Genomic DNA, 113698 nt, shown 5'->3' with positions numbered 1-113698 from the left:
TCGGGATCGTCGGCGGGCGGTTCGTCCTCGACGAACACCGCCACGTTGTCCATCAGTCGCGTCAGCTCCGGCGGAATCCGGTCCAGCGCCTCGGCGACCAGTTCCTCGAACTCCTCGCGCGTCATTTCCAGCACCTGGCCATTGTCGTGCACGACACGCTCGTACGAGAGCTGAAGGCAACGCCGCCCGAATGTCGAGGACGGTTCGTACGACGGTGGAGGCGCGGCCCGTACGGCCGTGGAGCCGCACTCGTACAACGGTGGAGGCGCAGCTCGTACGGGCGTGAAGGCGCGGCCCGTACGGCTGTGGGGACCTGGCCCGTACGGCCGATGGGGTCGCGGGCCGCATACCCGCCGCCGCACCTGGGCATACGGGACCAATGGCCCGCGTCCCCGCTGCCGTCACCGCCGCCGCGCACCGCCTGCGCAACGGCGCCCGTAGGGCGCCGCGCGCCCTGACCCGCCACTACCGCGCCCGCCGTGCGTTCCCGGAGGTCGAGCTCGTCCCCCAGCCGCACCCGTTCACCCGCGCCCTCGGCCTCCTCTGTGTCGTCCTCCTCGGCGCGTGGCTGGGACTGCTGATCGTGGGGAACGTGCGCGTCCCGGTCGGCCCCATGGACACCACCATGACCCTGCGCCCCTCCCTCGCCGGCGGCACGAAGATCAACGTCTCCCCGCTCGGCGCGCTGGAGCTGCACAGCCACAAGGCCCCGCTGCGCCTGGACGTGGACGTGGACCAGCTCGACCCGGTCCGCGCCGAGGCCCTGGTCGACCACCCCGAGCGGCTGTCCGGACTCCAGGAGGAGGTCGCGCGGGACGTCGAACACGGCACCCTCGACCTGGCCGTACGCTCCTGCATCGCGGTCGTCTCCGGCGCCACCGCCCTCGGCCTCGCGGTCTACCGCCGCCCGCGCCGCGCCCTTGCCGCGGGCGGCCTGGCCCTCACCCTGCTGGCCGCGTCCGGAACGACGGCCTTCGCCACCTGGAACCCGAAGTCGGTCCTGGAGCCGAAATTCTCCGGACTGCTGAGCAGCGCCCCCTCCCTGGTGGGCAACGCCCGCAGCATCGTCAGCGAATTCGACGTCTACCAGAAGGAGTTGGCGCGCCTGGTGACGAACGTGACGAAGCTGTACGACGTCACGTCCACGCTCCCCGTGTACGAGCCCGACCCGACCACGATCCGGGTCCTGCACGTCTCCGACATCCACCTCAACCCGGCGAGCTGGAAGATCATCGCCTCGCTCGTCGAGCAGTACGCCATCAACGTGATCGTCGACTCCGGCGACACGATGGACCACGGCACCGCTGCGGAGAACGGCTTCCTCGACCCCGTCGAGGACCTCGGGGCCCCGTACGTCTGGGTCCGGGGCAACCACGACTCCCGGATCACCCAGCGCTACCTGGAAGGCATGAAGAACGTGCACGTCCTGGACGACGGCCGGGCGGTCACGGTCGATGGCCTGCGCTTCGCCGGCATCGGCGACCCGCAGTTCACCCCCGACCGCACGGTCGTACCGGGCGGCGACCCGGCGGAGGAGCTCGCGGGCGCCCGCCTGGCCTCGGCCCTGCGCGACCAGCGGGCGGCGGGCACGCCCGTGGACGTCGCCGTCGCCCACCAGCCGGCGGCGGCGCGCGAGACGGACGGCGAGGTGCCGCTGGTCCTGGCCGGCCACGTCCACCATGAGGAGATGGAGGTCATGAAGTACGGCACCCGCCTGCGCATCGAAGGCTCCACGGGCGGCAGCGGCCTGCGCGCCGTGGAGGGCAAGTACCCGGACCCGATCGAGGCATCGGTCCTCTACTTCGACCGCGACACACGCAGCTTCCAGGCCTGGGACGAGATCAAACTGGGCGGCCTGGGCCAGACGACGGCCGAGGTCAGCCGCCACCTCCCGAAGGAAAACCAACCGGGCGCCACCCAGTCCCCGACCCCCTCCGGAACCACCCCGCGGACGGTCCCGTAAACCGTTTTGGCGATACCTCCCGCCATCCCATATGCTTCTCACGTCCCCGACGCGCTGAGAAGCGCCCAGGCGGGCCGATAGCCCTCATCGTCTAGCGGCCTAGGACGCCGCCCTTTCAAGGCGGTAGCACGGGTTCGAATCCCGTTGGGGGCACGCAAGACCGTGTGCGACACTGTCGTACACAACGCTTGGTCCTGTGGAGCAGTTTGGAGTGCTCGCCACCCTGTCAAGGTGGAGGCCGCGGGTTCAAATCCCGTCAGGACCGCTGAGGTTTCCCCGGAAATCTCGTGGCTGGGTAGCTCAGTTGGTACGAGCGATCGCCTGAAAAGCGATAGGTCGCCGGTTCGACCCCGGCCCCAGCCACAACCGCCCTCACTAGGGCAAACAGCCCCGCCGAAGATTTTCGGCGGGGCTGTTCTCATGTCGGCCACCCCAGCCGGCACGCCACGGGGAGTGCCGGTTCAGGTGCGGGGTGAGATGCCCAGGAACCGGCAGAGGGACGTCGTCATGCTGGTGACGAAGGTGTCACGGGTCGCGTCGTCGACATGGTCCAGGGACAGGTAGGGGTTGAGGTCTTCCAGCTCGACCAGGAGCAGGTCGCCCTCCTGGGTGCGGCAGGCATCCACGCGCTGTATGCCGTGATCGAGGGTGTTCCAGTCGATGAAGCGGCGGGCGAAGGCGAGGTCGGCTTCGGCGGGCCGGTAGGGCTCGAGGACCCAGCGCCGGTCGGGGTCGGGGGCGTGGAGGGCGTACTGGAAGACGTCGTCGACGTAGTAGAACGACACCTCGTAACGGAAGTCGATGCGCGGCTGGACCAGAGTGTCGCCATGGGCGAGGGCACCCACTTGGTCCCGGGAGACGAAGTCGAGACCGATGGAGTCCGCCCCCGCCTTCGGCTTGACCACGTACTGGTCGGTCTCGGGAAGTGAACCGAGGTCCTGGGGCCGGTCGACGGTGGGGATGACCGGGTATCCGGCCGCTGTCAGGTCCAGCAGGTACTGCTTGCCGGCCATGTCGGCCCGGCCGGACAGCGGGTTGTAGACACGGGTGCCGCGCGCTGCCGCCTGGTTCCGGAAGGCGTCGTACTCCTCCTGGTAGTGCAGTACGGGCCCGCTGTTGCGGACCACGACCGCGTCGAAGGCATCCATCAGAGCGGCGGCCTCCAGCGGGTGGCACAAGGCGATGCCGAAGGCGTTCCGCAGCCGCGACGACAGGAAGATGTCCTCGTCGCAGTAGCGCCGCCCCCGGGCCTGGTAGGCGAGATCGGTCACGAACAGAACGCTGGGGCGGCCGGGCACGGTGCATCTCCTGGGTCGGGGCCCGCTACCCTAGGCCCTGTCGTCAAACTCACGTCTGCCCCGCGGGCGGACGACGGGAGTCTGACGACAGGGCCTAGCCAAGCCGTTGGGCACACCGTCGGGCACAAAAGGGTTCGCCAGTCATTTCGTCGAGGTGAGATCCTGGACCGCGTATGTCTACGCATCCTGCCCCCGCCCTCGGCGATCTCGCCCCCCGTCTGGCCGAGCTGTCCCTGCGCGACGCGCACCGGCTCGGGCGCAGGCTCGAGGGCGCGCGCAAGATCCGCAAGCCCGAGGCCCGGTCCGCCGTGCTCGCCGAGATCGAGGCGGAGGTCGCCAAGGTCGAGGGCCGGATGGCCGAGCGTCGTGACCGCGTGCCCGCCGTCACGTATCCCGAGCAGCTTCCGGTCAGCCAGAAGAAGGACGAGATCGCGGCAGCCATCCGCGATCACCAGGTCGTCATCGTCGCGGGTGAGACCGGGTCCGGTAAGACCACCCAGATCCCCAAGATCTGTCTGGAGCTCGGGCGCGGCGTCCGCGGCATGATCGGGCACACCCAGCCCCGCCGTATCGCGGCCCGTACGGTCGCCGAGCGCGTGGCGGAGGAGATGGACACGCCGCTGGGCGAGGCCGTCGGCTGGAAGGTGCGGTTCACCGACCAGGTGAATCCCGACGCCACCTTCGTCAAGCTCATGACGGACGGCATCCTGCTCGCCGAGATCCAGACGGACCGCGAGCTGCGCGCGTACGACACGATCATCATCGACGAGGCCCACGAGCGGTCCCTGAACATCGACTTCCTGCTCGGGTATCTCGCTCAGCTGCTGCCCAAGCGGCCCGACCTCAAGGTCGTGATCACCTCCGCGACCATCGACCCCGAGCGGTTCTCCCGGCATTTCGGCGACGCGCCGATCGTCGAGGTCAGCGGGCGGACGTACCCGGTGGAGGTGCGTTACCGGCCGCTCCTCGAAGAGGACGGTGACGACGCCGACCGCGACCAGATCACCGCGATCTGCGATGCCGTCGAGGAGCTGCAGGGCGAGGGCAAGGGCGACATCCTCGTCTTCCTCTCCGGCGAGCGCGAGATCCGCGACACCGCCGACGCACTGACGAAGAAGAACTATCCCCGCGCCGGAGGTGCTCATGGGCAGGGCATCGAGGTCCTGCCGCTGTACGCCCGGCTCTCGCACGCCGAGCAGCACCGCGTCTTCCAGCCGCACACCGGACGCAGGATCGTTCTGGCGACCAACGTCGCCGAGACCTCGCTCACCGTCCCGGGCATCAAGTACGTCATCGACCCGGGCACCGCCCGTATCTCCCGGTACAGCCACCGCACCAAGGTGCAGCGCCTGCCCATCGAGCCCGTCTCGCAGGCCAGCGCCAACCAGCGCAAGGGCCGCTGCGGCCGTACGAGCGACGGTATCTGCATCCGGCTGTACAGCGAGGACGACTTCCTCGCGCGTCCCGAGTTCACGGACGCCGAGATCCTCCGTACGAACCTGGCGTCCGTCATCCTCCAGATGACCGCGGCCGGCCTCGGCGACATCGAGAAGTTCCCGTTCATCGATCCGCCGGACCACCGCAACATCCGCGACGGTGTCCAGCTCCTCCAGGAACTGGGCGCGTTGGACCCGGCCCAGAAGGACGTACGCAAGCGGCTCACGGAGACCGGCCGCAAGCTCGCCCAGCTGCCCGTCGACCCCCGCCTCGCCCGTATGGTCCTGGAGGCCGACAAGAACGGCTGCGTACGCGAGGTCATGGTGATCGCGGCCGCGCTGTCCATCCAGGACCCGCGCGAGCGCCCGTCCGACAAGCAGGCGCAGGCGGACCAGCAGCACGCCCGTTTCAAGGACGAGACGAGCGATTTCCTCGCCTTCCTGAACCTGTGGCGGTACGTCCGCGAGCAGCAGAAGGAGCGGGGCTCGTCCGCGTTCCGCCGTATGTGCAAGCAGGAGTATCTGAACTTCCTGCGGATCCGTGAGTGGCAGGACATCTACAGCCAGCTGCGGACCGTCGCCAAGCAGATGGGAATCCACCTCAACGAGGAGGACGCGCCCGACCAGAGCATTCACGTGTCCCTCCTCGCCGGTCTGCTCTCGCACGTCGGCATGAAGGACGTGAAGAACGCCGGGGGGGAGGGTGGGAAGAACACAGGGAAGAACGAGTACCTGGGCGCGCGCAACGCCAAGTTCGCGATCTTCCCGGGTTCGGCGCTCTTCAAGAAGCCGCCGCGGTTCGTCATGTCCGCGGAGCTCGTCGAGACCTCACGGCTGTGGGCGCGCGTCAATGCCAAGATCGAGCCCGAGTGGGTCGAGCCCCTGGCGGAGCATCTGCTGAAGCGCACGTACAGCGAACCGCACTGGGAGAAGGACCAGGCCGCGGTGATGGCGTACGAGAAGGTCACGCTGTACGGCGTACCGATCGTCGCGCAGCGCAAGGTGAACTACGGGCGGATCGACCCGGAGGTCTCCCGCGAGCTGTTCATCCGCAACGCGCTCGTCGAGGGCGACTGGCGTACGCACCACAAGTTCTTCGCCGACAACCGCAAACTCCTCACCGAGGTCGAGGAGCTGGAGCACCGCGCCCGGCGCCGGGACATCCTGGTCGACGACGAGACGCTCTTCGACTTCTACGACCAGCGGGTGCCCGAACATGTCGTGTCCGGCGCGCACTTCGACTCCTGGTGGAAGCGCAAGCGCCATGACGAGCCCGAGCTCCTCGACTTCGAGCGCTCCATGCTCATCAACGAGAAGGCGGGCGCGGTCACCAAGGACGACTACCCGGACTCCTGGCGCCAGGGGAGGCTCAAGTTCCCCGTCACCTACCAGTTCGAGCCGGGCGCGGACGCCGACGGCGTCACCGTCCACATCCCGCTCCAGGTCCTCAACCAGGTCACGGACGAGGGCTTCGACTGGCAGATCCCGGGTCTGCGGGAAGAGGTCGTTACGGAACTGATCCGCTCGCTCCCGAAGCCGATCCGGCGGAATTACGTCCCTGCCCCGAACTTCGCCCAGAAGTTCCTGGAGCGGGCAGTGCCGTTGCAGGAGCCCCTCACCGTGACCATGGCGCGCGAGCTGAAGCGCATGGTCGGTGTGCCGCTCACGGCCGACGACTTCGACTGGTCCCGGGTCCCCGATCACCTGAAGATCACCTTCCGGATCGTCGACGAGCGGCGCCGCAAGCTCGCCGAGGACAAGGACCTGGAGGCGCTGAAGCTCCGCCTGAAGCCGAAGGCGCGCCAGGCGCTCTCCCAGGCCGCGGCGGCGACGGCGGAGCGCCAGGGCGGCGAGTCCCTGGAGCGTACGGGCCTCACGGACTGGACGATCGGCTCGCTGACGCGCGTCTTCGAGACACGCCGGGCGGGCCAGCCGGTGAAGGCGTACCCGGCGCTGGTCGACGACGGCGACACCGTCTCCGTGCGGCTCTTCGACACGGAGGCCGAGCAGGCGCAGGCCATGTGGAAGGGCACGCGGCGGCTGATCCTGCGCAACATCCCGGTGAATCCGGGCAAGTTCGCCTCGGACAAGCTGACGAACGCTCAGAAGCTCGCCCTGTCCGCGAACCCGCACGGCTCGATCCAGGCGCTCTTCGACGACTGCGCGATGGCCGCCGCGGACAAGCTGATCGGGGACTTCGGGGGCCCGGCGTGGGACGAGGAGTCGTACCGGAAGCTGTACGACAAGGTGCGCGCCGAGATCGTCGACACGACGGTTCGTACGGTGGGGCAGGTGCAGCAGGTCCTGGCCGCCTGGCAGGCCTGTGAGCGCCGCCTGAAGGGCGTACGGAGCCCTGTGCTGCTCGCGAACCTCGCGGACGTACGGGCGCAGCTGGACGGGCTCGTGAAGCCCGGCTTCGTGACGAAGACGGGCCTGCGGCGGCTGCCGGACCTGATGCGCTATCTGGTCGCCGCGGACCGCCGGCTCCAGCAGATGCCGACCGGCGTCCAGCGGGACACCACCCGCATGGAGAAGGTCCACGAGATGCAGGACGAGTACGCGTGGCTCCTGGAGCAGCTGCCGCAGGGCCGGCCGATCCCTTCGTCGGTCCTGGACATCCGCTGGATGATCGAGGAGCTCCGGGTCAGCTATTTCGCTCACGCGCTCGGCACGGCGTACCCGGTCTCCGACAAGCGCATCGTGAAGGCGATCGACGCGGCGGCCCCGTAACCGGATCCGTACGGTGAGTGAGTTCGACCCGGGGCTCCCCCCTCCTGTACAGTCTCTTCTCGCAGCACAGCGCACGAATAGTGGCTGCGAAACCTGGTCCTGTGGAGCAGTTTGGAGTGCTCGCCACCCTGTCAAGGTGGAGGCCGCGGGTTCAAATCCCGTCAGGACCGCTTTCATCAAAGGCCCGGAGCTTCGGCTCCGGGCCTTTTGCGTACGGCCATTGAGGGTGCCCGGAGGGTGCGGCCGGGCGTGCCTTCGGCCCCGTCCGGCGGCCACCGGCGGCTCGCTCGGGGACGCCCCCGCGTCTTGTCTTGACGCCGCCGCATTCCGCCGGTAACCAGAAACCAGGGCTCTCGACCCCCTGGAGGTGCGTATGGCGGCGTCCGCTAGGCACGAGACGCGAGCTCTGCTCCGCGCCCACCTGTCGGCCGCCTCGGGGTACCGCCATCTGACGCGGCACTGTCCGATCTGCCATCAGCTCCTGCGGCTGGCCATGGAGCCCGCTCCGCGCGACGAGCAGGACGCCGAGAGCGTGGCGACGGCCGAGTCCGTCGTGAGCGTCACGGCCGCCGAGGGCATCACGACCGCCGCGAGCGTCGCAACGGTCGCCGAGGACGAGAGTCCCTCCACGGCATGACGGCCCCAACTCCGTTATCGCAGAAGCCCCTCAGGCAACAAGCACTGTCACATGTGACGGGAGTCACCGCATAGGTTTTCAGAACCGCGGAACTTACCCCCTGCCTACAACTGCTCAATTTAATATGTGCAATTGCACGCCCTCGACGGGGGTGCCCACAGGAGATCCGACACCCCTCCCCAGACTCCAACAAGGCCGCTCACAGACGCGGCGTCAGGACGGGAACGGGGCAGACCCGGAGCACGCCCGGGGCAACACGGGTGCAGTCCTGGGGCAGCACGACGGCAGGCCCGGAGCGTCACGAGGGCACAAAAAATCGCGCTGGACCCGGCGGAGTCCAGCGCGATTGACGACGCACCCTGGGGATGAACCAAAGAGGCTTGGGCGTGGATCCTGTTGGGGCAGAACCCGCGTCGCTTGGAGCTGTGATGCGGACGCCTCGGCGGAATGGGGGACTTGCCGAATTGCCCGATTATGCGGTTATTTAGGCCTCGCTGCGCTGCTGCGGGATACCCGCGAGCAGTGCGCGGACCTCAGCCTCACGGTAGCGGCGGTGCCCGCCGAGCGTGCGGATGGACGTAAGCTTGCCGGCCTTCGCCCACCGCGTGACCGTCTTGGGGTCGACGCGGAACATCGTGGCGACCTCAGCCGGGGTCAGCAGCGGCTCGGCATCAGGGGTGCGAGCGGTCATGAGCGGCCTCCTCGGGAGAACCGAACCTTCTCGGTTCTTTCCTCTAAATTCTGCACCTTGACCCGCGTTGCCCGAAATGGCGGACGCGAGTCGAGTCGGTTATAGGACGAACGGCTTGTCCTCGGCACTACAACTACACCATCCGTCCAGCCGCGTCGGCCAAACCGATGGAATTGCCCTCCCAGGTGTTCATCAGCGACGGAAGCCGATGGACCATGCCATAGCGGACAGTCACGCCACTGTGACGATCAGTCACAGGGCGATCAGGAGTCACCAGACCCCCCATAGCGTGCAATGCTGAGATTCCACCCATAAGCGGGCGGAGAGAGCCCTCCCCCGGGCCCGTTGTCCTATTTTGGCACGAGGAAGGGCAAGCGACGCAAGGGTCTGGTTAGTGCTATCCATCACGCTTGACACGCTCTTGACGCGAAAAGCCCGGATCGGGACCTACGTCCTGGAGTGAGGGCTCTTCAGTGTGCGAGGACCATACGCGAGTTCGACGCACAGGAGTGAGAGAAGCAGATCACACTCCCCAGGGGGCCCAGGGACCTCGCGCGTCCCAACGGACCGCCGAGCCCGCACCCGGAGCCGCACCCGATCCCGCGCCCGACTCCGCCTCAGTTCGCCGAGCGCCGGTCCCTGACAGCCCGCCACCGCTCCACCAGCCGTGCGTAGGCCTCGCCCGCCGCCGCGCCGTCTCCGACGCGCAGCGCCTCGATGCCCTCGGCGACGTCCGCGGCCGAGTGGTCGCCCTCGAGATGCCCGGCCGGCAGGACGTGCACGAGCCCGCCGTAGTCCAGCTCCACGAGCGAACGCGGATGGAATTCCTCCAGCCAACGCCCGACGTTCACCAAACCGTCGATGAGCGGACCCTCCTCAAGGGTCTCCTTAAGCGTCTTCAGGGCCCGTGCCGTGCGCCGCCTCGCCTGCACCATCGGTGTCCTGTAGCGCAGCACCGGCATGGCGCCGCCGGGCCCCGCTCCCTTCTCGTACTCGCGCTCCGCGTCGGCGACGAGAACGAACCAGTTCAGCGGGACCTGCCAGGTCGAGGTGCGGATCCACGGGCGGGCGTCGGGGTTGCGGGCCATCCAGCGCTCGTAGTCCTGGGCGGCCTGACGGCGGACCAACGGCGGCAGCACCGCGTCCAGGACCGGCGCGGGCAGCTCCTCGGCGAGCTCCCCCAGGGCCTGCCAGCCGCGCAGCCGGGTACGCCAGGGGCAGACGCAGAGCACGCCGTCGATGTCCGCGACGAACGCGTCGCTGCTCTCGTGCACCGGCACCGGGATCGGCGGGGTGGGCAGCAAGTCGGCCAGGGAGCGGCGCAGTTCGTCCTGGTACGAGGGGCGGTCGGCGCGGCGGGCATAGCGGGCCCAGTGGCCGCGTTCCGGCTCCGGGAAGGCGGCCAGCGGTTCGTACACGCGCAGATACGACGCGTACGGAACGATCAGCGAGGACACCTTGGGCACGCCTGCTCCCTCCCCCGTGGGTGACGGGGAAAACCCGCGAAAACCGCTCACAACCTGACGAGAAATCTATGCAAATCGAACCACGGTTGTACGCCGCCAGTAGGTGATCCTGAACACTGCACCCAAGGCGGGTGGGCACAGGCTCTAGTCTCATGCCCACGGAGCCCGCCACCCGCACGGGCCCCGCCCCCAACCGCCGCTTATTACCTGGGAGTCACCACCGTGACCGACGTAACCGGCGCGTCTGCTGATGTACTGCACACCCTGTTCCACTCGGACCAGGGGGGTCATGAGCAAGTCGTGCTCTGCCAGGACCGTGCCAGCGGCCTCAAGGCCGTCATCGCGATCCACTCCACCGCCTTGGGCCCTGCCCTCGGAGGTACGCGCTTCTACCCGTACGCGAGCGAGGAGGAGGCCGTCGCCGACGCCCTGAACCTCTCGCGCGGCATGTCGTACAAGAACGCCATGGCCGGTCTCGACCACGGCGGCGGCAAGGCCGTGATCATCGGCGACCCGGAACAGATCAAGTCCGAGGCGCTGCTCCTCGCGTACGGCCGCTTCGTGGCCTCGCTCGGTGGCCGGTACGTCACCGCCTGTGACGTCGGTACGTACGTCTCCGACATGGATGTCGTCGCGCGCGAGTGCCGCTGGACGACGGGCCGCTCGCCGGAGAACGGCGGCGCGGGCGACTCGTCCGTCCTGACCGCCTTCGGGGTCTTCCAGGGCATGAGGGCCTCCGCCCAGCACCTGTGGGGCGACCCGACGCTGCGCGGCCGCAAGATCGGCATCGCGGGTGTCGGCAAGGTGGGTCACCAACTGGTGCGGCACCTGTTGGACGACGGCGCCGAGATCGTGATCACGGACGTACGGGAGGACGCCGTTCGGCGGATCCTGGACGAGCACCCGGAGGGTGTCACGGCCGTCGCGGACACCGAGGCACTCATCCGCACCGAGGGCCTCGACATCTACGCGCCGTGTGCGCTGGGCGGGGCGCTGAACGACGACTCCGTGCCGGTACTCACCGCGAAGATCGTGTGCGGCGCCGCGAACAACCAGCTCGCGCACCCGGGCGTGGAGAAGGACCTCGCGGACCGCGGGATTCTGTACGCCCCCGACTACGTCGTGAACGCGGGCGGTGTCATCCAGGTCGCCGACGAGCTGCACGGCTTCGACTTCGAGCGGTGCAAGGCGAAGGCCGCGAAGATCTTCGACACAACGCTGGCCATCTTCGCACGTGCGAAGCGGGACGGCATTCCGCCGGCTGCCGCGGCCGACCGGATCGCCGAGCAGCGGATGGCGGAGGCGCGGCGCCGCTGATGCCGTCGGTGCGTGTCGGCGCATGCCGACACGCACCCGCACGCCGACGCGTACAGCCGGGCACGGAACCACGCGTTCCGTCCGTCGGCCGGCTTGTCAGGGACCCGCCGATGGGACACTTGGAGAGAACTCTCACGTCGGTCGGCGGGTCGTACGCCAAGAAGAGGTTAAAATCGCTGTTGACCAGCGGGGACGGGGCGCCTCGCGGGTTCTGGGCGAAGGCGCGTCCTGCGGGCGACGTACCGTATGGGCGCGGGCTCAGGTACCGTGGAAGCCCTACGGACCGGTCTCTCCATGGAGAGTCCGTTCCAGATCATGAACGCGTGTCAAGACTCTGGGGCCGTCGAGCCCCGTCACCGAGGGGGTCGAGCCATGGGGCGCGGCCGGGCCAAGGCCAAGCAGACGAAGGTCGCCCGCCAGCTGAAGTACAACAGCGGCGGGACTGACCTGTCGCGTCTGGCCAACGAGCTGGGCGCTTCGACTTCGAGCCAGCCGCCGAATGGCGAGCCGTTCGAGGACGACGACGAGGAAGACGACCCGTACGCCCAGTACGCGGATCTCTACAACGACGACGACGAGGATGAGGACGACCAGTCCTCCGGTCCCCAGTCGCAGCGTCGTGGCGCTTGAGTCTCCCTCGCAGCCTTCGCAGTTTTCGCGATCTAGTTTCCGCGATCTCTCCTGACGGTTTTCTCGTAGCGGGTTCCTCGTAGACGGTTTCTCGCAGCGGAATTCTCGTAGTGGATCTCGCAGTAGGTAGATCTCGTAGCAGCTGCACCTCACCCGGTCCGGGGCATCAGCGCCGGACCGGGTTTCGTGCTGCCCTGAGTGCCTACTTCGCGTAGTCGCCGATCAGCGCCGCGCCCGTCGCGTGCTCGCCGCGCTCGGTGATCTCACCGGCGATCCAGGCGTCCACGCCGCGGTCAGCGAGGGTGGCCAGGGCCACGTCCGCCGACTCCCCGGGGACGATCGCGATCATGCCGACGCCCATGTTCAGCGTCTTCTCCAGCTCCAGGCGCTCGACGTCGCCCGTCCTGCCGACGAGGTCGAAGACCGGGGCCGGGGTCCAGGTCTCGCGGTCGACGATCGCGTGCAGGTGTCCCGGGATGACACGGGCCAGGTTGGCCGCGAGTCCGCCGCCGGTGATGTGGCTGAAGGCGTGCACCTCGGTGGTCCGGGTCAGCGCCAGGCAGTCCAGCGAGTAGATCTTGGTGGGCTCCAGGAGCTCTTCGCCCAGCGTGCGGCCGAACTCCTCGATGCGCTGGTCCAGGCTCAGGTTCGCCCGGTCGAAAAGAACGTGCCGCACGAGCGAGTACCCGTTCGAGTGAAGACCGGAGGCCGCCATGGCGATCACCGCGTCACCCGTACGGATACGATCCGGGCCGAGCAGTTGGTCGGCCTCGACCACGCCGGTGCCCGCGCCCGCGACGTCGAAGTCGTCCGGGCCCAGCAGACCCGGGTGCTCGGCCGTCTCGCCGCCGACGAGGGCGCAGCCCGCGAGGACACAGCCCTCGGCGATGCCCTTCACGATGGCCGCGACGCGCTCCGGGTGGACCTTGCCGACGCAGATGTAGTCGGTCATGAAGAGCGGCTCGGCGCCGCACACCACGATGTCGTCCATGACCATCGCGACCAGGTCGTGGCCGATGGTGTCGTACACGCCGAGCTGCCGGGCGAGGTCGACCTTCGTACCCACGCCGTCCGTCGCGGAGGCGAGCAGCGGGCGCTCGTAGCGCTTGAGGGCGGAGGCGTCGAAGAGGCCGGCGAAGCCACCGAGCCCGCCGAGGACCTCGGGGCGCTGCGTCTTCTTCACCCACTCCTTCATCAGCTCTACGGCGCGGTCGCCCGCCTCGATGTCGACGCCGGCAGCCGCGTAGGAAGCACCGGAAGCAGTGGTCTCAGACATTGCCTGGGATCTTTCGGGTTGGTGATACGGGGCTCAGCGGCGCTTACGGGCGACGGATCGCGTCGGTCGCGGCCGTGGCGGCGGGACCGGCGGCCAGCTCGGTCTCCAGGAGCTGCTTGCCGAGCAGTTCGGGATCCGGGAGCTCCATCGGGTACTCGCCGTCGAAGCAGGCGCGGCACAGGTTCGGCTTGGCGATGGTGGTCGCCTCGATCATGCCGTCGAGGGAGATGTACGAGAGGGAGTCGGCGCCCAGCGAGGTGCCGATCTCCTCGATGGTCATGCCGTTGGCGATCAGCTCGGCGCGGGTCGCGAAGTCGATGCCGAAGAAGCAGGGCCACTTCACGGGCGGGGACGAGATCCGGATGTGGACCTCGGCCGCGCCGGCCTCGCGGAGCATGCGGACCAGGGCGCGCTGGGTGTTGCCGCGCACGATCGAGTCGTCGACGACGACCAGGCGCTTGCCCTTGATGACTTCCTTCAGCGGGTTCAGCTTCAGGCGGATGCCCAGCTGGCGGATCGTCTGCGAGGGCTGGATGAAGGTCCGGCCGACGTACGCGTTCTTCACCAGACCGGCGCCGAAGGGGATGCCGCTGGCCTCCGCGTAGCCGATCGCGGCGGGCGTCCCGGACTCCGGGGTCGCTATCACCAGATCGGCTTCCACAGGGGCTTCCTTGGCGAGCCTGCGGCCCATCTCGACGCGCGAGAGATACACGTTCCGCCCGGCGATGTCCGTGTCGGGGCGGGCCAGGTACACGTACTCGAAGATGCAGCCCTTGGGCTTCGCTTCCGCGAATCGTGAGTTGCGGAGGCCGTTCTCGTCGATGGCGACGAACTCGCCCGGCTCGATCTCGCGGACGTAGGAGGCGCCGCAGATGTCGAGGGCGGCGGACTCGGAGGCGACGACCCAGCCGCGCTCCAGGCGACCGAGGACCAGCGGGCGGATGCCCTGCGGGTCACGGGCCGCGTAGAGGGTGTGCTCGTCCATGTAGACGAGACTGAAGGCGCCCTTGACCTGCGGGAGGATCTTGGCGGAAGCCTCTTCTATGGTGAGCGGCTTACCGTCGTCGTCGACCTGGGCCGCGAGCAGGGCCGTGAGCAGGTCGGTGTCGTTCGTGGCCGCCACGCGCGTGGTGCGGCCCTCCTGCTTGGGCAGTTCGGCGACCATCTCGGCGAGCTGCGCCGTGTTGACGAGGTTGCCGTTGTGGCCGAGCGCGATCGAACCGTGCGCGGTGGCGCGGAACGTCGGCTGGGCGTTCTCCCAGACGGAGGCGCCAGTGGTCGAGTAGCGGGCGTGACCGACCGCGATGTGACCCTGGAGCGAACCTAGAGAGGTCTCGTCGAAGACCTGGGAGACGAGGCCCATGTCCTTGAAGACGAGGATCTGGGAGCCATTGCTGACCGCGATTCCCGCGGATTCCTGACCCCGATGCTGGAGGGCGTAGAGCCCGAAGTAAGTGAGCTTGGCGACCTCTTCGCCCGGAGCCCAGACACCGAAGACGCCGCAAGCGTCCTGGGGGCCTTTCTCACCGGGGAGCAGATCATGATTGAGTCGACCGTCACCACGTGGCACACCACCGAGTGTAGGCGAGATCGACCACTGGTCCGAATTCGGGATACGGGACCTCGGTTGGATCACTCCTCGGCGACAGCTTTGGCGATCGTTCCGTTTGCGCTGGTCAGCGTGGGGGTTGGGGGTGCGGTGGGCCAGCTCGTGGTTGGACTTGCGTCGGGGAGGCCGAGCACGGGCTTTTCGGTGTCTGTGAGTGAGACGGCGCACATCTTGCGGGGGCCTTGTAGGCGGCGGTGGGCCTGCTGACGGCGGTGGGCTTGCTCACGGACCTGGGCCTGCAGGCGGCGGTGGGCCCGCTCACCCCGCACGCGCCACGAGGCCCTTGCCGGAGGCCGCGGTGAGCGTCAGGGAGTCGTGTTCCTGCTGGTAGGAGACCTTCCCGGAGAGGATTTCGGTCAGCTCCCGCTCGGTCTTCATGACCGGTCCCGCGCACACGATGCGCGTCGTCGCGAGACGGCCGAACTCGATGGTGCCGTCCTTGACGACGGCCTTGGCGCGGAAGGTGTTGCAGCCGAGGCTGCCGCTCGCGGAGCCGTCCCCGGCCAGGGTGAGGTGGGCCTTGACCCCGCTGGGCAGGGACTCGGCCGTGGCGTCGTCGCCCTTGCCGGACAGCAGCGCGTCGATCGTCCACCGGGTGCCCTTCAGGGGCGGGGCGGGCTCGGCGGGCCCCTCGCGGAGGGTGATGCTGTCCCCGTCGGACCTGGTCAGGGTGAGGGTCCTGGTCTTGCCACGCTCCTCGACCGCGGCCTTGTGAGTGCCGCGGAAGACACTCATGAACCGTTCCTCGAACTCCTGGACGGGGCCGGGGCAGCCCATCTCGGTCGAGGCGAGGTCGGAGACCTTCACGGTGTCGCCCTCGACCTCGACGTCGGCGCCGAAGTGGTTGCAGCCCACCGTGCCGCCGGATTCGCCGCCCATGACGTCCGGCTCAGGGGCGCCGGGCTTGAAGGTGATGTGGGCCTCGTTGACCCGGAAGCGGTCGTCCCCGTTCGGCAGGACGTAGTCCCTGCCGTCCACGGTCACCTTCTGCGGCACCCAACGGATGCCCGCGATGTCCACGTCGCCGCCGACCTCGCCACTGCCGCCGCCGGCACTTCCGGATTCCGTGCCGCAGGCGGCCAGAACGGCGGTGCCGGCCAGGGCCGCGGCGGCGTACTTCAGGTTCTTCGTCGTCCGCTTCATGCCACTGTGACGTGGCTGGCGGGCGTTGGGTTCGGTGCCGTTATGACTCTGTTGTGCTCGCCCGTACGACTCTGCCGTGTCCGCCCGTACGACTCTGTCGCGTCCGCCCGTACGACTCTGTCGCGTCTGCCCGTCGGCGCGGCAGCGTGTGCTCGCCGTCAGCGCAGCAGCGGCAGCAGCCCGCCGAGATCCGCCCGCTCCCCGCTCGCGCTGACCTTCGCCTCGTCGAGGGCGTCCTTCCACTCCGCCCGCCCGGTCGCGAGCCGGACCCAGGTCAGCGGGTCGGTCTCGACGACGTTCGGCGGGGTGCCGCGGGTGTGCCGGGGCCCCTCCACGCACTGCACGACGGCGTACGGCGGGATCCGCACCTCGGTCGAAGCGCCGGGCGCCTTGGCGGCGAGCGCGTCGGCCAGGAGCCGGGTGCAGGCGGCGAGGGCCTGGCGGTCGTACGGGATGCCCAGGCCGGGCACGGCGGCGTTCAGGTCGTCGGTGTGGACGACGAGTTCCACGGTGCGGGTGACGAGGTAGTCGGCGAGGGTCATGGCGCCGATCCGCACGGCGAGGACGCGGGTGTCGGGGGCCGTGGCCAGGTGCTCGGCGAACCGTTCTTCGGTGAGGGTGAAGAGGGCGTTGAAGTCGGGGGTGCGCTCGGCGAGTGCGTGGCTGCCCTCGGCGACGGCTTCGGCGAAGGACGCGGTGACGGACGCGTAGTCGAGGACGGAGAGTTCCGCCTTGCCGGGCTCGTCCCGCTCGAGAGCGAGACTGGTGCTCCCGACCGCCATGGTGATGTGCGCGGCCAGATCACGGACCGTCCAGGCGCCGAGCCGGGTGGGCAGCGCGAGCTGCTCGGGAGTCAGGGTGCGTACGGCCTCCCGTACGTTCCCGAACTGAGCCAGTACGGCGGCGCGGATCTTGGCGGGGTCGTAGGTGCGCAGGCGCTTCTTGGCCGGGGGCATGTCGGCGAGCCTAGGGCCTGTCCGGCGGATCAGGTCGCAGAGAAGCAACGGCACCTCATAGGCGCCGGTGAGCGGGGCTTGGTGCGTGCAGCTGCAAGGCGGAGGAGGGCGGCGACGCGATGGGGGTCCCCCCGCGGTGGGGGTACCTCCCGCGCGAGCGAAGCCGAGCGTGGGGGAGCATTCGAGCGTCGGGGAGTCGGCAACCGACGACAACGCCGCAGATGGGCGTGCCAAGCCCCGCATCTGCGGCATGATCCGCCGCACAGGCCCTAGTCGGCGCGAAACGTCGAGGTGGCGGGAAACTTGACGTCCGTGCAGTCGCGGCGGGCGGCGACATCGGCGACGTATGCCTTGAAGAGCGACTGGAGCCGCTCCTTCACTATGTCGTCGTACGGGTAGTCGATGCTCAGGGTGTGCAGGGCGGGCTGTCCGGCGCAGGTGGAGGAGGCCCACCAGACGTTGGCGTCGCGGCTGCGGCCGGCTGTGCCGGGGGTGAGGGCGGTCTGGCCGGTGCCGTGGCTCTCCGCCTTGACCTCGGCCGCCTCGTCGCCGAAGTACGACGTGGTCCGCAGCCACCAGGGGGCGACGTGGAGCACGTCCCGGAGTTCGGCGGAGTGGACCTCGTCCTCCGTGAGGTCGGGCCAGAGGGCGCGGACCCCCTTCTCGCTCATCGCGAGCAGGCAGCTCTCCTCGTGGCTGTGGGCGCCGACGGGTGCGGCGAGGGCGCGGTCGGGGAGCCGTCCACGGCCGTCCGCCTTGATGAGCTCCGCGTACCAGCCGCACGACCCGCCGGCCGACTCCGCGTCCGCCACGCGCTTGCGGGGCGTGGGCAGCTCCTCCTGCGGCACGGGCAGCGTGGTCGTGCAGCCGAGCTTGGCCGCGGCCCGCTCGGCTGCGGTGCGGGCCAGCTCGGCCAGCGTTCGGCGGTCGGCGTCGGTGACCTCGGTGTCCTCGAAGTACTTGGCCACCGTCTGGGCGTTGACCGAGGTCGTGTCCCCCTCCGCGTCGGTGCAGACGGCTTTCACGATGACGCTGTGGTCGTAGTACGAGCCGAGCCGGCCGTCACCCAGCGGGTGGGGAGCCGCGTCGTCGGCCACCAGCGTGAGGTCGTCGGCGCGCTCGTACATCCGCGTCCAGAACGGGTCGTCCCACCCGCTGACGAGGTTGGCGAGATCGTCGGACGGGTTCTGCCAGACGGAGAGCAGGAAGTGGTTGTACGACGTGCCGGGGTCGCCGACCCGGTAGATCTCGCACTCCGTGGGGAGCGTGGCGAGCGCTTCCGGGGCGTCGAGGTCGGACATCCCGTCCTCGTCTCCGCTGCCCGGACGGGCCCGGACCGCGCCGCCGTTGAGCCCCAGCACCTTGTCGGGGTCGACCAGTCCGTCGCAGGCCCTGGTGATCCTCTCCCTGCTGGCCGCACGGTCCAGGTGTTCCTCGGTCTCCAGCCACAGCCCCCAGCCGCCCGCGCCGAGGCCCAGCACGCGGTGACGGCGACGAGCTGGTTGAACGCGTTGCGCGGGCGGCTGCCCCGGTCCGGGGTCAGCCAGCGGGAACGGGGGAAGGGAACGCGGGCCCGCTCGGAGGCGTCCGGGTCGTGCTCGGCACGGAAGCTCATGCGGCTCCCTTTCCGGTGAAGTCGGCGGGGGAGGGGAACCTGAGATCGGTGCAGGCGCGGCGGGCGGCGACATCGGTGACGTTCGCCCTGAAGAGCCGCTCGAAGTGCGGGGCCGCGCGCGAGGACCAGGAGTCGTAGCCATAGTGGAGGCGCAGGACGTGGACGGCGGGGGAGCCGTCACAGACGGAGGTGGCCCACCAAAGGCCGTTGCCGCCGTCCCGCCCCGCGGTACCGGGCTGGATGGGGGGGCCGATGGCCTTGGAGGAGCCGGTGTCGCCTATGTAGACGTCCGGGGAGTCCTGCTCGTAGAAAGTCTGGACGTCCGCCCACCACGCCTCGTCGGGGTCGCCGGTGGGCGCGTCGCCCTCGTCGACTCCCTCGGTGCCGGCGTAGGACGCGTCGAACAGGGCGCGGGCCCGGTCGGCTGTCAGCAGCAGGGCGCACCGCTCGCGCCAGACGTGGTCGTCGGCCGGAGCGGCCATCGCCTCGTCGGGGAACCAGAGTTGCTCGCGGGAGGACCGCTCCACGCGCGCGTACCAGGCGCAGGTGCCTCCGGCCCGCCCGGCGGCGGTGGCGCGGGGGACTGCCGCCAGCCGGTCGGGGGGCGGGGCCAGGCGGCGCGTGCAGCCGAGACGTTCGGCGAGGTTGTTGGCCGTGGTGACGGCGATGGACGCCATGCGGTCGCGGTCCGCGGAGGTGGCGGGCTTCGGGTAGTACGACGGCATGCCGGTGTACGCCGCCGAGGCGGTGACCTCGATCCTTTCCGTCGGCCTGCCCTGGTACGTGCCGTCGGGGCAGTCGAGCCGGACGGTGGTCTCGGTGGGCTCGGCGAGGCCGGACAGGCCGCCGCCGACGGGGACTTCGAGCCGGTTGAAGCGTTCGGTCAGCTCGGTGGACGGCCGCGCGACGACGGTGTCGCGGCCGCTGCCCGGTCCTGCGTCGACCAAGGCCTGGAACAGCCAGGCACCGTACGCGTCGCCGTCGTCCCCCGCGTTCTGGATCCGACAGTCGGAGGGGAGGTCAGCGGTGTCGAGGGAGCCGCGGTTGCGCAGGACGGAGTCGGCGTAGTCCATGCCGCGCACCTCCCGCACCGGGACGAGGTCCCCGCAGCCCGCGCCGACGGCGCGGTACGTCCGCCACTCGTCCCACAGCACCGGGCCGCTCCACCCGATGCCGGCGACTGCTGCCGGACACAGCAGCACATTGACCGACTTGCGCACACCACCCTGGACTGCCACCGCTCCCCCATCCCCCGCCGACGATCACGAAGCTAACAGCGAGGACTGACAGTCGGCGGGTCAGATCCCGGAACAGGGCGTCAGATCCCGGAACGCATGGAGGTCCCGCCCGGATCAGGGCGGGACCTCCATCGCCGTACGAGCGATACGGCCCATACGAGCCGTACGACCGCTTACGCGAGCAGCGCCGGGATCGTGCCCTCGTGCGCCTCGCGCAGCTCGGACAGGGAGAGCACGAACTCGCCCTGGACCTCGACGGAGTCACCGTCCACGACACCGATGCGGGTGACGGGCAGACCCCGCGCACCGCACATGTCGTTGAAGCGCAGCTCCTCCGAGCGCGGGACGGCGACGACCGCGCGGCCCGCCGACTCCGAGAACAGGAAGGTGAAGGCGTCGAGACCGTCGGGGACGATCAGCCGCGCGCCCTCGCCGCCGAGCAGCGCCGACTCGACCACTGCCTGGATCAGACCGCCGTCGGACAGGTCGTGGGCGGAGTCGATCATGCCGTCGCGGGAGGCGGAGATCAGGATCTCGGCCAGCAGCCGCTCGCGCTCCAGGTCGACCTTCGGGGGCAGGCCGCCGAGGTGGTCGTGGACGACCTGCGACCAGGCCGAACCGCCGAACTCCTCGCGGGTGTCGCCGAGGAGGTAGAGCAGCTGGCCCTCCTCCTGGAAGGCGACCGGCGTACGGCGGGCGACGTCGTCGATGACGCCCAGCACGGCCACGACCGGGGTCGGGTGGATGGCGGCCTCGCCCGTCTGGTTGTAGAGCGAGACGTTGCCGCCGGTCACCGGGGTGCCGAGCTGCTGGCAGGCGTCGGCGAGACCACGGATGGCCTCGGCGAACTGCCACATGACGGCCGGGTCCTCGGGCGAGCCGAAGTTCAGGCAGTCGGAGACGGCGAGCGGCTTGGCACCGGTCGTCGCGACGTTGCGGTACGCCTCGGCGAGGGCGAGCTGCGCGCCGGCGTACGGGTCGAGCTTGGCGTAACGGCCGTTGCCGTCCGTCGCGATCGCGACGCCCAGGCCGGTCTCCTCGTCGATGCGGATCATGCCCGAGTCCTCGGGCTGGGCCAGCACCGTGTTGCCCTGCACGAAGTGGTCGTACTGCGAGGTGATCCACTTCTTGGACGCCTGGTTGGGGGACGCCACCAGCTTCAGGACCTGGTCCTTCAGCTCCTCGGCGGTCTCCGGGCGCGGGAGCTTGTTCGCGTCGTCGGCCTGGAGGGTGTCCTGCCACTCCGGACGGGCGTACGGGCGCTCGTAGACAGGGCCCTCGTGGGCGACCGTGCGCGGGTCGACGTCGACGATCTTGCCGCCGTGCCAGTAGATCTCAAGGCGGTCGCCGTCGGTGACCTCACCGATGACGGTGGCGATGACGTCCCACTTCTCGCAGATCTCGAGGAAGCGGTAGACCTTCCCCGGCTCGACGACCGCGCACATGCGTTCCTGCGACTCGCTCATGAGGATTTCCTCGGGAGAGAGCGTGGAGTCGCGCAGGGGTACGTCGTCGAGGGTGACGCGCATGCCGCCGGAGCCGTTGGAGGCGAGCTCGGAGGTGGCGCAGGAGAGACCGGCGGCACCGAGGTCCTGGATGCCGACGACCAGCTTCTCCTTGAAGGCCTCCAGGGTGCACTCGATGAGCAGCTTCTCCTGGAAGGGGTCGCCGACCTGGACGGCGGGACGCTTCGACGGCTTGGCGTCGTCGAAGGTCTCGGAGGCGAGGATCGAGGCGCCGCCGATGCCGTCGCCGCCTGTACGGGCCCCGTACAGGATGACCTTGTTGCCCGTGCCGGACGCCTTCGCGAGGTGGATGTCCTCGTGCTTCATGACACCGATGGCTCCGGCGTTGACCAGCGGGTTGCCCTGGTAGCAGGAGTCGAAGACGACCTCACCCCCGATGTTGGGCAGGCCCAGGCAGTTGCCGTAGCCGCCGATGCCGGCGACGACGCCGGGCAGGACGCGCTTGGTGTCCGGGTGGTCCGCCGCGCCGAAGCGCAGCGGGTCCACGACCGCGACCGGACGGGCGCCCATCGCGATGATGTCGCGCACGATGCCGCCGACGCCGGTGGCCGCGCCCTGGTAGGGCTCGACGTACGACGGGTGGTTGTGCGACTCGACCTTGAAGGTGACGGCGTAGCCCTGGCCGACGTCGACGACGCCCGCGTTCTCGCCGATGCCGACGAGGAGGGCGTCTGACTGGGGGGCCTTCTCGCCGAACTGGCGGAGGTGGACCTTGGACGACTTGTAAGAGCAGTGCTCGGACCACATGACCGAGTACATGGCGAGCTCGGCGCCGGTCGGGCGGCGGCCGAGGATCTCGACCACGCGCTCGTACTCGTCCTTCTTCAGGCCGAGTTCGGCCCAGGGCAGCTCGACATCGGGGGTCGCGGCCGCGTGCTCGACCGTGTCCAGAGGCGTGCGGCTCATGCGTTGACCAGCTTCTTGAGGATCGAGGTGAAGAACGGGAGGCCGTCGGTGCGGCCGGTCCCGACGAGGGGCTCGACGGCGTGCTCGGGGTGCGGCATGAGACCGATCACGTTCCCGGCCTCGTTCGTGATGCCCGCGATGTCCCGAAGGCTGCCGTTGGGGTTGAAGTCCAGGTACCGGAAGGCGACCCGGCCCTCAGCCTCCAGCATGTCGAGGGTGCGCTCGTCGGCGACGTAGCGTCCGTCCATGTTCTTCAGCGGGATGTGGATCTCCTGGCCGGACACGTAGTCGGTCGTCCAGGCGGTGCCCGCGTTCTCCACCCGCAGCTTCTGGTCGCGGCAGATGAAGTGGAGGTGGTTGTTGCCGAGCATCGCGCCGGGGAGGAGGTGCGCCTCGGTGAGGATCTGGAAGCCGTTGCAGATGCCGAGGACCGGCATTCCGGACTTCGCCTGCTCGATGACGGTCTCCATCACGGGCGAGAAACGCGAGATGGACCCTGCCCGGAGATAGTCGCCGTACGAGAAACCGCCGGGCAGCACCACGGCGTCGACCTGCTTGAGGTCCTTGTCCTTGTGCCAGAGAGCGACGGGTTCAGCGCCGGCGAGCCTGATCGCGCGCTGTGTGTCGCGGTCGTCGAGGCTGCCCGGAAAGGTAACGACTCCGATACGAGCGGTCACTTTCCGGCCTCCGCGACTTCCTCAACCTTGACGATGTAGTCCTCGATGACGGTGTTGGCGAGGAAGGATTCCGCAAGTTCATGGATGCGGGCGAGCGCGGCATCGTCCACCGGTCCGTCCACTTCCAGTTCGAATCGCTTTCCCTGACGTACGTCGGAGACACCTTCGAAACCGAGGCGCGGCAGTGCACGCTGCACCGCCTGGCCCTGGGGGTCGAGGATCTCCGGCTTGAGCATGACGTCGACTACGACGCGTGCCACTGGCACTCCCGGTGTGTGGTGCTGAGCAGGTTCCTTCAGACTACCCGCACAAAATTTCTACTCGCGTAGATTCGTAGAATCCTACGTGAGCGTGATCACGATCCCGCATCGACGCGGGTGCCGCCACGGAAAATCCTGGGAAAAACCTCAGAAGAGCGGCAGGAGCCCATTGCGTTCTGACACGCGGAGGGTTTTAGTCGAGCTTCACAATGCAATGCTGGGCACTGTACAAAGGAAATGGCAATAGCCGATACTTTGCCCAATAACAGCCGGACAGTCGACATCTCCCCGACAACTCCATGACGTCGGCGCACGTCATGCCTTGATCGCAGAGATGCCGCACGAAGGGACCGATATTCGTGGCGCAGCGTGTCGTGGTCACTCTCTTTGACGACATCGACGGCTCAGAAGCGGCGGAAACGATCGCCTTCGGACTCGACGGCAAGTCGTACGAGATCGACCTCAATCCAGCCAATGCCAAGAAACTGCGTAAGGCGCTCGCGCCCTACGTCGAGGCCGGCCGTAAGCAGGCGAAGTCCGGGAAGGCGTACACGCACACCGCGTTGACCCCCGACCCGGCCGCCGTCCGCGCCTGGGCCCGCTCCAACAAGATGGACGTGCCGCCGCGAGGCCGCATCCCCAAGAAGGTGTACGAGGCGTTCGCCGAGGCGCACTGAACCGAGACCCCGCCGTGCGGGCCGCGCGGACCCCTGTGGATCGTGCGGGGCCCCGCCGTGCGGACCGTGCGGCGTCCGCGAGGGCTCGTCATCGAGCCCTCGGGACAACAGACTTGCGCTGACCCCCTGCTGATCAGCTAGAGTCTGGAGCACGCCGAGGGGCAAGGCCGAAAGGCCGAAACTCCGAGGAGTCATGCGGGTGTAGTTCAGTAGTAGAACATCCCCCTTCCAGGGGGAAGGCGCAGTGTGCAATTCCTGTCACCCGCTCTGCATCGCCGGTCCGACCACTCTTGTGGATCAGGTAGGCTGGTGCTCGCACCGATCGGTGAAAGCCGGTCGGGAGCAATGCGGACGTAGCTCAGTTGGTAGAGCGCAACCTTGCCAAGGTTGAGGTCGCGAGTTCGAGCCTCGTCGTCCGCTCCAGTAAGCAAAGGCCCCGGTCCATGACCGGGGCCTTTCTCGTGTCCGCGTACGAGAGTCGTGCGCGCGCCGCTGTTGTCTTTTCGTGCGTGCGCCTGATGTCGTCCGGACCTTGTCCCCGGGGGGACGCTGTTTTCATGAACACGAATGAGCACGATGACGTGATTGAGGTCACTGATCTGCGGCGTGTGTACGGGGAGATTTCGAGGCGGCCCGCGGGGTCACTTTCTCCGTGGGCCACGGTGAGCTCCTCGGCCGTCCCGAGGTTCTCTTCCTCGACGAGCCGACGACCGGGTTCAACGCCGAAGGGTGCCGGAGCGCCCGGGAGTTGGTGCGCGAGCTGCCCGACGGCTGCTTCCTCGGGGACCTGCCTCCGGTCGCCGAAGTCTGCGTACGAGCCCGATGTCGCCGTCCGGATCTTCGGATGCCGGGGGCGGACAGTGTGAGGGTGGCCACATCGCTGCGGGCCGAACTGCCCGGCTGTCAGGTGTTGATCGTGACGAGTCATGGGCGGCCGGGGCATCTGAAGCGGGTGCTTGCGGCGGGTGTGCGCGGGTTCGTCCCGAAGACGGTCAGTGCGCAGCGGCTCTCGGAGATCATTCGTACGGTGCATGCGGGGAACCGTTATGTGGATCCGGAGTTGGCCGCCGACGCGATCTCCGCCGGGGATTCGCCGTTGACCGCGCGCGAGGCCGAGGTGCTCGAATTCGCCGCTGATGGGGCGCCCATCGCGGAGATCGCCGAGCGGGCCGCGCTGTCCCAGGGGACGGAGCGGAACTATCTGTCGTCGGCCGTGTCCAAGCTCGAGGCCGAGAACCGCCACGTGGCGGTGCGTCTCGCGCGTGAGCGAGGTTGGGTATAGTGGCTGTCGCGCCACGGCGCAGTGCGGACGTAGCTCAGTTGGTAGAGCGCAACCTTGCCAAGGTTGAGGTCGCGAGTTCGAGCCTCGTCGTCCGCTCAGGGAAAGAAGCCCCCGACCCTTCCGGGTCGGGGGCTTCTTCGTGCCTTCACGACCAGCTGGCGCCGGTCAGGCGCTCGTACGCCTCGATGTACTTCGCGCGGGTCGCCTCCACGACGTGCGGGGGCAGCGCGGGCGGCGGCTGCTCGCTCTTGCGGTCCCAGCCGGACTCGGCGGAGATCAGCCAGTCGCGGACGTACTGCTTGTCGAAGGACGGCTGCGCGTGACCCGGCTCCCATACGTCGGCGGGCCAGAAGCGGGACGAGTCCGGGGTCAGCACCTCGTCGGCGAGGACGAGCGTCTCCCCCTCGAAGCCGAACTCGAACTTGGTGTCGGCGAGGATGATGCCCCGGTCGCGGGCGATGTCGCGGGCGCGGCCGTAGACGGCGAGGGTGGTCTGGCGCAGCTGGGCAGCGGTCTCGGCGCCGACCTGGCGGGCGACCTCCTCGTACGAGACGTTCTCGTCGTGATCGCCGACCGCGGCCTTGGTGGCGGGGGTGAAGATCGGGGCAGGAAGTTCCGAGCCGTCGACGAGGCCTTCGGGGAGGGCGAGGCCGCAGACGGTGCGGGCCTCGTCGTACTCGACGAGGCCGGAACCGGTGAGATAGCCGCGGGCGACGCACTCGACCGGGACCATCTGCAGGGACTTGCAGATCAGGGTGCGGCCGGCCCAGTCGTCGGGGGCGCCCGGCGGGAGTTCGGTGCTCAGGACGTGGTTGGGTACCAGGTCGGCGAGCTGGTCGAACCACCACAGGGAGAGCTGGGTGAGCGTGCGGCCCTTGTCGGGGATCTCGGTGGGGAGCACCCAGTCGAAGGCGGAGATGCGGTCGCTGGCGACCATCACGAGGTCGCCCGCCTCGTTCTGGTACAGGTCGCGCACCTTGCCGGTGTGCAGATGCACCAGACCCGGAACCTCGAGGGGCTCGGGCTTTTCTACGAATCCGGACACGGTTCCTCCCCGTGGATCTGTCTAATTGGCTCGATTCTCCCGTATGGGGGGAGTGACTTTGGCCAGGGGGTGGGTGGTGGCGTGCGGGACGCGGCGTGAGAGGTGCTCGGTCAGTCGCGTTTGCAGATGCGGTCCAGGAGGTTCGCGGTGGCTCGCTGGATGCGGGTGTCCACGTGGCCGGGGCGGTCGAGGGCCGGGGACCAGGCGAACGTTCCGGATGCGAAGACCAGGGCGCCGGACGGGGCCCGGTAGAGGGAGGTCTCCTGGTGGCGGGTGACGCCCTCGCTGTCCCGGTACGGGGAGTGGGCGAGCAGGATGCGGCCCTGGTGCTCCGGCAGCGGGGTGCGCGGGAAGTAGCGGTCGGCCTCGCCCGCGACCATGCCTTCCAGCTCGTCGCCCTCGTGCGCGCCGGTCGCCTCCCACAGCCAGTGGTCGGCGTTGCGGACGACCAGCGGGTGCGGTTCGGGGACCCGCCCCGCGTACTGGATGCCGATGAGTTGCTGCTCCGGGCGGTCGATTTCCCGCCAGAGGGCCGGCTTCCCCGGGCCCTTGCGTTTGCGGCAGGTCAGCAGGCGATCGGCGACGCCGGACGGGGACGGGCCCAACTCCACCTGCCAGTACATGGTGTTGGCGGAGAGGAAGACGAGCGAGGAGCCGTACTCGCGGGCGAGTTCCGTGGTGCGGCGCATCTGCGTCGACCAGTACTCGTCGTGCCCCGGGAAGACGAGGCCGCGGTAGCGGGTGGGGTCGACGCGCCCGGCGTGCAGGTCGCGGGCGTCGGCGTAGGCGAGGTCGTAGCCGTAGCGCTCGGCCCAGCGGATGAAGTCGTAGGCGTGGCCTACGTGGAGGGGAAGGCCGGCGCCCGCGTACGGCCGGTCGAAGGAGACGGTCGTCGCGGCGTCCGCCTCGCCGAGCAGGCGGCCGTTCTCGTCCCATGCGTGGTAGAGGCTGGCGCCGGTGTGGCCGTCCTCCGGATAGAGGTTGTACGCCTGCCAGGTGATGTCGGGGAGGAGCAGGAGCAGGTCCGCCGGGTGGTTGTCGCGGATGGTGAAGGGGACGTGGGAGCGGTAGCCGTCGACGGTGGTGAGGACGGCGACGTACGCGCCGATGCTCCAGTAGGAGGGGATCTGGAGCCGCCAGGAAAGCCACCAGTGGTGGCAGGAGACGGTGCGGTCGGCGGTGAGGGGCGAGGGCTGGACGATGCCGGAAAGGCGGGGGCTGGTGGTGATCTTGCTGGCGCCCTCGCCTCCGTAGTGGCCGATCCGGTAGATGTCGACGCTGAATTCCTGGGGCGGGTCGACGGTGATGTGGAAGTCGATGGCCTCGCCGGGGGCGGCCGCGCCGGTGGAGGTGAAGCCCTTGATCTGGCGGTGGACGTCGTCGGCGGAGCGGGGGCCTCCGGCTCGGGGGTGCGGGATGGGGCGCTTGGCGCCCGTCTTGGTCCTGGCCGTCGCTGTGGCCGTGGTCTTGGGGTCGCGGTCGTCGCGTACGAGGGTGGCGCCCTGGGCGGGGTCGGTGTTTTCGACGCTTCCGACGTTTTCGATGTGGTCGATGTACCAGGGGACGACGTGGCCGGTGTCGTCGAAGTAGTGCTCGTCGCCGCGGAGCCAGGGGACGGGGCCCTGGCCGAAGGGGTCCGTCACGGCGTGCGCGAGTGCTCCCGACTCCCAGCGGCGAATCTGCTCCGACCCCATGCCTGCTCCCCTCCCTCTTGCCCCCGTTGTCCTTGTGAGCCCTTGCCGTGTGCGCGTAAGCCCTTGCCGTGTGCGCGATCGGTCCCAGCACATCACATTCCGCACGTAGTCCGTCACCGTTCGTCGCGAATTGGCGTGAGTGGAACGAGGGGCTCCGCCTATGGCACCGGTTTCGCCCACCGCCGGTGGGTGGGTCGGGGCCGTGCGCTGGCGAGTGCGGGTGCACCACCAGCCCGTCCGGCGCTGGAGATCTTTTAGCCCGTCCGGCGTTTGAGGACGAGGCCGCCGTTTTTCAGGCCGATGCAGGGGGCTGGGGCGGCAGCCCTCAGGTACGGGAAGGGTAGGGGCGGAGGGGGCGAAAAACATCCCCGCCCGCAGCCGGGGGCGCCGGCTCAGACCAGGCGGACCGGTTTCTCCGGGCGGACGCCCAGGTGGCGGAGCCAGTCGCGGAGGGGGTCGGGGTCGCCGGATTCGACGAGGGTGAGGACCCGCGGCCCGAGGTCGGCGGCGCGCACGCCGCCGACGAGGAGGGACGGCCCGTCGAGCCAGTCGAGGCCGGGCGCAGCCCCCGCGGTGTCCATCGCGGCGCAGCACACCATCGCCGTGACATGGTCGGCCAGCAGCTCACGAGCGGTCCGGGGTGGCTGAAGGGGAAACAGGGGAAGCGTCCCATCGTCCCAGAGGGCCCGGTCGGGGCCTTGATGCTCGGTGCCCCCGGCCGGGGCGGGCGTCGCGGCCGGCCCCGACGCCTCCTCGCGGGCCAGCTCCGCGAGCAGCCCGGCCGCGAGCGCGGACGTCCGCTCGTTCCCGAGGGCGAGCTCCGCGTCGTCCTCGTCCGTCTCCGGGGATATGTCCGCGCGATGGGCGGTGAGGGCAGCCGCGTCCGGGACGGGCGCCTCCCTGTCCTCCGGAGGCGTGGCGAGGTGCTCCATCACCCGCGCCAGCGTCGGACGGCCCGAGTCGCGCGTCGCCGGGCCGGTGGAGTGCCGGACGCCCAGCGCGTCCAGCACCCGGTGGAGGCGCGCGGCGTCGGAGCGCCATTTGCGGTCGACGACCTCGTCCGGGTAGTCCTGCCAGGTGACCGGCGCCCAGTCCGGCCCGGGCTCGGCGGGGCCGCCGTGGAAGAGGCGGGCGGCGAGGAGCGAGGCCGCCTCGTCCACCCTGCCGGGCTCTTCGAGCAGGTCGCAGGCGGGGCGCTCGCCGAGGCGGGAGGCGAAGCCCTCGGCCAGGCGGTCGCGGCGGGACAGCTCGGTCAGCGCCGCGACGACGCCCGCGTCCAGCCGGGAGGGCCAGCGGCCCATCCGCCAGGCGGGCAGCGCCACACGGGTCAGGAGCCGGTCCCAGCCCGCGTACGCCAGGCCCACCTGTTCCTGCGCGACGATCCGCAGGCCGTAATCCACAGCCTGTGCACGCTCGGCCGCGGCGGCCGCCACGCCTCGTTCCATCTCGGCCGCGTGGCCCCGACAGCTGCGCAGCAGCACGCGGGTGACCCAGCCGACACCGCCGAGGACCGTACGCGACAGGGGTGCGCGCGTCGGCGCCGAGGTCACGGCCACGGCCGCGTCCAGGCCTCGTACGAAACGACGGGCCGCAGCTATGTCGGGGTGCGCCGAAGGACCCGTACCGGCGACGACCGGGGCGAGGACCGCGCGCAGTTCCCCGACCCGCATCCACCACAGGAACGGGGAGCCGATGACGAGGACGGGAGCGGAGGGGGCTCGGCGGGGCCGCGTCGACAGTCCCCGTATGCCCCGCGCTCCCCGTATGCCCCGTACTCCTGCTATTTCGTCCCTGCCGGCGAGCGGGGGTGGGCCGTGCGCCGGGTGGGTGCGGTCCTCCAGCCAGCTGTCGCAGTCCGGGGTGAGCGCTATCGCCGAGGGGGCCGGGACTTCGAGGCGGTCGGCCAGGTCGCGAACCATGCGGTAGAGGTCGGGCGCGGATTCCTCGGCGATCGGGACGGTGGGGCTCATGGCGGGACGCGAGCGGGCGACGACGAGCGCGATGCCGGCGGCGGCGAGCAGGACGAGGGCGGCGAGGACCGTGACGATCCAGCGGGTGGTCCCCCAGCTGCCGCCGGTGATGTGGCCGGTGGAGCCACCGACGAGCAGCACGACGGCGACGGCCGCGGGCAGCAGGGCGACGGCCAACGCCCTGCTGCGGATGCGCAGCACAGCGAGAGCCCGGGAACGCGCGGCCTGCGCGCCCACCTCCACACCCATACCGGTCACGACCGGACGTCACCCCCTACTGTCCGCCCGGCACGGGCTCTGTCACAGCCCGTCCCGACGAATGCCCTGGCGTTGCTCACTCCCCCACTGTGGCACCCGCCACTGACATCGCAATGCCGGTGGGCCAAGTGCCGGAACGCTTTCGCCGCACCCTAGTTGGGGCCTCGGCCCCCGTCAGCCGGATGGGGCATCGGTCACTCGATGGAATGGCTCTGGGGAGAGGTGGATGACGGTGGGCAACGATCAGGCCCCGGATTCCGTACAGAATCCGGGGCCCAAGCTGCCTTCGGCCCAGGGCTTACGCCCCTGCCGCCGCCTTCGCCGCGATGTCCGTGCGGTGCTGCGAACCGTCGAGGCCGATGCGGGCGACCGCGGCGTACGCGCGGGCGCGGGCCTCGGTGAGGTCGCTGCCGGTCGCCGTGACGGAGAGCACACGTCCGCCCGCGCTCACCACCGCGCCGCCGTCGCGCTTGGTCCCGGCGTGCAGGACGTACGCGTTCGGGGCGTCCTGGGACGCCACGTCCTCGAGCCCGGTGATCGGGTCGCCGGTGCGCGGGGTGCCGGGGTAGTTGTGCGAGGCCACGACGACCGTGACGGCCGCGTCGTCGCTCCAGCGCAGTGGTTCCAGGTCGGAGAGGGTGCCATTGGCCGCCGCCAGGAGCACGCCCGCGAGCGGGGTCTTCAGGCGGGCCAGGACCACCTGGGTCTCCGGGTCGCCGAAGCGGGCGTTGAACTCGATGACCCGTACGCCGCGGCTGGTGATCGCCAGACCTGCATAAAGGAGGCCGGAAAACGGTGTGCCACGGCGGCGCAGTTCGTCGACGGTCGGCTGGAGTACCGACTCCATGACCTCCTCGACGAGCTTCGGGTCCGCCCACGGCAGCGGCGAGTACGCGCCCATGCCGCCGGTGTTCGGGCCCTCGTCGTTGTCCAGCGCGCGCTTGAAGTCCTGGGCGGGCTGCAACGGGACGACGGTCTCGCCGTCCGTGATCGCGAAGAGGGAGACCTCGGGCCCGTCGAGGAACTCCTCGATGACGACGCGGTCGCAGGCGTTGGCGTGGTCACGGGCCTTCGCGAGGTCGTCGGTCACGACGACGCCCTTGCCGGCCGCCAGTCCGTCGTCCTTCACGACATACGGGGCGCCGAAGGCGTCGAGCGCCTCGTCGACCTCCTCCGGCGTCGTGCAAACGTACGAGCGCGCCGTCGGGACGCCCGCCTCCGCCATCACGTCCTTGGCGAAGGCCTTGGAGCCCTCCAGCTGCGCGGCCTCCTTCGAGGGGCCGAAGCAGGGGATGCCCGCCTCGCGCACGGCGTCGGCGACCCCCGCGACGAGCGGGGCCTCCGGGCCCACGATCACCAGCTCGGCGCCGAGCTCGGCGGCCAGCGCGGCCACGGCGGCGCCGTCGAGCGCGTCGACCGCGTGCAGCTCGGCCACCTCCGCGATGCCTGCGTTCCCGGGGGCGCAGTGCAGGGCGGTGACGTCGGGGTCGAGGGACAGGGAACGGCACAGGGCGTGTTCGCGGGCGCCGCTACCGATGACGAGGACCTTCACGGGGTCAGCCTAACCGCCGGGGGCGGGTGCCTTTGTGGGGGCTTCCGAAGCGGGGGGTGCGGCGGGTTGGTGGGATCCTCCTATAGGTAGGGGATGCGGGGTGGGTGGTGGTGAGCTGGGTGCGGGTTGTCGGGGGTGCGGTTGCGTGGCCGTGGTACGGCGACGGGTGCCCGTGGCGGGGCCGCAGCTGTACGGTTGTGGGCCCCGTGGCGGGGCCGCAGCTGTACGGTTGTGGGCCCCGTGGCGGGGCCGCAGCTGTACGGTTGTGGGCCCCGTCGCACGCGGCGGTGTGTGCCCGTCACGAGGCCGCAGCAGTACGGCTGTGGGCCCCCTGGACGGGGGCGCGCAATCGGGTTTTCGCCCCCTCCGCCCCTACCCGTCCCGTACCTGGGGGCTCCGCCCCCAGACCCCCGCTCCTCAAACGCCGGAGGGGCTGTTTTGCAGCCGTAAGCCCCTGAAGGGGCGCATCCGTCACTCGTTGGAGTACTCCTCCACCACCGTCGCGCCCAGCTCGCGGACGATCAGGTCGTGGCCCGAGAGTGCGGACTCGTCGAGGTCGGGGTCGTCGTCCTCGGGGACGTCGTCCTCAGGAGCGACCGGGGGCGGCTCGGGGGCCGGAGGAGGGGTCGGGGCGGGCGCCGCCGAAGCGGGGCCCGCGGACGGGCCGCCCTGGGGCACGGCCGGGCTCGGGGCGGGAGCCGGTGCCTGCTGGGGCGCGGGGCGCGGGGCGGCCGGAGGCGCGCCGTAACCGCCGCCGGCGCCACCACTGCCACCGCCGAACCCGGAGCTGGGAGCCGAAGCCGACGGCGCAAAGCCGCCCCCGCCACCCGAGGCACCCGAGCCGCCCGTGGCGTCGACGATCGCCTCGATCTTCCACTGGACGTTGAACTGCTCGGCCAGCGCCTGTCGCAGTACGTCCTCGCTGCCGCTGCTCGCGAAGTTGTCCCGCGCGCCCGCGTTCACGAAGCCGATCTGCAGGGTCGTACCGTCGAAGCCGGTCACCTGGGCGTTCTGGCTGAGCAGGATCCAGGTGAACCTACGGCGGTTCTTCACCGCCTCCAGGATGTTCGGCCACAGCGTGCGGGGGTCGAGAACACCGCTCGCGGGAGCAGGAGCGGAAGGCGCGGCCCCCGTACGAGCGGGAGCGGACGCAGGAGCGGAGGCAGGCGCAGACGTAGGCGCGCTGGGCGGCGTGCCCGGAGCCTGCCCGCCACCCGCGGGGGCCGCCGTCGGCCATCCCCCGGGACGCCGGCCACTGCCCGCGGCCGTCGCGGTCGGCCAGGCACCGGGCGCGGGCGAAGCGGCCGGTGCCTGCGGCTGCGCGGCAGCAGGAGGAGCGACCGGAGCCACGGGAGGAGCGACCGGAGGGGCCGCCGGAGCGGCAGGAGGCGCGGTCGCCGGGGCAGCCGCAGGCGCGGCCGGCTCGGGAGCCGCTCCTTGCGCGGGAGCGCCCGCCGAACCACCTGCCCCAGGCCCGGCCCCCCGCACCGCCGCCCGAGCCGCCGCGGCCCCGCCCCCAGGCGGAACCGAAGCGACCGGCGCCGCACCGTGCACCTCGGGGCCGGGCACGTACCCCATGACGGGCGCGCCGCCGCCACCGGAGAAGTTCACCCCGCGCTCTATACGGTCCAGCCGGGCCATGACGGACCGCTCGTCCCCGTACGCGGCGGGCAGCAGCACGCGCGCGCAGATGAGTTCGAGCTGGAGCCGCGGCGAGGTGGCGCCGCGCATCTCCGTCAGCCCCTCGTTGACGATGTCGGCGGCGCGGCTCAGCTCTGCGGCGCCGAAGACCCCGGCCTGGGCCTGCATACGCTCGACGACATCGACGGGCGCGTCGATGAGCCCCTTCTCGGCGGCATCGGGCACGGCCGCGAGGATCACCAGATCCCGCAACCGCTCCAGCAGGTCGGCGACGAACCGCCGAGGGTCGTTGCCCCCCTCGATCACCCGGTCCACGACCTCGAAGGCCGCGGCGCCGTCCCCCGCGGCGAACGCCTCGACCACCGAGTCCAGCAGCGACCCGTCCGTGTACCCGAGCAGCGAGGTCGCCATGGCATACGTCACACCGGCGTCGCCCGCTCCCGCGAGCAGCTGGTCCATGACGGACATGGAGTCACGCACGGACCCCGCACCGGCCCGCACGACCAGGGGCAGCACCCCGTCCTCGACGGGGATGCCCTCGCGCCCGCAGACCTCGCCCAGGTACTCCCGCAGGGTCCCCGGGGGCACCAGCCGGAACGGATAGTGGTGGGTCCGCGACCGGATGGTCCCGATGACCTTCTCGGGCTCGGTGGTGGCGAAGATGAACTTCAGATGCTCCGGCGGCTCCTCGACGACCTTCAGCAGTGCGTTGAAGCCGGCCGACGTGACCATGTGGGCCTCGTCGATGATGTAGATCTTGTACCGACTGCCGGCGGGCCCGAAGAAGGCCTTTTCGCGCAGGTCACGGGCATCGTCGACACCACCGTGCGAGGCGGCGTCGATCTCGATGACGTCGATGGACCCCGGTCCGTTGCGCGCGAGGTCCCGGCAGGACTGACACTCCCCGCACGGCGTGGGCGTAGGCCCCTGCTCGCAGTTCAGGCACCGGGCGAGAATGCGCGCGCTGGTGGTCTTCCCGCACCCGCGCGGACCGCTGAACAGGTACGCGTGATTGACCCGGTTGTTCCGCAGCGCCTGCTGCAGCGGGTCAGTGACATGCTCCTGCCCAATGACCTCGGCAAACGACTCCGGGCGATAGCGGCGGTACAGCGCGAGAGACGACACGCATACGAGGTTATAGGCGCCCACTGACAACAAGGACCGCCCGACAGCGCATCCCCAAGATCCCCGGCCGCCGCACTCCGCACCCCACGCCCGGCATCCCCGCGAACGCAAGCGCCCCTCACGCACCCGCCAGAGCCAACCTACCCTTGCTGCCTTCCGGCCCTGGGGGAGTTCAGTCAGATAGCGCCACGTGAGGGGCTCCGCACAGAGTACAGGAACTTGACCGGGGAGAACGAGTTCGCGAGCACTCCTCAACGTCTTGTATTGTTTGCCGCGGAGGATTCGCCTAGAGGCCTAGGGCGCACGCTTGGAAAGCGTGTTGGGGGCAACCCCTCACGAGTTCGAATCTCGTATCCTCCGCCAGTGCCTCACCGGGCACGATGTCGAAGGGCCCCACCGTTCGCGGTGGGGCCCTTCGACGTGTGTGGTCTCATTTTTGGTCTCATTTGGCCCCGGAGGAGCCCCACAACTTCTCGCCGACCTGGTCCGCCACCTTGCGAAGCATGGGCTCGGTCACATGCATGTAGCGAGCCCTCCCGGAAGACTGATCACCCTTTGTGGCGTCAGTGGGTGGCGGGGTGGGTGGGTTCCGCTGTGTGCTGTGTCGCGGGCGTCCAGGTGAGTGCGAGCAGTGCCGCGTCGTCGTGCGTGCAACCGTCGGCGTAGTCGTACGCGTCCTGCTGGAGCCAGTCGAGGAGGGAGCCCGGGTCGATGTGTCCGGGGTGGGCGCGCAGATAGTGGGTGAGGCGGCGGGGGAGGGGGTAGAAGTCGCCGGCCACGTCGCGGGCCTCGGTGAGTCCATCGGTGTACATCAGGAGGGTGTCGCCGGGCTGGAGACGGGTGTCGGCGGTGGCCGCGCTGGTGCGTGGGGCGTCGGGGTCGGGCGGCGCATTGCGCAGGCCGAGCGGCAATCCCGGCGGTACGGGGAGTTCGAGCACGGTGTCGCCGCTCAGGATGAGCGGTGCCGGGTGTCCACACGACAGTGCGTGCGTGCGTCCGTCGGGGTGGATCTCGACCAGGAACGCGGTGACGAAGGCCTCGGCGTCGTCGAGGTGGCGGCGGAGGCTGGTCTCGAGCCGGTGGGCGAGGCCGTCGAGGATGGGGCAGGCGTAGGCGGCCTCGTGGAAGGAGCCGAGGACGGCGGAGGCGGTGGCCACGGCGTCGAGTCCTTTGCCGCGGACGTCGCCGATGAGGGCGCGTACGCCGTGGTCGGTCTCGGCGACGGCGTACAGGTCGCCTCCGATGCGGGCGAACTGGGCGGCGGCGCGGTAGCTGGCGGCGGCGCGGAACGGCCCGACGGTGGCGGGCGGCGGGCGCAGCACCGCGCGTTGCGCGGTTTCGGCGACGGAGGTGACCTCGCGCAGCCGGGCGGTCTCGCGACCGCGGCGGTGGACCACGAAGCAAGCGACGGCCGCGACGGCGAGGACCGTCGCGGTGGTTCCGGCCGCGGTGTCGATGCGCCCGCCGTCAAGCAGCAGGAAGGCCCAACGGGTGGCGACGACCACCACAGCTGAGCCAATGATCATCGGCGGGCCGAAGGCCAGGGCGACGACGAGGGGGATCGCCACCAGGATCGGGGGCATGCGCGCGGGGGTGCCGACTTCCAGGCCGACCACGAGGGCATACAGCAAGACGGCGGTCGCCAGGGCGGCGGCGCGGGCGGCCCGTGGCGCTCTCGAGCTGTCATCACTGGTGCGTGTTGGCACGTGCCACGCTCCTCGGGGTCACCGCTACCCACTGTCCGGGCGCTGGCATGTCTCTCGTATGTGCAGTCGTCGGCAGGCCGAGGTAGCTGGTGCAGAGCCAGTCTATGGCGTCGGGATCGAGTCGGCGGGCACTGCCCAGGCGTCGTCGCCGTGGTGGTCCGCCGGCAGCAGCAGTTCGTGGCGGTGGACCACGGCCTGGAAGATGAGCCGCCGCTGGGCGGACAGGTCCAGGCCGGCGAAAAGTGCCAGCCAGAGCGGCGGTACGCGACGGGCGCCCGTCTCGGTTTCCCTACCACTCGTTGTCCTGGTCTTTGTCCAGTGCCCTGAGGGACGCCACCGTTCACCGCCGTACGCGCACCCCGTCTGACCTGCCCCGCGAACCCCCACGGACGTCCCGTACGGTCATGCGGACAGTTGGAAAGCGTGTTGGGGCAACCCCTCACGAGTTCGAATCTCGTATCCTCCGCAGGCGCCCACCAGGGCAGACGAAAGGCCCCGACCAATCATGGTCGGGGCCGCCGTCGTTGATCCGTCTCAGTTGCCCTGTGGCATCTCCCAGAAGCGGAGAAAGGTCAGAACAGCGTCTTTTCTGCTTCCTTTGTGAACGGAGCGAAGCCTTCGACCCGGCCGTCCAGCACCTTCCTGGCCCACTGAGGATCGGCCAGGAGTGCCCGGCCGACCGCGACGAGGTCGAACTCATCGCGCTCCAACGCCTCGGCAAGCCGCTCCAGACCGGCCGGCTCGGCACTGTCCTCGGTGATGTCACCGTCGAGGCCGACCGAGCCGACCGTGATGGCCGCCTTGCCGGTGAGCTTCTTCGCCCACGCCGCAAGGTTCAGGTCGGACCCCTCGAACTCCGGCTCCCAATAGCGGCGGGTGGAAGCGTGAAACGCGCTGACTCCGGCATCGGCTATGGGGGCAAGCACCGCCTGCAACTCGTCGGGAGTGTCGGCCAGCCGGGCGTCGAAGTCGTAGCCCTTCCACTGGGAGAAACGGAAAATCACCGGGAAGTCCTGCGAGACTCTCTCGCGGATGGCCTCGACGATCTCGGCAGCGAACCGTGTCCGCGCCACCGAGTCGCCACCGTACTCGTCCGTACGCCGGTTGGTGTAAGACCACAGGAACTGGTCGATGAGGTACCCGTGCGCCCCATGGATTTCGACTCCGTCGAAGCCGATCCGCTCCGCGTCCGCGGCCGCCTGCGCGTAGGCGCCGATGACCTCGTCGATGTCTGCGCGGGTCATGGCACGACCGCCATCGTCCGTGCCGGTGAGAGTGAGGCCGGACGGCCCCACGGCAGGCACGTCCTCGAACGGTGTCACGTCCGGATCCCGGAACATACCGATGTGCCACAACTGCGGCACGATGTGTCCGCCGACCGCATGCACAGCGTCCGCCACCCTGGCCCACCCGGCGAGTGACTCCGCCCCGTAGAAGCGAGGCACGGCGGCATCCTCGCCGGCTGACGGATGGTTGACGTAGGTGCCTTCCGTGATGATCAGTCCGACTCCGGCTGCGGCGCGGCGCGCGTAGTAGGCGGCCACGTCCTCGCCGGGAATCCCTCCGGGCGAGAACGACCGGGTCATCGGGGACATGGTGATCCGGTTGGGAAGGGTCAGGCGTCCCAGACTGAACGGCCGGGACAGGGCCCCAGCTGCGGAGGTGGTCACTGTGCTGCTCCTAGAGCTTGTGGAGGTGGATCGCATACGAGGGTGGAATGGAGGGCCCGCAGGCCTGCGGGCCGGCGCCGGCGCCGGCGGTGGGCGGCCTGCGGCCGATGTGTGCGGCCGCGGACTGCAGTGGGCGTTCAGCGGATTTCCGCGCAGTCCAGCAGCGCCTCGATCATGGCTTTGCCGTCCCGTGCCAGCCAGGTGTCGAAGTCCATCAGGGCCGGATACTGTGCCCGCAGAGCCGGGATGTCCGCCTGCCAGCCGCAGAAGGAGAACTTCCCCTCCGCTTCGCCGGCGACGGCGGTCCGGGTGGCAGGCTCTTCGTGGCTGGGGGGAAGCGGCAACGTGCGGCCGGTCGCCCGGGCGATGGCACTGATCATCTGGTCAAGGGTGAGTTCGTCTCCGGCCAGCTCGATCGCCTTGCCCAGGTACTGCTCGGGGTTGCCGAAGGCGAGCGCAGCGAAGGCACCGATGTCGCTGAGGGCGATGAGCTGGACGGTGGCGTCGGAAGGGATCGCGCGGATGAGCGCATGCTCTCCGGTGAGGCCGTACGTCGGGTCAGCGTGATTTTCCATGAACATGACCGGGCGGAGCATCGTGGAGGGAACGCCCAGAGCACGGATGCGCTGCTCGACCTGCCACTTGACGTCCCAGTGCGGGATACCGGTGTTCCGGTCGGCGCTGGCCACAGAGGCGTACACGAGATGCTCCACACCGGCTTCGCCGGCGGCTTCTGCGACATTCAGCCCCCGCTGCAACTCGTTCTCGGCGAAGTCCGGCGGGATGAGGGCGGGCTGGACGCTGAACACTCCGTACGCGCCCCGGACGGCGACATCCAGAGAGCTGCGGTCGTCCATGTCGCCGCGCACCAGCTCGGCGCCCATCCGGGCCAGCTCCTGTGCCGCCGGGCCGACCGGGTTACGCACCAGCGCCCTCACCCGCCATCCGTCAGCGAGCAGGTGCCGGGCGGTGGCCCCTCCCTGCTGGCCGGTGGCCCCAGCGACGAGGATGGTCTTGGCTGTCGGGTTCATGGGTTCTCCAGTGCTGGCCGCACGCAGTACCGGAGCACCGCTCCGGTAGAATGGCGAATATACGGAGCACTGCTCCGGTAGTCAAAGGAGCACTGCTCCACTTCGAGTGAGGTGCTGATCTTGTCGCAGACGACTCGTGCCGATGCACGCAAAAACCGCGACCTGCTTCTGGCTGCGGCGGCGGAGCTCGTCGCCGAGCACGGTACGGACGCGTCACTGCGCGACATCGCCCGTCGCGCGGGCGTTGGCATCGGGACGCTCTATCGCCACTTCCCCACCCGTGAGGCACTACTCGAAACCCTGCTCAACGCCAACTTCGACGTACTGCGCGCTCGAGCCGACAGCCTGCTCGCTTCACCCGTGCCAAGCGACGCACTCCTGACGTGGCTTGGAGAACTGGCTGCCGGAGCGGCCACGTATCAGGGCCTGCCGGAGTCGATCATGAATGCTCTGGCAAACGAGGAATCAGGACTGCATGCCTCCTGCGCCGGAATGCGCTCGGCAGGCGGACGGCTGCTGGAACGCGCGCAACAAGCCGGCTCGGTCCGGTCTGATGTGACCATCAGCGAGGTCATCGCACTCGCCCTCGGACTTGCCTGGGCGGCCGAACGGTCGGTCGACGCCTCGGACCTGGTCGCCCGCATGCTTTCCACGACGATGTACGGGCTTGCCGACCGCGGCCAGTGACTGCGCGCGGGTCACCCGGTGAACCGTTCGCGGTGGACCCTTCGACGTGCCTGGTGAGGTCGCGGAAGAAGCCGTCTCCCTGTTCGGACCTCGCCACGTGTCCTGGGTCAGCCTGTGCAGGCGTCCGGTCCGCCCTTGGCGAAGGCGTCCTTGGTGCAGTACGTGATGTCCGGGTAGTACGCGCCCATCACCTTCGCGGGGTCGTCGCCCTTCTGTACGTCCTGGATGGCGTTGTGGAAGTCCTGCGCCGGCAGCATGTTCCGCATCAGCAGGAGGCTGCTGACGTTGGTGGGACCCCAGTCGATCCAGGTCACGCCCTTGTCCGTCGTCGCGTTGGCGGGACGGTCCTGCTTGGTGGACACCACGTAGGTGTAGCGCCCCTCTTCGTCGACAGCCGTCTGGAAGTCCGCGGCGCAGGAGCTCACCGGATAGGGAAGCTGCCACTGGCAGACGGACCAGTAGCGGAGCTGGGTCTTGGTGAGCACCGACTGGTCCTGGCCGGTGTCGGGGAACGTGGGCGCCTTGCCGCGGATGACGGCGATGCGGCCCGACTCGTAGTCGAGCGGGGTGCACAAGTATGTGTTGTACGGGTTGGGGAACAGGCCGGCGGCCTTGTTGGGCAGAGCGAAGCCGGGGTCGCTCACCGTGGACTTCCCGCAGCCCTCGAAGCGGCCGGGCGGCGCGTATTTCTTCACCAGGTCCTTCAGCTCCTTGGCCACCGGGCCCTGCGGACCCTGCGTCGCATCGGCCCGGGGGCACTCGGGAACGGACTTGGGGCTGCTGCCCTGACGCCGCAGCGACAGCGCGGGCAGGGGGACTTCACCCGCCGGGTCGGCCTCGTCGGCCGGCACGTAGATCCTCAGCACCAGCCACCCCGTTCCCGACCCGGCGCTTTTCGTGGTGGCGGCGATCGTGTTGTCACCGGAGCCGGCCGCCACGCCGGGCCGCAGCGTGACCTGGTAGCGGTGCTGTGCCGGATCCGTACCCGCGTCCGCGACGGCGAACGGGTTCTTGCTGCCGGAACGCGGAGCGATCTCGTAGTCGGCGAGGGAATCGATGGGCGCGCCCTTGAAGTCGTACGCCGTCAGCGAGGTGAACCGCGCGGACGGGTACGTCCCCTCCACCACGATGCGGTCGCCCTCGCCCAGCCGGTAGGGCGTCATCCAGTACGTCGCGTTGGTCTCGGGAAAGGCGAAGTTCAGCCTGCCGGGTCTGACGACGGCCGGCCACGCGCACGTGGTCTCGGGGGCGGCCGCGGTCGTCCCGGCCACGGCCGGGGCACCTGTGGCTGCCTGTGGGGCCGCCAGCACGGTCACCACCCCCAGCCACACCAGAGCGGAAACTTTCAGAGTTCGCCAAGGGGCACGCGGCGTGAGGCCCCCTCCGTCCATGAGGAGCGCGAGTGGCGGAGAAGAGGCGTCCCTGCGGTGCGAACACACGCTTCCGGGAAGACATGAGCCCCGGACGAGCGGCCTACGGGCCCGGCTCCCAGGACACAACCGCCACACCCAGTCTCATCCCGCTCCGACCACCCCACAACGCGGACCCCTGCCGGCGACCGAACAGCTCATCGAACTGCCCGTCACGGACCGCCTTGCCCCAGCCGTCTGACGAGACATCAGCGAAGAAGGTACGCCGGAGTCAGCCGTTCAGGGTCGTCGAGGGCGGATGGCCGTACCGCTCGCGGTAGTACGCGGCGAAGCGGCCCAGGTTGGAGAAGCCCCAGCGGTAGGCGACGTCGGAGACGGTGGCCGAGCCGTCTCGTGCGGCGGTCAGCAGGTCCTCGTGGGCGCGCTTGAGGCGGATCTCGCGAAGGTAGCCGAGCGGCGTGGTGTCCAGGTGCTGGCGGAACGCCTCCTGCAGGGCGCGTGGACTGACCCGGGCCGCCGCCGCCAGGTCGGCGAGGGTGTGCGGCTGGTCGGCCCGCTCCTCGACCAGGGCCATCACGCGACGCACCGCCGCGTGGGAGACGGTGCCGGTGCGCCGCGCGTCCACACCGTCGGTGATCAGCCGCTGGGTGCCGACGAGCAGAGCGGCCGCCGTCTGCGTCAGATGCGTGGCGACGAGCGGGTTGGTGCGGGCGATGCCCTCGCCGAGCACCTCGCGGTGCACGGCCCCGGAGATGCCCGCCCACGTCCGGGCTGCCTGCGGCGAGACGGCCCCTCCGAGTGCGAATCGGGCCCGTACCGGTTCGTCCACGCCCAGCGCGTCGGCCACGGCCCGCTCCACCGTTTCGCGGTCGAGCCGTACGGTCGTCATCTGCGCGCCGGGCGACCAGTGCACCTGGAAGCTGCGGTACGGGTCCAGGACGTAGGTCTCGCCGGGGCCGACGCAGCACTCCTCCCGCCCGGGGGAACTCACCGTCACCCAGCCGTGGGAGACCTCGCAGACCAGCAGATAGGTGCCGAGCGGCTGCGGCTTGATCAGGGTCTCCGCGTCGAGGTGCGGGGATCCGTACCGCAGACCGGAGAGCGTGATCCCGGGGAAGCCGCTCTCGGCGTACCAGGCGGAGAACTCCCTCGGGTCGCCCAGGCAGTCGAGTTGGTACGGGCTGTACGCGTGACTGATGATCTCGCGGGTCTCCTCGAGATCACTGCTGTGCACGAGGGTGGTCAGCTTGCTCAGGTCACCGGGTACGGCGCTGAGCTCTGCCATCAGAAAAGCCTTTCTTTCTCCGCGTTTTCCGGCCGAGGCCCGCGTTTGGCGGGTAGCCGGTGGATGGCTCCGTTAGTAGCGTCATGCACACCCTCAGTCAAGGCGCCGACGATTCCCTGGGCAGTTTCGGGACATGTGCGTCAGACAGCCACCGTCCGGGACGCATGGGGGACGTTCAGGACGGTTCCTCGGGAGGGGACCCCGCCGCGCGGCTCGACGCGGCGGGGTCCCTCTCTGCGTTGAAACGTGTCGGCACCTCGGTGATCAACTCGGCCGGCGCCGTGGCCGCGCCCCGGGTCAGCCGATCTTCACGGTCTTCGACACCGTGACCTGGTCGATGTCGCTGGTGCGCACCGCGACCTTCATCGTCCAGGTGCCGGGCAGCGGGAGCGTGAGGCCGTCCGTCCCCCAGTAGCCGCCCTTGTCGGTGAGCTTCGCGTCGAGCGGGCCGACCTTCTGCGCGGCCAGCGTGAAGCTGAGCCGCAGTTCGGGGACGGTCGTGATACCGCCGTCAGGACCGAAGATCACGGCCTGCACGGAGTTCTCGCCCACCCGGCCGGGCGCCAGCTCGATCTGCACCTTGCCGTGACCGCCGGGCGTACCGACGTCGAAGGGAACGACCGTGGTCGAGGACGTGGGCTGCCCGGGGTCGGCCGTGGCGGCCGCGGCCGTCTCGGCGGCCGCCCGCCCCGGCTGCGTCCCGGTCAGCAGGGTGGTGATCACCAGGACGACGACGCCGACGCCGGCTTCGGCGAGGACGGAACGGCGGAGGCCTCGCCGGTGGGCGGCCGACGGGCCGGACGGGGGCTCGGAGGAACCGGACGCCGACTCGGGGGGTGCATCGGCTCGCGCGTCCCCGGGACGCACATCGGCTCGTACGACGTCGACGGCGGCGGCCGCGGCCGGAGCACCGATGGTCTCCGGCACACGCTCGCGCACCGCCACTCGCCCGTCGGCCACCTCCCGCTCGGGCTCCGGCTCCCGCTCCGCCACCGTCATCAACCGCCCCGTCCACCGCCGCGAGCAGGCCGCCCCCACGAGCAGCAGCAGCACCGCGCACAGCTTGGCGACCAGGATCCTGCCGTACGACGTCGAGGTCAGGGCGGACCAGGAGCCGAGGCCGCGCCAGGACTGGTAGACGCCGGTGGCGGCGAGGACGGCGACCGAGGTGAGGGCGAGCCGGGAGAAGCGGGTGACGACGGCCGTGGGGAGCGGCTCGGCCGGGCGGTTGAGCGCGGTGAGCAGGGCGGTCAGGCCGCCGAGCCAGACGGCCATGGCGAGCAGGTGCAGCACGGTGGAGACCATGGCCACGGGGACCTGGATCCCGGCGGAGGCGTGCTCGGCGGCGGCCCAGGTGACCGCGAGACCGAGGGCGAGCAGCCCGCCGAGTACGAGCACACCCCGCCCGCGCTCCTGCTCGCCCGCGCGCACTCGTACGCGGTCGAGGAGGAAGACGGCCGCCCCCAGCAGCACGAGCCGGGCCGCCAGCAGCACGCCCGGCCGGCTCGTCAGCGTCTCGCTCAGGACGGCCGGGTCGACGGCCTCGGCCACGCCGGTGCCGCGCGCGTACGGGCCGCGCAGGAGCAGCAGCGCGAGCGTGGACAGCAGCAGGATCCACCAGCCGGTCACCAGCAGGCGCCGCACGCTGCCCGGGAATCCGCAGACCAGGACGAAGGCGGCCGCGCCGATGAACAGGGCGAGGCCGCCGTACGCGATGTAGCGGGCGATGTCGTACAGGCGCGCGGAGACGGTGTCCTCGGCGGGCCCGGAGGGCAGCACGGCGGCGGTCTCGGAGGGTTTGCCGATGGAGAAGGTGAAGGCGCCGGAGATGGGGTGGCTGTCCGCCGAGACGACCCGCCAGACCACCGTGAACGTGCCCGTGCCGAGGCCGCGCGGCAGGGTCACGCGGGCGGTGTCGGAACGGCCGCCCGCGTGACCGGGTTCGCCCGTGTTGACGCGCCGGTTGTCCGGACTGAGCACCCGGACGGATTCGTCAAGAAGCCCGACGGACTCGGTGAACGTCAGCGTGACCTGCCGGGGCGCCGACTTCAGCACGCTGCCGTCCCGCGGATCGGTGCCGGTCAGCGCGGCATGGGCGGACGCGCTCCCCGCGCCGCCGAAGAGGACCAGCGCCAGGACACCGCCCAGCAGCGTCAGCCCTCGGACGATCCGCCGTCGGTCCCGGTGTCCGCCCACGTCAGCCATATCTCCGTCGTCTTCCACGTCTCCGTCGTCTTCGCTCTTCCAGCGTCTCGGATACGTACGGACGTCGACGACGCCCTGCTCACCGTACGTCCGCGAAAGCCGCCTCCCGGGTGAGGAACGCGAGTTGGGCACGCTTCTCGGGCAAGTACACATCGGGAAGGTCGATTTCGGGCAGCACGACGAGCGGACCGGGCACGAAGCCCTGCCGTACGAAGCGGGAGATCGCCTTCGCGTTGCGCTCGTCGGGGTCGACGACGACCCGCTCGCGGTCCAGACCGGTCAGGACGAAGGCGGTGAAGGCGGTGAGCAGCCCCGAGGAGTAACCGGACCGGGCTCCCCCGGGTCCCGCGGGCCCGATCAGCACGTGGATGCCGATGTCGCCCGGCTGAACGTCGTAGCACTCGCTGACGCGGTCGGCCTCGGGCTCGTACGTCTGGAAGAGCGCGGCCGGTTCGCCGTCCTTGACCGCGAGGAAGGCGTGGTGGGTGTCGAGCGAGTCCAGGTGGAGGTATGTCTCCAGCACCTGCTCCTTGGTGAGCCCGTTCATGCCCCAGAACGTTGCGCGCTCCTGACTGACCCAGCTGTGGACGACGTCGAGGTCGGCGCGCGGGTCGAGGGGCAGGATGCGGACGGTGCCGAAGCCGTCGAGCCGCTGCTCATGAACGGCCTCGCGGCCCTGGGCGTACGTCGTCTCAGTCGTCATGGCTCTCCTTGCCGGCTCGGTCAGCTTGGTCCAGTCGGTGATCACCGGGGCAAGACCTCCCTTGACCCACAAGGGGAGTTGGTCGCGGTGGTGGGCCGCGCCCGGAACACCGTCGGCGCCGAAGGGCACCACCCAGAGACTGTTCTCCCGGTCGGCGAGATCCCAGACGTAACGGGCCGCGGAGCCGCGCGCGCTCAGATCGGTCAGGCCGGGCACCGCCGACGTGCTCAGCACACAGTCGTGGTCGCCGGACAGCCCCGGTTCGTCGTACGACGTGTCGGTGAGCGCACGCCAGGGCGCGAGCCGGTGGGTGTCGCCCCAGGTGCCCCGTACCCCCTCGGCGGCCACCTCCTCGACGGCCGACTGGACGACAGCGTCGCGGTCGATGCCGTACAACTCCTCGGCCTTCAGCAGGTTTTCGAGCGCGAGGCCGACGCGCGGGGTGAGGGCGAGCCAGGGCAGGAAGACCTCGGGGTACGCGGGCGGGTCGGCCAGGACGGCCAGCGCGGGGTGCGCCGCGAGCCGCCGTACGACCGCGCCGCGCACCGCCGCGTACGCCGCCGCCTCCGCGCTGCCGGCCTCCATCCGCCGGTCCCAGCACAGGAGTTGCTCCCTGAGAGCGACCGCCTCGGGGCTGAGCCCCTTCTCCAGGGCGGCCAGCCGGTCCAGCAGGGCAGCGGCCGAGGCGAGATGGGTGTCCATGTGCACGGCGGGCATGTCCCGGGCAGACCACGTCCGGGACGCGTCGAGGAGTTCCCGGATGCGCCGGGCGCGGTGCGGCGGGGCGAACTCGACGCCGAGCGGGGCCGCCGGGCCGCGCTGGTTCGCCATCACGGCGACGCCGTCCTCGACGGTTCCGTACGGCATTTCGTGCCAGCCCCGCCACTCGTGGCCTGGCTCCCAGGCGGCCACGACCCGCGTGCGGTTGTCCGCGCCGCGGACCGGGACCTTGCCCGCGACCCGGTGCAGCAGTCCGCCCTCGGTGTCGGCGGCCTGCACGACGTTCACGGGCTCCGCCCATTGGTCGAACGCCCGGTCCACGTCGGCGACTTGGCGGGCGCGCAGGAGGGGGAGGAGCGCGCCGAAGCCGAGGTCCTCGGTGACGCGGGGCGGGTAGCGAAGGCTGATCGCCTCCGCCGGACCGCCACCCGCATCCCCGATGACCACGGGCCCGCGAGCCGTTTCGATCACCTCGACCTCGACGGACGGGCCCCCGGCCACGTCCACGCGCTCCATGTGCCGCGCCACGGGCCGCCACGCGCCGTCGGGGTCGAGCGCCTCGACGGACGCGCCGTCATCAGCCCGCCGGAGCCGCTCCCGGTACAGGTCCTGATAGTCGGCCATGGCGTTCGTGATCGCCCAGGCGACGGAGCCCGCGTGGGCGAAGTGCGCGATGCCCGGGACGCCGGGGACGGCGAGGCCGATGACGTCGAACTCGGGGCAGGAGAGCCGGATCTGCTGGTAGACACCGGGGTCTTCGATGAAGCGGTGGGGATCACCGGCGATGACCGCCTGCCCGGTGGCGGTGCGCTCGCCGCTCACCAGCCACCCATTGCTCCCGGAGGTGCCGGGCCCGTCCATGGCGAACAGCTCGACCGCGTCGGCCCCCAGCAGCCGTACGACCTCCTCGCGCCACAGCTTGGCGGGGAACCCGGCGAACAGGATGTGCGTACCGAGCCAGACCCCGAGCGGGCTCCAGGGCTCCCAGCGCCCGGGGACGAGCCCGGTCGCGGCGAACTCCGGCGCGCGCCGGGCCCCCTCGACGAGCCCTTCATTGACCCCGTCCACGTACGAGACGACCCAGGCGGCGGTCTCGGGATCCCGTTTCTCCAGGGCCGCGAAACAGCGTCTGGCGGTGTCGTCGAGCCTGGCCTGCCGCGCGAACCGGTCCCAGGCGACGGCTTCGGCGCCGAGGAACGCGGCCGAGGTGCCCTGCGAGCGGTGCCGTTCGACCTCCAGCTGCCAGGCCCGGTCCACGGCGATGGCGCGGCCCTGGGCGTGGGCGAGTTCCTGGACGTTGTCCGCGCGCAGATGGGGGATGCCCCAGGCGTCACGGTAAATCTGGACGGTCACGAATCGCCCCCACTTCCTCAGGTTAGGCTAACCTAACTCGGCTCCTCCGGAATCGTACGCGCCGGGTGAAGACCATGTGGGACCCGGTGCGGACCGGGGTGGTCACGGCGCGCGACCCGCCCCCGTACGCGCGATCATCGGTGCATGGACGTCACCCTTCACCTCGCCCAGCAGCCCGAGGCCGACGAACTGCTGGGCCGCAGCCCGCTCGCCGCCCTCACCGGCATGCTGCTGGACCAGCAGGTACCCATGGAGTGGGCCTTCTCGGGGCCTTACACGATCGCCCAGCGGATGGGGACGGACGACCTCGACGCCCACGAGATCGCGGCGTACAACCCGGAGGAGTTCACCGGGCTGCTCTCCGCAAAGCCGGCCGTGCACCGGTACCCCGGCTCGATGGCCAAGCGCATCCAGCAGCTGTGCCAGTACCTTGTGGAGCACTACGACGGAGACGCGAGCGCCGTCTGGAAGGACGTCGACACCGGGGCCGAACTCCTCAAGCGCCTCAAGGATCTCCCGGGTTTCGGCGCCCAGAAGGCCCAGATCTTCCTGGCCCTCCTGGGCAAGCAGCTCGGCGTACGTCCCAAGGGCTGGCGCGAGGCAGCGGGTGCCTACGGCGAACCGAAGTCCTTCCGCTCGGTCGCGGACATCACGGGCCCCGACTCACTGGCGAAGGTCCGCGCGCACAAGCAGGAGATGAAAGCCGCGGCCAAAAAGGCCTCCAGCAAGTAGCCGCCGGTTCCTCGCCCCCCGCCCGGCGGTGCGGCCCCCTGGGTTTTCGCCCCCTCCGCCCCTATCCCATCCCGTACCTGGGGGCTGCCGCCCCCAGACCCCCGTTTCGGCCTGAACGGCCTCGTCCTCAAACGCCGGACGGGCTAAAACACTTACGGCGGCCGGGGGCGCGGCTCGTCGCCTCGCCCTCGAACGCCGGAACGGGCTGAAACCACCCTCGCCGGACGGACCGAAAGGCACCGCCGACCGCGGTGTGGGGGACGCACGCCCCCACCCACCCGCAGCCGCCGACGCACGGGAGGGGTCGTGCCGGTACATCACATGCCCCTCGCCCCGTCCGGATCTGGAAACGGCTCCTGTAATCCAACGCCTGATCCGGCCACGACGGGCGGATGTACCGGCACGGCCCCGACCCACCACCGGCAGAAAGCGAACCGCCAAGCAACAGCGGAAGCGTAAGCGTGTCCTCCACACGGGTCATCCCGGTGGCGAGCAGCCGCGACCCGTTCACAGCATGGCGTATGACCGAGCCACCGGACAGCACCCCCTGGGGCCCCCAGTACGACGACCGCCGCGTCCACGCGGCGAGCGCCGCGCACGAGCGCCTGGGCGAGCCCGAACCCCCACTCGAGGGCCCCCTGCACGCGCTGTCCCGCGCCGCCTGGCAGGCCGTCCTGGCCGCGGGCATCGCCTCCCTGATCCTGGGGATCCTGGTCCTCATCTGGCCGGGCGCCTCCCTGCTCGCAGCCGGCATCCTCTTCGGCCTCTACCTCCTCATCAGCGGCGTACTCCAGCTGGTCTCCGCCTTCGGCACCCACAAGACGACCTCGCTGCGCGTCCTGGCCTTCGTCAGCGGCGCCCTGTCGATCCTGCTGGGCCTGTTCTGCTTCCGCGGCGCCATGCAGTCGATCCTGCTGCTCGCGCTGTGGATCGGCATCGGCTGGCTGATCCGCGGGATCACCCACACGATGGCGGCGGTCTCCGACAAGTCGATGCCCGCGCGCGGCTGGCAGATCTTCCTCGGGATCCTCACCGTCATCGCCGGCGCCGTGCTGATCGTCTCGCCGTTCGAATCGGTCGCCATCCTCACCGTCGTCGGCGGCATCTGGCTGATCGCGGTCGGCGTCACCGAGATCATCACCGCCTTCCGCATCCGCTCGGGTGCCCGGACCGTCCCCCACGTCCTATGACGGCCCCCTACGCCGCCGCCGTGACCGCCCTCCGCGCCGCCCCCTGCGCCGCCCCCTGCGCTTCCGGCGGTTTCCGCCCCCGGCGTCCGCTCCCCGCCCGCCAGGTACGCCAACAGGGCGGATCTCCCGGCCGACCCGATGAACCACCCGCCTTCGGTGGGGACAGGAGGTCTCATGAGCCCCACCCCGCGCTCCCCGCACCCGCTGCGCCGGCGCGCGCGAGCGCGGGGAGGGGCTCTCTCAGGCGCCTGGCCACCAGGCTCCTGGCTACGCCTCCTCGTCCTGCTGGTCGTCGCGCTGCTCGCCACCGGGCCGCATCCCCAGGAGTTCGCCGCGTCACCGAGCGCCGCCGCCGTCGCGACCACCGCCACCGAGTACGACGTACTCGACACGGCGCTGCGACCGCCCGCCCGCCAGGGACACCGCCCGCTCGCCCCTCTGCGCCCCGACACGGAACACCCGGAGCAGGAGCCCCGCTCCCTCCCCGTACACCTGCCGCTTCCGTGTTCCCCGACTTCGCACGCCCTCCGCTGCGTGGTCCTGCGCTGCTGAAAGTCCCGGCCTCCGAACCGGTCCCTCACCAGCGGAACCAGCGGAACCAGCCAGATCAGCGAGATCAGCGAATAGCCCAGCGAACCCAAGGACATCCCCATGCCCAACGACCCCTACGCGGTCCTGCGCGCCCTGGTGCGCGCGGAAGCCGTACGCAACGCACCGAAGCAGCCGAAACCGCAGCCCCAGCCGGACGAACAGCAGCACAAGACCCGCCCGCAGGAACACGGCCGGAACTGATCGCACAGGCGACCGCCTGCCGTCCTTCCGGGGACGGGGCGGTCGCCCACAGTCGCCCTGCCGGCGGCGCTGCCGACAATGAGCGAGCCCTTACCGGCGACGCCGAGCCGTCCCGAAGAGCGACCGCGTGATCTCCCGCCCGATCTGCGTACCGATCGACCGGGCCAGGGACTTGAACATGCCGCTGCCGACGACCTGTTCGACCACGGAGGGCTGCTCCTTGGGCCGCCTCTCCCGCTGGTCCCGCATCTCGTCGGGCCCTTTCGCCCCGCCACCGGAAGTCCCGCCGGAAGCCTTCGCCTCCGCGAGCCTCTCGTACGCCGACTCCCGGTCGACGGCCTGCGCGTACCGCCCGTACAGCGGTGACGACGTCACGGCCCGGTCGAGGGCTGTCGCGTCGACCGGCCCCATCAGGGACTGCGGCGCCCGCAGCCGCGTCACCGCGACCGGCGTAGGCGCGCCCTTCTCGCTCAGCACGGTGACGACGGCCTCGCCGGTGCCGAGAACGGTGAGGTCCTCCTCCAGGTCGTACGCGGAGTCGGGGAAGGTCTTCACGGTGGCTTTCAGGGCCTTCTGGTCGTCCGGGGTGAAGGCGCGCAGCGCGTGCTGGACGCGGTTGCCGAGCTGGGCGAGGACATCGCCGGGTACGTCCTTCGGAGTCTGCGTCACGAAGAAGACGCCGACCCCTTTCGAGCGAATCAGCCGCACAGTCTGCGTGATGGAGTCCAGGAAGGCCTTCGACGCGTCGTCGAAGAGCAGATGGGCCTCGTCGAAGAAGAAGACGAGCTTCGGCTTGTCGGCGTCGCCGACTTCCGGGAGGTCGTGGAAGAGGTCGGCGAGCAGCCACATCAGGAACGTCGAGAAGAGCTGCGGTTTGTCCTGGACCTCGGGGAGTTCGAGGACGGACACCACGCCCCGCCCGTCCGCCGCCGTACGCAGCAACTCGCTCGTGTCGAACTCCGGCTCCCCGAAGAAGGGGCTCATGCCCTGCGCCTCGAAGGCGGTGAGGGAACGCAGGATCACGCCCGCCGTGGCGGTGGACAGGCCGCCGATCCCCTTCAGCTCCTGCCTGCCCTCGTCCGAGGTCAGGAAGGCGACGACCGCGCGCAGGTCCTTGAGGTCGACCAGCTCCAGGCCCTTCTGGTCGGCGTAGTGGAAGATCAGGCCGAGCGACTGCTCCTGGGTCTGGTTGAGTTGGAGCACCTTGGACAGCAGCACCGGGCCGAAGCTGGTGATCGTGGCGCGTACGGGGATGCCGTGGCCCATGCCGCCGAGCGCGTAGAACTCGGCCGGGAAGCCGTTCGGCGTCCACTCCTGGTGGACGTCCTGGGCGCGTCCCTGGACCCTCGCCGCGGGCGCACCCGGCGCCGAGATCCCGGAGATGTCGCCCTTGATGTCGGCGAGGAACACGGGCACGCCCTGGGCCGACAGCTGCTCGGCGATCAGCTGGAGCGTCTTGGTCTTGCCGGTGCCGGTGGCGCCCGCGACCAGGCCGTGCCGGTTGAGCATCGGCAGCGGGATGCGGATCTGCACATCGGGCAGGCACTGCCCGTCCCAGAGCAGGGCGCCCAGATCGAGGGCGGGACCGGTGAAGGCGTACCCGGAGGCGATCTCCAGGGCCTCCTGGGGGAGCGCGCGACCGCTCGCAGCGGTCTCGGGAGCGGTCGCCCCAGGACGCGCCGCAGCGGTGCGGGGACCGGTGGCGGGCCCCGGCTGCGGATCGGTGGCCGGAGGCATGGTCTCGCTGTCACTCATATCAGGCCCCTGTTCCCGCTTTGCACCTGTTTGCGGCGTCTTTTCCAGCGTCGCACTCCGTCGCCCTGGCTGCGCCCGGAACGTCTCGACCGGTAGGCTTTCCGTGTGATCTTCAAGCGCATCGGAAACGGCCGGCCGTACCCCGACCACGGCCGGGAAAGCACCCGGCAGTGGGCGGACGTCGCGCCGCGCCCGGTCCGCCTCGATCAGCTCGTGACGACCAAGGGCCAGCTCGACCTGGAGACGCTGCTCGCCGAGGACTCGACGTTCTACGGCGACCTCTTCGCGCACGTCGTGAAGTGGCAGGGCGACCTGTACCTGGAGGACGGCCTGCACCGCGCCGTCCGCGCCGCGCTGCAGCAGCGCCAGGTGCTCCACGCGCGCGTCCTCGAACTCGACTGACGCCTCGTCCGACGCGACGGCTGACGCCCCGTCCGACACGGCTGACACGCCGTCCGACGCCTCAACCGGCGCCGGGCCACGACCGTGTTGACCCTTTTGGGTTGGACTGACCGGCGTCCAATGATCATCTAGTAGGCATTGCCGCCCGAGCGCACTACGCTGCGCCCATGAGCATGCTGACTCCCCCAGGCATGGGCGGCGAGTACCGGATCACGGGGGACAAGTACCCGCGGATGCGCCGACCCCGGGGGCGCCGCAGGCTCGCGTTCCTGGTCGTCGCCTCCGTCACCGCACTCGGGCTGATCGGCTGGGGAACCCTGCAGCTCATCGACGTCTTCACCGGCGGCGACAAGGCCAGGGCCGCGGGCCCCAAGGCGGACTGCGCGTCGAAGGTGAGCGCCTCGGCATCGGCGCCCGCTCCCGACACCAAGGCCCTGCCCAAGCCCGGACAGATCACCGTGAACGTCCTCAACGCCACGCCCCGCAGTGGGCTCGCCAAGAAGACCGCGGACGAGCTGGCGAAGCGCGGCTTCAAGATCGGCGAGGTGGGCAACGCGACGGCCGCGTACGACAAGAGGGTCGCCGGCGCCGGGATGCTGCTCGGCGCGAAGGAGGCCTACGCGACCGCGCTCCCCGTCCTCAACACGCAGCTGTCCGGCGCCCAGCTGAAGACCGACGGCCGCAAGAAGCCCGCCGAGGTCGACCTCATCATCGGCAACGGCTTCAAGTCGCTGACGCAGAAGAAGGACGCCGACAAGGCCCTGGCCCTCCTGGCCAAGCCCCAGCCGACGCCCACGTTTTCTTGTTAGAGCTCGGTTCGCCTCCGGGGCGCAGAAGCCTGTGTCGAGAGGCCGATCGTGCTCGGCCTTCGGTTCACTCGCTGTAGGGCGCCGTAGGCCTAGCCGGCCTTACTCCGCGGCCCCGTACATCCGGTCCCCCGCGTCGCCGAGGCCCGGGACGATGTAGCCGTGCTCGTTGAGCCGCTCGTCGACCGATGCCGTGACGACGGTGACCGGGGTGCCCGCCAGCTCGCGCTCCATGACCTCGACGCCCTCCGGGGCGGCGAGGAGGACCACGGCGGTGACGTCGTCGGCGCCGCGCTTGATCAGCTCCTGGATCGCCGCGACGAGCGTGCCGCCGGTGGCCAGCATCGGGTCGAGGACGTACACCTGGCGCCCGGAGAGATCGTCCGGCATGCGGGTGGCGTACGTGGAGGCCTGGAGCGTCTCCTCGTTGCGCACCATGCCCAGGAAGCCCACCTCGGCGGTCGGCAGCAGCCGCACCATGCCGTCCAGCATGCCGAGGCCCGCGCGCAGGATCGGCACGACCAGCGGGCGCGGGTGGGAGAGCTTGACGCCCGTGGTGGAGGAGACCGGGGTCACGATGTCGACCTGCTCCGTGCGCACGTCCCGGGTGGCCTCGTAGGCGAGCAGGGTGACCAGCTCGTCGGCGAGCCGCCGAAAGGTCGGAGAGTCGGTGCGCCGGTCGCGCAGGGTGGTGAGTTTATGGGCGACCAGGGGGTGGTCGACGACGTGGAGACGCATGTCCACAACAGTAACCGGGCCTCGGGCACCCGACACCGCCCCGCCCGGCCCGGCCCGCGACACCAGCCGCCCAGCAAGGCGAGGCCTCCTCTGTCACCCGTCCGCTGGCATCAAACCGCCCATCAGAGGGAAAGTGGGAGGGACGGACCTGGGGTGGTGTGGCTGTGCGGAACCCGGAAGAGGAGTCACCCGAGCGGCTGGAGGCCGACGCCGAACGCAGGAGGCGGCGGGCTCAGTTCCTGCGGGAGCTCGCCGAGGCGCGCGAACTGCGCGACCGGGTCCAGCCCCGCCGCGCCAAGGCCGCACGACTGCGCCACGCCATGCGCATGCGCACGTTCCGCTGGTAGCCCACACCCGGCGAATCGGGTGACCCGCCCGCGGCGCGACAGCCCGTGTCGGGCGGGGAGGTGCGTACGCGGCGCCGACGGCCGCGTACGATCCGCTGGTAGCGATCAAAAGAGGCAGACACAGCAGGCGGAAGACATCCCCTCAACGCTCTGTTTCTGCCACGATTCCGAGTGGGTGGGGCTCGGAGCAGCACGCCCCGCCCTCAGCCTCCGCCGGGGGGACCCCCAACCGGCACGCCTATGACCAGTGGGAGAGTCACGGTGTACTTCGCCGCACTGCTCGCGCGCACCGAAGACGGGTGGGAAGCGAGCGACACAGAGCTCGACGATGTGGAGACCCTGTCGGATCTGACCGACCTGGCCCGTGAAGCCTCGGACGAGGACACGGTGCTCGTACTCATCGAGCAGGAGGACGCGTGGTTCGGCGTCGTCCGCGTGGACGGCGAGGAGGACCCTCGTATCTACGTCTCGGACGCCGCCGCCGCTGCCCGCAGCTCGTACGGTGAGATCCTGCTCACGGACGAACTACTAGGACGGGAGCCGGGCGACGACGACGCCGACCTGGACTCCCTCGACCTGGACGGCACGGAGGACGGTGAGCCCGAGAACTCCGACGACGAGGAGGACGAGAGCGCGTCCGGCGAAGCCGTCTCGCACAGCCCTGTCGGGGACCGCGACATCCTCGCGGACCTCGGAGTGAGCGAGAAGGAACTGCTCGCCCTGGACGAGGGCGACGCGCTCAGCACGATCGCCGACGCTCTGGGAGCGGCGGAGGTCCTGGAGACGGTCCGCTAGGCTGCGCCGGGCCCTGGAGACCTCCCGTAGGTCTCCGCAGGTCCTGGCGGCGGCTTCCGCTAGGTTCCCCGGGTGAGCACCACCGAGGAGAATCCACAGCCCGATCCGGTACGCGACCGCTGGCGGCCCGCGATGCGGCTCGCCCTGGACGAGGCCCGGCGGGCCGTCCGGGGCGGGGACGTTCCCGTCGGCGCCGTCGTGCTGTCCGGGGACGGTACGACGGTGCTCGCGACCGGGCACAACGAACGCGAGGCCACCGGCGATCCGACGGCGCACGCCGAGGTCCTCGCGCTGCGCAGGGCCGCCGACCGGCTCGGGGAATGGCGGCTGTCCGGCTGCACGCTCGTCGTCACCCTGGAGCCCTGCGTGATGTGCGCGGGCGCGCTCGTGCAGTCCCGGGTGGACCGGGTGGTGTACGGCGCCCGCGACGAGAAGGCGGGCGCCGCCGGCTCCCTCTGGGACCTCGTACGCGACCGGCGCCTCAACCACCGGCCCGAGGTGATCGAGGGCGTCCTCGCCGACGAGTGCGCGCGGCTCCTCACCGACTTCTTCCGGGGCCCCCTGAGCGGGCCGCGGAACGAACCCCCTGGATGAACCCCCTGAATACTGATTTCTGAGCAGGGCCCACCGTGCTGTAAGGTCTCCCTCGGTAGCGTGTCCGAGCGGCCGAAGGAGCTCGCCTCGAAAGCGAGTGTGGCGCAAGTCACCGAGGGTTCAAATCCCTCCGCTACCGCAGATAACCGAAGGGCCCGGTCCAATGGACCGGGCCCTTCGGCGTTCCCGCATTCAGGCGATGCCGCCCAGCAGTTGCTGCATGGCGGCGACGTCTTCCTCGGCCGCGTCGCGTCGTGCGCGGGGACCGCACCCGCGCAGCAGACGGGCGAAATCGGCCGCGGCGGCGTCGATGCGTCCCGCCAGGGCGTACCCCGTCTGCGAACCGAAGTCACTGGTGGCGGCGTAGACGGCACGGGGGGAGACGATCGCGTGCAGGTAGGAGAACATCGGCCGCAGCGCGTGTTCGAGAACCAGGGTGTGCCGCTCGGTTCCGCCGGTCGCGCCGATGAGGACGGGCATGTCCCAGAGGATCCGTTCCGGCAGCACGTCGAAGAAGGACTTGAACAGCCCGCTGAAGGAGGCGTTGAAGGCGGGCGTGACGACGATGAGGCCGTCCGCGTCCGCGACCGTCTTGAACGCCGTCTCCAGTTCTTCCCCGGTGAACCCCGTCAGCATGGCGTTCATGATGGGGTGACCGAGGGGACGCAGTTCCACGAAAGACGGCTCAACCGTTTCGCCGGCCTCCTCGAGTTCGCTGGTCACGGCCGTCAGCAGCCGGTCCGCGAGGAGTCGCGTCGAGGACGGCTCGCGCAGGCCGCCTGTGATGATCGTCAGTTTCATCGCGGTTCCGGATTCTCTTGGTCGTTACCGGTGGACTGCGGGGTGCTGTCGCTGCGCCGGGCACGCAGGAGTGAGGCGTGGGTCGGTGCCGCCGGTACGTCGGCCGGCCTGCCGACGGCGAACTCCTTGCGGAGCACCGGCACCACTTCTTCACCCAGAAGTTCGAGCTGTTCCAGCACCGTCCTGAGCGGGAGGCCGGCGTGGTCCATGAGGAAGAGCTGGCGCTGGTAGTCGCCGACGTAGTCGCGGAAGCTCAGCGTCTTCTCGATGACCTCTGCCGGTGATCCGACGGTCAACGGCGTCGACGCAGTGAAGTCCTCCAGCGACGGGCCATGCCCGTAGACAGGGGCGTTGTCGAAGTAGGGGCGGAATTCACTGACCGCGTCCTGGCTGTTGCGGCGCATGAAGACCTGTCCGCCCAGTCCCACGATGGCCTGTTCCGGCGTGCCGTGCCCGTAGTGCGCGAAGCGCCGGCGATACAGCTCCACCATCGACCGCGTGTGAGAGGCGGGCCAGAAGATGTGGTTGGCGAAGAAGCCGTCTCCGAAATAGGCCGCCAGCTCCGCGACCTCGGGCGTGCGGATGGAGGCGTGCCAGACGAACGGCGGAACGTCATCGAGGGGGCGCGGCGCAAGCGTGAAACCTTGCAGCGAGGTACGCAGTTTCCCCTCCCAGTCCACCGTCTCCTCGCGCCACAGGCGGCGCAGCAGCCCATAGTGCTCGACGGTCAGCGGGATCGCGTCGCGGATGTCCTGCCCGAACCAGGGGTAGACAGGGCCGGTGTTCCCCCGTCCCAGCATGATGTCGGTACGCCCGCCGGAGAGGTGCTGCAGCACACTGAAGTCCTCGGCGATCTTGACCGGGTCGTTGGTCGTGATCAACGTGGTCGAGGTCGACAGAATGATCCGCTTGGTCTGCGCGGCGATGTAGGCGAGCAGCGTCGTCGGCGAGGACGGCACGAAGGGCGGGTTGTGGTGCTCGCCGGTGGCGAAGACGTCGAGTCCGGCCTCCTCGGCCTTCCGGGCAATGGCGACGGTGGCCCGGATACGCTCCGCCTCGGTGGGCGTGTGCCCTGTGGTGGGGTCTGTGGTGACGTCGCCCACGGTGAAGATGCCGAACTGCATCCCGGTCGCTTCGAATGTCTCCACGCCGAGCTCCCTCCGGGCTCCCCGGCCGAGGTGGACCCCGGCCTGGCATGCGCTGTCGCACCCGTGTGCGGGACCCAATCCGACCCGGCCTGACCAGGCTCTCCGGCCGAGGTCGGCCTCCATGCGCGGCGTTGCCGCAACAGGTCCCCCGGCACCGATCGGACCTCATTCGCCATGGTTTCACGCTCGCGGTGATCTCGCAGAACGTGCCGTCCGGCGGGACCCCAAGGCCCTCGAAACCGCAGGCCGTTGGTCCTGGAGAGCGGCGTGAAGGTTACACTCACCGCCGGCAACAGGGGGCTCAGTGGGCGCAGCAGTCACAGGGAGGCCGCGATGGCGGTGAATGCGAAGAAGATCGCCATCTATGTGCTCGTGGTCTTCGTGCTCTACGTGATCATCACAGACCCGGCGAAAGCGGCCGATTACGTCCAGATAGGCTTCGAAGGCATATCGAACGCCGCTCGGGCCATCGGCGACTTCATGACCTGGATCGCCGACGGGGCCGGTGACTGATGCCGGACTGAGCCGGCGGGGGCAGCGCAAAGAACCGCATCACCAGGGAGTGCCCATGATCCGCCATCTGGTCCTCTTCAAGCTCAACGAGGGCGTCGAGCGCGACGACCCGCGCGTCGTCGAGGGAGTCGCCGCCTTCGGCACACTCGGCGACCAGATCCCCGAGCTTCGGTTCTGGGAATGCGGCTGGAACGTCACCGACCGGCCCATCGCGTACGACTTCGCGATCACCTCGGCGGTCGACGACGCGGCCGCCCTGAAGCGCTACCTCGAACACCCGGCGCACGTCGCGGGCGTCAAGCCGTGGGCGGAGTTCGCCACCTGGGTGATCGCCGACTACGAATTCTGAGCCGGCCGACCAAAACGTTCGGAGCCGTACGGCCGATCCGTTCCAGGCCGTACGACCGCGAAACCCCTCACCGAGAGCCCCTCGCCGGAACCGGTGAGGGGCTTTTGCGCATATTGCTCCATAGCGCCCCAACTATCCCTCAACACGGCATTATGCGGTGCTTGCACACAGTGCACATGTCTTGTGATGCTATGACCGCTTTTGACGGAGATGAGTTGACGGATACGTCGACGGATCGTTGACGAATGAAGAGGTGGCGTTGACCGTGTCGGCCAGTACTGCGCCGCCCCAGGAGGGAGCCCCGGCTCCGGCCGAGGCCCCGCCCCAGGAAGTCGCGCCGGAGCGGCGCCGCGGCGCTGATACCCGGGCCCTCACGCAGGTGCTCTTCGGGCAGCTCAAGACGCTGGAGCCGGGCACACCGGAGCACAACCGCGTACGCGGGGCGCTCATCGAGGCCAACCTCCCCCTCGTCCGGTACGCGGCCGCCCGCTTCCGCAGCCGCAACGAACCCATGGAGGACGTCGTCCAGGTCGGCACGATCGGCCTGATCAACGCGATCGACCGCTTCGACCCCGACCGGGGCGTGCAGTTCCCGACCTTCGCGATGCCCACCGTCGTCGGCGAGATCAAGCGGTACTTCCGCGACAACGTCCGCACCGTCCACGTACCGCGCCGGCTGCACGAGCTGTGGGTGCAGGTGAACAGCGCGACGGAGGACCTGACGACGGCGTTCGGGCGCTCGCCCAGCACCGCCGAGATCGCCGAGCGACTGCGCATCACCGAGGACGAGGTGCTGTCCTGCATCGAGGCGGGCCGTTCGTATCACGCCACCTCCCTCGAGGCGGCCCAGGAGGGCGACGGACTGCCGGGCCTGCTCGACCGCCTCGGCTACGAGGACCCCGCACTCGACGGCGTCGAACACCGCGACCTCGTACGCCATCTCCTCGTACAACTGCCCGAGCGCGAACAGCGCATCCTGCTCCTGCGCTACTACAGCAATCTGACGCAGTCACAGATCAGCGCGGAACTGGGAGTCTCCCAGATGCACGTGTCAAGGCTTCTGGCCCGTAGCTTCGCGCGTCTTCGATCCGCAAACAGGATCGATGCGTAACCGCTGAGAGCGAATCGCTCAGCGGCCGCTTTTCCGACAGTTCCCCGCTGAAAAACCGTCAGACCCCCTCTTTCCAGGGCTGATTCACCCCCTACATGTCGACATGTCACTACAGCGTGTTGCCGACATGTGACATTCTGCGGGAAGCGCGTTTGCCGCGGCCCCACCTCCGGTATTCAGGTGGAGGCTGCGTTCCTCCGACGGGAGCGACTGCCGCGACCGTCCACGACCCAAAGGGGGTGGCATGTCCGCAGACCAGGGCAGCTCGAAGGTGCTCACGCTCACGAAGAGCGAGTCAGCGCCCGAGGCGCACGACGCGCTTCACGATGTCCCTGCCGCCGAGGCCCCGGAAGCCGTCCTGGCCCCCGAGTCCTCCGGCGCCATCGACACCCGCACCCTGTCCCGCTCCCTCTTCCTGCGGCTCGCCGCACTCGGCGAGAACAGCCCGGAGCGCGCCTACGTCCGGGACACCCTCATCGAGCTCAACCTCCCGCTCGTCCGGTACGCGGCCGCGCGCTTCCGCTCCCGCAACGAGCCGATGGAGGACATCGTCCAGGTCGGCACGATCGGCCTGATCAAGGCGATCGACCGCTTCGACTGCGAACGCGGCGTCGAGTTCCCGACGTTCGCGATGCCGACGGTCGTCGGCGAGATCAAGCGGTTCTTCCGCGACACGTCGTGGTCCGTGCGGGTACCCAGGCGGCTGCAGGAGCTGCGGCTCGCCCTCACCAAGGCCAGCGACGAGCTCTCGCAGAAGCTCGACCGCTCCCCGACGGTCACCGAACTCGCCGCCGTCCTCGGCGTGTCCGAGGAGGACGTGGTCGACGGCCTCGCGGTCGGCAACGCGTACACGGCGTCGTCGCTCGACTCCCCCGCCCCCGAGGACGACGGCGGCGAGGGCTCCCTCGCGGACCGCCTGGGCTACGAGGACACCGCCCTGGAGGGCGTCGAGTACCGCGAGTCCCTCAAGCCGCTCCTGGCCAAACTCCCGCCCCGCGAGCGCCGGATCATCATGCTCCGCTTCTTCGCCAACATGACCCAGTCGCAGATCGGCGAGGAGGTCGGCATCTCGCAGATGCACGTCTCCCGGCTGCTGACCCGCACTCTGGCGCAGCTGCGCGACGGCCTCATCTCCGACTGACCATCCCCGCAGGGTTCATAATTGACGGTCCGTCAGCCACACTGGCGCGATGCGTCAAGGGTCGATACGGGGTCGCCGGGCTGCCCTTGCGGGCGCCTCGGCGACCGTGCTGTGCCTGGGTGGCGTGGCGGCCGCGTGCGGGAGCGGCGGGGGCCCGGACGGGTACGTGGCGGTGCAGGCGCCTCAGCAGTCCGGAGCGGTCGTGGCTCCCACCGGGGATGTCTCCCTCATGCCGCTCGACGGCGGCGGGACTGCCTCCGGCCTCAACGAGGCTGCTCCGGACGGGAGTTCCGGACCAGAGGGGGCACCGCCTTCCGAATCCGACGGCTCCGGGCCGAGTACGCGTACGGAAGCCGGAGGCGTCGCCACGTCGTCGTCTATGCCCTCACCCTTGCCGGAGGGCGACAACTCCGGTCGTACGAGCGGGGATTCGGGACGCGCTGCGACGCCGCTGCCCCCGACCGCACCCGGATCCCATGCGAGCCCCCAGCCCGCCGTACTCAGGGTGGGCGATCCCAGGCGTGAGGCGACCGAAGAGCGGTGGTGCGAGAAGGTGACCGTCTCCTTCCGCAACACCGGTGGTACGGCGGTGCGTTCGGGCACGGTGACCTTCGGGACGCACATCATCGGGGCGCTCGGGATCGACTGGGCGACGATCGAGTCCACCGAGGACCTTCCCGCGCCGATCGCCGCCGGCGCGAAGAAGGACAAGACCTGGACGGTGTGCGTCGACGCATGGCATGTGCCGCTGGGCATGCACATCAAGACGCGGGACGTGTCCGTCCAGTGGAAGTAGGGGCTTCGCCCCCCAAGCAGCTCCCCGGGTTACTCCCCGCCCGAGTCGCCCCCCGGGTTACTTCAGGGCGAGCCAGGCCACGGCGGCCACGACCGCGATGGCGAGGACGACGCCGACGATCAGGCCGATGCGGGGGCCCGCGGGGGCGGCCGCCTGCTGCTGCCGGCCCTGGGGGGCGTCGTCGACGAAAGCGCGGAACATCTGGGTGCTACCCGCGGGGTCGTAGTTGCCCTCGGGGCCCTGGGTGTTTGCCATAGGTCAGGACCCTAGCGAATACGTGGGGGCTGCCCAAGTGCCGGGTTCCTCTGCACGCCTGCTTCCCCGGTGCCCGGGGTTGCCGCGGACCTCGACTGGGAGCTCTGCCCCCGGACCCCCGTATCGGCCTGCGGCCTCGTCCTCAAACGCCGGACGGGCTGACAGGCCTCCCCGACCTGCAAGTTTACGTATGCCAATGCTTGCCTTTGCCAAGGTTTTAGGCGCCGATGGCGATTTCATTTGCCTGCAGCAACTAACGTCTTTATCGTTGCCCTAAGCAACGATTGAGCGCTGAGGGCAGGAGAGGTGCGATGGCCGAGCAGGCGCAGTACGAGGAGTTGGCTGGCCAGCTCAGTGCCATCGGCGCCGTCAAGAGGGAGATGGGGCGGATCCTGCCGCCCGACTGCCCCGCGGGCTCCGCCGCCGTGCTGGCGCTGCTCAGCCGGCACGGCGAGATGCGGATGGGCAGGCTCGCGGAGCTGCTCTCCGTGGACATGTCCGTGACCAGCCGCCATGTCACGCACGTCGCGGACCGGGGCTTGATCGAACGCTCCCCCGACCCCGCCGACAAGCGCTCACGCATCCTGCGCCTCACCGCCGCGGGTCAGGAGCAGCTCGACGAGCTCTCCCGGCGCTCGTCGCGCCTCCTCGCCGACCGGCTGAGTGACTGGTCCGACCACGAGGTCGGGCTGCTCATCGACCTCATGAGCCGACTGCGCGAGAGCTTCGGCGACTGCCGCACCCCGCAGCGACACCCCCACGCGACCGCCACAGACGCCGGCGCAGACGTAACAGAACTGACCACCCGTACACCCGCATAAGCACGTAAGAAAAGGAAGCCCATGGCAACGACCACACCAACCGGTGTGCGGGGCGCTCATGCCAAGCACGGAGGCGCAGCCGACGGCGCTCCGATGACGCATCAGCAAATCATGAGGGCGCTTTCCGGGCTGCTGCTCGGCATGTTCGTCGCGATCCTGTCGTCGACGATCGTCTCCAACGCGCTCCCCGAGATCATCAACGACCTGGGCGGCGGCCAGTCCGCCTACACCTGGGTCGTCAGCGCCGCGCTGCTCGCCATGACCGCGACGACGCCCCTGTGGGGCAAGCTCGCCGACCTGTACAACAAGAAGGCGCTCGTCCAGATATCGCTCGTCATCTTTGTGCTGGGATCGGCGGCGGCCGGGCTCTCCCAGAACCCCGGCATGCTGATCGCCTGCCGCGTGGTCCAGGGCATCGGCGTGGGCGGTCTGTCCGCCCTCGCGCAGATCGTGATGGCCGCGATGATCTCCCCGCGTGAGCGCGGGCGTTACTCCGGCTACCTCGGCGCGGTGTTCGCCGTCGCAACCGTCGGCGGTCCGCTGCTCGGCGGTGTCATCACCGACACGGACTATCTCGGCTGGCGCTGGTGCTTCTACGTCGGTGTGCCGTTCGCGGTCATCGCGCTGATCGTGCTGCAGAGGACCCTGCACCTGCCCGTCGTGAAGCGGGACGTGAAGGTCGACTGGTCCGGCGCGTTCTTCATCTCCGCCGCGGTCTCGCTGCTGCTGCTCTGGGTCACCTTCGCCGGTGACAAGTACGAGTGGATGTCGTGGCAGTCGTACGCGATGGTCGGTGGCGCGGTCGTCCTCGGACTGATCTTCGTGCTCGTCGAGTCCAGGGCGAGCGAGCCGATCATCCCGCTGCGGCTGTTCCGCAACCGCACCATCACGCTCTCCTCCCTCGCCTCGCTCTTCGTGGGTGTCGCGATGTTCGCCGGCACGGTGTTCTTCAGCCAGTACTTTCAGCTGGCCCGCGACAAGTCCCCGACGATGTCGGGCGTCATGACCATCCCGATGATCGGCGGCCTGTTCGTCTCCTCCACGGTCTCCGGCCAGATCATCACCAAGACCGGCAAGTGGAAGTCCTGGCTGGTCCTGGGCGGCGTCCTGGTCACCGCGGGCCTGGGCCTGCTCGGCACCATCCGCTACGACACGGTCTACTGGCACGTCGCGGTCTTCATGGCGCTGCTGGGCCTCGGCATCGGCATGATGATGCAGAACCTCGTCCTGTCCACGCAGAACCAGGTGGCACCGTCCGACCTCGGCGCGGCCAGCTCCACGGTGACGTTCTTCCGTTCCCTCGGCGGTGCGATCGGCGTCTCCGCGCTCGGCGCGGTCATGGCCACCCGGATCACCGACTACGTCAATGACGGCCTGGCCGACCTCGGCCCCAAGTACGCCTCCACGGGGTCGGGTTCCAGCTCCGGCAGCATCCCGGACATGGACAAGCTGCCCGCCCCGCTGCGCACCGTCATGGAGAGCGCGTACGGCCACGGCATCGCGGACGTCTTCCTGATCGCCGCGGGCGTAGCGCTGCTGGCCTTCTTCGTCGTGCTGTTCATCAAGGAGGTCCCGCTGCGGACCTCGGGCGCGATGGCCCAGTCCTCGGAGGAACCGGCTCCCGTCGCCGGAGCCCCCACCGCCGAGCCGGTCGAGGAGAAGGTCCCGAGCTGGGCCGTCACGGACCAGGCCACGGACGGAACCGACAAGCTCGCAGCCACCGCCACGAAGGAGACGGTCTCCGTGCCCGCATCCCACGGCATCCCCGTACGCGGTTATGTCCGCGGCGCCGAGAGCGCACCTGTCCCGCAGGCCGCCGTCACCCTCATCTCCCTCGCGGGACGGCAGCTGGGCCGGTCGGTCGCCCATACCGACGGCGCGTACGCCATCGATGCCCCCGGCGTGGGCTCCTACGTCCTGATCGCCTCCGCCGACGGCTTCCAGCCGCAGGCCTCGACGATCGTCGTGAACGACGAGCCGGTCACGTACGACATCCTGCTGAGCGGCACGAGCGGGCTGAGCGGTGTCGTCCGGGCCGCCGGGGCCGGCACCCCGGTCAAGGACGCCCTGGTCATCGTGACCGACGTACGCGGTGATGTGCTGGCCACCGGAACCACGGGCGAGCAGGGCGAGTTCATCTTCGCCGAGCTGGTCCCCGGCTCCGTGACCATCGCGGTGAACGCGGCGGGCCACCGCCCGCAGGCCCTCCCCGTCGAGATCGGCGGCGCCGGGGTCACCCGGGTCGAGGTCGAACTCAGCGCGGGCGCACAGGTCCAGGGCACCGTACGGGCGCCGGGCGGCCCGCTGGCCGACGCCCGCGTGACGCTGGTCGACACGGCCGGCAACGTGGTCGGCACGGCCAGGACCGGTATGGACGGTGCGTACGCCTTCACCGACCTGGGCAGCGGCGAGTACACCGTCATCGCGACGGGATACCCCCCGGTCGCGACGGCCCTGACCGTCACCGCCAGTGGCGTCGACGGCCACGACATCGAACTCGCCCACCCCGGCGAGTAGGTGAGACCCCGGCCCGTGGGGACGCGCGCTCTGAGCGGAGGTGCGCGCCCACGGGCCGGTTTCATTTTTTGCTGCATCGCAAGGAGCTACTGCACATGGGACTGACCGCGAAGATCCGTACGCGGGACGGATGGGCCGTGTCGCACGCGGTCGTCACGGTGACCGACATGACCGGCACTCAGATCGTGCGCGCCGAGGCGGACACCGACGGAGCCGTCCACGACATCACCCCCCTCGCCCCCGGTGCGTACACGGTGATCGTCACCGCGCTCGGCTACGCGCCCGCCGCGGCCGGCGCGATCGTCACCGCCGCGGGCCGGGCCGAGGTCGGCACCGTCACCCTGGCACGGCGGGGCGGCGCGGATCTGCCGCCGCCCGGCCCCTGGACGGCCGACCCGGTCCACTCCTCCATCGCCGCCACCGCCCAGCACCTGGGAATCTCCAGCGTGCGAGGCCGCTTCGCCGACTTCTCGTCCACCATCGAGATCGCCCCGGACGACGTGACCAAGTCCCGCGTCGAGGCGACGATCTCCGCCGCCTCCATCGACAGCGGCAACGCCATGCGCGACGGACACCTGCGGTCCCCGGACTTCCTGGACGTGGAGACGTACCCCTGGATCACCTACCGCTCGACGGGCCTGACCCCCGCCGGCTCCGACCGCTGGACGGTCCACGGTGAACTGACCATGCGCGGCGTCGTACGCCCCGTCGACCTGGACCTCGCCTACCTCGGCACCGGCGCCGACCCGTGGGGCGGCACCCGCGCCGCGTTCCGGGCGACCGCGGAACTCCACCGCGAGGACTTCGCGATGTCGTACAACCAGGTCCTCCAGGCGGGCATCTCGGCCGTCGGCACCACCCTCAAGGTGGAGCTGGACATCCAGGCGGTGCAGGGCGAAAAACTTCCGCAGGCATAGGCACGACAGGGTCACCCTGAAGGACCCCTCGACGACCTAGGCTGCCTCCATGGCACCGAACATCGCGACGAACACCTCGGTCTCCCTGGACGAACTGCTCGACTTCGTACGCCCTCGGCACCGCGCCATCCTCCTCACCCGCCGCGCCGACGGCTCCCCCCAGGGGTCGCCCCTGACCTGCGGAGTCGACGACTCGGGGCGCATCGTCGTCTCGACCTACCCCGAGCGCGCCAAGACGCGTAACGCCAAGCGGGACGAGCGCGTCAGCCTCATCGTCCTGAGCGACGAATGGAACGGGCCCTGGGTGCAGATCGACGGTACGGCCGAGGTGATCGACTCCCCGGACTCCGTGGAGCCCCTCGTCGAGTACTACCGGAACATCGCGGGGGAGCACCCCGACTGGGCCGAGTACCGCGAGGCCATGCGCAAACAGGGCAAGTCGATCATCCGCGTCACCCCTGTCCGGTGGGGCCCGGTAGCAACCGGCGGCTTCCCCGCCCGCCTGTCCCCCCAGCCCTAACGTTTTTCGCCCCCGCCGCCCCTACCCATTCCCCTACCTGGGGGCTGCCGCCCCCAGACCCCCACATCGGCCTGAACGGCCTCGTCCTCAAACGCCGGACGGGCTAAAAGATCTCCAGCGCCGGACGGGCTAGAGGGTGCACCCGCAGTCGCCAGCGCACGTGAGGGGCCGTGCCGTGCCGGTACATCACATGCCCGCCGCTGACGTCCGGATCGGGAAACGTCTCCCCATAGGGCAACGTCTGATTCAGCGGCGACGGGCGGATGTACCGGCACGGCACGGCCCCGACCCACCCACCGGCGCATAGCGAACCGGCGGCAGGCGAACCCGGTGGCAGCTACCCGCGCTCCACCATCGCCTCGATCCCCGCAATCAACATCTCCAGCGCAAACCCGAAGTCCCGCTCCCGCATCTCCTCCACGGTGTCCCCACCCCGCGCCGCCATCAATTCCGCCGCACCCGCGAAGTTCGCCCCGAACTCCGGCTGTTCGCCGATCGCGCTCATGGCCTGCCGGAAGTACTCGTCCTGCGACATCCCCGCCGAAGCGCACCGCTGCACAAAGTGCCCCTCGATCGTCCCGAACCCGTACACGAACTGGAAGACGGCCGACAGCGCCCCCATCTGCCCGTGCGGCGGCAACCCCGTGTTCCGTACCACCTGCTGCACACACAGCGAGAACGCCATGGAATGCGGCCCGATGTTCAGAAAGGTCCCGCTGAGCGGCGACACCCATGGGTGGCGCACCAACAGCGCCCGGTACCCCGCGGCCAGCGCCCGCAGCTGATCCCGCCAGTCCTCCCCCGACGACGGATCCGGCAGCTCCAGCTCCCCGAACACCGCGTCCAGGGCGAGTTCGAGCAGATCGTCTTTGGTGTCGACGTACCAGTACACGGACATCGCGGTGACGTTCAGCTCCCCGGCCAGCCGGCGCATGGAGAACTTCGCCAGCCCCTCCGCGTCCAGCAGCCGCACCGTGACCTCGGTGATCCGGTCCCGGTCGAGCCCCGACGGCTGCCCGCCACCACGCGCCGCACCGCCCCGGGGGGCCTTGCCCTCCAGCCAGACACTGGTCCGCCCCGGACGCTTGGCCCGGTCGGCTGCCCTCACCATGGCGCACCTTCCTCGGAACTCGGAGCTCGGAACTTGGAGCTCGGAACTCGGAACTTGGAGCTCGGAACTCGGAACTCCGTGCTCGACCCACGGGGCAGGGCCGGAATTCCCCGGTCCGCCCCCCTTGATGATGCTAAGCGGGTACTACGCGGACACCGCCATCGCGGAGTCTGCCCTCTCCGCCCGCCGCAGCAACGCGGCCGCGAGGAGCCCGCCGAGGAGCACGGCGACCGCACCCACCAACTGACTGGTCTCCAGGCCGGACGAGAACGCGTCGGTGATCCGCCCCCGCTCCTCGTCCGATCCCGCCAAAGCAACTGAGGTTTTCGCTTCGGGGTGACGTCATGGCGGTGTCCAGGTGAGGCCGGTTTCGGCGATGAAGCCGTCGAGGAGGTCGGGCCGGTACTGCATCTTCTTCAGCCGGGTGCGGGTGAGGTCGGCGAGGGCGTCGACGGTGCATGCCGCAAGGTTGCCCAGGTCGTTCTTCAGGTTCGCCCACACGCCTTCGGCCGGGTTGAGGTCCGGGGCGTAGGCCGGCAGACGGAAGACGGTCAGCCACCGCTTGCGGGCGGCCAGTAACTCGCGCATCAGCGCATCCTTGTGCTGGGTGGAGTTGTCCCAGACCAGCACGATCTTCCCGCCGAGTTGCTGGTGGGCGGCCTCCAGCAGCTCGGCGAAGTCCTGCTCCTTGAAGCCGTTCTTCTCACCGCGCCGACCGGGGTGGTGGGCGAGCATCCGGTAGATCAGGCGGGTCCGCTCACCCGGCTTCGCGCAGACCATCCCGGCCACCGAGACCCTGCCCGATCCCTTCCCCGACACCCTGACCTGCGGCGGCACTCCGATACGGGACCAGGTGCGGGCCTTGGGCGGCCGTAGAGCCTGCCCCGACTCGTCCTCGAACACCAGCCACGCGTCCTGCTCCCTCACCTTCTTTCCACGCGCGCCCATGTCTCCTCCCGCCACACCCGCACCTGCTCCTCGTCCCGCTCGGCGGCCCGGTGCACCGGAACCTGCACCGAGAAGCCCATCTGCCGCAGGATCCGGGACAGTTGCGGCTGGCTGAAGCGCACGTGGAAGCGCCGGGCAACCAGCACCGAGATCCTCGCCAGCGTCCACCGCTGGTCTTCCCTCCAGCCGTGTACGGCCGGGCCCTGCTCCAGCGCACGCGCCAGCCAAGCCCGCCAGCCCGGCTGCATCCGCGACGCGACCCCCGAGGGGCCCTTGGAGCGCAGGGCGTCCCTACCGCCCTGACGCCAGGCGGCGTGCCAGGCATAAGCCGACTTCCGCGACACCCGTAACACCCGCGCGACCTGCGGCGGCCGCATCCCCGCCGCGAACATCTCGGCGGCCTGGAACCGCACCCGCTCCCGCCGGGCCCGCTCCACCGCGGTCAGGCCACCCCCATCGGGATACCTCATGCCACCGGACTACACCCACCCACCGAACCCGCGTCACCCCGACGCGAAAACCTCAGAAGCGCGGCGGGCAGCGAACTCGCCGCGACCGGAATGAGCGCGGCGAACCGGGAGTTGAGCACGGCACCGAGCACCGCCACCCCCAGCCCGTTGCCGAACTCGGCGAGCGTGCCGTTGATGCCCCCGTTTCGGGTCGAAACCGTCAGCTGCTGCCCGAACCCGTCGGCTGCGTCAGGTCGTAGAACGTCGCCGACCCCACCGTCACCGTCGCGAAGTTGGCCTGCACCCACGAGCTGATCTGCGACGACGTACCGGAGTCGGCACCGCCGCCCATGCCGCCCCCGGAAATGAAGTAGTGGATCTTGCCCTCCTCCACGTACTTCTTGAACTGGGCCAGTGTCGGCGATGGGTCGGTGCCGTTGAAGCCGCCGATCGCCATCACCGGCTTGCCGGTGGCGAGCTGGTAGCTCCCGGAGTTCTGGGCACCGATGGCCGCGGCGGCCCATGTGTAGTCGTCCGCGTTCTTCGACAGCAGCGTCTTGGCCTCGGAGCTGACGGTCGCGCCGTTCAGCAGACCGCCGGCACCGCCGCCTCCGCCCATGCCGCCCTCGCCCGTCCGGCCACCGGGGCCGCCCTGCTGACCGTTCTGGCCCTGGGTGTTGCCCCCCCCGGGACCGCACCCCCGTTGCCACCGGTCGGAGGCTGCCCCATACCGCCACCTTGCTGGGTGTTGCCGTTCCCGTTCTGCTGATTCGGGCCGCCGCCCGGGAAGGCTCCGCCCATGCGGCCACCACCACCGCCACCGGGACCGCCGCCGCCCATCATGCTCGCCCCGGCCGGACCAGCAGTGACGATGGAGCCCGTGTGGCCCTCCCGCAGAGTGCTGATGGTGTACGCCGTCGGACCGGCGACAGCCGCCACCAAACTCACCCCGACTGCCACGAGGGCCAGTTGACGGCCCAGCTTGGCCACGAAGATCAGGCCGAGCGCGCCCACGAGGCCGCCGATCAGGACCAGCCACTTCAGGCCAGGGGAGGTAGTCCGGGGTGCGGTTGAGCCCCCCGTGTGAGCCTCTGCGGCCCCCGCGTGACGAATTCGAGGGGAGGTATGTCCACACCCTTGGGGAGGCGAGCGGGACCGCCGCCGTCCACCGGACCGCCCGACGCGCGCATCGACGTCTCGCGCAGCGAGTTGTCCAGCTGGTCGTACAGGTGCGAGCGCAATGCGATGGTCGTCACCGTGCCGATCACGGCACACACGACCGCGATCAGCGCCACGGATGCGACGACGAGCCGTGTCCGCAGGGTGCGCGGCTGTCGTCCCCGCCTCTTCTGCGTACGCGTCGTCGACGGCTCATGACGCCGCGGGCTTGATCAGATAACCGGCCCCACGCCGGGTGTGGATCATCGGCTCACGCCCCGCGTCGATCTTGCGCCGCAGATACGAGATGTAGAGCTCCACCACATTGGCCCGCCCACCGAAGTCGTACGACCACACACGGTCGAGTATCTGCGCCTTGCTGAGGACCCGGCGGGGGTTACGCATCAGAAAGCGCAGCAGCTCGAACTCGGTCGCGGTGAGGTGGATGTTCTCCCCGGCCCGCGACACCTCGTGGCTGTCCTCGTCCAGGGTGAGGTCGCCGACGACCAGCATGGATTCGGAACGCCGGTCGGCGGCACCGGAGCGCCGGATGAGCCCGCGCAGCCGGGCCACGACCTCTTCGAGGCTGAACGGCTTGGTGACGTAGTCGTCGCCACCGGCGGTGAGCCCGGCGATCCGGTCCTCGACGGCGTCCTTCGCGGTCAGGAACAGCACCGGCACGTCGGGCAGTTCCCGGCGCAGCCGGCCGAGAACCGCCAGCCCGTCCATGTCGGGCAGCATCATGTCGAGAACGACGGCGTCGGGCCGGAACTCGCGCGCGGCCTGCACCGCACCCTGTCCGTCACCCGCGCTGCGGATCTGCCAGCCTTCATAGCGAAGGGCCATGGACAGCAACTCGGTGATCGACAGCTCGTCGTCCACCACCAGCACGCGGGCGGGGCTCCCGTCCGGCCTCAGCAGTTCGGTGCGCCCCTGGGGCGAGGTCGTGGTCATAGCGGACACCTTGTCCGGCACCGCTGAGAGCTTCCTTTCGGGAACCTGTGTTTTCCCTGAGAAACACACAGGAACCGCTCAGGGGACTCCTAGGAAGATCACGACGAGGATGCGCTACCCGATGGAGGGGTGCGCTACCCGATGGGCGGGGGAGGGCAACCCCGGCTGGACGGGGTCACCCCTGGTTGGGCGGGGGTCGATCCCAGAGGGGCGGGGGTCAATCCCGGATGGGCAGGGGCCGATCCCGAACAGCCGGGCGCCGTTCTCGTAGCAGACCGCCCGGAGCCAGTCGTCCCCCATCCCGAGCCGTTCCAGCGCGTGCAGCTGGTGGACGTACGCGTACGGGATGTTCGGGAAGTCGGTACCGAGGAGGACCCGGCCACCAAGATCCGCAAGCCTGCGGAGCGCCTCGCGCGGAAACGGCGCGAGCCCCTCGCTGAAGTCGGTGAACGCCATCGTCGTGTCGAGCCGCACCTCCCCGTACCGCTCGGCGAGGTCCAGGAAGTCCTCGTACTCGGGCATCCCCATGTGCGCGACGACGAGCCGCAGCCGGGGATGCCTGGCGAGCACGCCCGCGACCGGACCGGGCCCGGTGTGCTTGCCCGGCGAGGGCCCGGACCCGCAGTGCATCACGATCGGAACCCCGGCCTCGGCGAGCAACCCCCATACGGCATCGAGGAGCTGGTCCTCCGGGTCGTACGCCCCCACCTGCACATGCGCCTTGAAGACGCGCGCCCCTGAGTCCACCGCGGCCCGCACATAGGTCTCGACGCCCGGCTCGGGGAAGAGGGTCGCCGTGTGCAAACAGTCGGGGGTCCGGCGGGCGAAGTCGACCGCCCACCCATTGAGCCACTGGGCCATGCCCGGCTTGTGCGGGTAGAGCATGGCGGTGAAGGCACACACCCCGAACTCCCGTATCATCGCGAGCCGTTCGTCCTCGTCGGCGCGATAGGTGATCGGCCACTCGACGCGGCCCGTCAGCGGCCCGAGCCCGTCGAAGTAGTCCCACACCTTGCGCAGCACACGCTCGGGCATGAAGTGCGTGTGCACGTCGACGAGCCCGGGGAGTCCGAGCCGCCTCCAGAACTCCTGAACTTCCGCGGCCTCAGCCGACTCCGCAGCCTCCGGGGCCTCAGCCGACTCCAACGACTCAGCCGACACCACCGACTCCACCGACTCCACCGACTCAGCCACGTTCACGCTCGAACCCGTGGCTGCGCTCGACCTTGGCGACATGCAGGGTGTAGCGCTCGTACCACTCGGCGCGGCCGCGTTGCTGCGCCGCGCGGTGCTCCACCTGGGCGCCCCACTCCTTTATCGCGACCTCGTCCCTGAAGTATCCGACGGTGACGGACAGCCCACCCGGCGTACCCGCGTGGTCCATGCCCAGGTAGCCCGGGACGTCCTTGACCAGCTCCTCCATCCGCTCGGCGGTCTCGCCATAGCCGTTGCCCCCCTCCGTCCGTACCGAGGTGAACACGACGGCGTAGTAAGGGGGTTCATGGGCGGCGACAGGTGCAATGAAGTGATCGCTCATGTCCGCCACTCTCGGCCCGCGCGTTCCCACCCGTCCAGCTCCTTGCCGAACGGGATCCATATGGGATCCAAGTCTTGACCGTCCTGGGGTCGGGGTCTTGACCGTCCTGCTCGCGCGGCCCCATCCCCGCCTCGCCCATCCCCCTCAAAAGAGCCCGCCCTGCACATCTCGGCCTCCCAACTCCCTCACTGGCACCGTGAGTCGATCGCCCCCGGCGGCGGTCAGCTCCCACCCGGTCATCAGCCGCGTATCGAGAACAACAACGCCCCTCTCAGTCGCCAGATGCAGATCGGGCCCGGCGGCCGCGACCAGCTCCCCACTCACCACCCCGCCCCCGACGAGCTCGCTCACGACGCCCTCCGCCGCCGGAAGCCCCACGAGCCCGAACACGTCGGTGTGGTCGACCGGTTCGAACGGCGCGCGCCGCAGCGACTCGGGCCAGGCGTCGAGCCGCCCGACCCGCGCGTGCAGCTCCCGGATCTCGGCCACCCGCTCGCCCGGGCTGCCCGGCAACGCCGCCCGCACCGCCCGCTTGTCGGCGTACGGAATCCGATCCGGCACCTTGAGCGCCGCCCGCAACAACTCCTCCGCCCGCCGCGCCGCCATCAACGGTCCCTGCCCCAGCCAGCTGAAGGTGACGGCACCCTGCTCCAGCAACCGCGCGGACCCCCGCTCGACCGCGGTGATCCCCACTTTCACCATGCCGGGTCCGAACCACGCCAGATACACGTGGTACGGCCGCGGATCATCGGCCATGGTGTCGGCGGCCACGGAGTGCGCCCGGTCCAACCGCGCACACTCCTCGCACCGCGCGCCCGTACTACGCCCCGACACCACCGCCCGCACGGGACACGCATGCCCCCGAGCCCCCACACACGTCCGCACACCCCCGTCCACAACCCCAAACACCACCCGCTTCCCCCAGACCAGCGGGCTCCCCCGCCCACCGCCCCACACCAAGACAGGGCCGTCCCCCGACCACCGCAGCCCCGAACATCTCCACGCCTGCCGCACATCAATGACATTAGGGGGTGGCACTGACAATGGGCCTGACCTGCGATGTTGCGTGAAGCGTCTACGGAATAGACGCTTCACGCAACATCCCCGCACCAAGCCAAGAGGTCCGGTACGGTACGGCGAGGCCCGAAGTCGCAACTTGGTTTTGCGACTTCGGGCCTCTCTCACTGCACTCGTACGGCACTACGGCAGCACGTACACCGGCGCCCCCTCAGGCGTGCAGCCCTCTTGCCGCATGCAGCCCCGCTTGAGCAGCATCCGTACGCAGTCGTAGACGCGCGACTGCGCCAGCCCTGTTCGGCTGGCAATCTCCTCCAGTCGGTAACGGGCCCCGGCCCCGCAGCAGCGCCGGGGCCAGGTAGGCCGCCACCGCGTGGATGTCCTCCGTGACGACGAGGTTCTTCTCCCTCCACGCGGCGAGAAGCTCCTGAGGAGTCAGCTTCGGTACGGCAGCGGGTCGCGGGCGGCCAGCCGGGCGAGCCAGAGCGTTGGCGATCTACTGCAGGGCCTCGGCGATCACCATCTGGCTGAGGCTGATCTCCCGCAGCAATTCGCCGCGCTCCTCCTGGAAGGCGAGCAGCATCTCGTCGGCCCGGACGTTCCGCTCTTCGAGCCGCACGATGGCGTCGGCGACCTGCTGAGGCATGACGTACGCCGTGCCGCCACTGGGGGCGGGCTGCACGGGGGCCGGTTCGAGGGAGTACGAGCCATCGCGCGGGACGGTCTCGATGACCTCGGAGACCCACTGCTTGAACGGTGCGCACTCGAGCTTGGTGCATGCGTTGACCAGCTGGACAAGCCCTTGGAGGCTCACCATTTTCATTGACCTTTGTAGCCTGTGACCCGCAAGTTTGCGCAAGGTGTCGCTTCCAGCGACACCTCGTGCAATCTCACCCAGACTCTTCTGCAAGCCGTCTGCAACATGCAGGCGGAGAGCATGACGCGTGTTTGCGTACCCCAGGCTGCTTGCCACGTCCACGGCCGGAAACCAGTGCTCCCCGGTCGGCAACGTAAGCCTCCGCACCCGCGCCCCCCACTGCCCGCACCCGGCAACCACCGACTCCACCAATGCGAAGTCGCCGCTCCAGCCGGCCAGGCTTCCCCCGAAACGCCAGAGGCCCCGGATCTCTCCGGGGCCTCTGCTCAGTGTGCACTCGGCAGGATTCGAACCTGCAACCTTCTGATCCGTAGTCAGATGCTCTATCCGTTAAGCTACGAGTGCTTGTTTTGTTGTGTTTTCGTCTTCGCTTCCCGGGTTTTCGGCCCGCTCGCGGCGACAGGAAGAACATTACATGACTGCCGCCGCCATGTGAAATCCGTTAGCCGCACCCCTTGTGAGCTGGGCAAACGGGCTGCGGCACCCGGTAACGCCGAAGCCCCGGTCCAGGTGGACCGGGGCTTCGGATCTTGGCGCGGAGGCGGAGGGATTTGAACCCTCGATGGGATTGAAGTCCCAAACCGCATTAGCAGTGTGTTGCCCCTCGTATGAGGACGACGCGCCGCGACTGCCCGAGGCGCTCCGCCGCAGGTCAGACCCGCACTGCCATCGGATGTGGTTGACCCTCGACGGAACGCGTACGGGCCACTTGGTGCCATCGCCGTGCCATCGAGCACGCCGTGCCGCGGCCAGCTCCGGGCGCTCAGTGCAGGTCCGTCCGGGTGCCTTGCCCGACGCGCTGGAAGCCGATGATCGTGGCTGGCTTCCACACGGGCGAGCGGCTGAACACCTTGTCCGCCGGCGGCAACTCGCCGCGCCCTCGGGAGCGGTACGCCCTGATCGTCTGCTCGCTCACACCCCAGTAGCTGGCGACGTCAGCGATTGCCCAGTAGTCGGCCTTCGGATCTGCCACGAGGAACTCCCTGTCCGGAACTTTGGCCGTTCGATGTTGACAAGGTGTGCGGCTCAGCTCCTCCCAGGCTCGGACCAGGGTCCGGCCGGCGGCCGCTCAGGCAGCTTCGCCCCGGGGCGCCTCATATACCAGCGCATGAACTCGCGCAGCACCCGAGCGCGAGGGCTGCGCCCCTCGGGATGCACGGCGCGTGTCGCCTGCTCGAACGGCTCCCACTCATCGTCGGGGGCGCGGAAGCGGCGGGGGGTGTCGTACTCGGTCTCTACCTCGGGTGTCATGCCCGCGAGAGTACGGCTTTGTGGCTACAGACGGCAAGCGTGCGCACGAGTGTTCGTGGCCACAAACTCGCCCATCAACCCCCTTGCTTTGTAGCCACAAAGCCATTAGGTTTGTAGCCACAAGAACAGCCCCCGGCGGTGCAGCAACACCGACCGAGGGCCTGACGGAATCCACCTGATCCACCAGGGAGAACCGCTATGGCTCATGTTCCCACCCACCGCGAGCACCGCGCGACGCGCCGTACGCTCCGCGCCACCCTCCGCCTCCGCGCCGCGGCCACCCGTACCCTCCGCAAGGCCACCCGCGCACTCGCCTCCGGCCAGCCGCAGACCGCCAAGACCCACCTGATCGGCCGCGGCCTCGACCCCACCACCGCGAAGCGCTTCGCCGGCGCCTTCTCCAAGGGCGTCACGCCGACCGCGACCAGCGAGACGGTCATCAAGCTCAAGGGCCGCGCCCGTAAGGCCGTCGCCGTGAAGCTGTACGACTCCGCGGCCTTCATGGCCCGCCTGCGGGTGTACCGCCCGAAGTCCCCCACCGCCGCTGCCGCGTTCGCGGCGCTCGCGGCCTAGTCCGCCACCCGCCCGCGCCTGCCCGGCCCGCGTTCTGAAGACGCGAATTCTACCGCCGGGGTAACGGAGTTGGGCCGAACGTCCCTCGAACGGAGAAGGGGCGCCTGGCCCAACCCCTGCGGGACGACTACGAGGAGAAGAGCCACGTGAACGTCACACCGGAGGGATCAGAGACCATGAACTACGCCACGGCCCTTGCCGCCGCCACCGCCCACCTCGTCGCCGACCAGACCGTCGAGACCCCGCTGTCCCGTGACCTCCGCGCCGGTGCGAGCGGGCAGCCGCGAGCGTACGCCGACGAGCTCGTCGAGGGCGGCGCCCGCGAGCACACCGAGCCCGCCGGCTGCCCCGTCTGGCCCGGGATCTGCACCGACACCACCCCGGGGCACTACGACCACTTCAACCACGAGCACCACGTCCTCGACAAGGGCGGCGAGCAGCTGCTCGACATCGGGTTCGTCCAGCTCTCCGACGTCGACGGCAACAGCCCGGCGATGATCTACATCCGCAGCGAGGACTTCGCCCCGGAAGAGGTCCGTCCGAAGACCACGGAGCTGCGGCGCCTACTCGACACGGCCGACGCACTCGCCGACAAGGTCATGGCCGTCCGCGAGCCCGCGCCCCCGGCCGAGCCGCGCACCTGGAAGTACATCCGCACGGGCGACCTCGCCGAGGTCACCGTCACCTGCACGATCTGGTGCGAGAACAGCCACGAGATGGACCAGTACCTCACCGCGGCCCCCTCGGACATCCACCACCAGGCGTACGGCCAGGAACGGACCGTCGAGGCCAGCGAGGAGTTCGAGAAGTACGAGCAGCGCCGGCTGCTGTCCGCACAGCTCGAGGTCATCCCGGACTCCGAGCTTGGTGAGGCCGAGCGCGTCCCGCACGTCAAGGTCGAGGTCGTCGACGGCCTGTGGTCCCGTCCGATGGGCCCGGACCAGCTGGCCGAGTTCATCGACACGGTGGAGGGCCAGTTGGGCGAGCTTCGGAAGCTGCACACCCGCCTCGTGGCCATCCGCGCCAAGGCAACCGCCCGGGCGTAGCCCGCACCAAGACGGCCCCGGAGGCGGCGACCCTACCGCCGCCCCGGGGCCTAGATCCGACCCTTCTCCAACAAGGAGTCAGACCTTGTCCAGTACCGTACCCAGCTGCACGAAGCAGCCCACCCCGGACAACCTCGACGAGTCCAGCGACCTCACCGTCGCCGTCCGCGTCGCCCAGCAGCTGCTCGCCACCTTCGGCAGCAGCAAGAGCGACGGCTTCTCCTACCCCGAGGCCTACGGCGCCCTCCGGGAGAGCCTGCGCCTGGTCCTGCGTTCCCTCGGCGCCGAGCCGGTCGACGAGAAAGGGTCCGGTCTGGTCCGGACCCCCGGCAGTGACCAGCGCTGCCCGGCCGCTCACCCCGACGACCCCACTCCGTGCGGCGGCCCGGTCGCCGTCACCGTGCTCGACGCGGACAACGCTGGCGCCAACGGCTGCGAGCACCACGGCGCCCGCCTCCTCGCCTCCCTGGACGGCGGCCGCGTCTACGCCCTGCCGGACGCCCCCGAAGGCGCCGCCATCCGCACCTTCAAGGCAGCCGACACGACCCGCCCGTTCTGCTGGTACGACGGCCCGCGCGTCGACCCGTCGCAGCTCAGCCGCGCGGAGAACCGCCACGGGGGTGAGGGCAAGTGACCGCGCCCCGCACCGTCACCCTCGCCACCGTCGACCGCGGCAACGTGACGATCCCCGAGCCCGCATGGTGCTCCGGACACAGCCACCACGACCCGCTCACCGAGTACGCCGACATCATCCACAGCAGCCCGGAACACACCCTCAACTTCCGGTACGTCGTCCTGCTCGCCGCGGGCCTGGTCCAGTCGCCGCACGCCACCACCGCCTCCCCCGGCCTCGGCGGCCCGACGCCCGGCGTCTCGGTCCACCCGCTCGGCGAGACCCTCGACCCCACCGGCCTCTACAGCCTCGCGGCCGCCCTCGACGCGTACTCCGACCAACTGCGCACCCTTGCCGACCAGCTGGACGCGATCCTCGACGGAGGTGGCCAGTGACCACCCGCCGCCTCACCAAGGGCCAGGCGATCGTCCTCGGCGCCGCCGCCCTCGTCATGGTCGCCGTCGGCGCGGCCGGCGCCATCGGCACCTTCTCCAACGTCGTCTCCGAGTTCCACCGCAAGGCCACCGCCATCGGCGTCGTCGCCGCAGGCGAAGGCCTCACCCTCATCCTCGCCCTGACCATGCTCGGCCTCACCATGCTCGGCCAGCCCTCGCCCACGTGGGTACGCGGCGGACTGTGGCTCGCCCCGCTCGCCGCCTGCCTCACCGGCCTGTCCCTCGCGAGCAGCGTCACCGAGGCCGCCGTGTACGGCATGACCCCGCTGGCCATGTCGGGCGCCGCCGAGGGCCTCGGCCTGATCGCCCGCCGCATCGTCATCTACCGCACCGGTGTGGACGCTGAGGCGCAGCGCCGCAACGCGGACGCCGTGCAGCAGCTCGCCTACCAGCGGGCCGTCTCCGAGGGCCACCCCGACGAGAAAGCGCGGCAGGCCGCACTGCGCAAGAGCTGGAGCCTGGCCAAGGTGGTCGGCCGCGGAGACCAGGTCCTCGGCGCCGAGCTGGTCGACGTGCAGCGCGTCCGGCTCCGCGCGGGAGCTGATGCGGCCCTCGCATCCATGTACGGCGGACAGACCGACAGCCCGTCGGTCAGTCCCGTCGAACGGCCCCGACAGGTCTCCGCGACCGAGGTGCTGCGCGAGCGGTTCGCCGACATGGACCCGGCGGATGCGATCCGCCTCGCACACGATGCGCGACCTGATGCGCCCCCCGCCGAACTCGCCGCGCTCCTGGGCACCTACGGCGTGCCAGTCGACCCTGTCGCGGTCGCCCTGGTCCTCGGCCACCGGGCACCGGAGTACGAGGCGCATCGACCTGATACGGCTGATGCGCACCAGGTCAGAGAGCTGGAACCGCTCGACATGGCGGGCGCCGTAGCCGAGGCCGCATCGGTCCTCGGGGCGAGCGCATCACCCAGGGACATCGCCGACCACATCGCCCAACATCGGCGCCTGGTCGTCACCGAGCCGTACATCCGCACCGCCCTCTCCAGGGCCGCGAAGAAGACCGAGATGGAAGGTGGATACGCATGATGCGCATCCTGTTCGGCGTCGTCCTCGCCATCCTCGTCGCCGTCCCGCCGCTCTTCGGCATCGTCCTGGCCGCCACCACGTTGGCCGCCTCGCAGCCCCCCGTCCTCGCGTTCGCCGCTGGCGTCATCCTCTGGCCGCGCATCACCCGCCGCGTCCGGAGGTGGGTGAAGTGACCGAGCCCGTACAGCGGCAGCAGATCGGCTACGACCTCGCCGGAAACCCCATGTACGTCGCGCCGATCCAGCACGGCCCGGCCTCCGTTGCCCATCAGGCAACGCAGCCGTTGCAGCCCATCAAGGCCCACCCGTGGGGCGCATACATCGCGGGCGGATGCCTCGGCGTCCTCGCCCTGACCGTGCTCGCCGTCGCCATCGCGTTCGTCGTCTTCGGCTTCGCGATCCTCGCTGCGGTCCTCGCCCTGGCGGTGGTCGCCCTCACGATCTGCGTCCTCGTCCTGCGCTCGATGTTCCGTGACTACCAGAAGGGGCACTGACCATGGCGTTCACCGACAAGGACCCGCACAACGTTGGCGAGATCCTCCGCGTCGTCGCCCTCGGCGCCCGCATCCAACGCCGCCAGGCCCGCGGCAAGTCTGTCAAGGCCTTGGAGAACCGCGTGGACCGCATCCGCGAGCAGGCGCAGAAGCGCGAGGACGGCAAGCGCAAGAAGTAGTTCCGCCACGGGGCGGCCATACCCGGCACAGGTACCTCGGCCGCCCCGTGTCCCAGAGCCCCATCGAGACCCAGGGAAGATCAGCATGACGCACACCGTCGTACCCGCCCAAGACCCGGGCACGAGTACACCCGTACCCGCCGTACCCGGAACGCCGGGTACCCCCACCACCGCCCCGCCCCCCGCCGGGGTTCCGTCGGCCGCCACGATCGACACCGGACCAGCCTCCGAGGGCGAGCAAGGCGCCCCCGTACCCGTCGACAATCCGGCCCTCCCCGAGCCCGGGGTACGTACCGAGAAGCGCCGCCCGATCCTCGCGTCGTGGCTGCGCTCTCGCAGCGACTTCACCGCCACCGTGTCGCGCGCGTCCGGCCACGCCGGGTACGCCAGCCTGTACCACGGGCTCCGCGTCCCCTGGTACAGCGTCCAGTTGACGATGATGGCGCCGCGCGGCACCGCCCGCTTCGTACGTGAGACGGGCCGATGGATCTGGGACCGCGAGGCCGCGCCCCTGCGGGACTGGGCTGTGCGGCACGAGGACGTCGAGGAGTACATGCGCCTCGCCCGCCTGCGGGCCGGACGCGTACGGCTGCGCGGTTTCGTCACCATCGTCGCTGCGGTGTTCGGCCTCGGCTTCGCCCTGTGGCTGTACGTCATGGCGCCCGCCTACCTGTACGCCTTCGCCGCCGGCGGGATCCTCTCCCTCGGCGTCCTCGGCCAGCAGCCCGACGCCCCGGTCATCGGCCCCGCGGTCATGCGCACCGAGCTGCAGAAGCTCACCGGCACGATCGTGCTGCGCGCCCTCGACTCGATCGGCAACGCGAAGATCTCGGCCGCCGTCAAGAAGGGCGGCGACATGAACGGCATGCGCTTCACCAGCGAGATCACCCGCGACGGCCCCGGCTACCGGGCGGACCTCGATCTGCCGTACGGCGTGGTGCCCGAGGACGTGATGGAGGAGCGCCAGGCCCTCGCCTCCGGGCTGCGTCGCAAGCTCGGCTGCGTGTGGCCGTCCGGCGACCCGGAGGAGCACGAGGGCCGACTGATCCTGTGGGTGGGCGACAAGCCCATGAACGAGACCACGAAGCCGCCGTGGCCGCTGCTGAAGGAGGGCGAGGTCGACCTGTTCAAGCCCGTGGTGTTCGGCAACGACCAGCGGATGCGGGAAATCGTCGTATGCCTCATGTTCGTCTCGGTCGTCATCGGCTCCGTCCCCCGCATGGGCAAGACGTTCCTGCTGCGCCTGCTGCTGCTCATCGCCGCCCTCGATTCCCGTGCATCCGTCCTCGGGTTCGACTTCAAGGGCACGGGCGACCTCGGCCCGCTGGAGCCCGTCTGCCACCGCTACCGGTCCGGCGAGGAGGACGAGGACCTCCTGTACGTTCTGCACGCGATGCGGGAGCTGAAGGAGGAGCTGCGGCGGCGGGCCAAGGTGATCCGCAGCCTGCCCAAGTCCCGCTGCCCCGAGTCGAAGGTGACCCCGGCCCTGGCAAGCGACAGGAGCCTCGGCCTGCACCCGATCGTCGTGGGCTTCGACGAGTGCCAGGTCCCCTTCGAGCACGAGAAGTACGGCGCGGAGCTGGAGTCCATCTGCACGGACATCGCCAAGCGCGGCCCGGCCCTCGGCATCATCGGCATCTTCGCCACTCAGCGCCCGGACGCCAAGAGCCTGCCGCCCGGCATCAGTGCGAACGCCATCCTGCGGTTCTGTCTGAAGGTCATGAGCCACACCGCGAACGACATGGTCCTTGGCACCGGCGCGTACAAGTCCGGCGTCCGCGCGACGATGTTCTCCCGCTCGGACCGCGGTATCTGCTGGATGTCCGGCGAGGGCGACGACCCGGTCATCGCCGCGTCCGCGTTCGTCGACGGACCGGCCGCCGAGGGCGTCGTCGCCCGGGCCCGGCAGCTGCGCGAGGCGTATGGGAACATCACCGGCCACGCCATCGGCGAGGGCCCAACGGAGCGCAAGGGCATGGACGTCCTCGGCGACTCCCTGAAGGTGTTCCACGCCGACGAGGAGCAGCTGTGGTGCGAGCGCCTCGCCGCCCGCCTCGCGGAGTGCTGGCCGGATGTCTACGGCGAGTGGAGCACCGCGAGCGTGGCGCCTGCGCTGCGCCCCTGGGGCATCACCACGACCGACGTGTGGGGCACGACCGACGAGGGCGAGAAGACCACGAAGCGCGGGATCAAGCGCGCCGACATCGCTGCCGCTCTCACTCGTCGTGACGCCGACAGGGCTGCGGCCTGACGCTCGCACCGGTGCTAGGCCTAGCACCCCGCCCTGCTAGGCCTAGCACCCCCGCTAGCACCAAATCACGCCCCTGGCCTGCTACCTAGCGCCTAGCAGCAGGGGCCCGGGAAACGGGAAACACTCGCCTCAGCAGGAGGAGACACCCCATGTGGCTTGCTATGGCCGCGCTCATACTCTGGTTCGGCGGCTACGCAGTGTTGTGCGCCGTCCGGCCGTTCGCGCCGTGCCGGAAGTGCGCTGGCGCGGGCGAGATCGAGCGATTCCGGAAGGTGCGGACGTGCCCGCGGTGCCACGGTCGCAAGCTTCGGCTGCGCGTCGGCCGGCGGGCGCACAACGCCTGGCGGCGCACTTACGACAACGGCACCCGCTGACCCCACAGCGGCCGCCCCCGACGACTGGCCGGGGGCAGTATCGCGGCGCGTAGGCCGGGCGGGTACAACTGAAGGCGCACCACACAGCCATTGGTAACGATCCGGGAACACGGGGCACTCTGGCGGGAAGAACGTCGGACGTTGAGACTCGTTGGCAGGTAGACATGACGATCGGCGAAGGGGGGAAAGCCGTGGCCATCGCGTATCTGGAGCGAGCCGTCTACGACATGCGGCAGGTAGACCGGCTGCTGAGGCTCACACCCGGCACCGCCCTGCGCTGGATCGACGGCTACACCCGGGTCGGAAAGAATTACCCGCCCATCATCCGGGAATCAGCGACCGGCTCTCCACTGGTCACCTGGGGTGAGTTCGTCGAGACAAGCCTGCTGTCGGTATACCGAAATGCTGGCGTGCCGATGTCGCGAATGCGGCCGATCGTCCAGGCCCTGAAACGTCGTTTCGGCACGAAGTACCCACTGGCGCACGTCCGGCCTTGGGTGGACCAGGGTCGGAACCTGGTGTACGAGGCTCAGGAGGAAGTCGGCCTGGACGCAGGGCTGCGGATCGTGGTCGAGGCACGGAGCGGGCAACTGCGGCTGTCGCCGGCCGCCGAGACGTTCTTCGAGTCGGTCGAATTCGAGCGGGTCACGGACGAGTTGGGGCACACGTCCCCGGTGAAGATCGCCGCGCGCCTGTACCCATACCGGAACGACCGGGCTGTCGTCATCGACCCGGAGAGGCGTTCTGGTGTGCCGGTGGTCAGGTCGGTGCCGACGGAGATCCTGGCGCAGATGGTCAGGGCCGGGGACGACGTGGACGTAATTGCGGACTGGTACGACCTCTCTCCGGGGCAGGTGCGTGCGGCGGTGGACTACGAGAACTCGCTGGCAGGTTGATCGATTGTGGCGGCACGGGCGGGGGAAGAACGCTTCTTCGCTGACGAGAGCGTCCTCGGTGTCGGGAAAGCGCTGACCATCGCGCGCCGTGACACCATCCACACGGGGCATGTGCTGATCCCGGAGGTTCCGCTCGGTGCGAAGGACCCGGAGTGGATACCGATCGTCGCGAGCAAGGGCCTGGTCGCCCTCGGGCGGGACGGGAAGATGCGCACGCGCCCGGGCGAGCGGGAACTCATCATCGAGCACAAGCTGAGGGTGATCCGTATCGGCGACAAACGCGACCTCAACGGGTGGGACATGCTGGTTCGCTTCGTCCGGTACTGGGGTGCGATCGAGGAGGAGATCACGCGCCGGGGCGAGGGCCCGTGGTTTTTGTCGCTGATGCCTGACGGGCTTCACGAGTGGCAGCTCCGACCTTGAGTAGTCCGCTACGACTCTGCCGGTAGCGTGAGTCGGTTCGGCCCCTTGCACGGTCACCACGACCGAGCAGGGCCTTTCAGTGTTCCCACACCTGCGGGCCGCCGCCGCGCCACTCGATCAGCCCGGACCCCTCGACGTACGCCTCGTCGACATCCTCGAGCCCGGCCCGACGTAGGAACTCCGCAATGTCCCGCAGCCCGTACGCCCGGCCGAGGATCTCCCCGTCCATCCGCACACGCCGGCCACCGTCCTCACCGGGTGGGTACACGATCACGGGCATCACGGAAGCCATGAGCCCAGCCTCTCCCAAGGGGGAGGCTGCCGCACCAGGAGTAGTCGGAGAGACGTGCCAAGGGCGTGCCATCTGGTCAAGGAACAGCAAGTCAGGCCCGGCCAACCGCATCCCTTATGCGGTTGGAGGGTATCCGCGCTCCGCGGCGACCGCGCCCGTGTACGTCGCCCGCGTCAGATCCTCCGGCCCAATGCCCAGCTCGGCGAGGACCGCGCGGACGTCGTCCAGGGCCGCGCCCACGTCGTCCTCGTCGACGATCGTCTCGACTTCCAGGAACGTCCCATCGATCTCGGGGACGCGCACGAGGGTGGCGAGCATCTGCCGGCCGCGGGCCTCGAAGTCGTAGTTGCGGCACCGCTTCTCGAAGGCGATCGCCGGAACGTAGCCAAGGCCCTGCAGGATGGCGTGCGCCTCCTGTGGATCCGTGACCCTGGTCTCGTGCTCGGGCTTCGAGCCGGAAGCTTCGTCGACCGTGGCGTCCTTGAAGGTGAGCATGGTCCGCAGACCGTTCCGGCCGTGGACGGTCCGCACCCGCAGCTCCTGGTCCCGCTTGCCCAAGCTGCCCGACGGGTCGTCGTAGTAGGTGTCCTGGTACACCTCGACACGGGCCTCGGCGCGCTCGTCGAGCTGTCGCATGACCGCCTCGGGCGAGTGAACGCGGGCCTTCAACTCCGCCTCGATCACCAGGGTTCCCCTCTCGGTTCAGACCGTGCGCTGCGCGCCGTCGACGATCGCCTCGAACATCCTGCGGAAGCCCCGGTACAGGGGGCCGTGCGGTGTCTCCATCACCTTGTACGTCGCTGACTCGTGGCCTTCCCACCCCGCGTCGAAGGCGCTGACGAACATGGTGGAGTCCGTGCGGATGAGCCGCCAAGTAGGCAGCATGCGATACCGCCACACGCCGATGTTGGACGAGTCGGCAAGCTCCCGTAGCCGAGCCTCGGCCAGCCGCACGCCCCCAGCAAGGGCCTCGGCGGACTCCCCGATCTCGGCCGCCCGTTGGGCCAGGGCGTCGCTATCGGGGTCGAGGAGCAGCACGCGGATGCGGAGTCCCTTGCCTCCCTGTTCGCGCGGCAGGCAGGCGCGCAGGAGGCTGTCGTTCAGCCCGATCAGGCCGAGGCCTCGTACGGCAAGGACGTCTAACTCCTGTGCCTCGCGGGCCTGCTGCTGGATTTCCTCGGCCGCCGAGTTCTGCGCCGCATAGACGCGCACTACCTCGGGGAACGCGGCCAGGTCGAACGCGGCTCCCCCGGAACGCTTCTCCCGGCTCGCGGCGAGGCCGAGCAGATGGCGGGCGTCGTCGGGCATACGGAGGCCGTCCGCGATCCGCTCGTATACGTCGAGGCGGGACACCTCGCGGCGGCCGTTGATGATCTCGTTGACGCGGGCCTGCGTCATCCCGGCTGCCGTGGCGATGCGGGACTGGCTGGCACCGGCGTACTGCTGCACGTACCGGAACACGGCGCCAACGTCCCGCGCGCGCAGAGCCTGACGCACCTCTGCGCGTTCCCATGCCCAGTCGGGTAGTTCGATCGGTCCGAGCGTCGTCGTCATGGCGCAGCCCCCGGTATCCACAAACGGGATGGGAAGTTATCCCACCGTGAGATTACCGGCCGGGTATCGAGTCGACACGGCCCGTCACCCGATGGTGACTGCATGGTGAAAACGTCCTCGCTGGAAGCGCCGTCCGCTGGCCGCTCGTTGGAATGGATGCCCGTTGGCCGCACCGTGTCGCTGCGCCCGGCCGGGCAGTGGTGGGATGCCGTGCGGGTCCCGAGAGAAATCGCGCTTGTGGCGCTCGGCGGCCTCGGCAGGAACACCGGGGCCGTCATCGAGGACCCGGGCGGCGGCACCCTGTACTGGCTCGTACCGGCCGGGCAGGCGGCGGACTGGCAGATGCCCGAGGGAGCGAGGATCGCAGTCCTCAGCGAGGCCGCGCACCTCGCCGTGCCGGGTCCCCAGCGCACGGCGGGCCCGCACTGGCGTATCCCGCCGACCCGCAGCAACGCTCTGACGGATCCTGGGCAGCTCCATGATGCGCTGGCGCGTGCCGCCGCGGTCGTGGCCAAGGAGCCGCCCGACGAGGCGTACAAGGCGCTCTGCGCCCACTACGACGAGTGCCCCGGCTGTGCCCATGACACTGCCCCGTGCACGCACGGGCGGCAGCTGCGGCAGGCCTGGGTGGCGGTGCGCTGGTCATGACGACGACCATGGATGAGCCCGTCGACCTGCCGCTGCCCCTGGATCGGCCGGAGCCGAGGCCACGGTGTGGGGTGTGCGCAGCGCTGGCCCGGCAACGGGCCAAGGCGGAAGCCGAAGGGGACTACTCGAAAGTCAGCGACTGCAACATCGAGATCCGTGAGCACCGTTCACCCCACCGCCGTCGGCGGTCGTCGTGAGTAGCCGCTTCGAGTTCGTCGACACCGGGATCGGCTACGGCCACGTGCAGCGGGTCGCGTCGAGCGGCCAGTTCAGCAGAGTGCAGCGCGCGTACCGGGCGTACATAGACCACGGCCGCGAGTGCGCGACGTGCGCGGTGGACAGTTCGACGTGTGCGACGGCCGAGGCGTTGTGGGAGGCGTACCAGGCCGCGAACTCTGCATGAGCTCTCGTGGCCGGCTCCCCTGTCCGGCTGCGAGAAAGGCGGCCGTCCTGACGCCCTCGTATGGGGCGGCCGCCGTACGAACGCCCGCCCGCTCTCTGCACCCCAGGCTCATCAGGAGGGCGGGCGGGACAGCAAGAGCGCGACGGCGCGGAGACCGTCTCTTCGTGAAGAGATCACCAGATCCTTTGGAGGTCATCATGGCCAAGCCGAACCTGTACGAACTGCCCGCAGTGGCCGACGCCCCCGCCAGGAAGTGGTGCGGCGGCAACCTCGGCGGCGACAACGAAACCTGCGTGGAAACCACTCCTCTCACCGGGATGGACGCATTCGTCGTCACCGACTCCAAGCCCGAGGGCCGCGGCCGCGAGCTGCGCATGACCGGCGCGGAACTCGACTCGTTCGCCGTCGAGTGGATCCGCAGCCGGGGCCTGTCGCTCTAGGCTGACCGCCCGCCACGCACACCACGGGCCGTCCCGCCATCGCGGGGCGGCCCGTCCTGAAGGAGCCTCATGACCACCACCGCACACGAGCAACCGAAGCTCACCAGCCAGAGCTGGGTCGGCCACTGGCACGGCTTCGGCCCCTGGATCGGCGCCCCGGACCGCTACGCGAGGGAAGGCAACCGACGGCCGCCGCACCCTGTACAGCCTGCCCCCGAGTCCGACCATGCCAACCGCTACCGGGAGGCTGCCAGCGAGTTCGCCACCGGCAGTGTGCCCCCGCTGATGACCGGACACTGGCTGATGAAACACGGGCAGGTCGCCCGCGCCCGCACCTGGACGGACGCCGCCGACGCCGTCGAATGGCTCAAGCAGCAGCACACCAGCAATCCGCCCTTCGAACGGTCCGACGGCTTGCAGGCCTACGCCGAACTGGACGTCAAACTCGGATACGCCCTCGACGTGCTCCCCCGGGGCGTTGACATCACCTGGGTCCACTACACCCAGTCCCGCAGCCTGGTCTCCGCCTCGGTCGTGTGCTGCCCGAACCTCTTCCACCCGAACATTCCCTGCCCGCTGGAACCCTCAACGACGAGGAGCCCCCATGTCGCTCAGTTTGCTGCTGCCCCCGGAGGGATTAGCTGAACTCCTGACCGACTGGCCAGACGAACCCCGCGTGTACGAGCGCGGACGGACCGAGGTAGACGAGGCCATGAGCCTGGACTGCTTCAACGAACTTATCGACACCGGCTGCGCGCCGCCCGACGAGATCGCCGTCATCAAGGCCGGGCCCTCCAACCGGACCGCGTTCCTGACGAACGGCCGCACCGACCCGGCCAAGCTGCGCCGACTACGCGGCCAGGGCTACACCATCCGCTTCGGCAACATGCAGCGCTGGACACCCGCCTTCCAGCGCATCTCACGCGGCATCCAACACGAGACCGGCTACTCGAACTACATGCACGCCTTCCTCACCCCAGGGGGCGAGCAAGGGCTACTGCACCACTGGGACCAGCAGATGGCCGTCATCGTGCAGGTGGCCGGCATCAAGACCTGGCAGTTGTGGAAGCCGCCCGTGACGGCGCCGATGCGCGAGTACAACGAGAGTTTCCGGGTGTGGCGCGAGGACTTCATACCCCAGTGGGAGGCGGCCGGGCCCGACCTGACGATCGACCTGACGGCCGGACAGACGCTGCTGCTGCCCCGCGGATGGGTCCACAACCCGCACGCGCTGGCCTACGACGAGCCCAGCTTGCACCTGACCTTCGCCATCCGCGAGCGCACTCCGCTGTGGCTCGCCGAGAAGCTGCTCGAGCGCGCCATTGAGGAGCCGGAGTTCCGGCGCATCATCACGCCCCGGGACGTCACCGGGTCGGCGCTCGCCGACCGCTTGCGCGAGACGCGGCAGGCGCTCGTGGACTTCCTCGACGGGCTGGACCTGGACGAGGTGTCCGCCCTTGTCCGCGCGGCAGCCATGACGGAACTGGAGTACACCACCTGACAGACAGGACAGGCCCCGGCCGGACCGGAACCCCGGCCGGGGCCGCTCCATGTCTGGGGGCAGCGGCCCGTGCAGGTCGGGGAGGGTGCGGCCCACGCGCGGGCGGACGGGACCGCGGCGGACGCCGAGTTTTTCCTGAAGAAAAAGTCCGGCCCACGCGCGGGCGCACGGGACCCGTCGGGTTCCTGAGAACCCAACGGGGATCGCGTCCGGCCCACGCGCGGGCGCACGGGATCAGGCCCCGACCGGACGCCGATCCGGCCAGGGCCGCTCCATGTCCGCTGCTCGGTGGCCACATCAGCACCACAAGCCTCGGCCGTGCACGGGGAGGGTCCACGGCGCCTCCGGTCCTGTACGGGCCGGAGGCGCCCGGAAGCGCCTGCCGCCTCAGTAGGAGCCGAGCGCGGCTTGGACGTTCCCGCCCCTGTGCCGGATCGACTTACGCAGCGGGTCAATGATCACTTCGCCGAGGTCGCGGCCACCGAGCTGCATCTGTACGACGATCGGCCGACCCTCCCAACCACCGCCGCCCTGCCCGCCGCCGACCGGAGTAGCCGTGCGCCGTACCCCGCCACCGCGCGGCGTGTTCAGCATCGACGCCCACGGCGCCGCAGCCTTACGCCGCGAGTCCGGGTTCGACCACACCCGCGACCCCGCCGGCAGATCCAGCAACTCCGCGCCGTGCTCGCCCACCCACGTCAGATTGCTGCGGACCCCGCCCGACGCGGCCGCACCCACGATCCCGCCCGCGGCCTTCTTCCCGATCGCCTTGGAGATGGCCCGCTCCATGGTCTTCGCGAGGTTGGCCATGGTCTTCTCCAGCTTGTCCTGCTGCTTCGTCAGGTTCTTGACGTACGCCTCCTGCGCCTTGATTGCCGCCCCGTACACCGCGTCAGATGCGGTGCCGCCCGCCTGCTTCGCGTAGGTCGCGGTCTGCGAGCGCAGCGTGTTCAAAGACTTGATCTCCGAGGACGAGGCGCTCATCAGGGCGCCCGCGGTCTCCAGTCCGCCGCCCTCGACACCGGCCGATGCGATGTCCTCGATGAGGCCCTTGTCGAGGCCCTTCTTCTGCAGCTGCTTCAGTGCGTCGGCGAAGGCCTTCGCCTTGTCCCGGGAGGCCGTTGCCGAGCCCATGATCGAGGCGACCGTGAGCGGGGCGTCGCCCTGCGCGCCGCGGGTGATGTTGGCTGAGCCGAGGATGTTGGACCGCACCGAGCTGGACAGCTGCGACGCGGAGCTCTTCAGGTCGTTGAGTTTGCCCTTCGCGCCTTCCAGCGCCTTGTTCACCGAGGTGAGTTGCTTCTCGTACTTGATGAGGCCCTTGCCGACGGAGTCCAGTTGCCTCAGCAGCCGGGACTCCGTACGGCCCGATGTGGCCCTGCGAATGTTGCCCGCGGCCTCGTTCAGCGAGGACACGAGACTGTGGATGTCGGTGGGTGCGCCGAGGTTCTTCTCGAACGGGGTGCGCTGGTATCCGGCGGCGCGGCCGAACGTGCTGATGCCGAACTGGCCGCGCAGGGTGCCGCGGGCGTCCTTCTCTCCTTGCGTCAGACCACCCTTGGCGAGCCGGGCAATCTTCAACTGGCCCTCGTTGAGCGCGTCAAGCATGGCAACGCCGTACTTGCGCACAGCCTTCGACTGGATGACGTACTCGGTGTTCGACACCGCAGCGTCCGCGCCAGACCCGAACGTCGCATAGACGGAGTCGCTCGTCGCCGTGCCCGGGCCCTGTACGTAGCCGCCGTTCGGGAAGTGCTGGATGTTCCCGCCGCCCGCGTAGCCGCGCACGCGCCCGCCGCGGGCGAGGACCGGGATACCGCCGAGGCCGGCGATGGCCGCAGCTGCAGCGCCGATGCCTGCCGTGCGGACCTGCACGGTGACCGAGCGGCCCTTGATGCCGAGCAGTTCGGCCTTCGCCGCGGCAACCTTCCGCTGCAGGTCCCTGATCTCACCCTTGATGTGCGCGGTCTTCGACGACGGCGCGTTCTTCAGCTTGCCCTTGGCGTCCGCGATCTTCTGCGTGAGGTCCTTGATGTCACCCTTGATCAGCGCGGTCTTGTTCGGGGTCCGCAGAATCTGATCGGCGAGCTTCTTCGCCTCGGTGCTGTTCTTCGACACGCTCAACGTGGCCTTGTCGAGCGCACTCCGGCCACGGTCGTACACCTTCAGAGCCTCAACCCAAGACCCCGTCTCCGCGTACTTGGCCTCCATCGCCTTCATCGTGGTCGACGCAATCGCGTCCAACGCCGCGTTGTTCTGACGGCCCGCGTCGGTGTTGTCGTCGAGCGTCTTGCCGTTCTTCTTCAGCGTCTCCGTGGCGGCGTCGATCGCCTCCTCCATCGCACGGACATCGCCGCGGGATTCCAGGTACACCGAGTTGAGGGCGTGGATGGACTGCGTCAGCCCGGACGCGGCCTTCTTCTGCGCGTCGAGCTTCGCCTGCACGGCCAGCGACTGCGCGCCGTACACGCCCATGCTCTTCGTGGCCTGCTCCTGCTCCCACTTGGCATCCGCTACGTGGTCGATGTACTTCGGGAACAGCGCGTTGACTTCCTTCAGCGAATGGCCCTCGGCCAGAGCGGCCTTCTTGACCATGTCGAAGTCGACTGCCGCCTGCTTGGCGTAGCCACTCGACACCAAGTCGGCCATGCCCTTGTCCAGGCTGGCGAAGTCGTCTTTCAGTGCGCCAAGGGACTTGTCGCCCTTCGACATGTTGTTGATCGAGTCGGCAATCTTGTCGGCGAGGTCGTCGAGCCCGGGAATGCGGAAACCGAACGCGGTCTCCTTGCTCTTCGCTGTCTCCTTGTTCAACAGCTTGATCTTGTCGACGAGGCCGTTGACGTCACCGAACGTCTTCTTCAGCTCACCCGTGAACTTGCCCGTGGACGCCAGCTGCTTCAGCGATGACGTGAGCTTGTCGACGTCCGGCGGCGCGCCCTTCGCTTCGTCCGACAGCTTCTTGATACCGATCGCCAGCAGCGCGAGGCCACCGATCACGACCGACGCCTTCGCCGCGGTACCGAGGGCGGCGAACCCGGCGCGCATCCTGCCGACTCCGGTGGTTGCGGCAGCGGATGCGGTGGCGATGGTGGTGATGCGCGTCTGCAGCGTGGCGAGCCCCGCACCCACCGCGGCGACACCCGCACCCGCCAACGTGATCAGCTTGAACGCGGCATACACCTGCATCAGATTGGCGATCAGCGACGCCGGCACCGACGCCACCAGCTTGGCGAACGCATTCACCAGCGTCAGCAGGCCCGGCCCCGCCTGCGCCGCACCCTGCAACAGGTTCGACACCGCCTCCGCAACGTTAGACAGCAGCTCCTTCACCGCCGGACCCTGCGCCCGCGCGTACTCAAAGAACGACGCGATCGGCCCGTGCGCGTTGCCCTCCGACAACACCCGCATGAAGTGAATCGCCTTGTCGGTGGCCCCCTTCAGCGCATTGTTCGAGAAGTCGGAGACCTTCTTTGACAGCGTGTCGAACGCAGACGTGTTGACCCCACCGGCCGCCACATCCACCAGCCGAGTGAGCTCCGTCGACGCGCCCTTCACCATGGGCGTCAGCTTCGGAATCACCTGCCCAAGCACCGCAAAGCTCTTCTCCACCGGCGCCATCGTGAACTTCGCCAACGAGTCCGACCAAGCCGTCGACTCCTCGCGAAGCTGCTGAAAGGCCACCGCCGCCCGCTGAGTCGCCGCCGGCATCCCCTTCAGCGTCTGCGACGCAGCAAGCTGGGCCTGAGCTGCCTGACTGGAATGCGCGCCGTACTTCTTGACCGACTCGGTGTACGCGTCCTGCGCCTTCGACACGTTGGACAAGCTGGCGAGTTGTGGCTTCAAAGCCGCACCGAACGCGCCGATAGCGAGACCCGCAGCGCCCGCCTGCACGGCGATCGGAGCCAGCGACGCAGCAACAGGCACGGCAGCGGGAGCAAGACTGAGCATGCTCGCCCTGATGTCGAGCATCGACTTCGACATCCGCGCGCCCGACCGCTGCACGTCGTTGCTCGCCGCCGCGAACCGGCCCTGCATGTCCCGCAAGTTCCCGTTGACGTCACGGAATCCGGCCGCGGTCTGGTTGTTGACCCGGACTGTGATCGTTACGTCGTCGCTCACGAGGCCGCTCCGCTCAGCAAGCGCGCCAGGTCAGAGTCCATATCGCCCGGCCATACCCTGACCGGCAGACCGACCATCGCGAACAGGTCCAACTTCTCGTCCATCGGCCACTCGCACCAGGCCACGGCGTCCAGGCCCAACGCCTCGAACAGGCCGAACACGACGAGGAACGCCCCCTCGTTGGGGCAGCCCGCAGCGCACGCGGCGCGGGCCTCTGCAACGTCCTGGTCGTCGAGTCCGTAGAGGGTGAAGTACATGCCCTGGTGCTCGCCCTCGGCGAGAACGATGTTCGTACGCTTCGCCTGAGCGGTGCCCAAGCTGGCGGTCCGGCGGCCCTTGTGGCGTCCGCGGCCCTTACGCTGGCTCACTCGCCCACCCCCGCCCGCAGCGACGCCACAGCGCCATCCAGAAGCCGCAGCCGCACGCGGTGGATGTCTGCCCGCACCTCGGGCCGCGCCCTCCAGCGGCGCACCGTGCGCCCCGAGACGCCGATCTCCGGGCCGATCTCCTCCGTGCTGCGCCCCATCGCCAGCAGTACCGCGGCCCGCACTCTCGGCGGCAATTCCTCGCGTCCAACAGCGTCCATTGATGTCCACCTCCTACAAAGATCGTACGGCTGAATGCATGTCTTCACGGAGAAACAGCCGCATCACATTGGAGGTTTCTTACAAAACAGCGGCACCCGACCTTCCGTACAGGAAGGTTGGGCCCCACGTACGCGACGAGCCCACGCATGCGTTACGGCTACGCGTTACAGAGGAGTCCGCTCACGCTAGCGTTACGGCTATGAGTGACAGACAATGGGAGATCGATTGCGGCATGTGCGACGCCGCTCTCACCGGCCCCGGCTTCCTCGTCCAAGCAACCCGCTCGCGCGGACGACGGCACTGGACAACCCGTGAACTGATCTGCGAGCCCTGCTACCGGGCCGGATGGATCGACCCCGACACCGGCCATATCGCCCCGCCAGCAACCCGCCAGCGTCCCGGCTTCGAGTGGTTCGAGCTTGCCGGACGCGGGAGCGAGATGCCCCCGACGGCATGCACTGCATGCGGCCGGATGGTTGTGCGGAATAGCGACCCGGGACTCCGTCGGGTGACGTGCTCCCCCTCGTGCAGCACGTCTCTCACGCGTAGCCGTAACGGAGGGAAGGGGAGCGGTAACCCGTGCGAGACCTGCGGCGAGCCCGTGACGACCGGACGCGCCGACTCCCGGTATTGCGGCGGGGCCTGCCGGCAGAAGGCGTACCGACGGAGGCAGGCGAGCGCCCCGGCGACTGAACAAGCCGAGGCGCCACCCCTTACCGATGCGCGCGGTCGGCGGCTCCCGCAACGCTCGCAGGCTGAGGCACTCAGGAAGGCGATCCCCTTCCTGTCCGGCCTTGCGACGGGGCTCGGGACCGTGGGCGAACTCGACGGATCCTTCTCGGTGGAGGAGACAGAGCAGTTGACGGAGCAGCTCGACGAGAACATCGCCGTCATCGAGCAACTCCTCGACAAGCTGAAGGCACACATCGAGCGAGACCCGCACGCGTAGCCGTAACGCACTGGGCTGGCCAACGCACGGAAGCGCCCGGCACCCCCGAAGGGACACCGGGCGCTCGGCCGCTGGGAACCGCTCAGCGACCCCTCGCTGCCCGCACCAGCGCGAGCACCTGATCCCGCCCCTTCGCCGCCGACACCCCGCCGTACGCCCCCGGCGCCGGCCGCGCCATCGGATGCCGCGGATACACGCCGGCCACCTGCTCGGCCAGGCAGTGACCGAGCACCCCCGCCCCGTCGACCAGCGGCCACAGCTCCCCGCCGATCCGCGCGGCCCCGTCGAGGCTCACGCCCGTCGACTCACCGTCGCGGCTACGCAGCCCGCGCTTCTCCAGCACCGCCCCCGCCGCACGCACCAGGCGGTCGTGAGCGTCCAGAGCAACCAGCGCCCGGGCCATCGCCGCAGCCGCCTCCGCGACCGCGCCAACGGCCGCCGTACGGGACGTAGCCAGGCCGTCGATGTCGTCGGCCATCTCCCGGACCGCGGCCTCACCCTCGGCCGCACGCAGGTCCCGCACCGCCTGGTGCGCCTCCCAGTCCTGGCGCGTCAGCCGCGCCCGCACCGCCGCCTGGTCGGCCACCTCGACAGCGGCCTTGTGCCGCTCATACGCCGTCTGCGAAGCCCGGTTGCTGGCGTAGCGCCGCTCAGCCTCCCGCAGCTCGCCCGCCGCCTGCTCAGCCAGCGCCTCGGCCTGCTCCACGTCCTCCGTCGTGACTGCAATCATGCTGATACTCCCCTCGAACTCATTGGTCTTCGTGGTCACTTCGACGCGGCCGCAGCCGCCACCTGATCCGCGTTCAGCAACCGAGGCGGCTCGGGATACTTCACCGCCTTCACCGCAGGCACACACGCCAACAGGCCATCCCCACGCCGCTCCCACGACCCATAGCCAGCAAGACCCGTCAACGCCGCAGCCGTCGAGTTCTGCTGAGGCAGACGCGCCTCCGCCACCCGCCGCGCCACCCACAGCAGCACCCCGGCCGGCGCCAGCGACTCGTACGAGACGCCCCGCACCCGGACCGTGGTGTCGAGCAGCCCGTGCCCACCACCCGTCTCCCCGTCCAGACCGAGCCCCGCTGCCTCCAGGACGCCCGCGTGCCGCTCCACCAGAGCGTCATAGCCCTCAGCCTCCTGCATCAGCGCGACGAGGGCGTCCTGCGCCTGCACGGCCGCCGCCTCGAGCTTCCCCGTGGCCGTCTTCAACTCCCGCCCCGCCGCCGCGATCTCCGCCGCGGCCGCCTTCTCCCGCTCCTCCCGCGACGCCGCCGACCGCTCCGCCGCAACCTGCTCCTCGAACTTCTCCCGCAACTCCCGCGCGCTGGCCCGCAGCTGCGCCGCCAACTGCGAGGCCTCCGTCAGCTCCTGCGCCGCGACCTCCGAGTACGGCGCCGCCGTCAGCCGCTCACCGGCCGCGTCGCGCTGCCGCTCCTGCTCGGCCGCCCGCTCCTCAGCCTTCTCAACCTGCCGTGCCGTGATCTTCACCATGATGTCTCCGTTACCTGCTGCTTCGATCTACCGGTAACCGGGCGGGCGCACTGCCGCCCGGGTCTTCCACCGACCCCCGGGGGGCCGGGCCTATCTCGCGCCCTTCTCACCACACCTCGACACCACGGCGGACCCCGGTCCCCCTCCGCTGCCCGGCGCCGCACTCCCTGCCGCTCCCGCCGGGTCGTCCCACCCCAAACGCCGTACAACTCCGGGTTATCGAGCACGTACGCGCGGCAGGCCTCGAGGTAGCCGCAGCCCGCGCACAACTCCCGCGCCCGCGCCGGCCGCACACCCTCCGCGAAGTACGCATCCGGATCCGTACGACACGGCACCAACTCCCGCGCCTCCAACACGAACCCTGGAATCCCGAGGGACACAACCGGCCGCGCACCCGCAGCGTGATGCCCGCTCACTCACGCCCCTCGTTCAGACGCCAGTTCAACCCCAGCACCGCCAGACCGGCCGCCACGAACCCCGCAGTCATCGACCATGTGAACGCCGCCGTAGCCAGCAGCCCCAACCCGGCCGTGTCCAACAGCTCCGACCGCACCGCACCCAACGCCCGCACCACCCGCTGCCACCGCGTCACCGAGCCACCCCCGACCGCTCCCGCCACCGCTCCGCCGCAACCACCAAAGCCGCCTGCCGCCGCGGATCCGACGGCTCCAACCCATGCCACGCCTCCGACCCGTACTCCGGAACCGTCGTCAACCCCGCCAACTCCTCCCTGGCCCAACTCGCCGTCTCATCAGCACCCATCACCACTGCCACCACCCATCGCGCTCCACTGCCCGACCGGTCTCGCCGCACACAACACACCCCGCACACAACCCGACACACCTCCACACCAACGCAGCCCCATACCAACGCAACCACTCACAAGCTCACGCCGTGAACCCGAGGGGCCCGAAGAGCTGCCCCTCGGAGCGGCCGACCGCCTCGGGATCGTCGGCGAACTCGGCGATGACGTGCGCGTGGCACTGCTCCGGGGCGCACCAGCAGGCGAGGGTCTTGCCCCGGAGTTCGGGCATCAGCGCGAGGAGGTCCGGCCGGTCGAGGAGGTGCTCGCGGTATAGGGCGAGGGCCTGCTCTCGGGTATGGCGGGCGCCGACGGTGTACGGGTTGAAGAGCTTGTGGCCGGCCAGGTGCCAGCCGCCGCGGTAGAGGGCGCGGCCTACGTAGACGAGGCCGGACGGGGCGTGTTCGAGGCGGGGCCCGTATTCGTGGATGCGGCCCTTGAGGTTGATCACGGTGGTGGTCATGTCGGTGTCCTCTGCGATGCTGTCGGGGTGGCCCGCCCCATCTGCCTTGGGGCGGGCCGTCGTCGTACGGGTCACGCCGCGGCCGGGTACTCGCGCACTCGCAGGTCCGTCGGCCAGTCCTCGGGGCTGCCGCCCTTCTTGTCCGACGCCCCGCTCGCCTTCGCCCACACCGAGCCGAGCTGCTTCACGAACGGCGCCGCGCCGGCCGTACGGCACTGGCCGATCACGTCCCGGATCCAGACGAGTTCGAGCGGCCGGGCGCCGGGGCCGGACTCGCCGCCGAGGATCACCCAGTCGATGCCGGTCACGTCGAGGGACGGGAGCGGGCCGAGGAGCGGCTCAGCGGACACGAAGCGGACGGCGGCCGGGGCCAGGCGGAGGGCGTCGGCCCGGCGGGCGTAGTCGTCGCTCTCGATGCTCGTACCGAGCCACACGTTCGGCAGCGGCTCCTCGAGCCCGAGCGCGCCGTGAACCTGCTCGAGGACGCGGGCGAGGCGCTCCGGGCGCTTGGTGAGGATCTGGTACGTGTGCTGCGGCGTGCTGGCCATGGTCCGCCAGACGCTCGTCACGAAGTCCACGGGCACGCGGGCGTGGAACAGGTCGGACATCGAGTTGACGAACACGCGGCGTGGGATGCGCCACTTCACCGGAGCGTCGAGGGTGTCGGGGTGGACGGTGAGGGCGAAGCCCGGCCCGCTGGTGCGCGGGTCGCCGTCGTTCTGGTACTTCGGGCGGGCGGTGCCGCGCTGCTGCTCCATGCCCTTCAACCGCTTGGCCATGGTCAGCGCGTAGCAGTTGTCGCACCCGGGGCTGATGCGGTCGCAACCCGTCGTCGGGTTCCAGGTCGCCTCGGTCCATTCGATGGTCGTGGTCATGGTCGTGTCTCCGTTCGGTCAGGGGCGGAAGGTGTCGGGGATAGCCGCACGGAGGACGTCGCCGAGCGCACTGACGTGTCCGTTGAGAACGGGGCAGCCGTCGTCGTGATGGATGACGACGTGCATCAGGCCGGACTCGTCGGTGCGGGTGTCGGTCTCGCTGGTGCAGTGGCCGCACTGGTAGTAGGCCGTGAGCAGCGAGGCGAGGTTCGGGGATCCGATCACGTGATCAGTTCGCACTGGTTCAGGACTCATGACCTTGCCCTCTCTACGTAAAGGGGAATGAATGACATACATGGCAAACATGGGATTGACCTGCGGTTTTTAAGTGACACGAATGGCTGACACGCGTGACAGACATGGCACGTATGAGTCGCCCATTCCTGTCACCATGTCTGCCATTCGTGTCACCCCCCGCTCTCCAGTGAGTCGCAGGTCAGCGCCATGTTTGCCATACGTGCCATGTGTGCCGTGGGGATAGGGAGACAGACGCGCATCACTCGTCGCCGTCCTCGGGAAGCGCGCCCGGAAGGCTCCACTCCGAGCGGCGGTTCTTGCCGAACCCGGACTGCCGCATCACGACGCCGAGCTTCTTGCGGGCCCGCTGGAGTGACGACTCACTGATGCCGTCCTTGTGCGCGGCCTTCTTCACGTCCGCCGCGAGGTCCGTCCCGCCCTGGTCCGCGAGGTAGCCGCGCAGCCACAGGACGGTCTCGTTCGTCTCACCGCGGTTGGCGTCGGGTGAAGCCTCGTCGCGCATGACCTCGCGGACGCTGGTCGTCGTCTCGGGCCCGAGGACGAACCGCGATACGTACGAGGGCCCTTCATCGGTATCGACGGTCACGGGCTGGATCGCGTACTCGTGCGACGGCAGCCCGACCCGGCCGAGGTTGTTCTTCTCCAGGGACATCACGAACCGGCTCTCGGCGTCCTGCTCGCCTTCCTCCTTGGCGAACGCGATGAGGCAGCGGATGAGCTGCCCGAAGGCGCCGGACCCTGCGACTCGGGAGAGGGGGTCAGCGGCGCCGGACTTCGTGAAGTGTGCGAGTCCCAGGATCGTGAAGTGGTGATGGTCGGCTGCCTCGATCAGGGGCTCCAAGGCCTGCCGTACCTCGGCTGCCCGGTAGTCGTTTACGCCCTTGTCGATGTACGACAGAAGCGGGTCCATGACGAGCAGGGCCACGCTGTACCGCTCGGCCTCGCGCGCGAGCAGCGACGTGTCGACGGGCAACGTGAGCCGGGCGTGCAGGTGTTCGTCGTCCTTGACCGACACGTGGAAGACAAGGTCCATGTCCGCGCCGGCCGCGATGAGCCGGGGGGCGATGGTGTACGACCATGAGTCCTCCGCCGCCGCGTAGATGACCGGGCGCGGCTTGCCGTACAGCTCGCCGGGCAGCTCGCCCCGCGTGATGCGCGCCGTCATCCACACCGCGAACTGCGACTTCCCGAGCCCGGGCCCGCCCGCCGCAATCGCGAGGGAGTACAGCGGAATCCGGCCGTGTGATGTCGGCGGGGCACCCTCCGGAGTGGTGTCCCACAGCCACCGCACGGGCCGGATCTTGATCGAGGACGCAGGACGGAAGACGAGGCCTCGGGGCTCCGGGTCCGCCGGCATGTCGTCCGGCGGTTCCTCGGCGAGCCACTGTGCATCGTCCCCGAACGGGCCAAGCACGGGCCCGACGGGCAGCCCCGCCGCCAGCACTTCGGCGGGAGGCAGGACTGCGTCGTTGCGCGTGGTCACTCGCTGATCTCCTGGTACGTGAGGTACTCGCCGGGCCGCCCGGGGATCGCGATGGGCGGCCACCCGCGAGTGGCAGTGAGCTTGTGCGGCGGCCGGTTGCCAGCGCGGGCCTGTCGGGCTCGGATCTCGGCCGCGGATTCCATGGACTTCGCCGCGCGGACTCTGCGGCACGTCTCGGCCCTGGCTTCGTCGGTGATCTCGGCCCACCACGCTGGGGGGGCGTTGTCCATCAGGTCGTCGAGCCGGATGCGCTCAGCCTCGGCTCGGCGGTGTAGTTCGGCTGCTTCCAGGGTGGCCGCGTACGTCCGCGGGTCCTGGACGCTGAGGCGCAGCCAGTCGACGGAGCCATACGGGGGCCAGTCCTGGACGCCAAGCGCAGCGATCTGCGTCTCGGCACGGAGGCCGGTGATCTGGCCCGCCGTGGCGTTCTCGGGTACTGCCCGCAGGACGGGCCCCCGCCCGGTGAGGCGGGGGCTGTCGCGGTCCTGAGTGGTGGTCACGCCCGGCCCTCGGCGATGGCCTTCAGCCGGGCCTCACTGATGGCCTTGGTCCGGCGCTCCTCGGCCTCACGGTCCAGGCGGTACACCTCGGGGTCGCCCTCGAAGTCGCCGGCTGCGGTCTCCTCCGCGAGGGTGACCACCGCCTCCAGCTGGTCGACGAAGCCGCGCATCGCCTCCAGCGCCTGCCGCGCCTTGGCCGGGGTGAGGCTGCCGATGGTGGTGCCGGCGCTGAGCCACACCTCGGTGTGGCGCCCGTACGCCTGCGGCCGGTAGTCGGACACGACCATCTGCGCGGCGAGGAACGGGACCTCCGCGTTCTCGCGGGCTGTGCGCTGGTCGTCGATGTCCCGGAGCGCGGTCTCGACGGGTGCGGTGACCCATGCGCCCAAGCCTTCGTCGAGGACGAGAGTGGTCTGCTCGGGCGTGAGCGGCGATTCGGTGTGCTCGGTGTGCTCGCGCGCCTCGTCGGCCGGGCGACCGTCGGTGTCGACGAACGCGGAGACCGTGATGCCCTTCGCGTTCATCTGCGCGCGGAGGCGGGTCTCAGCGTCGGCGCGGCTGATCTGCGCGGGGTCGTACGCGGCGGTGATCTGCTCGCCCTCGAACCCCCAGTTGCCAGGCTCGCCCTTGTTGAGTTCGGCCGCGCGGAGCAGGACCGGGACCGCGCTCCTGGTCGGGATGGTGGTCGCGGGCACCGTCGCTGTAACTTGGTTCATGGCGTTCTTCCGTTCTTGAAGTGCGAGGCCCCGGGTAGCTGGCGAGCTGATAGCCCGGGGTTTCGTCGTTGTTCGGATGGGTGCTTGGGCCCCTCCCTCGTCGGCACTCGTAATGCCGGCGCGAGAGGGGTCGTCTTATGCGCCCCGAAGGGGGCGGATCACGGCCGATTCCCCAACCCTGCAACCGCATTGAGACTGCGATTCCATGGCTTGTGAGCTGGGGGTTTTCGGGCCTGATGCACATTGATGCTCGCGCTCGTCATGCTAGGAATCGCGGGCGACTTCGGGGCCGTAGAGGAGCTGGATCAGGTCCAACGTCGGAATCTTGATCTTCCGGCCGATGCGGAGCACGCGAGTCAGCTCCCACTCGTCCCGCCGGATCTGCGCATAGACAGTGTCCGAATTGACCCCGCAGATTGATGCGGTCGTAGGCACGTCGGTTATCGGGCCGAGCGCCTTGATCTTCTCGCGCGTCCAGGCGGTCATGCAGCCGCCTCCTTGACCGCGTCGAGAAGACGGCGATAGGCGATCGCCCGACGCATCCGCGGCCTCGACTTGCCCTGCTCCCACCGAAGGACCGTCATCGGGCTGACGCCCAGTTCCTCAGCGAAGTCGCGGAGCGAGGCGCCCGACGACTCCCGGATCTTGGCCCGCTCCGGAGGCGGGGGAAGCTGCGACGCACGGACACGATCAGCAAGACCGTGTGCCGCAGCAGCGGCATACGTTTCCATGAGGGAGACGCTACGCAGGCGGGACTTGTATGTCAACGCGGCCACATACTGTGTGGATGCTGCTGTTGCTGAAACGGGACACCCGCGATAGCTTCGGGCTGTGGGAGACGACAACGACGAGAAGCCGCCGGCCATCCCGGCGGAGCTTGAAGACCTTGCGGTACCGGAGGGCTTCGAGCTCGGCGTGTACCGGGCAACCGACTCCATCGACGCGAAGTGGGCGGCTCGCGGGCCATACGTGATCCCGCTGAGTCTCGACGGACGTGAGTCGGTCAGCTTCGAAACTCGACAGTTCTCAGGTTGGGCCTCGTACGTTTCGGATGAGTTCGAGCGGGCGCGCGCTGTGCTGCTGCTTCACATCGGCCCTTGTGACAGCGGGCCGAATGCACCGTTGGCGATCCGGGAAGTGCGGCTGATGACGCTTGAGCCGGTCGACTTCCCTGGCAGCTCGTTGCTGCGCCTGATCCCTTGGGAACGAATCGAAGCGGCCGTGAACCAGCCATCTCGGCGGGCGGTGCTCGCGGACTTTGTTGACCCTCGTTCCCCGCAACACCCAAGCGGCGGACCGCGAGAGGGATTCGGAGAGTGGATGTTCCAACGCCCCACGGAACAGTTGCCTGAGCCGGACCTGCGCCTCGAAATCCCGGAGGGCTATCGCAAACCGGACACGTTCTACGCAGACGTGGCCGAACGGTTCCTGCAGGCAGCAGCCATCAGCCCGCGCCCCGGTCAGGACCTGGCGGAAGCCAACGACGTGAAGCCCACCACCGTCCATCGCTGGATCCGAGAGGCGAAGGCCCGCGGGCTCCTCGCCCTTCCGGGTGATCGAAAGCCCCGTACTTCAGACGACACCACATAGGGGGGATCTTGAAGCCGTATAAGGCGTGCTCGTGCCGGGACCCGGAGACGAAACGGCTACTCGGCAGGAAATGCCCGGACCTCAGTAAGAAGGGACACGGCGCCTGGTACGCCCGCTACGAGGCGCCGAAGTCCGCCGACGGGAAGCGTCGGCAGCCGCGCATCGGACCGTTCGACACGGAGCGCGAGTGCAAGGCCGACCTGGGCAAGGTGCTCGGCACGGCCGCCAACCCGAAGGCGCACGACGAGCGGAAGACCACGCTCGGCCAGTACCTCGAACGCCGGTACACGTGGCGGAAGTCCGAGGCGGAGACCGGGGAGGGGCTGAAGAAGAGCACGCTCGACAGTGAGCGCGAGGCCATCGACCTGTACCTGAGTCCCGGCCTCGGGCACATCAAGGTCGTCGACCTGGATGACGAGCACATCCGCGAGCTGTACGCGGCTATGCGGAAGATCAACCGTCCGGACGAGCGCACGGAGCGCACGGAGATCCTGCGCCGCCTGCAGGAAGTTCGAGCGACCCGCGACGGCAAGCGGCTCCACAGCCGCCCTATCTCCGAGTCGCGTATCCGCCGCGTCCACGCGGTCCTGCATGGCGCGCTCACGGACGCGTCGAAGCTCTCGAAGATCCGGCCTGACAACCCGGCTGACGGGGTGTGGCGGTCGAAGGGCGGGAAGCGGAAGCAGGGACGCGCGAAGCCCCTGCTGTGGACTGCCGAGCGTGTCGAGCAGTGGGAGAAGACCGGGGTCGTCCCGGCGAAGGTCATGGTCTGGACGTCCGACCAGTGCGGCGCGTTCCTCGACTTCGCCGAGGCCTCCGAGGAACGGCTCTACCCGGCGTTCCACCTCGATGCCTACTACGGGCCGCGCCGCGGCGAGTTGGTCGGTGCCGAGGAACAAGACCTCAGCCTCGAGCGCCGGCGCCTTCACGTCCTTCAGGCGCAGTCGGACGACGAGCTCGACGACACCAAGACCGAGGCCGGTTACCGACAGATCCCCTTGGACGACGAGACGATCCGCGTCCTGAAGGCGTGGCACAAGCGGAAGTTGCGCGAGCGGTTCCAGTGGGGCGAGGCCTACCAGGATGCGGGCCGCGTCTTCTGCTACGAGGACGGCACGGCGCTGAAGGCTGACTACCTGTCGAGCCGCTTCCGGATCCTGATCGAGCGGTACGGCAACATCCGGGCGAAGGCCGCGGAGCAGTGGTCGAACGAGCGGATCGCCCGGAAGTACCGCACGACCGAGGCGGCCGTCGAGGTGGCGCTGACCCTGCCGCTCCCGCCCATCCGCTTCCATGATCTGCGTCACGGTGCGGCGACGATGCTGATCACTGCGGGGGTGGACGACAAGTTCGTGAGCGAGGTTCTCGGCCACGCCTCGGTGAGCTTCACGAAGGACGTCTACGCGGTCGTGGCGGAGGAAATGGCGGAGGACGCGACGAGCAAGATTTCGGCGTTCATTCCCCGCCAGAATCGCCTTGCCGCCGTTGGTGCCAACAGCGTGCCATCAGGGGGCGGAAAATGACCCCGGAGACGACTCAGGGAGCCCGGCCCGTTTGGGCCGAACTCCCTGGTCAAGGTGCGGAGGCGGAGGGATTTGAACCCTCGATGGGATTGAAGTCCCAAACCGCATTAGCAGTGCGGCGCCATAGACCGGACTAGGCGACGCCTCCCGCACAGCCGCTCGCGCGAGCGCGAGTGGTGCGTGCAGATGATGACACAGCCGAGCGTCGTGTCACCAATCGCCCCCCACGGTACTAGGCAGGCGGGCCGCAGAGCAAAGCCGAAACCGCCGTACACCCGAGCGGCGCCAGGTGCCCCGGTGCCAGGTGCCCAGGTGCCAGATCGCCGTGCACCCGAGCATCGCGGTGCACCCGAGCGCCGCCCCCGTGGGGCGAGACCGCCGCCACCTGAGCGGCGACCCCATGGCCACATCACCGCACACCCCCGCCGGGGCCCCGGTGGCCAGATCCCCGCGCAACCGCGCGGCCCGCCTGGCGTTAGTCAGGTCATGTTGCACCGTCTCCTTTTCACCGCCGCCGCGTCCGCCGCCGCCCTGGCCGGCGTACCGGCCGGGCAGGCCGCCGTGTCGCCCACCGGCCCCGTCGCCGTGTCGCCCACCGGGCTCGCCACCACCACGTACGGCGAACCGGTTCTCTCCGCCCCCGCCCCGATGCCCCCGCCGGGCCGCGACGAGGATCTCGGGGACCGGCTGACCGTCACCGTGCACGACGCGGAAGGCGTCACGGACGGGTCGTACGAGCTGCGGTGTCATCCCGACGGCGGCAGTCATCCGGATGTGAGCGGGGCCTGTCAGAAGCTGGATCAGAGCACCGGCTGGGGCAAGGACGTCTTCGCCCCTGTGCCGTCGGGCAGCGTGTGCACGATGGTGTACGGCGGTCCGGCCACCGCGCACGTCACGGGGACGTGGGCCGGGCGGCCCGTCGACGCGAAGTTCGACCGCACGAACGGGTGCGAGATCGCGCGGTGGGACGCGCTGGTGCCTCTGCTGCCCGGCGGCCCCGCATAGCGAAGGCGGGGGAAAGAGAGGGTGAAGGATCGGCCAAGGCGGGGAAGGCGGGAAGAAAGCGGGACGGAGTCACGGTGACCTCATGGTTCCCGAGTTTCCGGAAGGCTCCGTACGCCTCCGGAGGGTGAAATGCGCGGTCACGGGTTCTACGTGCCGTTCTGGGGCTCGCTCTGCGGCTCGCCCCACGTCGCCCTCTCCCTCTCGTATGCGTCTCTTCTGTGTACGAGTCTGCGTGCGACCTCCGTCCCATCCTGCGTCGCGAGCGCAACCTCTGCCCGTAGACTCCCTCGCGTGACACGCCGCGGGCCGATTGGCAAGATGGCACCCGCGGTCGGCAAGGTGCGGTAACAGGGAGGAAGCGTCTCGTGAGCAGCAGGCCATCCCGAGGCGCTGCTCGCCTCGCAGCCATACTGGATGCGCTGCCCGATGCGTTGGTACTGGTCAACGCCAATGGCACCGTCGTCAACGCCAACACCATCGCCCTGGAGGCCTTCGAGGCCCCGGGCACGGCTCTGGTGGGCCGGGGGCTGCTCGATCTGCTGCCGCAGTTCGACTCGCGGCTGATCCCGGGTTCCATGCGGCGGCCCGAGACCATCGACCAGAGCGGGCGGACCAAGCCGACCAGGATGGTCGCGCGGCGAACCGACGGGACCGAGTTCCCGGTCGAAGTCACCAGTGCGAATCTCGAGAACGGCCAACAGGCCTACGACAACTACGGATACACCGCCGACGAGCTGCTCATGCTCGTCGTACGCGATCTGTCGGGCGCCGTCGACACCGAAGCCGAACTCGCGCGTTCGCAACGGCAGACCGAGATGATCCTGCGGGCCGCGTCCGAGGGTGTGGTGGGGACCGACACGGACGGACGCGTCGTTCTCGTCAATCCCGCCGCCGCTCAGATACTCGGTTATCGGGCCAGCGATCTCGGCGGCCAGGAACTGCACGCGCTCATCCTTCACTCGCGCGCGGACGGCGAGCCCTTCCCGTACGAGGAGTCACCGCTCGCCGACACCCTGCGCTCCGGGCGCAAGCACCGGGTGCGCGGGCAGGTGCTGTGGTCGAAGTCCGGGGACAAGGTGCCGGTCGATCTGACGACCGCGCCGGTGCGGGACGGGGACCAACTCGTCGGCGCCGTGATGACCTTCACCGACCGGCGGCCCTACGACACCCTCGTCGAGGAGAAGGACGCCGAGGCGACCCAGCACGCGGAAGAGCTCGCCCGCATCGGCGAGGAGCACGCCGGGGAACTGGCGGCGCTGCGTGAGAAGCACACGGCCGAGCTGGCCGAGGTGCGCGAGCGGCACGAGGAGGAACTCGCCGCCGGTGACGAGCGGTACGCCGCGCTCGGCGAGCGCGAGAAGGACCGGTACGAGGCGCTGACCGCCCGGCACGAGCAGCTGCTCGCCGTGCTCGGCCAGTCCCTGCGCGGGCCCCTCGACCAGCTGCGCGCCGAACTCTCCAAGCTCGCCGCCGACGACGCCGGACAGCTGTGGCCCGAGGCCAACCAGGTGCTCCACCACCTCGCGGCCGGCTACTCGCGGATCACGACTCTGGTCGACAACGTCCTCGGTTATCAGCGGCTCGACTCCGGGGCCGAGGAGATCTCCCGTACGAAGGTGATGCTCGACGCGGTCGTCGCGGCCGGTGTCGACGGCGCGGTCGAGCTGATCGGGCCGGGCCGGGTGCAGTTCGCCGTGCACGCGCCGCCCATCGAGGCCGAGGTCGACCCGCAGCGGCTCGCGAACGCCCTCGCGCATCTCATCGCGGACGTCGCCGGGGTCGACGCGACCGGCAACGCGCCGGTGTCGGCGGGCGGTTACATGGACAACACCGTCGTCGTGGCGGCGGCGCAGCGCGGCGAGAGCGTCCGTATCGAGGTGCGCGGCCCGTACGCCGGGGGAGACCCGGTGCACGAGCCGATCGTGCGCGGGATCGTGCGCGCGCACGGTGGTGTGCTGCAGACGCACGAGGTGCCGGGGATGAGCGGCAGCGCGTTCGTGCTGGAGGTGCCGATCGGGGGTGGCGCCGGGGCGGTTCCGCCGCCGAACACCGAGAACACCACGGGTGCCGAAGTCGCGCTTCCCGAGCAGGCCTCGCAGCAGGGCGGTGGCAGGCGGCGAGCGCGGCGGTCCTCCGTGGACGCCTTCCTGGAGAGCGAGGTGTCGGGGAAGCCCGGGACCGCCTCCGCCGAGACCGGTGCGGCCGCTCCCACGGGGCGGCGTCGGCGGCGTGCGGCGGATGAGCAGGTCACGGGCGAGGCGACCGTTCCGGCGCAGGCGTCCGCGGTCGAGGGCCCTGGCGGCGCCTCCGGTGGCACCGGGCGGCGGCGCGGGCGCCCGAGTCCGGTCGAAGGCACGGGCGAGAGCGCGGGCGAAGGCAGCGGCGAAGGCGCGGCTGGTACGGCCGCCGGCGTGACCGGTGGCGTCTCCGAGGGCGCGGTCGTCACGGCGGCCGAGCACGCGTCGGGGACGGCGGCCGTGGGGTCGGGGCTGGGCGGGACGGTTCCTCCGCAGGGGATGCCCGTGCCCTCCGGCCGACGCGCGCGGCAGGACGGCGAACAGCACGCGCTGCCGCCCGCGCTGCCCGCGGCGGCCTCGGTCACGCCCGCCGCCGATACGGCTGGTACGCCCGTCGCACCGGGTGCGCCGGACGCCGGCACTTCCTCGGACGCGGCGCAGCCGAGCGGACGGCGTCGGCGTGCGCTGGCCGCCGCGGCCGAGCGTGCTGCCGCGCAGGAGGCCGGCGCCCGTCCGGTGTTCGCACTGCCGCCCGCCGAGGCGGACCGCTCACCCGGGTACGCCCAGGCCCAGGCTCAAGCCCAGACCCAGACCCAGCCGGTCGACAGCGGCGGCCTCGGTCACGAGCAGGCCGACGACGGCCGTCATGACGCGCTGCTGCGCGACCCGGCCGACGATCACACTCCGCCGCAGCCGCACCCCGTTTCCGGCCCGACAGGGCGGCGACGTGCTCGCCGTGCTCCGGATCAGCCGGACGTGGCGGGGACGCCGGCACAGGCGGTTCCGGCATCGGGGATTGCCCTTCCCGGACAGGCGGTTCCGGCACAGGGCGTTCCCGCGCAGGGCGTTCCGGGTGCGGCCGCTGCTGGGCAGACGCTTCCCACACAGGCACCGCAAGCACCACAGGCCCCGCAAGCACCGCAGACAACCCAGGCCGCTGCCGCCTCCCAGGCCGCCTCAGCGGCCGGCACCCCGGCGCCGATCCCGGCTACGGCCCCGCAGCCGTGGCCGAACGCGAACGCGAAGGCCAACCCCAACGACACCTCAGGCGCAGGCACCCGAACCCCCGTCCCCCCGGCAACAGCCACCCAGCCAACCCCCGCGCCGGCCGCCCCCCTTCCCCCCGAGCTCCCCGCGAAGCCGCGCGCCGCTCAGCCTCTGCCCGCCGAGGCCGCGGGCCCGATCGACCCCAACTCGACGCAGGGCCGCGCGATCAGCGTGCGCACGCTCGGCCAGGGCGTCCCGTTCGCCCGGCAGCCTTCAGCGAACCAGCCGGTGCCGAACCAGCCGGGCGGCCCCCAGGCCGCGCAGCCCCAGTCCGCCACGCCTCCCCCGCACCAGACCAACGGCTCGGGCCGTCGCCGCAAGCTCGGTACGCGCCCCGAGCCCGGCGCCGAGCGCCCGGAGACGGGGGCCCGTCCGCACCCGCAGGCCGGGCAGACGGCCACCGCGCCTGGGCCCCGGCTGCCCGGAGCCACCGAGGGCGCCGGACGGTCGTACGCCATAGGAGCACCGGACGAGAACGCCGCCGAGGGCCCCGAGCCGCTCGACGGTCCCGGCGGTGCCGTCGAGGTCGCCGACCAGCCGCTGCCGCAGCCCCTGGACGACGAACTGCCCCCGGAGCCGCTGGACAACCCGCGGCGCCTGCTCGTGTGGCCCGCGCCCGACGTCACCACCCAGCAGGCGCTGAGCGACCGCGGCTACCGGCCCGTCATCGTGCACTCGCGCGAGGAGGTCGACGCGCAGATCGCCGCCTTCCCGGCCGCGCTCTTCGTCGACCCGCTGACCGGGCCGATCACCCGCACGGCGCTCCAGTCGCTGCGCCAGGCCGCCGTCGCCGCCGAGGTGCCCGTCCTCGTGACGGCGGGACTCGGCCAGGCGACGCGCGAGGCGGCGTACGGCGCCGATCCCGCCGTACTCCTGAAGGCCCTGGCGCCCCGGGACTCCGAGCAGCACCCGCCGCGCGTGCTGCTCATCGAGGAGCACGCGGAGATCGCGCTGGCGCTGACCGCGACGCTCGAGCGGCGCGGGATGCAGGTCGCGCGGGCGTCCACCGACACGGACGCCGTCACACTGGCCTCGCAGATGCGGCCGAACCTGGTCGTGATGGACCTGTTGCAGGTACGGCCCCGGCAGGCCGGAATCGTGGACTGGCTCCGCGCGAACGGCCAGTTGAACCGCACGCCGCTCGTCGTCTACACCGCAGCCGTCGACCCGGCCGAACGGCCGCGCCTGGCCGCGGGGGAGACGGTCCTGTTCCTCGCCGAGCGCTCGACGAGCGCCGAGGTGCAGGACCGGATCGTCGACCTGCTGGCGCGGATCGGCACCAACTAGGCGGGGTCCAAGGAGGTCACCGGGCGGTGAGGCGCCGTGCCGCCGCCCGGATCGACGCCCGTACGCGCTCCCCGTCCGTGTCCCCGCCGCCGATCAGGATGCGGCGCATCTGCGGCACGGCCGTGGACCAGCCGGCGAGGGCGACCAGCAGGAACAGCAGGTCGTTGGGCGGGATCTCGTCGCTGATCACGCCGCGGGCCTGTGCGTCGGCGAGGGCGGCGATCTTGCGGGTGTAGTGCTCCTGGCGCCCGGCCTCGTCGGGGAGCTCGGCCGTGCCGTACTCGATGCCCTCCCAGAAGAGGAGGCGCAGCAGTTCGGGGTGGGCGGCGTGGTAGTCCATCAGCCGGTCCATCCAGCCCTCGACGTCGTCGCCGTCGACCGGGACCGCGATGGCGAGGTCGAGCATGCGCTTCCCGAGGACGTGCGCGAACAGGTCCGCCTTGTTGCCGAAGTAGGCGTAGATCAACTGCTTGTTCGCCTTGGCCTCGGTCGCGATGCGGTCGATACGGGCGCCCGCGATGCCGTACCGGGCGAACTCGGCGACCGCCGCCGCGAAGATCCGGGCCTTGGTGGCCTCGGGGTCCCTGACTCTCGCTGTCATGGGGGCAGGGTAGCGGAATAAGTAACCAACCATTTGGTTAACACTGTGGCGGGTGCCGATGGAGACTCGAACCGCTATCAACCAAATGGTTGGTTACTGATCTGACCAGCGAACCGTCCGGCTGTGAAACCGCCCCCCACCAGGAGTCCCGACGCCCATGCCGTCAGCCGCCCCGCGCGAAATCCGGTCCCCCGTTCAGGGGGACCGGGAGGCCCAGAAGATCCAGGAGGTTCAGAAGGCACGGGAGCCGAAGGCCCCCGCTTTCTTCCTCGCGCTCATCGCCCTGTGCACCGCCGTCACGGTCGCCAACATCTACCTCGCGGCCGCGCTGCTCCCCCTCATCGCGCACGACATATTCGGGGCGTGGAGCGCGCCGTGGACGTCGCTGGCGCTGCTGCTGACAGGGGACGGAGGGTACGGGCTGTCCACCGCGACGGCCGGGCTCTTCGGGCTCTTCGGCCTCACCGCGAGCGCGGTGGCGCCGCTTGCCGGCGGACTCGTCGACCGGTTCGGCGCTGCCAGGGTCGTACGGTCCGCGTCTTTGCTCGCGGCCGTGTCCGTCCCGTTGTTCTGGCTCGGCGAAAGCGTGCTGTGGGCACTGTTCGCGGCCGCCGTCGTGGTCCACGTGGCCCTGGTGGCGGGCCATGTCGCCAACCAGACCCTGGCGTTGACGACCACATCCACTCCGTCGACCGCCAACTCGGCGTATGTGGTCGCCAGTTTCGCCGGGCGGCGCGCTCGCCTCGGCACTGGCGGGCAGCGCGTTCACTCACTGGGGTTGGGGCGGCGTGTGCGCGGTGGCGGGAGTGTGGCTGGCGCTGGGGTGGGCCACGACGTCCGTACGTCGTCGGACTCCGGCGCCCGTACGTCGATGACCTGGGCGTACGCCGGGTGGGGCGCCCCTTGGTTCGGGGTCCCACCCGGCGGCGTACGCGGGTCGGCGCTGATCGCTTCGCCGAGCCGCTGTCAGAGCGTGGTGACGTCCAGTGCGCCTTCGGCGTACTGCCTGCGGAGTACCTTCTTGTCGAACTTGCCGACGCTCGTCTTGGGGACCGACTCGATGATCGTCCAGCGCTCGGGGAGCTGCCACTTGGCGATCCGGCCTTCTTCGGCGAGGAAGGTGCGCAGGGTGGCGAAGTCGGCCGTGGCGCCCTGTTTGAGGACGACGGTGGCCAGGGGGCGTTCGCCCCACTTGTCGTCGGGGACGGCGACTACGGCGGCCTCGGCGACGTCGGGGTGGGACATGAGGGCGTTCTCCAGGTCGACGGAGGAGATCCATTCGCCGCCCGACTTGATGACGTCCTTGGCGCGGTCGGTGAGGGTGAGGAAGCCGTCGGGGCTGATGGTGCCGACGTCACCGGTCTTGAGCCAGCCGTCCTCACTGAACTTGTCGGCGGGGCGCAGTGGTTCGGCGCCCTGGCCGCCGTAGTAGGCGCCGGCGATCCAGGGGCCGCGGACCTCCAGCTCGCCCGCGGACTCGCCGTCCCAGGGGAGGCGTTCGCCGCTGGGGCCGGTGAGGCGGGCCTCGACGCCGGCGGGGAAGCGGCCCTGGGTGAGCCGGTAGGCGACCTCCTCGTCCGTGCCCACCGCGTGGGCCGGCGGCCGGGCGATGGTGCCGAGCGGTGAGGTCTCGGTCATGCCCCAGGCGTGGCAGACCCGCATGCCCAGCTCGTCGAAGGCCGTCATGAGTGAGGGCGGGCAGGCCGAGCCGCCGATGGTGACCTGGGTGAGGGAGGAGACGTCACGGGGCTTGGCGTGCAGCTCGGCGAGCAGGCCCTGCCAGATGGTGGGGACCGCGGCGGCGTGCGTGGGCCGCTCGCTCTCGATCATCTCGGCGATCGGCGCGGGCTGCAGAAAACGGTCCGGCATCAGCATGTTGATACCGGACATGAAGGTCGCGTGCGGCAGGCCCCAGGCGTTGACGTGGAACTGCGGCACCACGACGAGGGACGTGTCGCGGTCGGTGAGCCCCATGGACTGAGCCATGTTGACCTGCATGGAGTGCAGGTAGATCGAACGGTGCGAGTAGACCACGCCCTTGGGGTCGCCCGTGGTCCCGGAGGTGTAGCACATGGCCGCGGCCTGCCGCTCGTCGAGCTCCGGCCAGTCGTACGTCGTCGGCTTCCCGGCGAGCAGCTCCTCGTACTCGTGCACCCGCACGGACGTGCCGTCGAGCAGCGAACGGTCACCGGGCCCCGACACGACCACATGCTCGACGGTCGGCAGATGGGGCAGGAGCGACGCCAGCAGCGGAAGCAGCGAACCGTTGACGACGACCACACGATCGGCGGCATGGTTGACGATGAAGGTCAACTGCTCTGCGGGCAGACGAAGGTTGAGCGTGTGCAGGACCGCGCCCATGGAGGGGATCGCGTAGTACGCCTCGACATGCTCGGCGTTGTTCCACATCAGCGTCGCGACCCGCTCGTCGCCCGTCACCCCCAGATCGTCACGCAGCGCGTGGGCGAGCTGGTTCGCGCGCTCCGCGGCCTCGCGGAAACTGCGCCGGTGCGGCTCGCCTTCCCCGGTCCAGGTCGTGATCTGCGACGAGCCATGCACGAGCGCCCCGTGCATGAGAATGCGGGTCACAGTCAGCGGTACGTCCTGCATCGTGCTCAGCACGGCGTCCTCCCGGGGCGGCGACATTGCCTATGCGGCAGTAATGGCTGCGCTGATTCTGCGCACATACCGAGTGGTATGTCACTAGGGAGGGGAATGATCGATCAGGGCGCGGCGGCCTGGCGGCTCCGCTGACAGCCGGGGCGAGGCCAACTGGGACTGGGCGGGGCCCAGCCAGGGCGGAGCCGGGCGATGCCCGCGTGCGGTTTACCTCACAAGGCTCAGCTCAGGGTCCTCACGCAGCTTGCCCAGCGCACGCGACACCGCCGACTTGACCGTCCCGACGGAGACCCCGAGCACCTCTGCCGTCTGCGCCTCACTCAGGTCCTCGTAGTACCGCAGGACGACCATGGCCCGCTGACGCGTCGGCAACTTCGCGATAGCCCGCCACATCGCGTCGTGCAACGCCTGCTGCTCGGCGGGGTCCGATACGGGCAGCCCCTCCGGCTCCGGCAACTCCTCGCACGCGAACTCGTCGACCTTGCGCTTGCGCCACTGCGACGTCCGCGTGTTCAGCAACGCACGCCGCACATAGCCGTCCAGTGCCCGGTGGTCCTCGATGCGGTCCCAGACGACATACGTCTTCGTCAGCGCGGTCTGCAGCAGGTCCTCCGCATCGCTCGGGTTCGCTGTGAGCGACCGGGCGGTACGCAACAGCACCGGCTGGCGGGCCTTCACGTA

At 69.9% G+C, this 113698-nt stretch carries 107 protein-coding genes, 11 tRNA genes, 1 other RNA gene and 5 pseudogenes (2 of these 124 cut by a window edge); 57 read left to right on the top strand and 67 right to left on the bottom strand.

Annotated features, from left to right (window positions below; all coding sequences use genetic code 11):
- A protein-coding gene (locus tag C4B68_RS21155; RefSeq protein ID WP_099505412.1) for a metallopeptidase family protein crosses the window boundary here: on the bottom strand, positions 1–134 show its start. Its footprint begins 217 nt before the window's first position; 134 of the gene's 351 nt are visible here — the first part of the coding sequence; its start codon is at positions 132–134; its stop codon lies beyond the left edge, outside the window.
- Between the two features lie 245 nt (positions 135–379).
- On the opposite strand from C4B68_RS21155, the gene C4B68_RS21150 reads away from it, so the two are divergent.
- The 4 genes from C4B68_RS21150 to C4B68_RS21135 all read left to right on the top strand — a co-directional run bounded on the left by C4B68_RS21150 (position 380) and on the right by C4B68_RS21135 (position 2326).
- Positions 380–1963, top strand: coding sequence for a metallophosphoesterase family protein (locus C4B68_RS21150; RefSeq protein ID WP_099505364.1), 1584 nt, complete (start codon positions 380–382; stop codon positions 1961–1963).
- A gap of 80 nt (positions 1964–2043) precedes the next feature.
- A tRNA-Glu gene (locus C4B68_RS21145) sits at positions 2044–2116 on the top strand.
- 37 nt (positions 2117–2153) lie between these two features.
- A tRNA-Asp gene (locus C4B68_RS21140) sits at positions 2154–2228 on the top strand.
- 24 nt (positions 2229–2252) lie between these two features.
- Positions 2253–2326, top strand: a tRNA-Phe gene (locus tag C4B68_RS21135).
- Positions 2327–2424: 98 nt separating this feature from the next.
- On the opposite strand, the gene C4B68_RS21130 is transcribed toward C4B68_RS21135, so the two are convergent.
- Positions 2425–3261, bottom strand: coding sequence for an ATP-grasp domain-containing protein (locus tag C4B68_RS21130; RefSeq protein WP_099505365.1), 837 nt, complete (start codon positions 3259–3261; stop codon positions 2425–2427).
- A 173-nt stretch (positions 3262–3434) separates the two neighbouring features.
- Here C4B68_RS21130 and hrpA point away from each other — a divergent pair, with 173 nt between their 5' ends.
- The 3 genes from hrpA to C4B68_RS21115 all read left to right on the top strand — a co-directional run bounded on the left by hrpA (position 3435) and on the right by C4B68_RS21115 (position 8064).
- The gene (gene hrpA / locus C4B68_RS21125) at positions 3435–7427 is read left to right on the top strand and encodes an ATP-dependent RNA helicase HrpA (RefSeq protein WP_099505366.1); all 3993 of its coding nucleotides are present in this window, start codon (positions 3435–3437) and stop codon (positions 7425–7427) included.
- Positions 7428–7522: 95 nt separating this feature from the next.
- A tRNA-Asp gene (locus C4B68_RS21120) sits at positions 7523–7597 on the top strand.
- A 203-nt stretch (positions 7598–7800) separates the two neighbouring features.
- Positions 7801–8064: a DUF6274 family protein gene (locus C4B68_RS21115; protein WP_099505367.1), complete on the top strand. Its 264-nt coding sequence runs from the start codon at positions 7801–7803 to the stop codon at positions 8062–8064.
- Positions 8065–8548: 484 nt separating this feature from the next.
- Here C4B68_RS21115 and bldC read toward each other — a convergent pair whose 3' ends face one another.
- Positions 8549–8755, bottom strand: coding sequence for a developmental transcriptional regulator BldC (gene bldC / locus C4B68_RS21110; RefSeq protein WP_003949541.1), 207 nt, complete (start codon positions 8753–8755; stop codon positions 8549–8551).
- Between the two features lie 617 nt (positions 8756–9372).
- On the bottom strand, positions 9373–10221 hold the full coding sequence (locus tag C4B68_RS21105; RefSeq protein WP_099505368.1) for a DUF8083 family protein: 849 nt from the start codon (positions 10219–10221) through the stop codon (positions 9373–9375).
- A gap of 222 nt (positions 10222–10443) precedes the next feature.
- Here C4B68_RS21105 and C4B68_RS21100 point away from each other — a divergent pair, with 222 nt between their 5' ends.
- On the top strand, positions 10444–11538 hold the full coding sequence (locus C4B68_RS21100; RefSeq protein WP_099505369.1) for a Leu/Phe/Val dehydrogenase: 1095 nt from the start codon (positions 10444–10446) through the stop codon (positions 11536–11538).
- Between the two features lie 372 nt (positions 11539–11910).
- A complete protein-coding gene (locus tag C4B68_RS21095; RefSeq protein WP_099505370.1) occupies positions 11911–12168 on the top strand; it encodes a DUF3073 domain-containing protein in 258 nt (85 codons plus the stop codon).
- Between the two features lie 202 nt (positions 12169–12370).
- Here the strand turns inward: C4B68_RS21095 and purM are convergent, their stop codons facing one another.
- The 9 genes from purM to purS form a co-directional block, all read right to left on the bottom strand.
- Positions 12371–13444: a phosphoribosylformylglycinamidine cyclo-ligase gene (purM, locus tag C4B68_RS21090; protein WP_099505371.1), complete on the bottom strand. Its 1074-nt coding sequence runs from the start codon at positions 13442–13444 to the stop codon at positions 12371–12373.
- Positions 13445–13487: 43 nt separating this feature from the next.
- Positions 13488–15014 (bottom strand): amidophosphoribosyltransferase, encoded by a 1527-nt coding sequence (purF, locus tag C4B68_RS21085; RefSeq protein WP_099505372.1) that lies wholly within the window; start codon positions 15012–15014, stop codon positions 13488–13490.
- 297 nt (positions 15015–15311) lie between these two features.
- Positions 15312–16196, bottom strand: coding sequence for an META domain-containing protein (locus C4B68_RS21080; protein WP_099505373.1), 885 nt, complete (start codon positions 16194–16196; stop codon positions 15312–15314).
- Between the two features lie 158 nt (positions 16197–16354).
- Positions 16355–17152, bottom strand: coding sequence for a maleylpyruvate isomerase family mycothiol-dependent enzyme (locus C4B68_RS21075; RefSeq protein WP_099505374.1), 798 nt, complete (start codon positions 17150–17152; stop codon positions 16355–16357).
- Positions 17153–17421: 269 nt separating this feature from the next.
- Positions 17422–18633 carry a hypothetical protein gene (locus C4B68_RS21070; protein ID WP_099505375.1) on the bottom strand — a complete coding sequence of 404 codons (1212 nt, stop codon included), beginning with the start codon at positions 18631–18633 and terminating at the stop codon, positions 17422–17424.
- Positions 18634–18763: 130 nt separating this feature from the next.
- The gene (locus C4B68_RS21065; protein ID WP_143674448.1) at positions 18764–20005 is read right to left on the bottom strand and encodes a hypothetical protein; all 1242 of its coding nucleotides are present in this window, start codon (positions 20003–20005) and stop codon (positions 18764–18766) included.
- Between the two features lie 173 nt (positions 20006–20178).
- On the bottom strand, positions 20179–22437 hold the full coding sequence (gene purL / locus C4B68_RS21060) for a phosphoribosylformylglycinamidine synthase subunit PurL (RefSeq protein ID WP_099505377.1): 2259 nt from the start codon (positions 22435–22437) through the stop codon (positions 20179–20181).
- Positions 22434–23114, bottom strand: coding sequence for a phosphoribosylformylglycinamidine synthase subunit PurQ (purQ, locus tag C4B68_RS21055; protein WP_099505378.1), 681 nt, complete (start codon positions 23112–23114; stop codon positions 22434–22436). Before purQ ends, purL begins: the two co-directional genes overlap by 4 nt.
- Positions 23111–23374: a phosphoribosylformylglycinamidine synthase subunit PurS gene (gene purS / locus C4B68_RS21050; RefSeq protein WP_099505379.1), complete on the bottom strand. Its 264-nt coding sequence runs from the start codon at positions 23372–23374 to the stop codon at positions 23111–23113. The genes purQ and purS overlap by 4 nt, the downstream gene beginning before the upstream one ends.
- Before the next feature lie 359 nt (positions 23375–23733).
- Here purS and C4B68_RS21045 point away from each other — a divergent pair, with 359 nt between their 5' ends.
- From C4B68_RS21045 to C4B68_RS21020, 5 genes and pseudogenes are all read left to right on the top strand, one after another.
- Positions 23734–24051: a histone-like nucleoid-structuring protein Lsr2 gene (locus C4B68_RS21045; protein WP_099505380.1), complete on the top strand. Its 318-nt coding sequence runs from the start codon at positions 23734–23736 to the stop codon at positions 24049–24051.
- A 195-nt stretch (positions 24052–24246) separates the two neighbouring features.
- Positions 24247–24318: transfer RNA gene (locus tag C4B68_RS21040), tRNA-Gly, on the top strand.
- Positions 24319–24398: 80 nt separating this feature from the next.
- Positions 24399–24474, top strand: a tRNA-Gly gene (locus tag C4B68_RS21035).
- A gap of 386 nt (positions 24475–24860) precedes the next feature.
- Positions 24861–25333, top strand: a pseudogene (locus C4B68_RS21025) (response regulator); the annotation flags it as partial.
- A 23-nt stretch (positions 25334–25356) separates the two neighbouring features.
- Positions 25357–25429: transfer RNA gene (locus tag C4B68_RS21020), tRNA-Gly, on the top strand.
- Positions 25430–25478: 49 nt separating this feature from the next.
- On the opposite strand, the gene C4B68_RS21015 is transcribed toward C4B68_RS21020, so the two are convergent.
- From C4B68_RS21015 to ffs, 6 genes are all read right to left on the bottom strand, one after another.
- Positions 25479–26378, bottom strand: coding sequence for a phosphoribosylaminoimidazolesuccinocarboxamide synthase (locus C4B68_RS21015; RefSeq protein ID WP_099505381.1), 900 nt, complete (start codon positions 26376–26378; stop codon positions 25479–25481).
- A 110-nt stretch (positions 26379–26488) separates the two neighbouring features.
- On the bottom strand, positions 26489–28072 hold the full coding sequence (locus C4B68_RS21010) for a N,N-dimethylformamidase beta subunit family domain-containing protein (RefSeq protein WP_099505382.1): 1584 nt from the start codon (positions 28070–28072) through the stop codon (positions 26489–26491).
- Between the two features lie 392 nt (positions 28073–28464).
- Entirely contained in the window at positions 28465–30291 is a 1827-nt protein-coding gene (locus C4B68_RS21005) for a M48 family metalloprotease (RefSeq protein ID WP_099505383.1), read from the bottom strand.
- A 307-nt stretch (positions 30292–30598) separates the two neighbouring features.
- Positions 30599–31852 carry a phosphoribosylamine--glycine ligase gene (purD, locus tag C4B68_RS21000; RefSeq protein WP_099505384.1) on the bottom strand — a complete coding sequence of 418 codons (1254 nt, stop codon included), beginning with the start codon at positions 31850–31852 and terminating at the stop codon, positions 30599–30601.
- A 471-nt stretch (positions 31853–32323) separates the two neighbouring features.
- Positions 32324–34618: a DNA polymerase III subunit gamma and tau gene (locus C4B68_RS20995; protein WP_099505385.1), complete on the bottom strand. Its 2295-nt coding sequence runs from the start codon at positions 34616–34618 to the stop codon at positions 32324–32326.
- A gap of 104 nt (positions 34619–34722) precedes the next feature.
- Positions 34723–34821, bottom strand: an RNA gene (gene ffs / locus C4B68_RS20990) — signal recognition particle sRNA small type.
- 72 nt (positions 34822–34893) lie between these two features.
- Between ffs and C4B68_RS20985 the strand changes: the two genes are divergently transcribed.
- Positions 34894–34981 (top strand) — tRNA-Ser (locus C4B68_RS20985).
- A 200-nt stretch (positions 34982–35181) separates the two neighbouring features.
- On the opposite strand, the gene C4B68_RS20980 is transcribed toward C4B68_RS20985, so the two are convergent.
- From C4B68_RS20980 to C4B68_RS20970, 3 genes are all read right to left on the bottom strand, one after another.
- Positions 35182–36324: a PP2C family protein-serine/threonine phosphatase gene (locus tag C4B68_RS20980; RefSeq protein ID WP_099505386.1), complete on the bottom strand. Its 1143-nt coding sequence runs from the start codon at positions 36322–36324 to the stop codon at positions 35182–35184.
- Positions 36325–36896: 572 nt separating this feature from the next.
- Positions 36897–38030, bottom strand: a complete 1134-nt coding sequence (locus C4B68_RS20975) for an NADH:flavin oxidoreductase (RefSeq protein WP_099505387.1) — start codon at positions 38028–38030, stop codon at positions 36897–36899.
- Between the two features lie 101 nt (positions 38031–38131).
- On the bottom strand, positions 38132–39025 hold the full coding sequence (locus tag C4B68_RS20970; protein ID WP_099505388.1) for an NmrA/HSCARG family protein: 894 nt from the start codon (positions 39023–39025) through the stop codon (positions 38132–38134).
- Positions 39026–39145: 120 nt separating this feature from the next.
- Here C4B68_RS20970 and C4B68_RS20965 point away from each other — a divergent pair, with 120 nt between their 5' ends.
- Entirely contained in the window at positions 39146–39712 is a 567-nt protein-coding gene (locus C4B68_RS20965; RefSeq protein ID WP_099505413.1) for a TetR/AcrR family transcriptional regulator, read from the top strand.
- 107 nt (positions 39713–39819) lie between these two features.
- On the opposite strand, the gene C4B68_RS20960 is transcribed toward C4B68_RS20965, so the two are convergent.
- From C4B68_RS20960 to C4B68_RS20945, 4 genes are all read right to left on the bottom strand, one after another.
- Complete coding sequence (locus C4B68_RS20960; protein ID WP_099505389.1) at positions 39820–40983, bottom strand: hypothetical protein; 1164 nt, start codon at positions 40981–40983, stop codon at positions 39820–39822.
- A gap of 370 nt (positions 40984–41353) precedes the next feature.
- The gene (locus tag C4B68_RS20955) at positions 41354–42367 is read right to left on the bottom strand and encodes an AraC family transcriptional regulator (RefSeq protein ID WP_099505390.1); all 1014 of its coding nucleotides are present in this window, start codon (positions 42365–42367) and stop codon (positions 41354–41356) included.
- 297 nt (positions 42368–42664) lie between these two features.
- Positions 42665–44572 carry a copper resistance CopC/CopD family protein gene (locus C4B68_RS20950; protein ID WP_099505391.1) on the bottom strand — a complete coding sequence of 636 codons (1908 nt, stop codon included), beginning with the start codon at positions 44570–44572 and terminating at the stop codon, positions 42665–42667.
- A 79-nt stretch (positions 44573–44651) separates the two neighbouring features.
- The gene (locus C4B68_RS20945) at positions 44652–47348 is read right to left on the bottom strand and encodes a GNAT family N-acetyltransferase (protein ID WP_099505392.1); all 2697 of its coding nucleotides are present in this window, start codon (positions 47346–47348) and stop codon (positions 44652–44654) included.
- A 144-nt stretch (positions 47349–47492) separates the two neighbouring features.
- On the opposite strand from C4B68_RS20945, the gene C4B68_RS20940 reads away from it, so the two are divergent.
- The 4 genes from C4B68_RS20940 (at position 47493) to C4B68_RS41995 (ending at position 50062) form a co-directional block, all read left to right on the top strand.
- The gene (locus C4B68_RS20940; protein WP_099505393.1) at positions 47493–48080 is read left to right on the top strand and encodes an HhH-GPD-type base excision DNA repair protein; all 588 of its coding nucleotides are present in this window, start codon (positions 47493–47495) and stop codon (positions 48078–48080) included.
- A 521-nt stretch (positions 48081–48601) separates the two neighbouring features.
- Positions 48602–49270, top strand: a complete 669-nt coding sequence (locus C4B68_RS20930; RefSeq protein WP_099505414.1) for an HdeD family acid-resistance protein — start codon at positions 48602–48604, stop codon at positions 49268–49270.
- A 174-nt stretch (positions 49271–49444) separates the two neighbouring features.
- The gene (locus C4B68_RS20925) at positions 49445–49822 is read left to right on the top strand and encodes a hypothetical protein (RefSeq protein ID WP_099505395.1); all 378 of its coding nucleotides are present in this window, start codon (positions 49445–49447) and stop codon (positions 49820–49822) included.
- 99 nt (positions 49823–49921) lie between these two features.
- A complete protein-coding gene (locus C4B68_RS41995) occupies positions 49922–50062 on the top strand; it encodes a hypothetical protein (RefSeq protein WP_167459129.1) in 141 nt (46 codons plus the stop codon).
- Positions 50063–50152: 90 nt separating this feature from the next.
- On the opposite strand, the gene C4B68_RS20920 is transcribed toward C4B68_RS41995, so the two are convergent.
- Positions 50153–51817 carry a helicase HerA-like domain-containing protein gene (locus C4B68_RS20920; protein WP_180289361.1) on the bottom strand — a complete coding sequence of 555 codons (1665 nt, stop codon included), beginning with the start codon at positions 51815–51817 and terminating at the stop codon, positions 50153–50155.
- A gap of 105 nt (positions 51818–51922) precedes the next feature.
- Here C4B68_RS20920 and C4B68_RS20915 point away from each other — a divergent pair, with 105 nt between their 5' ends.
- Positions 51923–52219: a type II toxin-antitoxin system VapB family antitoxin gene (locus C4B68_RS20915; RefSeq protein WP_003999914.1), complete on the top strand. Its 297-nt coding sequence runs from the start codon at positions 51923–51925 to the stop codon at positions 52217–52219.
- A gap of 167 nt (positions 52220–52386) precedes the next feature.
- Positions 52387–53028, top strand: a complete 642-nt coding sequence (locus C4B68_RS20910) for a LytR C-terminal domain-containing protein (RefSeq protein WP_167459128.1) — start codon at positions 52387–52389, stop codon at positions 53026–53028.
- Positions 53029–53127: 99 nt separating this feature from the next.
- Here C4B68_RS20910 and upp read toward each other — a convergent pair whose 3' ends face one another.
- Positions 53128–53763 carry a uracil phosphoribosyltransferase gene (gene upp / locus C4B68_RS20905; protein ID WP_099505416.1) on the bottom strand — a complete coding sequence of 212 codons (636 nt, stop codon included), beginning with the start codon at positions 53761–53763 and terminating at the stop codon, positions 53128–53130.
- 164 nt (positions 53764–53927) lie between these two features.
- On the opposite strand from upp, the gene C4B68_RS20900 reads away from it, so the two are divergent.
- From C4B68_RS20900 to C4B68_RS20885, 4 genes are all read left to right on the top strand, one after another.
- Entirely contained in the window at positions 53928–54110 is a 183-nt protein-coding gene (locus tag C4B68_RS20900; RefSeq protein ID WP_180289362.1) for a hypothetical protein, read from the top strand.
- Between the two features lie 261 nt (positions 54111–54371).
- The gene (locus tag C4B68_RS20895; RefSeq protein ID WP_099505398.1) at positions 54372–54905 is read left to right on the top strand and encodes a tRNA adenosine deaminase-associated protein; all 534 of its coding nucleotides are present in this window, start codon (positions 54372–54374) and stop codon (positions 54903–54905) included.
- 132 nt (positions 54906–55037) lie between these two features.
- The gene (gene tadA, locus C4B68_RS20890; protein WP_099505417.1) at positions 55038–55499 is read left to right on the top strand and encodes a tRNA adenosine(34) deaminase TadA; all 462 of its coding nucleotides are present in this window, start codon (positions 55038–55040) and stop codon (positions 55497–55499) included.
- 54 nt (positions 55500–55553) lie between these two features.
- Positions 55554–55638: transfer RNA gene (locus C4B68_RS20885), tRNA-Ser, on the top strand.
- 53 nt (positions 55639–55691) lie between these two features.
- Here the strand turns inward: C4B68_RS20885 and C4B68_RS20880 are convergent.
- Positions 55692–56300, bottom strand: a complete 609-nt coding sequence (locus C4B68_RS20880) for a CE1759 family FMN reductase (RefSeq protein WP_099505399.1) — start codon at positions 56298–56300, stop codon at positions 55692–55694.
- A complete protein-coding gene (locus C4B68_RS20875; RefSeq protein ID WP_099505418.1) occupies positions 56297–57424 on the bottom strand; it encodes a CE1758 family FMN-dependent luciferase-like monooxygenase in 1128 nt (375 codons plus the stop codon). The genes C4B68_RS20880 and C4B68_RS20875 overlap by 4 nt, the downstream gene beginning before the upstream one ends.
- A 357-nt stretch (positions 57425–57781) precedes the next feature.
- On the opposite strand from C4B68_RS20875, the gene C4B68_RS20870 reads away from it, so the two are divergent.
- The 5 genes from C4B68_RS20870 (at position 57782) to C4B68_RS44420 (ending at position 61358) form a co-directional block, all read left to right on the top strand.
- Positions 57782–57961, top strand: coding sequence for a hypothetical protein (locus tag C4B68_RS20870; RefSeq protein WP_099505400.1), 180 nt, complete (start codon positions 57782–57784; stop codon positions 57959–57961).
- Positions 57962–58016: 55 nt separating this feature from the next.
- Entirely contained in the window at positions 58017–58310 is a 294-nt protein-coding gene (locus C4B68_RS20865; RefSeq protein WP_099505401.1) for a Dabb family protein, read from the top strand.
- 259 nt (positions 58311–58569) lie between these two features.
- Positions 58570–59421, top strand: coding sequence for an RNA polymerase sigma factor SigF (locus C4B68_RS20860; protein ID WP_240634726.1), 852 nt, complete (start codon positions 58570–58572; stop codon positions 59419–59421).
- Between the two features lie 244 nt (positions 59422–59665).
- Entirely contained in the window at positions 59666–60562 is an 897-nt protein-coding gene (locus C4B68_RS20855; protein ID WP_099505403.1) for an RNA polymerase sigma factor SigF, read from the top strand.
- 505 nt (positions 60563–61067) lie between these two features.
- The gene (locus tag C4B68_RS44420; protein ID WP_306511525.1) at positions 61068–61358 is read left to right on the top strand and encodes a hypothetical protein; all 291 of its coding nucleotides are present in this window, start codon (positions 61068–61070) and stop codon (positions 61356–61358) included.
- Between the two features lie 57 nt (positions 61359–61415).
- On the opposite strand, the gene C4B68_RS20845 is transcribed toward C4B68_RS44420, so the two are convergent.
- Positions 61416–61613 (bottom strand): hypothetical protein, encoded by a 198-nt coding sequence (locus tag C4B68_RS20845; protein WP_099505405.1) that lies wholly within the window; start codon positions 61611–61613, stop codon positions 61416–61418.
- A 311-nt stretch (positions 61614–61924) separates the two neighbouring features.
- Between C4B68_RS20845 and C4B68_RS20840 the strand changes: the two genes are divergently transcribed.
- The 4 genes from C4B68_RS20840 (at position 61925) to C4B68_RS20825 (ending at position 66388) form a co-directional block, all read left to right on the top strand.
- A complete protein-coding gene (locus C4B68_RS20840; RefSeq protein ID WP_099505406.1) occupies positions 61925–62434 on the top strand; it encodes a MarR family winged helix-turn-helix transcriptional regulator in 510 nt (169 codons plus the stop codon).
- A gap of 93 nt (positions 62435–62527) precedes the next feature.
- Positions 62528–64951 (top strand): MFS transporter, encoded by a 2424-nt coding sequence (locus C4B68_RS20835; RefSeq protein WP_476715113.1) that lies wholly within the window; start codon positions 62528–62530, stop codon positions 64949–64951.
- Between the two features lie 95 nt (positions 64952–65046).
- A complete protein-coding gene (locus C4B68_RS20830) occupies positions 65047–65868 on the top strand; it encodes a YceI family protein (protein ID WP_099505408.1) in 822 nt (273 codons plus the stop codon).
- Positions 65869–65917: 49 nt separating this feature from the next.
- Positions 65918–66388, top strand: coding sequence for a PPOX class F420-dependent oxidoreductase (locus C4B68_RS20825; RefSeq protein WP_099505409.1), 471 nt, complete (start codon positions 65918–65920; stop codon positions 66386–66388).
- A gap of 337 nt (positions 66389–66725) precedes the next feature.
- Here the strand turns inward: C4B68_RS20825 and C4B68_RS20820 are convergent, their stop codons facing one another.
- The 14 genes and pseudogenes from C4B68_RS20820 to C4B68_RS20755 all read right to left on the bottom strand — a co-directional run bounded on the left by C4B68_RS20820 (position 66726) and on the right by C4B68_RS20755 (position 75690).
- Positions 66726–67499 (bottom strand): TetR/AcrR family transcriptional regulator, encoded by a 774-nt coding sequence (locus tag C4B68_RS20820; protein ID WP_099505410.1) that lies wholly within the window; start codon positions 67497–67499, stop codon positions 66726–66728.
- Positions 67500–67643: 144 nt separating this feature from the next.
- Positions 67644–67820 (bottom strand): annotated as a pseudogene (locus C4B68_RS20815) (MFS transporter); the annotation flags it as partial.
- A gap of 21 nt (positions 67821–67841) precedes the next feature.
- A protein-coding gene (locus C4B68_RS44780; protein WP_420824024.1) for an IS630 family transposase occupies positions 67842–68917 on the bottom strand; the annotation gives its coding sequence in 2 pieces (ribosomal slippage) (positions 67842–68428 and positions 68428–68917; 1077 coding nt in all).
- 199 nt (positions 68918–69116) lie between these two features.
- A pseudogene (locus C4B68_RS20800) lies at positions 69117–69971 on the bottom strand (mannosyltransferase YkcB-related protein); the annotation flags it as partial.
- A gap of 16 nt (positions 69972–69987) precedes the next feature.
- Positions 69988–70218 (bottom strand): annotated as a pseudogene (locus C4B68_RS44775) (two-component sensor histidine kinase); the annotation flags it as partial.
- Positions 70219–70267: 49 nt separating this feature from the next.
- Positions 70268–71008, bottom strand: coding sequence for a response regulator transcription factor (locus C4B68_RS20790; protein ID WP_167459127.1), 741 nt, complete (start codon positions 71006–71008; stop codon positions 70268–70270).
- Positions 71009–71122: 114 nt separating this feature from the next.
- The gene (locus tag C4B68_RS20785; RefSeq protein WP_373682293.1) at positions 71123–72154 is read right to left on the bottom strand and encodes an amidohydrolase family protein; all 1032 of its coding nucleotides are present in this window, start codon (positions 72152–72154) and stop codon (positions 71123–71125) included.
- 40 nt (positions 72155–72194) lie between these two features.
- Positions 72195–72545, bottom strand: coding sequence for an antibiotic biosynthesis monooxygenase family protein (locus C4B68_RS20780; RefSeq protein ID WP_099506754.1), 351 nt, complete (start codon positions 72543–72545; stop codon positions 72195–72197).
- 144 nt (positions 72546–72689) lie between these two features.
- The gene (locus tag C4B68_RS20775) at positions 72690–73559 is read right to left on the bottom strand and encodes a DUF2797 domain-containing protein (RefSeq protein ID WP_099506747.1); all 870 of its coding nucleotides are present in this window, start codon (positions 73557–73559) and stop codon (positions 72690–72692) included.
- Between the two features lie 186 nt (positions 73560–73745).
- Positions 73746–73853 carry a hypothetical protein gene (locus tag C4B68_RS45005; protein WP_476715118.1) on the bottom strand — a complete coding sequence of 36 codons (108 nt, stop codon included), beginning with the start codon at positions 73851–73853 and terminating at the stop codon, positions 73746–73748.
- Between the two features lie 205 nt (positions 73854–74058).
- On the bottom strand, positions 74059–74535 hold the full coding sequence (locus tag C4B68_RS43400; RefSeq protein WP_240634725.1) for a BRO-N domain-containing protein: 477 nt from the start codon (positions 74533–74535) through the stop codon (positions 74059–74061).
- 176 nt (positions 74536–74711) lie between these two features.
- Positions 74712–74784, bottom strand: a tRNA-Arg gene (locus tag C4B68_RS20765).
- A 418-nt stretch (positions 74785–75202) separates the two neighbouring features.
- Positions 75203–75412 (bottom strand): helix-turn-helix transcriptional regulator, encoded by a 210-nt coding sequence (locus C4B68_RS20760; protein WP_099506748.1) that lies wholly within the window; start codon positions 75410–75412, stop codon positions 75203–75205.
- Between the two features lie 53 nt (positions 75413–75465).
- Positions 75466–75690 (bottom strand): hypothetical protein, encoded by a 225-nt coding sequence (locus C4B68_RS20755; RefSeq protein WP_099506749.1) that lies wholly within the window; start codon positions 75688–75690, stop codon positions 75466–75468.
- A gap of 198 nt (positions 75691–75888) precedes the next feature.
- Between C4B68_RS20755 and C4B68_RS20750 the strand changes: the two genes are divergently transcribed.
- The 11 genes from C4B68_RS20750 (at position 75889) to C4B68_RS20705 (ending at position 84027) form a co-directional block, all read left to right on the top strand.
- A complete protein-coding gene (locus C4B68_RS20750; RefSeq protein WP_099506750.1) occupies positions 75889–76263 on the top strand; it encodes a hypothetical protein in 375 nt (124 codons plus the stop codon).
- Positions 76264–76439: 176 nt separating this feature from the next.
- The gene (locus C4B68_RS20745) at positions 76440–77309 is read left to right on the top strand and encodes a DUF6907 domain-containing protein (protein WP_143674596.1); all 870 of its coding nucleotides are present in this window, start codon (positions 76440–76442) and stop codon (positions 77307–77309) included.
- Between the two features lie 85 nt (positions 77310–77394).
- The gene (locus tag C4B68_RS20740; protein ID WP_099506752.1) at positions 77395–77943 is read left to right on the top strand and encodes a hypothetical protein; all 549 of its coding nucleotides are present in this window, start codon (positions 77395–77397) and stop codon (positions 77941–77943) included.
- Positions 77940–78317: a DUF6907 domain-containing protein gene (locus C4B68_RS20735; protein WP_099506753.1), complete on the top strand. Its 378-nt coding sequence runs from the start codon at positions 77940–77942 to the stop codon at positions 78315–78317. The genes C4B68_RS20740 and C4B68_RS20735 overlap by 4 nt, the downstream gene beginning before the upstream one ends.
- A complete protein-coding gene (locus tag C4B68_RS41990) occupies positions 78314–79411 on the top strand; it encodes a hypothetical protein (RefSeq protein ID WP_167459126.1) in 1098 nt (365 codons plus the stop codon). The genes C4B68_RS20735 and C4B68_RS41990 overlap by 4 nt, the downstream gene beginning before the upstream one ends.
- Complete coding sequence (locus C4B68_RS41985) at positions 79408–79584, top strand: hypothetical protein (RefSeq protein WP_167459125.1); 177 nt, start codon at positions 79408–79410, stop codon at positions 79582–79584. The genes C4B68_RS41990 and C4B68_RS41985 overlap by 4 nt, the downstream gene beginning before the upstream one ends.
- Positions 79581–79904 (top strand): hypothetical protein, encoded by a 324-nt coding sequence (locus C4B68_RS20725; RefSeq protein WP_099506349.1) that lies wholly within the window; start codon positions 79581–79583, stop codon positions 79902–79904. Before C4B68_RS41985 ends, C4B68_RS20725 begins: the two co-directional genes overlap by 4 nt.
- A 2-nt stretch (positions 79905–79906) precedes the next feature.
- The gene (locus C4B68_RS41980; RefSeq protein WP_167459124.1) at positions 79907–80083 is read left to right on the top strand and encodes a hypothetical protein; all 177 of its coding nucleotides are present in this window, start codon (positions 79907–79909) and stop codon (positions 80081–80083) included.
- A gap of 85 nt (positions 80084–80168) precedes the next feature.
- Entirely contained in the window at positions 80169–82334 is a 2166-nt protein-coding gene (locus C4B68_RS20720) for a cell division protein FtsK (protein ID WP_099506348.1), read from the top strand.
- A 565-nt stretch (positions 82335–82899) separates the two neighbouring features.
- Complete coding sequence (locus tag C4B68_RS20710) at positions 82900–83604, top strand: DUF433 domain-containing protein (RefSeq protein WP_167459123.1); 705 nt, start codon at positions 82900–82902, stop codon at positions 83602–83604.
- A gap of 6 nt (positions 83605–83610) precedes the next feature.
- On the top strand, positions 83611–84027 hold the full coding sequence (locus tag C4B68_RS20705; RefSeq protein ID WP_099506345.1) for a PIN-like domain-containing protein: 417 nt from the start codon (positions 83611–83613) through the stop codon (positions 84025–84027).
- Positions 84028–84103: 76 nt separating this feature from the next.
- Here the strand turns inward: C4B68_RS20705 and C4B68_RS20700 are convergent, their stop codons facing one another.
- From C4B68_RS20700 to C4B68_RS20690, 3 genes are all read right to left on the bottom strand, one after another.
- On the bottom strand, positions 84104–84319 hold the full coding sequence (locus C4B68_RS20700; RefSeq protein WP_099506344.1) for a hypothetical protein: 216 nt from the start codon (positions 84317–84319) through the stop codon (positions 84104–84106).
- A gap of 114 nt (positions 84320–84433) precedes the next feature.
- Positions 84434–85003, bottom strand: coding sequence for a class IV adenylate cyclase (cyaB, locus tag C4B68_RS20695; protein ID WP_099506343.1), 570 nt, complete (start codon positions 85001–85003; stop codon positions 84434–84436).
- An 18-nt stretch (positions 85004–85021) separates the two neighbouring features.
- On the bottom strand, positions 85022–85873 hold the full coding sequence (locus C4B68_RS20690; RefSeq protein ID WP_099506342.1) for a helix-turn-helix domain-containing protein: 852 nt from the start codon (positions 85871–85873) through the stop codon (positions 85022–85024).
- A gap of 102 nt (positions 85874–85975) precedes the next feature.
- Between C4B68_RS20690 and C4B68_RS20685 the strand changes: the two genes are divergently transcribed.
- The 5 genes from C4B68_RS20685 (at position 85976) to C4B68_RS20660 (ending at position 88865) form a co-directional block, all read left to right on the top strand.
- Positions 85976–86521: a hypothetical protein gene (locus tag C4B68_RS20685; RefSeq protein WP_143674532.1), complete on the top strand. Its 546-nt coding sequence runs from the start codon at positions 85976–85978 to the stop codon at positions 86519–86521.
- A 193-nt stretch (positions 86522–86714) separates the two neighbouring features.
- Positions 86715–86924, top strand: coding sequence for a hypothetical protein (locus C4B68_RS20675; RefSeq protein ID WP_099506339.1), 210 nt, complete (start codon positions 86715–86717; stop codon positions 86922–86924).
- A gap of 197 nt (positions 86925–87121) precedes the next feature.
- Complete coding sequence (locus tag C4B68_RS20670) at positions 87122–87364, top strand: DUF397 domain-containing protein (RefSeq protein ID WP_099506355.1); 243 nt, start codon at positions 87122–87124, stop codon at positions 87362–87364.
- Between the two features lie 69 nt (positions 87365–87433).
- Positions 87434–88009 (top strand): hypothetical protein, encoded by a 576-nt coding sequence (locus C4B68_RS20665; protein ID WP_099506338.1) that lies wholly within the window; start codon positions 87434–87436, stop codon positions 88007–88009.
- Entirely contained in the window at positions 87969–88865 is an 897-nt protein-coding gene (locus C4B68_RS20660; protein ID WP_099506337.1) for a JmjC domain-containing protein, read from the top strand. The genes C4B68_RS20665 and C4B68_RS20660 overlap by 41 nt, the downstream gene beginning before the upstream one ends.
- A 387-nt stretch (positions 88866–89252) precedes the next feature.
- Here the strand turns inward: C4B68_RS20660 and C4B68_RS20655 are convergent, their stop codons facing one another.
- The 3 genes from C4B68_RS20655 to C4B68_RS20645 are packed head-to-tail and all read right to left on the bottom strand — an operon-like array spanning position 89253 to position 93570.
- On the bottom strand, positions 89253–92984 hold the full coding sequence (locus C4B68_RS20655) for a phage tail protein (protein WP_099506336.1): 3732 nt from the start codon (positions 92982–92984) through the stop codon (positions 89253–89255).
- Positions 92981–93352: a hypothetical protein gene (locus C4B68_RS20650; RefSeq protein ID WP_099506335.1), complete on the bottom strand. Its 372-nt coding sequence runs from the start codon at positions 93350–93352 to the stop codon at positions 92981–92983. The genes C4B68_RS20655 and C4B68_RS20650 overlap by 4 nt, the downstream gene beginning before the upstream one ends.
- Entirely contained in the window at positions 93349–93570 is a 222-nt protein-coding gene (locus tag C4B68_RS20645; RefSeq protein WP_099506334.1) for an RNA polymerase sigma factor sigma-70 region 4 domain-containing protein, read from the bottom strand. The genes C4B68_RS20650 and C4B68_RS20645 overlap by 4 nt, the downstream gene beginning before the upstream one ends.
- An 815-nt stretch (positions 93571–94385) precedes the next feature.
- Here C4B68_RS20645 and C4B68_RS44095 point away from each other — a divergent pair.
- Positions 94386–94520 carry a hypothetical protein gene (locus C4B68_RS44095; protein ID WP_257217536.1) on the top strand — a complete coding sequence of 45 codons (135 nt, stop codon included), beginning with the start codon at positions 94386–94388 and terminating at the stop codon, positions 94518–94520.
- An 82-nt stretch (positions 94521–94602) separates the two neighbouring features.
- Here the strand turns inward: C4B68_RS44095 and C4B68_RS20640 are convergent, their stop codons facing one another.
- The 12 genes from C4B68_RS20640 to C4B68_RS41975 form a co-directional block, all read right to left on the bottom strand.
- A complete protein-coding gene (locus C4B68_RS20640; RefSeq protein ID WP_143674530.1) occupies positions 94603–95250 on the bottom strand; it encodes a hypothetical protein in 648 nt (215 codons plus the stop codon).
- A gap of 35 nt (positions 95251–95285) precedes the next feature.
- Positions 95286–96011 (bottom strand): hypothetical protein, encoded by a 726-nt coding sequence (locus C4B68_RS20635; protein ID WP_099506332.1) that lies wholly within the window; start codon positions 96009–96011, stop codon positions 95286–95288.
- Positions 96005–96346 carry a WhiB family transcriptional regulator gene (locus C4B68_RS20630; RefSeq protein WP_257217538.1) on the bottom strand — a complete coding sequence of 114 codons (342 nt, stop codon included), beginning with the start codon at positions 96344–96346 and terminating at the stop codon, positions 96005–96007. The genes C4B68_RS20635 and C4B68_RS20630 overlap by 7 nt, the downstream gene beginning before the upstream one ends.
- 77 nt (positions 96347–96423) lie before the next feature.
- Complete coding sequence (locus tag C4B68_RS20625) at positions 96424–96603, bottom strand: hypothetical protein (protein ID WP_099506331.1); 180 nt, start codon at positions 96601–96603, stop codon at positions 96424–96426.
- A gap of 295 nt (positions 96604–96898) precedes the next feature.
- Positions 96899–97276, bottom strand: coding sequence for a DUF4326 domain-containing protein (locus C4B68_RS20615; protein ID WP_099506353.1), 378 nt, complete (start codon positions 97274–97276; stop codon positions 96899–96901).
- A 71-nt stretch (positions 97277–97347) separates the two neighbouring features.
- A complete protein-coding gene (locus tag C4B68_RS20610) occupies positions 97348–98151 on the bottom strand; it encodes a DUF5131 family protein (protein WP_099506329.1) in 804 nt (267 codons plus the stop codon).
- A gap of 18 nt (positions 98152–98169) precedes the next feature.
- Positions 98170–98376, bottom strand: a complete 207-nt coding sequence (locus C4B68_RS20605) for a hypothetical protein (RefSeq protein ID WP_099506328.1) — start codon at positions 98374–98376, stop codon at positions 98170–98172.
- 271 nt (positions 98377–98647) lie between these two features.
- Entirely contained in the window at positions 98648–99892 is a 1245-nt protein-coding gene (locus tag C4B68_RS20600) for an AAA family ATPase (protein ID WP_099506327.1), read from the bottom strand.
- The gene (locus tag C4B68_RS20595) at positions 99889–100392 is read right to left on the bottom strand and encodes a hypothetical protein (protein ID WP_099506326.1); all 504 of its coding nucleotides are present in this window, start codon (positions 100390–100392) and stop codon (positions 99889–99891) included. The genes C4B68_RS20600 and C4B68_RS20595 overlap by 4 nt, the downstream gene beginning before the upstream one ends.
- The gene (locus tag C4B68_RS20590; protein ID WP_143674528.1) at positions 100389–101108 is read right to left on the bottom strand and encodes a hypothetical protein; all 720 of its coding nucleotides are present in this window, start codon (positions 101106–101108) and stop codon (positions 100389–100391) included. Before C4B68_RS20590 ends, C4B68_RS20595 begins: the two co-directional genes overlap by 4 nt.
- Before the next feature lie 264 nt (positions 101109–101372).
- Complete coding sequence (locus C4B68_RS43390) at positions 101373–101594, bottom strand: hypothetical protein (protein ID WP_240634421.1); 222 nt, start codon at positions 101592–101594, stop codon at positions 101373–101375.
- Positions 101591–101839: a helix-turn-helix domain-containing protein gene (locus C4B68_RS41975; RefSeq protein ID WP_167459122.1), complete on the bottom strand. Its 249-nt coding sequence runs from the start codon at positions 101837–101839 to the stop codon at positions 101591–101593. Before C4B68_RS41975 ends, C4B68_RS43390 begins: the two co-directional genes overlap by 4 nt.
- 100 nt (positions 101840–101939) lie before the next feature.
- On the opposite strand from C4B68_RS41975, the gene C4B68_RS41390 reads away from it, so the two are divergent.
- Together C4B68_RS41390 and C4B68_RS20570 are read left to right on the top strand one after the other, a co-directional pair.
- Positions 101940–102698 (top strand): hypothetical protein, encoded by a 759-nt coding sequence (locus C4B68_RS41390; protein ID WP_167459121.1) that lies wholly within the window; start codon positions 101940–101942, stop codon positions 102696–102698.
- A gap of 8 nt (positions 102699–102706) precedes the next feature.
- Positions 102707–104221: a site-specific integrase gene (locus C4B68_RS20570; RefSeq protein WP_099506322.1), complete on the top strand. Its 1515-nt coding sequence runs from the start codon at positions 102707–102709 to the stop codon at positions 104219–104221.
- Between the two features lie 57 nt (positions 104222–104278).
- Here the strand turns inward: C4B68_RS20570 and C4B68_RS20565 are convergent.
- Positions 104279–104369 (bottom strand) — tRNA-Ser (locus C4B68_RS20565).
- Between the two features lie 338 nt (positions 104370–104707).
- Between C4B68_RS20565 and C4B68_RS20560 the strand changes: the two genes are divergently transcribed.
- Positions 104708–105226: an SSI family serine proteinase inhibitor gene (locus C4B68_RS20560; protein ID WP_099506321.1), complete on the top strand. Its 519-nt coding sequence runs from the start codon at positions 104708–104710 to the stop codon at positions 105224–105226.
- 365 nt (positions 105227–105591) lie between these two features.
- Positions 105592–109797 carry a hybrid sensor histidine kinase/response regulator gene (locus tag C4B68_RS20555; protein ID WP_099506320.1) on the top strand — a complete coding sequence of 1402 codons (4206 nt, stop codon included), beginning with the start codon at positions 105592–105594 and terminating at the stop codon, positions 109795–109797.
- Between the two features lie 16 nt (positions 109798–109813).
- Here C4B68_RS20555 and C4B68_RS20550 read toward each other — a convergent pair whose 3' ends face one another.
- Complete coding sequence (locus C4B68_RS20550; RefSeq protein WP_099506319.1) at positions 109814–110398, bottom strand: TetR/AcrR family transcriptional regulator; 585 nt, start codon at positions 110396–110398, stop codon at positions 109814–109816.
- A gap of 352 nt (positions 110399–110750) precedes the next feature.
- Between C4B68_RS20550 and C4B68_RS43385 the strand changes: the two are divergent.
- A pseudogene (locus C4B68_RS43385) lies at positions 110751–111273 on the top strand (MFS transporter); the annotation flags it as partial.
- A gap of 91 nt (positions 111274–111364) precedes the next feature.
- On the opposite strand, the gene C4B68_RS20540 reads toward C4B68_RS43385, so the two are convergent.
- Positions 111365–113044, bottom strand: coding sequence for a long-chain fatty acid--CoA ligase (locus tag C4B68_RS20540; RefSeq protein ID WP_099506318.1), 1680 nt, complete (start codon positions 113042–113044; stop codon positions 111365–111367).
- A gap of 180 nt (positions 113045–113224) precedes the next feature.
- Positions 113225–113698, bottom strand: partial view of a SigE family RNA polymerase sigma factor gene (locus tag C4B68_RS20535; protein WP_099506317.1) — the 3' portion only. Its footprint extends 81 nt past the window's final position; 474 of the gene's 555 nt are visible here — the last part of the coding sequence; its start codon lies off the right edge, out of view; the stop codon is at positions 113225–113227.

This window comes from Streptomyces dengpaensis, from assembly GCF_002946835.1.
Lineage (GTDB): Bacteria > Actinomycetota > Actinomycetes > Streptomycetales > Streptomycetaceae > Streptomyces > Streptomyces dengpaensis.
The sequence above is the reverse complement of the archived record's forward strand: the minus strand, read 5'-3'. Positions and strand labels throughout refer to the sequence as shown.

Bases quoted from the DNA above. Each gene is read 5' to 3' on its own strand.
- C4B68_RS21150 (WP_099505364.1), top strand. From the start codon at position 380: ATGGCCCGCGTCCCCGCTGCCGTCACCGCCGCCGCGCACCGCCTGCGC.
- hrpA (WP_099505366.1), top strand. From the start codon at position 3,435: ATGTCTACGCATCCTGCCCCCGCCCTCGGCGATCTCGCCCCCCGTCTG.
- C4B68_RS21115 (WP_099505367.1), top strand. From the start codon at position 7,801: ATGGCGGCGTCCGCTAGGCACGAGACGCGAGCTCTGCTCCGCGCCCAC.
- bldC (WP_003949541.1), bottom strand. From the start codon at position 8,755: ATGACCGCTCGCACCCCTGATGCCGAGCCGCTGCTGACCCCGGCTGAG.
- C4B68_RS21095 (WP_099505370.1), top strand. From the start codon at position 11,911: ATGGGGCGCGGCCGGGCCAAGGCCAAGCAGACGAAGGTCGCCCGCCAG.
- purM (WP_099505371.1), bottom strand. From the start codon at position 13,444: ATGTCTGAGACCACTGCTTCCGGTGCTTCCTACGCGGCTGCCGGCGTC.
- C4B68_RS21080 (WP_099505373.1), bottom strand. From the start codon at position 16,196: ATGAAGCGGACGACGAAGAACCTGAAGTACGCCGCCGCGGCCCTGGCC.
- C4B68_RS21075 (WP_099505374.1), bottom strand. From the start codon at position 17,152: ATGCCCCCGGCCAAGAAGCGCCTGCGCACCTACGACCCCGCCAAGATC.
- purL (WP_099505377.1), bottom strand. From the start codon at position 22,437: ATGAGCCGCACGCCTCTGGACACGGTCGAGCACGCGGCCGCGACCCCC.
- C4B68_RS21010 (WP_099505382.1), bottom strand. From the start codon at position 28,072: ATGGGGTCGGAGCAGATTCGCCGCTGGGAGTCGGGAGCACTCGCGCAC.
- C4B68_RS21005 (WP_099505383.1), bottom strand. From the start codon at position 30,291: ATGGGTGTGGAGGTGGGCGCGCAGGCCGCGCGTTCCCGGGCTCTCGCT.
- C4B68_RS20975 (WP_099505387.1), bottom strand. From the start codon at position 38,030: ATGCGATCCACCTCCACAAGCTCTAGGAGCAGCACAGTGACCACCTCC.
- C4B68_RS20970 (WP_099505388.1), bottom strand. From the start codon at position 39,025: ATGAACCCGACAGCCAAGACCATCCTCGTCGCTGGGGCCACCGGCCAG.
- C4B68_RS20955 (WP_099505390.1), bottom strand. From the start codon at position 42,367: ATGGCAGAGCTCAGCGCCGTACCCGGTGACCTGAGCAAGCTGACCACC.
- C4B68_RS20950 (WP_099505391.1), bottom strand. From the start codon at position 44,572: ATGGCTGACGTGGGCGGACACCGGGACCGACGGCGGATCGTCCGAGGG.
- C4B68_RS20940 (WP_099505393.1), top strand. From the start codon at position 47,493: ATGGACGTCACCCTTCACCTCGCCCAGCAGCCCGAGGCCGACGAACTG.
- C4B68_RS20930 (WP_099505414.1), top strand. From the start codon at position 48,602: ATGACCGAGCCACCGGACAGCACCCCCTGGGGCCCCCAGTACGACGAC.
- C4B68_RS20925 (WP_099505395.1), top strand. From the start codon at position 49,445: ATGAGCCCCACCCCGCGCTCCCCGCACCCGCTGCGCCGGCGCGCGCGA.
- C4B68_RS41995 (WP_167459129.1), top strand. From the start codon at position 49,922: ATGCCCAACGACCCCTACGCGGTCCTGCGCGCCCTGGTGCGCGCGGAA.
- C4B68_RS20920 (WP_180289361.1), bottom strand. From the start codon at position 51,817: ATGAGTGACAGCGAGACCATGCCTCCGGCCACCGATCCGCAGCCGGGG.
- C4B68_RS20910 (WP_167459128.1), top strand. From the start codon at position 52,387: ATGAGCATGCTGACTCCCCCAGGCATGGGCGGCGAGTACCGGATCACG.
- upp (WP_099505416.1), bottom strand. From the start codon at position 53,763: ATGCGTCTCCACGTCGTCGACCACCCCCTGGTCGCCCATAAACTCACC.
- tadA (WP_099505417.1), top strand. From the start codon at position 55,038: ATGCGGCTCGCCCTGGACGAGGCCCGGCGGGCCGTCCGGGGCGGGGAC.
- C4B68_RS20880 (WP_099505399.1), bottom strand. From the start codon at position 56,300: ATGAAACTGACGATCATCACAGGCGGCCTGCGCGAGCCGTCCTCGACG.
- C4B68_RS20875 (WP_099505418.1), bottom strand. From the start codon at position 57,424: ATGCAGTTCGGCATCTTCACCGTGGGCGACGTCACCACAGACCCCACC.
- C4B68_RS20870 (WP_099505400.1), top strand. From the start codon at position 57,782: ATGGCGGTGAATGCGAAGAAGATCGCCATCTATGTGCTCGTGGTCTTC.
- C4B68_RS20865 (WP_099505401.1), top strand. From the start codon at position 58,017: ATGATCCGCCATCTGGTCCTCTTCAAGCTCAACGAGGGCGTCGAGCGC.
- C4B68_RS20855 (WP_099505403.1), top strand. From the start codon at position 59,666: ATGTCCGCAGACCAGGGCAGCTCGAAGGTGCTCACGCTCACGAAGAGC.
- C4B68_RS20845 (WP_099505405.1), bottom strand. From the start codon at position 61,613: ATGGCAAACACCCAGGGCCCCGAGGGCAACTACGACCCCGCGGGTAGC.
- C4B68_RS20840 (WP_099505406.1), top strand. From the start codon at position 61,925: ATGGCCGAGCAGGCGCAGTACGAGGAGTTGGCTGGCCAGCTCAGTGCC.
- C4B68_RS20835 (WP_476715113.1), top strand. From the start codon at position 62,528: ATGACGCATCAGCAAATCATGAGGGCGCTTTCCGGGCTGCTGCTCGGC.
- C4B68_RS20830 (WP_099505408.1), top strand. From the start codon at position 65,047: ATGGGACTGACCGCGAAGATCCGTACGCGGGACGGATGGGCCGTGTCG.
- C4B68_RS20825 (WP_099505409.1), top strand. From the start codon at position 65,918: ATGGCACCGAACATCGCGACGAACACCTCGGTCTCCCTGGACGAACTG.
- C4B68_RS20820 (WP_099505410.1), bottom strand. From the start codon at position 67,499: ATGGTGAGGGCAGCCGACCGGGCCAAGCGTCCGGGGCGGACCAGTGTC.
- C4B68_RS20790 (WP_167459127.1), bottom strand. From the start codon at position 71,008: ATGACCACGACCTCGCCCCAGGGGCGCACCGAACTGCTGAGGCCGGAC.
- C4B68_RS20780 (WP_099506754.1), bottom strand. From the start codon at position 72,545: ATGAGCGATCACTTCATTGCACCTGTCGCCGCCCATGAACCCCCTTAC.
- C4B68_RS20755 (WP_099506749.1), bottom strand. From the start codon at position 75,690: ATGACACCCGAGGTAGAGACCGAGTACGACACCCCCCGCCGCTTCCGC.
- C4B68_RS20750 (WP_099506750.1), top strand. From the start codon at position 75,889: ATGGCTCATGTTCCCACCCACCGCGAGCACCGCGCGACGCGCCGTACG.
- C4B68_RS20745 (WP_143674596.1), top strand. From the start codon at position 76,440: ATGAACTACGCCACGGCCCTTGCCGCCGCCACCGCCCACCTCGTCGCC.
- C4B68_RS41985 (WP_167459125.1), top strand. From the start codon at position 79,408: ATGATGCGCATCCTGTTCGGCGTCGTCCTCGCCATCCTCGTCGCCGTC.
- C4B68_RS41980 (WP_167459124.1), top strand. From the start codon at position 79,907: ATGGCGTTCACCGACAAGGACCCGCACAACGTTGGCGAGATCCTCCGC.
- C4B68_RS20720 (WP_099506348.1), top strand. From the start codon at position 80,169: ATGACGCACACCGTCGTACCCGCCCAAGACCCGGGCACGAGTACACCC.
- C4B68_RS20700 (WP_099506344.1), bottom strand. From the start codon at position 84,319: ATGGCTTCCGTGATGCCCGTGATCGTGTACCCACCCGGTGAGGACGGT.
- C4B68_RS20690 (WP_099506342.1), bottom strand. From the start codon at position 85,873: ATGACGACGACGCTCGGACCGATCGAACTACCCGACTGGGCATGGGAA.
- C4B68_RS20685 (WP_143674532.1), top strand. From the start codon at position 85,976: ATGGTGAAAACGTCCTCGCTGGAAGCGCCGTCCGCTGGCCGCTCGTTG.
- C4B68_RS20670 (WP_099506355.1), top strand. From the start codon at position 87,122: ATGGCCAAGCCGAACCTGTACGAACTGCCCGCAGTGGCCGACGCCCCC.
- C4B68_RS20665 (WP_099506338.1), top strand. From the start codon at position 87,434: ATGACCACCACCGCACACGAGCAACCGAAGCTCACCAGCCAGAGCTGG.
- C4B68_RS20660 (WP_099506337.1), top strand. From the start codon at position 87,969: ATGTCGCTCAGTTTGCTGCTGCCCCCGGAGGGATTAGCTGAACTCCTG.
- C4B68_RS20645 (WP_099506334.1), bottom strand. From the start codon at position 93,570: ATGGACGCTGTTGGACGCGAGGAATTGCCGCCGAGAGTGCGGGCCGCG.
- C4B68_RS20640 (WP_143674530.1), bottom strand. From the start codon at position 95,250: ATGATTGCAGTCACGACGGAGGACGTGGAGCAGGCCGAGGCGCTGGCT.
- C4B68_RS20635 (WP_099506332.1), bottom strand. From the start codon at position 96,011: ATGGTGAAGATCACGGCACGGCAGGTTGAGAAGGCTGAGGAGCGGGCG.
- C4B68_RS20615 (WP_099506353.1), bottom strand. From the start codon at position 97,276: ATGACCACCACCGTGATCAACCTCAAGGGCCGCATCCACGAATACGGG.
- C4B68_RS20610 (WP_099506329.1), bottom strand. From the start codon at position 98,151: ATGACCACGACCATCGAATGGACCGAGGCGACCTGGAACCCGACGACG.
- C4B68_RS20590 (WP_143674528.1), bottom strand. From the start codon at position 101,108: ATGAACCAAGTTACAGCGACGGTGCCCGCGACCACCATCCCGACCAGG.
- C4B68_RS43390 (WP_240634421.1), bottom strand. From the start codon at position 101,594: ATGACCGCCTGGACGCGCGAGAAGATCAAGGCGCTCGGCCCGATAACC.
- C4B68_RS41975 (WP_167459122.1), bottom strand. From the start codon at position 101,839: ATGGAAACGTATGCCGCTGCTGCGGCACACGGTCTTGCTGATCGTGTC.
- C4B68_RS20560 (WP_099506321.1), top strand. From the start codon at position 104,708: ATGTTGCACCGTCTCCTTTTCACCGCCGCCGCGTCCGCCGCCGCCCTG.
- C4B68_RS20550 (WP_099506319.1), bottom strand. From the start codon at position 110,398: ATGACAGCGAGAGTCAGGGACCCCGAGGCCACCAAGGCCCGGATCTTC.
- C4B68_RS20540 (WP_099506318.1), bottom strand. From the start codon at position 113,044: ATGTCGCCGCCCCGGGAGGACGCCGTGCTGAGCACGATGCAGGACGTA.